Origin of the sequence: Corynebacterium sp. MSK310 (assembly GCF_030227355.1) — a bacterium.
GTDB classification, from domain to species: Bacteria; Actinomycetota; Actinomycetes; order Mycobacteriales; family Mycobacteriaceae; genus Corynebacterium; species Corynebacterium rhinophilum.
In genome coordinates this window covers 1-115,343 of record NZ_JASPFZ010000001.1, presented here as the reverse complement: position 1 = coordinate 115,343, position 115,343 = coordinate 1, and the positions used below count along the sequence as shown (strand labels likewise).

Genomic DNA, 115,343 nt, shown 5'->3' with positions numbered 1-115,343 from the left:
CACCACGGAAACCTCCACGACGAGCTGCTACGGATCGCCGTGCAATTAGGAAAGGAAAAAGGCCCCGAGGCTATTACCATCCGCGCCGTCACCCGCGCGGCAGGAGTATCCCCCACCTCGGCCTACCGGCACTTTAAGGATCAGGAAGAACTGCACGATAAGGTAGCCGAACTAGCCACCGACGAGCTCGTGCGCCGCCTTCACCACACCACCGATAAAGCTGGCAACCTCGCCTTCCCCGATCACCTCGTGCAGGTTGGGTATGCCTACCTCGAATTTGCCCTGGATGAAACGAACTTCTTCCGTTGCATGTTGGAGTGGAAGGCGCTTCGTTTTATGCTCGGCGTAGACCCCTCAACTCCCGATGATCCAAAAAGCGAGCACCTGAATCTGATTCAGCGCTACTTCGATCTCTTGGCCCGTCACACCCAAGCCCAAGGCCAAACGCCCAATAAAGAGTATTTCCTACACAATAGCTTGCTGTCTTGGTCCGCCGTCCACGGGTTTACCGTACTTGCCATTGACGGGCCCCTGTCTAAACTGCCGCGGGAGGAAATCTATCAGCTATTCAAACCCGTCGTCGCAGGCAGCTTGCGCGGGATGGATTTTAAAGATCCAGGCGATGTATACGCCAATTACCCCGAATTGCGGCCACGCTCTGAATAGCGCTAGCCACTAGCCTCAGTGGCGGCCGCGCGCTGGCCGAGCGCGCAAAATCCCCCACTCGTTATCGCGCATAAATGCAACGATGACAGGTGGGGGATGAAGCTTATGCACAGCGCCCTAATCAGTAAAGGGCGCTAGAGACCGAGCAGATTACTCTGCGGACTCCTCAGAAGCTTCTGCTTCAGCGTCTGCCTCGCCGGCAGCAGCAGCGGCAGCCTCAGCTGCAGCAGCCTCTTCAGCTTCCTTCTTCTTCTTTGCTTCTTCCTTGGCCTTCTTCTTTTCAGTGATGGCCTCGATGGTTGGGCCGTTATTAGCCTCAGCCAGCGCCTCGTTGAAGAGGTCCAGCTTGGACTTCTTCTCTTCGGCAACCTTCAAGGTGCCTTCTGCGCCCGGCAGGCCCTTGTGCTTCTGCCAGTCACCGGTGACCTTCAGTAGTGCCAAGACAGGCTCGGTAGGCTGTGCACCAACGGACAGCCAGTGCTGTGCGCGCTCGGAGTCGATCTTGATGAGGGAAGGCTCTTCCTTCGGGTGGTAGATGCCAATGTTCTCGATGACCTTGCCGCTGCGGCGGGTACGAGCATCAGCGATAACTACGCGGTATTCAGCGGCGCGGATCTTACCTACGCGCTGCAGTTTAATTTTGACAGCCATGATGGCTCCTTTTCTAGTCACTGGGCAGTTCAGACACGCGCTTTTTAGCACGCCGGTTCAACCCTTGGATTTTATCTGCGCGTGACGTACCGGCCGACCGTAGACGGGAACGGTGTTACGCAGAATGAAACGTCTCATTATCGTCAGCAGTTCACACCACTGCGATAACCCGAACCACTTTAGCGTGTGCAGGCAGTATTTTAAAATCTCCGCGTCTCCCGCATTCTACCTTGCCTCGTTATGCCTCCGAGACCATTAAAGAGTAACCTGATTAGCCGAACGTAAACCTTTGACCCAGAAGGCTTAGAAGTACGCCACGCTTGTTTCCCCATGAGCAAGCGCACGAAATGACGTTTTATGACAAATGATTCTCCACGCAACTTTCGATACCGCTATGACCTCGATGGTCTGCGCGGTATCGCAATTGGCCTCGTAGTTATCTACCACGTCTTTGTCGGTCGTGTCTCCGGCGGCGTGGATGTCTTTTTACTGCTTTCCGGTTACTTCTTTTTAGGCTCACAGCTGCGCTATGCCGGCAAGCCCAACGCGTCATTGAACCCATGGTGGCCAATCTGGCGCACGTTGCGCCGCTTGGTACCAAGCCTTGTTTTGGTCATCGGTGTGACGTATATCTTCGTGCGCCTTTTCACGCCGCAGCTCATGCGCACTGAATTTACCCAGCAAATTTCGGCAACCATGCTGTACTACCAGAACTGGGAGCTGGCGCGCCAACACGCTGACTACACTGCGGCCGCCGCCGATACTTCCCCGCTGCAGCATATGTGGTCGATGTCCGTGCAGGGCCAGTTCTACCTGATGGGCATTGCCTTTGCCCTCATCCTGGCTGCGATAATGAAATGGCGCCCGCAGCAATCTTCACTGCGCACAAGCCGCTTCCCCACGGTCAACCAAATCGCCGGCCCCATCCTCATCGTGGTGACCATCATTTCCTTTGCCTATGCCTCGCGCCATGGGCTACACGGAACTCCAGAAAACTACTACTCCACGTGGTCACGCGCCTGGGAGTTGACCCTTGGTGCGGTTCTAGCCATCTACGGTTCTGCATGGAAGATTCCTGCGCGTTTTTATGATCTGTTTACTGGCCTTGGCCTTTTCATGCTGGTCTTTACCGGCGCCATCATCGCAGAGACCACCGCCTACCCAGGACCGCTCTCGCTTTTGCCTTTGGGCGGTGCCGTGCTCATCATCTTGGGCGGTGGCGGCAAGATCTCCAAGGCCATGGCCTCTAAAAAGGCGCGCTGGCTAGGCGATGTCGCCTATCCACTGTATCTATGGCACTGGCCGCTGCTTATTTTGTCCACCTCGTACTTGGGCCAGCAGACCCCGTCGTGGTGGCTGGGCATCATTATTATTGCCATCTCCCTGCTGCTTGCAGATATCACGCATCGCTTCATCGAGCGTCCCCTGCGCCAGCACCGCAAGCGACCCTTGGCAGAGGATCTTCCAGCCCACAAGGCAGTCTCCAGTCTGTCCACCCGTGCCGGTGCCGGTCGGGCCATCGGCGGCGTCGTGGTCGCCAGCTGCGTCACGGCGCTGCTTCTCATTCAGCCGCTGTGGCTGCGCACCCTTAATATCGCCGACGCGGAAATGCTCAACCCCCAGCAATATCCCGGCGCTACCACGTTCATCAATGACATCACCCCGCCGGATGGCGTAGAGATCAAACCTGATCCCATCGTGGCTAGAGGAATCCAGCCGCCGGTTGCTGCAAACTGGTGCTTCGTGCCCGATAGCCAGCCCGCTGATTTCTTCTTTGAAACGCGCAGGGACGGCAAGACCCCCTGCATTTTCGGCGACACTACTGCCGAAAAGGAAGTCTATTTGGTGGGAGGATCCCACGCGGAGCAATACTCGTCTGCCCTCGACCGCCTCGGCCGAGAGATGGGTTTCAAGCTGGTTCCCCTCTTGCGCCAAGGTTGCCCCATCGAGCTTGGCGATGACGTCACGGTCAGCCCCGAATGCGCCGAGTGGGGTGAACTGGTCATGGACCGCATTGCCGAAGCCCAGCCAGAGTTGGTTATCTCCAATACCACCCGCCCGCAAAACGAATTCGGGCATGGCCCAGACGCTGTCCCCGCCGGCTACCAAGCCTTTTGGGAAGAACTATCCAAGCGCGATATCCCCTTCCTGGGTTTCCGCGATAACCCGTGGGGATTCGATGAGGACGGGGAGCCGCGCGAATTCGATGAGTGCTACGTTGCCACTGAGGACTCTGTGGGCTGCGGCATGCGGTTTGAGCAGGTTTACCAACCTTACGATCCAGGTGCCGTTGTTCTATCGCAGTACGAAAACATGCTGTCCCTCGATACCGCGCCGTGGTTCTGCGATGCTAATGGCGATTGCCCGGTCATCATCGGCAACACCATGGTCTACCGCGATATGCACCACATCACCAACGCCTTTGCTGATTCCGCGATGCCGATGATCCGAGAAGCCCTCACGCCCTTCTTGAACGGTGAAAAGGTCCAACAAGAGGCGCCAGAAATCTCCCCGGAAGAGGCAGAGGCAGCACTAGAGGAATCGCCAGCTGCCCCCACCACCGGTGGCACGCGGCGCGCCAACCCGGTGCCGTATCCCAATACCCTGGAAAACGACCCGGTGTAGACGCTCCCCCGCGACGGCACACACAAAGGTGGCCCATCACCTGAGAGGTCATGGGCCACCTTCTATTTATGTCTCTGCGCGGCTACTTTTTGCCCTTGCCAAAGTTGAGGTTATCGAGGTCGATATTCTCCATGCCCTTGGGCATCTTGGGCATGCCGGGGATCTTTCCACCGCCAAGGCCACCGGCACCGCCGGCACCGCCCATTTGCTGCTGCAGCTGCTGTAGCTCTTCCATCGACGGCATACCGCCGCCCATTCCTGGCATACCACCCGGCATCTTGGGGCCGCGGTTGCCACCGCCGCCCTTGCCCTTCTTGCGCTTGCCGTTTTTGCCCTTGCGGCCCTTTGGCTTTTTCTTGGTGGCAGAACGTCCGCCACCGCCCATGCCAAATTGGCCGGCCATCTTGGACATCATCTTCTTGGCTTGGTTGAATCGCTCAATGAGCTGGTTGACCTCAGAAACGCTTACACCGGAACCATTGGCGATGCGCTTGCGGCGCGACGCGTTCAAGATCTTCGGGTTCTCGCGCTCTTCTGGGGTCATACCGCGGATGATGGCCTGGATGCGATCCAGCTGCTTTTCATCCACCATGGCGGCCATCTCATTCATCTGCTTGCCGCCAGGCATCATCTTCAGCAGGTTGCCAATTGGACCCATCTTGCGGATCATCAGCATCTGGTCCAAGAAGTCATTCAGCGTGAGCTCGCCGGAGCCAAGCTTAGAGGCTGCTTCTTCGGCCTTCTGGTGATCCAGGGTGGCTTCCGCCTGCTCAATCAGGGAGAGCAGGTCACCCATTCCCAGGATGCGGCTAGACATGCGCTCTGGGTGGAAGACATCGAAATCATCGAGTTTCTCACCGGTGGAGGCATACAAAATCGGCTTACCGGTCACCTCACGAATGGACAGCGCTGCACCACCGCGGGCGTCACCATCCAGCTTCGTGAGAACCACGCCGGTAAAGTCCACGCCATCGCGGAAGGCCTCTGCCGTTTGCACGGCGTCCTGACCAATCATGGAGTCGATGACGAACAGGACTTCATCCGGATTTACGGCATTGCGGATATTGCGCGCCTGTGTCATCAGGGTTTCATCGATGCCCAGGCGGCCGGCGGTATCGATGATGACCACATCGTGCTGCTTCTGTTTTGCTTCAGCAATACCGCGCTTGGCGACGTCCACCGGGTCCCCGTGCGAGGTACCCATCTCGTGGTCATTGGAATCCAGGGAGGTACCTGGGTCTGGAGCGAAGGTCGGGACTTCCGCGCGCTCGCCGACGATCTGCAGCTGCTGCACGGCTCCTGGGCGCTGCAAGTCACAGGCCACGAGCATCGGGGTGTGCCCCTGCTTCGTGAGGTGCTTGGCCAATTTACCGGCCAAGGTGGTTTTACCAGCACCCTGCAGACCGGCCAGCATGATGACGGTCGGTGGATTCTTGGCCAAGTTCAACCGGCGGGTTTCTCCGCCTAGGATCTCAATGAGCTCTTCATTGACGATCTTGACCACCTGTTGGGCGGGGTTGAGCGCCTCAGATACTTCCGCGCCGCGGGCGCGTTCCTTGATGCGCTTGATAAACCCGCGCACCACCGTTAGAGAAACGTCAGCTTCCAGCAAGGCCAAACGAATCTCACGAGTCGTGGCGTTGATATCCGCCTCAGTTAATTTGCCCTTGCCGCGCAGGCCCGCCAGGGCTGACTGTAGGCGGTCTGATAGTGAGTCAAACACTACGGATGCGCTCCCTTAAATTAGATCGATCTAAAGTTCAATTATTCAATCTTAGTCCCTAGCCAGGGCCCTGGTCACATTCCCCACCACCTGGGCGCGCGAAACCGAAGCTCCAAAGAACACATGCACAATCATCGTGGCGCCCAGGATCTCATGGCGCAGCCACATAAACTCCGGCAAAGACTCCACCAAATAGCCCAATGCACCTATTCTCTCGACGGTACGAATCTCCAAAATACCGCCCACGTTAAAGGCCGCCGTCGTGGGCTCACCTGCGATATCGGGAAGCTCTTTGTACGTACGCGAATTATAGGACTGGATAAACCTATCCGGTTCCGCGGCCTCTGTGAGCGTCTTTTGCACAGTGCGGATGACAAACTCCGCCTGATAGCTACCAGCATCACCCTGTACGAAATTGGCCCGCACAATCGTCCACCCCAAGGCTGAAATCAGCGCAAAAATGCGCTTAAACTCTGCCTTATTGGCACCGGACCAGGTCACGGTGACCACTTCCTCCTGCCAATCAACCGCAAGCCCTACCCCATACTCGTCCTGCGGAACACGGACTAAGGGGCGGGTGACTATGCGCGGCTTATTCGCTTCCAAAGCGCGGGCGACGATAAGGGCCTGCGCCTGTGCGGTGCGAGCAGACCACACGCCAGGGCCTGTTGATAAGGCATCCGCCTTGGATAAGGTCGCGAGCAGCGAAATGGTCAATTGATCATAATGGCACGCATTCAATAGGGCATCGCGCGCGGCATCCGAACTCGGATCCATCGTCGCTGCCAATCGCGCCAGGCTCGTATGCTCTGCCACCACGGTTTGCACGCGGGAAATATCTGCAAGATTAAAGCGCATGCGCGCGGCCTGCCGCGCCACCATCTCTGCTCCTACTTGCTCGTGCGGGCGGTCATGTCCCTTGCCTAAATCGTGGTACAACGCGGCCAGGAGGAGCAGATCCGGGCGCGCCACCGAGGTCCGCACCTCGGCGCAGCGCGTGACGGTGGCGACGAGGTGGTAGTCAACAGAATGCATGTGGCTGCGTTCTCTGGGCAGTAATCCGCGCACATGACCCCATTCTGGGACCAAGCGCTCCCACAGCCCATAGCGATCCAGCTCCGCAATCACCCGCGGGGTATGAGACGGCGAAGACAAAATGGCGAAAAAGTCATCCACGGCCGCCCGCGGCCACCGCTCCGGTGGAGCCGGCAGCTCCTGCAGTACCCGCCATGTCGTTGCAGAGACGGAATAGCCTGTCCGCGCTGCGGCCGCCGCGACTCGGGTCAACAGCCATGGGTCTGCACGATTGGGTGTGCGGGCCAAGGAGATAACGGCACCATCAGCCACGACGTCCACGTCAAGGGGCCTGCGCACACGGTCGCGCCCCTGCGCCGGACCAGCACCCCGGCTACCCAAAACGCCGCGGGCTGTGGCCAAGCTACGCTCTACCGCTTCATCGACAGCAGAAGCTGCAGTAACCAGTGCCGCCGTGAGCTCATAGCGGCTGCTAAAACCTAATTCATCAGCGACATCTGCGGCAAAGTCCGGATCCAAAATATCGCGGTGCCGATGAGCCTTGACGTGCAGCAGGGTCCGTGCATCGAGTAACAACCGCCGCTCTTCTTCCAGCACAGGCAGATCGCACAGGTTTCCTAGGGCCAAAGCACGCAAGAGCTGAATATCGCGCAATCCCCCGCGCCCGTTTTTCAGATCTGGGTTAGTCATGGTGGCAACGGCGCCAGAACGGTTCCACCGTGCGATGGCGGTATCGACGAAGCGGTCAAACCCCCGCTGCAACTGTCGACGCCACGCGTGTAGGAGGCGTTGACGAGCGTCATCGACAAGCGGCTTCTCGCCAGCAATATACGTCAGATCCAATTGTGCGAAGCCAGCTGAGGCATCCTGCAAGGCGATCTCGGCGCACTCCTGCGGGGTACGCAGGGCAAAATCCAACCGATACTTGGCATCCCACACCGGATACCACAAGTCCTCTACCAAGCGGGGATCTGGCTCGTAATCCTCCGGAAAGATCAAGATGACATCAATATCGGAATAGGGAGTCATCTCCTGCCTGGCTAAAGAGCCAGTTGCAGCTAGCGCCGTGTGCGGCGGCAGATCTAAATCCTGGAGCAGGCGCACCGCCGCGTCATAAGCCTCGCTGCGAAGAGCGGATGCTGCCACCATTTTTGCTTAAAGGGCGGTCTCGCCGCGCTCCCCGGTGCGGATACGGATGACGTCTTCTACCGGGGTAATCCAAATCTTGCCATCGCCAATCTTGCCGGTATAAGCGGCTTCCACGATGGCATCAATGAGGTCTTCCACCTGGTCATCAGCGGTCAAAACCTCCAGCTTCACCTTGGGCACAAAGTCCGTGGCGTACTCCGCACCGCGGTAGACCTCGCTGTGCCCGCTCTGCTGCCCAAAGCCCTGGCTTTCGGTCACGGTAAGGCCGTGGACATCCTGCTGTTTTAATGCCTCCCGGATATCCGGCAGAGTAAACGGCTTCACAATGGCGGTAATAAGTTTCATTTAATCCTCCTGAAGAAAAGTAAAATTCAGCGGCCAAACCTGGCGCGGATATGCTGCATTCCAGTCTAGCCCCGCCCAACTTCCGAATGTGCCCGAATTACGGTGACGATCTGCAATTACAACTGCATCCACTGCGTTAAACACCCCGGCAGCACAGGAGAAACGCGGGCCGTACATCCTCCATGGAGAAAGTACGAACCCGCGCTGCACACTAGGGAAAGATAACCCTAGATTTCGTCTTCATCAGCGTAGACGGTCTGAATTTTCTCATTATTGTGTTTGGCGTGTTTAACGTCAGTAACCGCAACACCGTAGATGGAACGCCCCAGGTAGAACGAACCCACCGAGCCGATAATCCAGACACCAAAGCACGCGATGAGGCCCTTGATAAGGAGGCCTAGTGAAAAGCCATCCTGCCCAAAATCCACCACTAGCTTGGCGAGGATAATAAGCGGCACCGCCAAACCCACGGTCGGACCCATCAGGTTGGCACGGGTCAAGGCATCCGGTGCGCGCCACAAGGAGACCACGGTTGCCACCACGAGGATCGTGGCCACAATGAGCAGAACCGAAGCAATAATCTCGTATACAGCCATGGCTTATCGCCGCCCTTTCGAAATAATGCGGGCCATAGACAAGGTCGGCAAAATACCGGCAGCGATGGCGCCAATCAGGGCAATGTCATAGGCCAATGGGGCATTATTGATCATTGACCAACCGAGGTACATGCAGATCATGCCGTAAAAGACAATGTCTGACATCACCGCGCGGGTGAGCTCGTCACGGGTGCGCAGCGCTAATAGCACCCCGCACCAGGCTGCCCCGCCCATGATGAACACGCACACCAGTACAACCCAACCGAATGGGGACAATGTTGCAAAATCAATCATCGGTCGGTCTCCTTTCTGCGTTGAATTTTCCGGGCGAGGTGCTTGGGCTTTTCGACGTCCGCCTGGCTCTCCGAAAGCGGAGTGTCCTCCGCCCGCGCGAGATCCGGCGAGCGCATATAGCGGCCCAGGGTATCCAAGGGGAATTCATAGAAAGCCTCATCGAGCTCCGTCGTATCCCCTTGCCCAGGAACGCCATAGTCGATGCTCTTCACGCGCGGTGCCAAATGCTCTTCCATATCGGCCAAGTCAGCGACGATCGCTGCAGGATCGGAACCCTGTACCGCTTGTACTAGCACGATGCGGGGCAAGCCCTTGCGCGGTGGTTCGCGCAGTCCCAAAGACAGCGTGCCTGGGGTAGCGGTAATGGAAGAGGTGAACCAGAAAATCTCCCAGGCGCTGGTAACGCGCAGTGGGTACCGGATGATCACCGGGTGGTATTCGTTATCGGGCTTAAATGCTGACATCGCCAGGGTGAACCCAGCAACGAAAATCTCCTTGATGAGCCAGAGTGCATAAGCTACGGCATGCATTTATCGGCCCTCCTGAATGTCATTGATATTAGGTAGTGCGGCTGAGTCATCGCCCAAGATGGTGTCAGTATAAGCCGTCGTGTCCAGCAGTTGTTCGGCTGCGGTTTCCACCGCATCAATAACCACGCCGGAGAAAATGAACATGCCCAGCGAGACCAAGATGAGCGCTGCGGAAGGCGCCATCAGCTTCTTGCGGATGATGAGCTCATCGGGAACCTTGTCCGAGGGCAGATCGTGTCCCCAGAAGGCTTCGCGCCAGACGCGCAACATCGCCAAGAATGCCGCGAAGGAGGCGATGATGATGGCGGCAATCGCAATCCAGGCCCAAGCGCCGCCATTGCGGGCAACCTCGAAGACGATCATGAGCTTGCCCCACATGCCGGAGAATGGCGGGAAGCCCACCACAGAAAAGGCACCGGCGGCAAAAATCCAGGCGATAATGGTATCGCGGCGCGCGAGGCCGGATAGCTTGGTCAAATCACCCGTACCGTAGGTTTCCTCGATAGCACCGGACGCCAGGATCAACGAGCCAACGGTCACCATGTGGTGAATCGTGTACATGATACCGGCGGCCAGAGCGCGGCTTGGGTCTTCCGAGGTAAAGGCCAGCATCACCAAGATGAACGGCATACCGTTGAGCATCTGGTAACCCAGCACGCGGCGAATCGTCTTTTCGGTCAGACCACCAAAGGCGCCGATCATCATCGAGATCAGCATGAGGACGATGATGAGTACGTTCCACCGCTGCTCAAGATCGAAAAGCTGCACGTACAGCCGGTAAAGCATGTACACAGCAACCTTCGTGTGCAAGCCGGAAAAGAGCCCCATCACCGCGGCCGACGTTCCAGGATAGGTACGCGGCAGCCAGGACTGCACTGGGAATACGCCAGCCTTGGCGGTAATCGCAATGAGAATAATGCCCGCAGCGACGGTCACCGGGCCGTTGCCGGCGGCGGCTCCCTGCAGGGCGGCCAAGTTAACCGAGCCGGTGACGGAATAGATATAACCGACACCAACCACCAGCAGCGTGGAGGCGAAAAGGTTAACGAGGACGAACGCGCGACCAGCTGCCAGGCGCGACCACGTACCAGACATGGTGATAAGGCCGTACGACGGCAGCAGCATGACCTCAATGAACACGAAGAAGTTAAAGAGGTCAGCGGTCAGGAGCGCACCGCACACACCGGTGATAAGAATCAGCGTGAGCGAAGGGTAATAACGGGATTTAGTCTCCCCGCCCACGATGGCGAACCAGTTGGCGCCAAAGGCAACGATCATCGTGGTGATGATCATCAGCGCGGAGAAGGCATCCGCCACGAGAGGAATACCCACATTGCCTACGTAGAGGCCCACGGTATGTGCCACTACCCCATTGTTCATGGTGTAGATCAACAGCCCCAGGCCGGCGAAGACACCGACTCCAGGGATGATGAGCATGATCGCATCGCGGACGGCGCGCCACGGCGCCAGCAAGGCAAGAGCCGCGGCAATGAGGGGAATTGCCGGGAAAAGCGGAAGAAGTTGGGCTACAACATCAGCCATTATTTTTCATCCTCCTTCTTCCTCTGTACCCCGCGCTCAGCCACAGGGGTGTCGTGGTCTACTCGGCCAATGCGATCGAGCTCATTTGCGGATTCTTCCAAGATTGCTCGATTCTGGGCATCGCGGCCCAAGGTAGAAAATGCGTGGTCGATGGTGTTGTCATCGACGGGTTCCACCACATCGGTGTCATCGTTTTTGCCCATTGCAGCCATGGTCAACAGGATGGTCGAGGTTGCCATGGAGATAACAACTGCCGTTAGAACGAATGCCTGCGGTAGCGGATCGGCCATCTGGTCATGGGGGACTTCCGAGGGAAAGGCTTCACCTCGGTAGGAGTACACGCCAGTGGCCAACAAGGTCAGGTTGGCACCGTGGCCGAATGCCATCATGCCCAGTACAATGCGGACCAAGCCGCGTTGCTGAATGAGGTAGACGGCGCCACCGATGAGGATGGCGATTGTTAACGCGAGAATCATTACTTCTCCCCTCCTCGGTTGGCGTTAGAACGGCGACGTTGCTTTGTCTTTGTCTTTGCCTCTTTGGGGCTGAGCAAAGCCAGCGGATCCGTCGACGGGTTGATTGGGTCTGGGTACGGATCGTCCGCATCCTCAACGGCAATCCGCGGCGTCGCCGGCAGGGCCGAGTCATCATCATGGACCCATGGCAGGTAGTCCCGCTCGGTACCAGGCCTGAGGTAGCCACCCAAGGCATTGATGGCCATCGTGAGCATACCCAGCACCGCCAGATAAATACCGAGGTCGAAGATGAGGGACGTCGTCCAGTGCTGGCCAAGGGCCTCACCGTGCAAGGCGGTAAGGAAACCACCATTGCCAAAGCCGTCGTGCCAGTAGCCAATAAAGCCTGCCAACAGCGCGGTAATGATGCCAATACCGGTAAGGTGCACGGGGGTCATGCGGCCGAAGACAATTTCATCGGAGCCGCGGGACAGGTAGGTAAGTCCGATGGCCGCACCCATGATGAGCGCAGCTGGGAATCCACCGCCGGAAGAATTGTGTCCGCGGAAGAACACGATGACGGACATGATGATGAGCAAAGGAATGACAATATTGATTCCCTTGCGCAGCGGCACGGAGTTCAGCTGTGACTGGCCGAACGGCGCCGGGCGCGTGCCCGAGCTGAACGGGAAGCGCGGCAGCGTGGTGGTAATGGCTGCGATAACGACGGCGGCCATGCCCAGCACGGACAGCTCGCCCAAGGTATCGAGTGCACGGAATTCCACGATGATGGTGGCCACGACGTTATCGCCACCCGTGATATCCGGTGCCTTGTCGAGGTACCACAGCGCCAGGTCCGAGCGTTCGTGCCGGCCCATCAGGCCCCAGACTCCGAGGAAGGCCGCAACACCGGCCAATACGGCGATGACGATGGAGCCCACCCTGCGAGATTTATCCGTAACCGGCTGGAAGGTCTCTGGCAGGTAACGCAGCACCATCATCATGACGACCACAGACAGTGCTTCCACCATGAACTGGGTAAGTGCCACGTCCGGTGCACCCAAGAGGAACATCTGCAAGGTAACGCCTGTACCCGCAATGCCGATCATGACGGCGCCGGTAAGGCGGTTCTTGGTGCGCACCAGCCCGAATACGGACAACGCAATAATGCCCAAAGGCAGAAGGTCCCACGGGTTGTCTAGCCCATCGACGCGCGGTTGCAGCGGTACGCCGTCGACTCCCTCGCCGAACAACGTAGTACCAGCAAGAACAATAACCACGATGACAATCGGCAAAATGTGGCGAGACGGATTGTGGGAATCGGACATTTTGCCCAATACCTGGCCGAGCTTGGCGCAGCCATCTTGCAGGCTTTGCAGGAGCTCGTTGCCGCTGCGCGGCATGAAGTTGCGTCCCTCGAAAGCCGGCCACATCTTCTTGCGGACAAAGATGGCCGCAATTCCGGCTACCAGCACGAGGATCGAAATGATAAATGGCACGTTGATTCCATGCCATACCGCAAGGTGAGCATGCGTTTCCATGCCCACGGCGCCAACGGCATGCTCCAAAGGCTCATCGAAAATGCCCAGGACGAAGACGAGCGGCAGGGACATAAAGCCCGGTAGCGCTGCAGGAATCCACAGGGAAACTGGGGCTTCGTGGACATCGTCCATGGACCGTGGCCCATCGAAGAATGCGCCGAAGACGATCTTTGCAGAGTAGGTGAAGGTAAAGAAGGCACCGATTCCTGCCACGGCAAGCAAGATTGCTTGGCCTGCGCCGCCAATGGGGGCATCCTCAAAGGCAGTGAGCATGCCTTCCTTGGACACAAAGCCCAGCAGTGGAGGTACCGCAGCCATGGATGCGGCGCCGATGACTACAGAGCCAAACGTCCACGGCATCTTATTCCACAGCGGGCCAAGGCGTCGGATATCGCGCGAACCTGCTTCATGGTCAATGACGCCGATGAGCATGAACAGCGAGGACTTGAAGAGCGCGTGTGCCAAGGTGTGTACCAGTGCCGCACCGATGGCGAATGGGGTGCCGACACCGATAGTGGCGACAATCCAACCCAGGTGGGAAACGGTGGAATAAGCGGTCAGCTTCTTCAGGTCCGTCTTTTGTACCGCGAAGACTGCGGACATTACCGCCGTGCCCATACCGACGACGATGAGCACCCAGTTCCACACCGCGACGCCGTAAAAGATCGTAGAGAAGCGAATGAGCAAGTAGATGCCCGCCTTGACCACGGCCGCGGCATGCAGGAACGCCGAGACTGGCGTAGCGGCGGCCATGGCTTCTGGCAGCCAGAAGTGGAATGGGAATTGAGCGGACTTGGTAAAGGCAGAAGCCGCGATTAGCACGGCAACGCTTGCGGTCACACCTGGACGTTCATCCCATACCGAGGATGCGAGGATCTCAGAAATGGTGGTCGAACCAGTGGTCACTGCGGCAATGCCTAATGCCGTCAATAGCGTAAGGCCACCGATAAACGTCAGAATTAAGGTGCGCTGGGAACCTGCCTCTCCCCCAGAGCCAGAACGCGCGATGAGCATGAAAGATGCCAAGGAGACAAGCTCCCAGGCGAGGAATAGGACAACAACGTCATTGGCCAGAACCAGTAACAAGATGGACAGCGTGAATGCCGTCATCAGTGTATAAAAGCTCGTATTTCCCTCGTTTTTAGGGAGATAGGCTGCCGAGTACGTCAACACGACAGCGCCAATGACAAGAGCCAACATGGCGAAGAAGATGCTCAATGCATCTCCACGCAGAGCGAAACTTACGTCAACCCCCGGTGCAATAAAATCGCGTACCCAGGTGGCTTGGAAACTGAGTTCCTCCCCCGCTGCAATGGCAGAAAAATCCTTAGCAATGAGCACCGCTGCAATGAGAAAAAGGCCAGCTAATGGATAGCCTGCCTGTCGGTCCATGACCTTTACGGTCACCGGTGCCAAGATCACTGCCAATGCCGCAAGGAGGACAGCAAAAAGTAGCGTCACGAAATACTTGCCTCACGAACCTTGGTCTTGGATTGGTGCGAATTTCGCACCGAATCACTAAATACAGCCCTACCAGATTACCATTGCTCACCAACCCAATCCAGATCACAGTAATTCAGGGCATCCCATGCTCGCGGGGCATACATGCACGGCACATCGGCGAGAGAAAACTCCCCAGCGCCCGCGGCTTTCTCGCTTTTGTAAGCAGCCGGGGTCCTGGGGAGTTATCTAAGCCGGTTGAAGGAGTCCCTATTTCTCGCCTAACAAGGCATCGACAAATCCTTCGACTTCGAATGGTGCAAGATCATCGGCACCCTCACCCAAGCCCACAAGCTTGACTGGAACACCCAATTCTTCTTGCACCTGGAAGACGATGCCGCCCTTCGCCGTGCCATCCAGCTTGGTAAGCACCACGCCGGAAATATCCACAACCTCGCGGAAAATGCGTGCCTGTGCCAGACCGTTTTGGCCCACCGTGGCATCGAGGACCAAGAGAACCTCATCAACCTCGGTCTTCTTTTCTACAACGCGCTTGACCTTGCCCAGCTGATCCATCAGGTCGGTCGAGGTGTGCAGGCGGCCGGCCGTATCAACCAAAACGACATCGACCTGCTGCTCCACACCGGTGGCCACGGCATCAAAGGCCACGGAGGCAGGGTCTGCGCCTTCCTTGCCGCGTACGGTTTCGGCGCCCACGCGGCGCCCCCACGTTTCTAGCTGATCGGCTGCTGCGGCTCGGAAGGTATCTGCCGCACCCAGCAATACGCTGTGGTCCATCGATACGAGGACGCGGGCGAGCTTACCGGTGGTGGTGGTCTTACCGGTGCCGTTAACGCCCACGACCATCACGATGGCCGGCTTACCGTCATTAGGCATCGCGCGAATGGAGCGATCCATTTCTGGGTGGCAGGCCTCGATGAGGCATTCACGCAGCATCGCACGTGCTTCTTCTTCGCTCGACACGCCACGCTCAGCGATCTTGTCACGCAAAGAATCGGTGACCTTCATCGTGGACTTGGTGCCAAGGTCCGCCATGATGAGGGTATCTTCGATTTCCTCCCAGGCGTCTTCATCCAGATCACCGGCGGAAAGGATCCCCATCAGTCCTTGGCCGATGGCGTTCTGGGAACGAGAGAGGCGGCCGCGCAGTCGGCCGAGGCGGCCTCCCGCCGGAGCAATGTCCTCGGTGGGCTGGCCCGTCGCGGCAGGCTCGCCATCTGGTACAGGCGTTTGTTCCTTGGCCGCTTCCGCCGCATCCGTTTGTGCATCGGCTGCAGCTGCGGCTTCTTCGGCTTCCTCGTGGCTATCGACGCGTTCTTCGATGTGGTCTGCGTCTTTATCATCTACCACCGCGTCAAAGACTGGCGATTCATCTTCTACCTCGGCGGCCTCGACGGATACAACGTCTTCTGGGGCTTTTTCTTCATGGTCCGGCTCGCCGCGTTCGCCTGCGCTCGCTGCCGCAGGTTTCTCGGCAGCAGCTGGGGCGGATTGCTCGCTGCCCTTTGCTTCTTTTTCTTCTGCTTCCTTCTCACCAGAAGCAGGTGTGGAAGCCTGCGCGGAAGCCGGTTTATCAGATTGATCCTCTGCCTGATCTGCAGGTTCCTTATCTGCATCATCTGCGGCGGATTCCTGGCGGTCACCAGAGGCTGCAGCAGCAGCGGCGCCGACTCCCCCAGCTGCGGCCGTACCGGCAGCACCCTTACCTTCGGTCTTATCGGCGGCAGGCTTGGACTTGGCTTCCGGAGTGGAAGCAGACTCGGAATCGGCCTTAGCTTCATCGCCAGCGCCGTTGTCTTTTCCTGTGTCCTTATCCTGCTTGGCTGCCTTTTCGGGTGCAGTGCTTTTATCCTTAGCCGGTGCAGATCGCTTGGCTGTCGGCGGCTCTTCACCGTTGAGCTGGGCGTTTGCGATATCGGTGGCGGTGGGCTCCGACTGCTCCGAAGTTTCCGGCTGCTGCTCCTGCTTAGCCTGCTGTGGCTTCTCCTGCGCTACCTTCTCGGTTTCTTTCGCGCCCGCTGGGGCAAAGTTGAAGCCAGACTTCGCCTGGTAATTGCCGGACTTTTGCTCTTGGGTTAGCTGCTTTGGCTCTTCTTCCTTGGGTTTCTCGAAAGAAACCTTCTTCGATTCACCGCGCTTTTTGCCGATTGCAATAAAGACGACAATCAGCACAATGACAACGATTGCTATGCCGATCCATAACCATAAAGAATTCATGTCTCTATAGTGCCAGCCTTTCGGGCTTGCGGCACATAAGGGAGGGGAAATCTTTTATTCCGTTGATTGCGGCGCATCAACTCCAAGCCGCGTTGCATCCTGGCTTGCTTGCTCGGCTCCCGGCGCGAGTCCGGCTGGATTCATGCGCTGGGAGATGACCCGGGTGATGCCATCGCCGCGCATGGTCACGCCATAGAGGACATTGGCCACATCCATGGTGGGCTTCTGGTGCGTGATGACAATGAGCTGGGAATCCTTCCGCAACTCCTCGAATAAGGCGATAAGCCGGCGCAGGTTCACATCATCAAGCGCTGCCTCGACCTCATCCATGACGTAGAACGGGCTGGGGCGCGCGCGGAAGATAGCCACGAGCATGGCCAGTGCGGTAAGGGATTTCTCACCGCCGGAAAGCAGCGATAGGCGCTTGACCTTCTTACCGGGCGGGCGGGCTTCTACCTCGATGCCGGTGGTGAGCATGTCTTCTGGCTCGGTAAGGATCAACCGGCCCTCCCCACCCGGGAAGAGGGTATTGAATACCTTGGGAAACTCTGCCTCCACATCCCGCCAGGCATCGGTAAAGAGCTGCAGGATTTGCTTATCCACATCCGAAATTACCCCGGCGAGATCCTGACGGGCTTGGATGACGTCATCGAGCTGCGTGGACAGGTAGCTGTAGCGCTCTTCCAGAGCCTTATATTCCTCCAAGGCCAAGGGGTTGACCTTGCCCAAGGAGTTCAAATCCTTTTCCGCCTGCTGCAGCCGCGACTTTTCCGCGCTGCGGTCAAAGTCTTCGCCCGGGGTGAAATCGCGCAAGAGTTCAGCGATGGCGATAGCCAGCTGTTCGCCAATCTTTTTCTCCGCTTCATCTAGGCGCACCTGCGCCTGCGAGCGCGCCAGTTCTGCTTCATGCGCCCGCGCCGTTAGCCGGTCACTATTTTGGCGTGCGGCCGATACCGCCTGCTTGGCCTGCTGCAATTGGGAATTTAAAGAGTTGCGCTCGTGTACAAACTCATCGCGCTCAGAGGTGGCGCGACTTAAAAGCTGGTTTGCCCGCGCGGCCAAATCCTGTGCGTGCCGTGTCACTGCCGATGCCAGTTGCCCCTGCGCCTTGCGGCGGGCCATGGCCTGTTCATGGCGGGCCTTCGCTTGACGCTCGTGTTGGGCCTGGCGCCGCAAACTATCGGCCTTGCCGGCAACTTGGCCCACGCGCTCTTGCGCCGAGCGGGCGGCAACTTGGGCCTCCATTTCCATGGACTTTACTTCTTCCAGCGCGGCCGAGGCGGCATCCCTATCTGCGGACGAGGGCTCGTCTGGTTGATCCTCGGCGTCGACGCGGGCGAGCCTATCGCGGGCATCGGCAAGCTCTTTATTGGCTTTCTGCAGCCGCACCTCAATCTCGGTGGCGCGCTGGGCGGACTTTTCCAGCTCCGCTTTATTGGCCTCGTACTGCTTTTCCAAGCGGTGGTGATCGCGCTTCCAAGCATCAACCTCGGTATCGTGCTCCCGCAAAGCTGCCTTCGCGGACGCGGCCGTCACGCGGGCATCTTCGGCAGCAATCCTTGCTCCCTCCAGGGTGCCGGAGAGCTCGTCCAGGGCCTGATTGGCTTGCTCTAGCTCCTCTTCGGCCTCCGCGATGCGGGCGGTGACCTCCACGGTAGACGAGGATCCGGTACCGACCTCGACCCACCCTTCGCCGATGACGACGCCGGAAACCGTCACGGCACGCAGGCGCGGATCATCGGAGACGAGGCGCCGGCCGTGGGCAATATCGGGGACGAGGACGACATCGGCAAGCAGCCGGTGCAATGCCGTCGAAACCGCAGGTTGGACCGTTATGTGATCCAGCAGCCAGGAGGTCTGCGGCGGCAAATCGGCATCGACGCGCCACGAGCTTGCAGGCGCGGTCGCCGCCGCATCCAGCAGCGCCGAGCGCGGGCCCTTCTCCAAATGCGCAATCAACCCTTCGGTCAGCTGACCCGCCTGTGCTTCAGCGAAGGTGCCCAAGGCGGCCGCAACCGCTGACTCGTAGGTCGTAGAAATGTATGCGGCCAATGGCTGGAATTCCTCATCTACCTCGACCGGCTCAGGGATAGTCTGGGATAGCGTATCGATGCGGGACCGCAGCGTATAGACACTGCGCTCGCGCTCGCGCTGGGCATCGCGGAGCTGGTCCAAGCGCTTATCGGCAGCGCCCGACTCGCTGGCAGCCCGCGTATGCGCTTCCTCCAAAGGCTGGCGCTCCGCAGCATAATTATCCAGCTTCTGCGCTACCTCAGCGGCTTCTGCCTGCGCGTTCTGAGTGCGTTGCTGCAACGAGGCCACGGCCTCTTCCTGCCGCGCCAACTCCTCTTCCGCGCTGGCCACCTGCCCCGCGGCCTTTTCCTCGGCGGCAAAAAGGCGCACCACGCCCTCGCGGCGGTCCGCAATAGCGCGCACCTGCGCCATATGTTCGTGCTCTGCGGCCTCGAATGCTTGCCGACGCTCCGCTACTTCCTCCCTGATGCTTTCCAACCGCTCCGCAGCTTCTTCTGCCGCTTCCAAGAGCGCCTCGTGCTCCTCGTCCGCGCGCGTCGCCTTGGCCTCAAGATCATCCGGATCCTGGCCGGCATAGGCGACCTGGGACCCAGCATTATCCGCCCTCTCCTCTGCGATTCGCTGGGTCGCCGCAATGCGCTCGGACAGGGTGGAGAGATCAAACCACAGTTTTTGGGCGGCTTCTGCCTGCGGGTTGACCTCCTCTAGTTGGGTTTCCAGCTCCATTTGGTGCTCGGTCGCCTCTTCGAGCTGTGCCGTGGTCTCTTCTACCTGGGTGGATAGGGCCGTCGCGGTGCGTTCGGCATCGGAAAGCTTTTGCCGCAAGCCGACGATGCGGTCTCCGGCCAAGCGCAGGCGCGCATCGCGTACATCTGCCTGCACCGTCGCCGCGCGCTGGGCGGCTTCTGCCTGCCGCGCCAAGGGCTTGAGTTGTTTTCCCAGCTCATCCGTCAAATCTTGCAGGCGGTCCAAATTGGCCTGCATGCCCGTAAGTTTGCGCTGGGCTTTTTCTTTGCGGCGGCGGTGTTTGAGGACGCCGGCGGCTTCCTCGATATAGGAGCGGCGATCCTCGGGGCGCGATTCCAGGATTTCAGAAAGCTTGCCCTGCCCCACGATGATGTGCATTTCCCGGCCAATACCGGAATCAGAAAGCAGTTCCTGGATATCCATCAACCGGGCCTTCGCCCCGTTGATTTCGTATTCGCTCGCGCCGTCGCGGAACATGCGGCGGGTCACAGAGACCTCGGAGTACTCGATGGGCAGGGCACCATCGGCATTATCGATGGTGAGTGTGACCTCGGCCCGGCCCAATTGCTTGCGGTCGCCTGTCCCAGCGAAGATGACGTCTTGCATCTTGCCGCCGCGCAGGGTTTTCGCGCTGGCCTCTCCCATGACCCAGGCAAGGGCATCGACCACGTTGGATTTGCCGGAACCGTTCGGGCCGACGACGGCGCAGATGCCCGGCTCAAATTTGAGAGACGTCGCCGACGCGAATGACTTAAAGCCTTTGAGCGTCAGCGATTTCAGGTGCATTTGGGATAGTCTAGCAAGCCGTTAAGACACGAGTTATAGCAAGCATTGGGTTGGCTATTAGCGCTCGACAAAGCCGCTTTCACCCTTCGCAGCGGCCCACTGCTCGACCACGAGATCGACGCTGCCGGGGCGGCGGGTGGTGCTCGGTTGCTCCTGCAAAAGTTCCAAAAGCTTCTCGCAGTCTGCGCGCGGGCCCTCAGCAACAACCTGCACGCGGCCATCTGCCAGGTTGGTCGCATGCCCAGCAAGGCCTAGTTCCAGGGCGCGCGAGCGCGTCCACCAGCGAAAGCCTACTCCTTGCACGTTGCCGTGCACAAAGGCGGTCATTCTTTCCATGTCACTGCACCCTCCTCATTAATAGCGATATTAATAGCGATCGGCCTCGCCGCGATCGCGCAAGATTTTGCGATCAGCATCGCTGCGGCGGGTCACGGGATCGGAGCCGTCCCAGCACTCCACGCCGGGCACGTCCGGAAGCATATCGCGGTGGAAGACCGGATCGATTCCCTTACTGCGCTGCTCGTTGAAGTTCTTTAGCAATTGAATGGCCACGCCGGATAGCGGGACAATGGCAATGATATTCAGGATCACCATCGTCGCCGCACCGGTATCCGCCAAGGCGAAGACCAAGGGCAAAGAACCGACGGCGCCGAACCAAACGAAGAACAGCACCACGAGGCGGAAGATTTGCAGCACCGTTTTATTGGTGGTGAGGTATTCCAGGTTGGCTTCAGCCAAGTAGTAGTTGCCCAAGATGGAAGAAAAGGCCAAGAAGAACAAGATGAAGCTGACGAAGTGAATTCCCCAGTGGCCAACCTCGGCGGACAAGGCCGCCTGCGTCAGGGAAACACCCTCGGCCTCTTCGCCGTAGGCAACTTCCGGGCCAAGCAAGATCAGGAAGGCGGTAATGGTACAGACCACGATGGTGTCGAAGTACACGCCCAAGGTCTGCACCAGGCCCTGCTTTACCGGGTGGGAGACGGTGGCGGTAGCCGCCGCGTTAGGGGCAGAACCCTCGCCTGCCTCATTGGAAAACAGGCCCCGCTGGATACCCTTCATCATCGCGGTACCGATACCCGCACCGGCGATTTCCTTAAAGCCAAGCGCGTGGCCGATGATATCTCCCAGCATGCCCGGGACCTTGTCAAAGTTCGTAATGACCACAAAGCCACCGATGAGCAGGTACGCCAGGGCCATAAACGGAACGACTACCTGAGTAATGTTCGCAATGCGCTTCACGCCGCCGAAAATGATGAGGCCCGCAGCAATCGCGATGATGATGCCAACGATAGATCCAAAGGTGGCATCGTCTTCGCGGCCGAAGGAAAAGGCCACGGCCTCTGCGATGGCGTTGGTCTGGAAGGAGTTATAGACCAAGCCGAAGGTAAAGACGATGGCGATAGAGAAAAGAACGCCGAGCGGGCCCCAGCCCAGCCCGCGCTTCATGTAGTAGGCCGGCCCGCCGCGGTACGTATCACCATTGCGCACCTTCCACAGCTGCGCCAGGGTGGATTCCACAAAGGCGGTCGCGCCACCGAGCAGGGCGATGATCCACATCCAAAAGACGGCGCCAGGCCCACCTACGGAGATGGCCACCGCGACGCCGGCCACATTGCCGGTACCCACCCGCGATGCCGCAGAAATGGTAAATGCCTTAAACGCGGAGATTCCCCCACTGCCTGCGCCCTCATCCTCATCGTCGCCTTTGGGGCGCTCGACGACGGCGCGCAGCATATCGGGTACCTTGCGAATCTGCACCACCGCGGTGCGAGCGCCAAATAACAGGCCTGCGCCGATGAGCAGCCAGGGCAGGATGTATGTCCACACGCCATCGTTAAATGTCGTGACGACATTTTCGAGAAATTCCATGCGAATTAATTTACTGCCTAAAGGTGCACAACGTGAATCTCACGGGTGCAGGCTTATTGACAGTGGGGGCAATAATGGCTCGAGCGTCCCCCGATTACACACCGCTCAATAGGTGTGCCGCAGCGGGAACATGGCTGGCCAGCGCGGCCATAGGCGGCAAGCGAGCGCGCGAAATAGCCAGATTCACCATTGACGTTAACGTACAAAGAATCAAAGCTGGTTCCCCCCGCTTTGAGGGCGGCCGACATCACGGTCTGCGCCGCGCTTAATAGCGCCACCGCGTCTTTCTGACGCAGCACAGAAGCCTTCTTGCGCGGTGAAATACGTGCTGCCCACAGCGCTTCATCTGCGTAGATATTGCCAATGCCAGATACCAGCGTTTGATCCAATAGCGCCGTTTTTGCCGCGGTTTTCTTCTGCCGCAGGCGGCGCGCGGCGCTGGCGATATCAAAATCGGGTTCCAATGGATCCAAGCCGATATGCGAAATCTTGGACCACGGCGCATACAGCCAGTATCCAAAGGTGCGCTGATCCACGAAGTGCAGCTCGGTGCCATCGCTGAGCTCTACCGTGATGCGGCGATGCGGGGAGTCGGTGTGGCCGATGCGCAGCTGCCCCGACATGCCTAGGTGAATAAAAAGCACGTCGCGGTGGCTATCCATCGGGTTCTCCCCCACGAATTCCAGCCACATGAATTTGCCGCGGCGGGCGACCGCGGCGATTTCCTTGCCCACTATAAGGCCCGCGAGCGGCTCATCTTGGCCGCGGTTCGCCCGCGGGTGCGCAATGTCTACCGCCGTAATCTCTTGGCCCACGACGTAGGTTTCCACCCCGCGGCGCACCGATTCTACTTCGGGCAACTCTGGCATTATTTAGCCTTCTTTATGAGCGGTCCCTTGCACCAGCAACGGGGTTTCGCGCAGGGTTTGGCATGCCTCTTGCGCGGCCTGCTGTTCCGCTAATTTCTTATTGTGGCCCTGCCCGTGCCCCACTGTCAGCCCGGCGACGGTGGCAACCGCGCTGAAGGTTTGATCGTGTTCTGGGCCGGTAGCGGTTGCCGAATACACCGGCATGGGTGCCTTCAGCTCGGCACACAGCTCCTGCAAGGTGGTCTTCCAGTCCAAGTGGCGGCCACTGACGGAGGCATTATCGATCTTTTCCGCGAAGAGGCGCAGGATCACATCGCGGGCGGTTTCAAAGCCGTGCTCGCGATAAATGGCACCGAAAATCGCCTCGGTGGTATCCGCAAGGATGGAATCCTTATCGCGCCCACCAGTGGACTGTTCGCCCTTACCCAGTAGGATATGCGGGCCTAGGTTGATTTCACGCGCGACATCGGAAAGCCCATAGCGCGAGACGATGGACGCGCGCATCTTAGAGATATCGGATTCGGGGCGCGATGGATACGTCACGTATAGTTTCGCGGCCACCGATAGCCCTAAGACGGCATCGCCCAAAAACTCAAGGCGCTCGTTATTAGGCAGGTGCCCGTTTTCATTGGCAAAAGAACGGTGCGTGAGCGCCAAGCGCAGATTGTCCGGTTCCAGGGCAACGTCGAGCGATTCCAAGAGCGGGGTGTGATCGACCGCCGCAAAAGTAGCTTCCCACGCCTCTTGCCCCGTTAGCTTCTTCTTGCGGCTCATAGGAATTTCTCCAGACCTGCCCAGCGCGGGTCTATCTTCTCCTCTTCCTCTTCTTCCCCGGAGATTCCGGTGGTCACACCCTCTGGGGTCTGGATATCGCAGCCGTCTTCGCAGACGGGGGCGAAGGGAAGATTCAGGCCTGCTTCATCGATAACCGCCTGGAGTAGATCCAGCTCATCGTCTTGGATTTCGGGGATTTCATCGCCCGAACCGGCATCGTCAGAATCGGCTTCATCGCCGCTGACAAAGGACTCATCGGCGGCAAAGACCTGGGTGACGTGCAAATCCAGCTGCGGGTGTAGCTCTTTTAAGCAGCGCGCACACTCGCCGGTTAGAACACCGGAGATATCCGCATCAACCAACACCCCTGAGCCCAGCGGGGTCAGGGTTGCGGCAACGGTGAGATCTTCGCCTTTAGGGATGGCGATCATTTCCACGCCGATCCTTTCCGGTGCAGGGCCCGTCTGGGTGCGTTGTTCCGGCAGTGCGTCAGCGCCTTGGGCGTTTAATAATTCGCCCACATCGAACTTCAATGGAGATGTCATAACAGTTGGTAGTCTACCCTGCCTCGCAAACTCCGCGTAGTTGCTGGCACGGCCGCTTTTTCTGGCAAGAAACTGAAGGTTCGGGCATAAAGCGCTATGGCTTGCCGGTTTTCCCTTTCCTGCAGGCCGCGGCCGCCTTAGCCTGAAGGCATGACTTACCACTTGGCCGCGGCCTCAGGAGATTTGAGCGCTATCGCTCCTAGATTCGGAGTGTTGTGCTGCCTTCCCGCCACCTTCTTGGTCATCTCTGGGGCAGTCCTCCATCGCCTGCCCAAGGCCGACCACTCTGGCATCTACGGCGACAGGGGCCTGCGCCTTTCCTCCGCCCTCATCCTCAGCATGTGCGCGGGACTGATTGCCGGCGCGTTTTTGGTCATCCCTTCCGGACTCGACCTCACGGTGCTTACCGGTGCCCTAGTGTTTTCGGCCAGCGCCGCCGCCATCACGTGGCTTTCGCGCGAAGCCCTTGCCTGCGCACTGGTTAGCGTCGGCGCCATGTTCCTGACCGCGGGCGCGGTCATTAGCCTCAGCGCGATGTTTTTCCCCCAAGACTTTATGAGCGGCTCGATGACCTCGCTCACCTCCTACTTCACCACGGCCTTGGTCACCTTCCTCTTCCCCGGCCTGGTCAGCGCGGGAATCGTGGCCTTCGTGGCGATCCAGAGCCAACGCCCTCACCCTGCTACGAATGCTGCTGATGCCACGCTTGCCGATGCCCCCTCATCATCCCCCACGCCGCGCTACTCCACCTCGCGCAGCTCGGTTTAGCCTCCCACAGGCACAATGAGTCCTGCTACACGGTGACGCGATTTGAGCAAATCACCCGTGCAGCAGGACTTTCTTAAGCGTCGTGCCTTGTAATTTAAGCCTTTAGCGTTCGGTATAGCGGCGCTCGTAACCGTCGTCGCCGCCATAGCGTGCAGCACCGGTACCACCGGTAGCACCAGCGCGAGGGGACCCAGCGTTAGTGGACGGCAGGTAGTCGCCGCCGCGAGAGCGCACGCCTGCCCCTCCGCGCAGCGCGGAACGATCGGAGTTTACGGTGCGCAGGAGGCCGCTGAGGGAACTTTCAAATTCGCTGAGCTTGCTATCTACAAAGTCATCGCACTCCGTGCGCAGCCGGTTGGATTCGGTGTATGCGGTTTCCACGATCCGGTTGGCTTCTTCGTTGGCGCGGCGAACGACTTCAGATTCGGAGACCAAACGCTCTTGTTCTTGGCGGCCCTCCGCCACCGAGCGCTCGTATTCCTCGTTGGCCTGAGCAATGGTGCGGTCTGCATCTGCGCGGGCTTGCTCGACTGTGGCCTGGGCGCGCGCCTCGGCATCGGCCACCAGCCGCTGGGCATGTTCTTCTGCCTGCGCGACCGTGGTATCGGCCTCTTGGCGCGCCTGGTTCACCATGTCAGTGGCCTCCGCAGACGCCTCATTAATGGTGTTATCTGCGCGCTCTTCGGCGCCGCGGATAATCTCGTCTTGCTTGTCTAAAACATCCTGCGCGTCGTCGATTTCTACGGGCAGCGCGTTGCGCAGGTCATCGAGAAGCGCCAGCATCTCATGGCGGGGGACCAAGCAATTGGAGGTCATGGGAAAGCCAGAAGCCTGCTCCAAATGCTGAACTAATTCATCAAGGGATTCAAAGACACGGTACATGCTGGGAATTCTACAACGCAGCACCCTGCATTGTGTGGAGGGCGCGCCTTGGATCCTCAGGCCGGTGCAACGCAGGCCAATGCCCTCCGAGTTCAATTCGCTTCCCATGTGCGATTAACCCATTTTCCTCCACGTACCCGCGGCACCGGCGCATACGGCTGCCGAGTCCTCGCAGCAATGCAGAAGCTCCCCACCTCCCCGCGGGTGCGGAGAAATGGGGAGCGTGGGTTAAGGGAGTTTAGATAACGCCCTGTGCCAGCATGGCGTCAGCCACCTTCTTGAAGCCGGCGATATTGGAGCCAGCCACGTAGTCGCCTTCACGGTCGTATTCCTTGGCCGTGTTGTCGATGTTTTTGAAGATGTTGCTCATGATGCCGCGCAGGCGGTCATCGGTGTACTCGAAGGACCAGGAGTCGCGGGATGCATTCTGCTGCATCTCCAGTGCGGAGGTTGCCACACCACCGGCGTTGGCGGCCTTGCCGGGTGCGAAGTTGATCTTGGAGTCCTGGAATACGTGTACCGCATCCGGCGTAGACGGCATGTTAGCGCCCTCTGCAACGTAGCGGACGCCGCCCTCGACGAGCTTCTTAGCGGATTCGCCGTCGAGCTCGTTCTGGGTTGCACACGGAAGTGCAACATCTGCCTGGACGTCCCAGATATTGCCACCCTCGTGGAACTCCACGCCATTGCCAGCTTCCTTGGCGTAGGTGGAGATGCGCTCGCGGCGAACTTCCTTGACATCGCGAAGTAGTTCAACGTCCACGCCATTCGGGGTGGAGATGTAGCCGGAGGAGTCAGACATCGCGACGACGGTAGCGCCCAATTCCTGCGCCTTTGCGGCGGCGTAGATGGCAACGTTACCGGAGCCAGACACGATGACCTTGGCGCCGTCGAAGGACTCGCCGTGGGTCTTCATCATTTCTTCGGTGATGTAGACGGCACCGAAACCGGTGGCCTCGGTACGTACCAAGGAACCGCCCCAGGTCAGGCCCTTACCGGTCAGGACGCCGGACTCGTGCTGGGTGGTCAGGCGGCGGAACTGGCCGAAGAGGAAGCCGATTTCGCGGCCGCCGACGCCGATGTCTCCGGCAGGAACGTCGCGGTACTCACCGATGTGGCGGTGCAGCTCGGTCATAAAGGACTGGCAGAAGCGCATAACTTCCTGCTCAGACTTGCCCTTCGGGTCAAAGTCGGAGCCACCCTTGCCGCCACCGATGGGCAGGCCGGTCAGGGAGTTCTTAAAGATTTGCTCAAAGCCCAAGAACTTAATGATGCCCAGGTTTACCGAGGGGTGGAAACGCAGGCCGCCCTTGTACGGGCCGAGTGCGGAGTTGAACTGCACACGGAAACCGCGGTTGACCTGCACCTCGCCGTTGTCATCAACCCATGGGACGCGGAAGATGAGCTGGCGCTCTGGCTCACACAGGCGCTCAACCAGACCGTAGTCTGCGTAGTGTGGGTCCTTATCCAGGACGATCTTGAGCGAATCCAGCACCTCGGACACCGCCTGGTGGAATTCCGGTTCACCGGCGTTGCGCTTGAGTAGCTTGTCGTAGTACTCAGAAATCTGGCTATCAACAGACATAGTGTATAAATCCCATTCTCGTGGAGTTTGACTAGCAGGAACTAGTTTCCTATCAATCTACCGATAATGCAAGTACAATTATTTCTCACTCCCCCAATTATCCGCTTTTACCTGCGACAATAAAGTTAAATATTTTCTGTAGAACGTTCGGATTCCTAGCAAAAAGCCGCCGCGCGGGTCGCGGGCTTTATAATCACGGGCATGCATATTGTTGTCGCGCCTGACTCTTTTAAAGGTACCGCTTCTGCCGCGGAAGCCGCAGCCGGAATAGCCAATGGAATCCGCCAGCACTACCCCAACGCCACCGTCACCACCTTGCCGATGGCCGATGGCGGGGAAGGCACCGCCCAAGTGCTGGCCCAGGCCGCCTCGGCGGGCGGGCAGGAAACCCAGACCATTACCCTGCCCACAACGGATGCGGTGGGGCGCTTGACCGAGGCGCAGTATTTCCTCGCTGGGCACACGGCTTTCATCGATGTCGCCGCCGCCACTGGGCTGCCCGCGGTCCGCGACGCGCTCGATCCCCTCCACGCGGATTCTTATGGCACGGGCGTGCTGCTTGCCGATGCCCAATCTCGCGGCGCCACCTCCATCGTGCTCGGCCTCGGCGGCACGGCCAGCATTGACGGCGGTATGGGCATCCTTGCGGCCCTCGGCGCCGCCGCCCACGATGCACGCGGCTATGCCCTGCCCAAGGGCGGCGCCCCATTGGTGCAGCTCGATTCCATCGACACCGCGCAATTAAATATCAAAGCGGGCATGGTTGATTTCACGCTCTTGGCCGATACCCGGGCTAAGGCTATGCAGGCAGCCACCATGTACGGGCCGCAAAAAGGCGCAGAGGGCGAACAGATTGCCCTGCTTGCAGGTGCCCTCCTCCAATTGTGCAAGGTCACCGGCACGGATCCGGAGACTGAATTTACCGGTGCGGCAGGCGGCATTCCCATCGGCCTAACCTGGCTTTCGCGCACTCTGTGGGGCACCGATGAGCACGCCCGCGTCGTCTCTGGCGGGACACATGTGGCGAAGGCCCTCGGCCTCGCCGAGGCCATTTCTCAGGCTGACCTCGTCATCACCGGCGAAGGCGCCTTTGACGAACAATCCTTGACCGGCAAGGTCGTCGGCACCGTCGCGGACCTGGCGGCGGAGTCCTCTACCCCCGTCGGCATCATTGCCGGGGCCATCAACCAGGACACCGAGCACTTCACCGCGGAGCTAGACCAAGAAGGTGGGATGCCGGAGCAGCTGGCTAGGGCTGCCCGGGACATCGTCAAGCAGCTGGGCTAAGGGCGAATCTCGACCGTCCACGGAAAGATGGCCGGGCGCTCATGTGCCAATTCATCCTCCAGCAGCACGTGGTCCTTGGGCAATACAGCGTGCGGCGTGAGCAAGCGCGACAGCACCATAGCCAACTGGTTCACAGATCCGGTCGCCCCCTCCACCGCAATGTTATAGCGATGGGCGTGCGCGCCTTCTAAATCGCGCTCTTCATGTTCATCGCGATAATTTTGCTGCAGCTGTTCCTCCAAGCCCTCAGGGAATTGGGGATCTGCTGGGCGAGTAACCTCGGCGGAGGCAAGCGATCCGCCCGCTACCAGCTTATCGGTGGCAGTGGTAAAAATTTCCTCCACGCGGTCCGCTTGCTCATCTGGAACCAATACATCGAATTGAATAGTCGGCATATAGCTGACCCTACCCTAACCAAAGGGATGAAAACTATGTCTTATTCCACAAACATCGCTTCCGTGGTCCACTCTGCGGATACTGACCTGGCGTGGCAACGGGATTTTTACGAAGATCTGCACCGCCACCCCGAGCTCTCCCACGAGGAGGAACGCACCGCGGCGCGCATCCGCGCAAAGTTGGCGGCGTTTGATTGCGAAGTAGAAGAAAACATCGGCGGGCACGGCATGGTTGCCATTTTCCGCAACGGCGATGGACCCACCGCGCTCATGCGCGCCGATTTCGATGCCCTGCCGGTCAAGGAAGCCACCGGCGTGGAGTATTCCTCGACCAATGACTACATGCACGCCTGCGGGCACGACATGCACACCACCGCCCTGCTCGGTGCCTGCGCGCTTCTCGATGCCTCCCGCGACACTTGGTCCGGCACCTTCCTTGCCCTGTTCCAGCCGGCGGAGGAATCATCCATGGGCGCGAAATACATGATCGCCGATAACCTCACCGAGCGCGTGCCACGCCCCGATATTTGCTTAGGCCAGCACATCATGCCTGGCCGCGCCGGCACCGTCCGCCACACCGCCGGCCCCATCATGGCCGGTTGCGATTCCCTGCGCATCCGCATCTTTGGCAAATCCGCCCACGCCTCCATGCCGCATAATTCCATCGACCCGACCTATACCGCGGCGATGATCGTCACTCGGCTCCAGGCCATCGTCGGCCGCGAGGTAGCCCCGCACGAGTTCTTCGTCATTTCTGTAGGCGAGCTGCATTCCGGCGATAAAAATAACATCATCCCGGATTCCGCCGAGCTCGTGCTCAATACCCGCTTCTATGATCCAGCCCTGGCAGAAAAGGTCTATGCCTCCTTAGAGCGCATGGTAAAAGCCGAGTGCATGGCCTCCGGCTGCGAAAAAGACCCCACCTTCGAGTACTACGCGCACGGCGAGGTCACCGATAATGATGCCGCCGCATATTCGCCCATCGACGAGGTCTTTACGGCCACCTTCGGAGAATCATCCGTTACCGCCTCGCCCTCGACCGCTTCTGAAGACTTCTGTTACCTCCCGCAGGCATGGGGCGTGCCGTATGTCTTTTGGCACGTAGGGTGCACCCCAGAAGCCGAGTTGGCCGATCCCCCGGTCAACCACCAGGCCAACTTCCTGCCGGATTACGAGCCCACGGTCAAGGCCTCCACCCAGGCTGCCCATGCAGCGGTCCTGGCGTACCTGGGCGCTTAACTCAACATAAAAACCCGCCGCGTCCCCCTTTTCACTGGAGTGTGGGGGCGCGGCGGCTTTTTCAGTGCGCTAGTCCTTGATGGTTTCTCCCAAAATGTGGCACTGAATCATGTTGGTATTGCCGGAGATTCCCGGAGGGGTACCTGCAACGACGACGACCAAGTCATTCTCGTCGTACTCGTCCAAGTCCAGCAAGTACTTATCGATGGCCTCCATCATCTCATCCGTGGACTTGACGTCGGGGCTCAAGAAGGTCTCTGCACCCCAAGTCAGCGCCAGCTGGGAGCGCACATCTTCATTCGGGGTAAATACCAGCAGTGGCAGGTCAGAGTGTAGGCGAGCAACACGCTTTGCGGTATCGCCGGAAGAGGTAAAGGCAACGATGGCCTTGGCGTTCAGGCGCTCTGCAATATCGCGGGCGGAATAGGACATGACGCCGCGCTTGGTGCGCGGGACGTGCGCCAGCGGCGGGACCTGGCCATCGGTCTCGGAGCGCTTGACGATGCGCGACATGGTCCGCACGACGTTGTGCGGATCCGCGCCCACGGAGGTCTCGCCGGACAGCATCACCGCGTCGGCGCCGTCGAGCACAGCGTTGGCCACGTCGGAAGCCTCCGCGCGGGTCGGGCGGGAGTTCTCAATCATGGAATCCAGCATCTGGGTGGCCACGATGACCGGCTTCGCGTTCTCGCGGGAAATCTGGATAGCGCGCTTCTGGAATAGTGGCACCTCTTCCAGCGGAACCTCAACGCCCAAGTCACCACGGGCAATCATCACGGCGTCGAAAGCCAAGATGATGGATTCGAGGGCATCGACGGCCTCGGGCTTTTCCAGCTTGGCGATGACCGGCACGCGGCGGCCTTCCTCGTCCATGATCTCGTGGACCTTGTCGACATCGGCAGGCGAACGCACGAAGGACAGCGCAATGTAGTCCACACCGAGTTGCAGGGCAAAGCGCAGGTCCTCAATGTCCTTCTCAGACAGCGCCGGCACCGAAATGCTCATGCCGGGCAGGGACACGCCCTTGTTATTGGATACGGGGCCACCCTCGGTGACCTCGCACACCACGTCATTGCCGTCTACTTCCTTGCAGACGACGGCGACCTTGCCGTCATCGATAAGCAAGCGATCGCCAGGCTTTGCGTCTTCTGCCAAGCCCTTGTAGGTGGTGGATACGCGGTCGTGGGTGCCTTCTACATCGTCTACAGTAATGCGGACGATTTCACCGTTATCCCACTGCTCTTCGCCGTTCTTAAAGCGGCCGAGGCGAATCTTAGGGCCCTGGAGATCGGCCAAGATACCTACGTTCCGGCCGGTCTTTTCGGTGGCTTCGCGGACCCACTTGTAATTGGCTTCGTGGTCCGCATGCCCGCCGTGCGACATGTTAAGGCGCGCGACGTTCATGCCGTCTTCTACAAGGCGCAAAATTCCGTCCCCGCTAGCTACCGCGGGGCCGAGAGTACAGACAATTTTGGTTCTTCTATCCAGCATTATTGGCCTATTCCATCGGGGAAATTGAACAACCCCCAACCTACTCCCTCGCGCGCCGACAGGCCACAATTTTTTGGCGCCTTAACTAGGGCAATCGGACACGATCACACATAACCGGTCATTAGCGGCCGCTTGCTGTGCCCGAGGTGCCTTGAGCACGCGGGGTTCCCACGCGTTTCTCGTCTTCTTCGACGCCATCTTCCGCAGCGCTCTCGGCCTGCTCGCGGTGGTAACGCGGGTCGACTTCTGCTGGGGTTTCGGGGCCCTTGCGCTGCCTGTCCAGCAAGAAGAAGACGATGAGACCGGCGATAAAGACAACGGCGGAGACGATGAGGTTCACACGGACGCCAAAAATTTCGGTGGCTTCGTCAGATCGCATGCCTTCGATGAAAAAGCGGCCCAGCGTGTAGCCCACGACGTAGAGGGCGAATACCCGTCCGCGGCCCAGCTTCCATGCTTTGTGCGCCCACAACAGGAACAGGCACACCAGCACGTTCCAGATGAGCTCATACAAAAACGTTGGGTGCACTGAAGCGATCACCTCACCGGTAGAGTGCCCGTAAACCGGGGCGTATTCCCCCGCTTCATCGACGCGGTAGTAAATATCCAGCGCCCACGGAACGTCGGTCGGCCGGCCGTAGAGTTCCTGATTAAACCAGTTACCCAGCCGGCCAATGCCCTGGGCAAGGATGAGGCCAGGCGCCACCGCGTCCGCAAACGGTGCCAGGGGGATCTTCTTAATCCGAAACATTACCCACAGCGCTACGGCGCTTAAGGCGACCGCGCCCCAGATGCCGAGACCACCATTGGTGACCTTGAGGGCATCGACGGGATTGCAGGTATCGCAGAAGTACTTCTGGTTATCCGTGATGACGTGATAGAGCCGCCCGCCCACGATGCCCGCGGGGATAACGACGATGGTTGCATCCCACACGGTATCGGGATTGCCGCCCCGGGCTGTGTACCTCTTCAACGTCATCCACATACCCACGAGGATGCCGGCGATGATGCACAGCGCATACGCATGGATTGGAATGGAGCCAAGATGCCACGCCACGCCCTGCGGCGGAGAGGGAATATTTGCAAGATTCTGAGTATGCACGTAGATAGTGTGCCTTATCAGCGTGCCCGTGAGCTAGTTTGGGGTGATTTTTCCTAGGGACTCTTACGCGAGGGGCAGGCTGGGTGCTGGCCCGCAGCCACCAAAGAGCGTGCCAAGGCGGTGGGATCTTGGGCTGCCATGACGGATTCGCCGACCAGTACCGCATCCGCTCCGCGGGAGGCATAGTGGAAAAGGTTGCGGGCATTATTCACCCCGCCCACGGCGATGCGCAGGAGCGATTCCGGCAGCCCCGGGGCAATATCATTGAAGGCCTCCCGGTTGATCTCATCCGAGGCAAGGGACCACGCATTAATCGCGATGACACTGCTGCCGGCCTTGATGGCGCGGTTGACCTCCCCGCAGGTTCGCACCTCCACGATGGCGGTCATCCCCAGCGATTCCGCGCGGTCCAAGAGGGCTTCCAATCGAGCTTGTTCTAAAAGCTCGACCTGCAGCGGGATCGCATCGGCACCAAAGCAGCGGGCCTCGTGAATCTGGTACGGATCCACGATGAGATCGCGCGCCATCATCGGGATATCGATGGCAGCGCGCGCGGCCGCCATATCCTCAAGCGATCCATTAAAACGCCGCGTATCCGTCTGGCAGGCCATCAAATGCACGCCGCAGTTCTCAAAGGTGCGAGCCCATTCGGCCATCTGCTCGGCCGAGCCCACGTGGGCGATTTCCCCGGTATAAGGAACGGCACGTTTAAGTTCAGTAATGACTGAACAACCGGGTTTTAAAAGGGCTGCGCGGGCATCGCGGGGAGGCTCCATGTCCCGTGAGCGCGCCTTTATATCTTGGAAAGAAACGCGGGCTTCGCGCGCGGCGACATCCTCTAACACCCCAGCGACCAGGTGATCGACGGCAATGGGTGTGGGCATGAGCACCTCCCTCCAAGCGCGATTAAAATCACACTTAGATTAACGCTATTCGGGGCGTTTCCGGAAATTGTGCTGCGCGAACGGGGCTATTTACGGCTCACATCAGTCGGGTCGATATCGCTATCGAGCGCGTCCCACATCACACGGCCGGAATCGGATGAGGTCTCCAAATCTTCCGCCAGCTTTTCTTGGCGGGCGGCAGGGGTTTCGTATTTGCTCGACGCCTTGACCTTGTCCTTGCCTGGGTTCTGGGCCAAGAGTACGGCGCCGAAAAATGCCAGTGCGGCCCCGATAATGGCGACGATGGGGCCGAGCTTGGTGATTTCCGTGGAAATGACGGTCGCCCAATCAGAAATTGCGGCAGAATCCACCGCGTTTTCATTTGCGGACGCGCCTTGCAATATTTTTTGCGCGCGCTCGGCATCGGCGCCGCTGGTCAGCAGGCTAATAGGACTCCACGCGGCGCCTGCGGCGGCGAGGGCGCACACGGTGGCCACGATGCGGCGCCCCGTTCGGCGCAACGCTAGGCCCGCGAGTACACCGGCGAGGAGGACCAGCGTCAAGGCCATAAGCTCTAGGGACCAGGCGGACCCTACGATCTCATTGGTTGCTGAGCCTGATTTATCGTCCTCGCTTACCGCTTTTACCCAGGTGCTGCGGGAAGAAAACCACAGCACTGCCGTGCCCACCGCGATAAGGAGTGGGCCAAGTCGCCTCGTCATTAGGAATCATCCCCTAAAAGAACTGTCGCATCGAAGCAGGTCCGGTCACCGGTGTGGCACGCGGCACCGCGCTGGCGCACGGTCAGCAAGATGGTATCGCCATCGCAATCAAGGCGCACACCGAGTACGTCCTGCGTATGTCCTGAGGTCTCGCCCTTAATCCAATACTCGCCGCGCGAGCGCGAGAAGTACGTGCCCTTGCGTGTGGCCAGCGTGTGGGCCAGCGCGTGGTCATCCATCCAGGCAAGCATCAGCACTTCGCCGGAATCGGCCTGGGCAATGGCTGGCACGAGCCCTTGCTCATTGCGCTTGAGCAGCGCAGCTATCTGTGGGTCTAGCTCATAGTCTGCGGGATTGCTCATCGGCGCACCTCGTAGCCAGACTCTGCCAGGGCCTTTTTGACCTCGCCAATTTCTACCTCCCCAAAGTGGAAAATGCTGGCGGCCAGGACGGCATCGGCACCCGCTTCAACGGCGGGTGGAAAATCCGCTGCCGCGCCCGCTCCACCGGAGGCAATGACGGGAATATTCACTGTTTCCCGCACCACGCGCAAAAGTTCGAGGTCGAATCCGGCCTTCGTGCCATCAGCGTCCATGGAGTTTAAAAGGATCTCCCCTACGCCCAGCTCGGCGCCGGTCCGAGCCCATTCCACTGCATCGATGCCAGCCGATGTCGTCCCGCCGTGCGTCGTGACTTCAAACCCCGACGGTGCGTGCGCTGCGTCGGTGCGCCGTGCGTCCACGGATAAGACGATGCACTGCGAGCCAAAGACTTCCGCCAATTCGCGCAGCAGGTCGGGATTGCCTATCGCGGCGGTATTGACCGATACCTTATCCGCGCCAGTGCGCAAGAGCTCGCGGACATCGTCAACGCTGCGCACTCCCCCACCCACGGTGAGGGGGATAAAGACTTGATCGGCGGTGCGGCGTACCACATCGAGCATGGTGGACCGGCCGTGCTTGGAGGCGGAGACATCAAGAAAAGTCAGTTCGTCTGCGCCCAATTCTTCATAGCGTGCGGCTAATTCCACGGGGTCTCCTGCATCGCGCAGGTGAGCAAAATTCACGCCCTTGACTACGCGGCCTTGATCCACATCAAGGCACGGGATTATGCGAACGGCTACGGCCATGCGGGGCTTACTCCTTCACAGGTCGGTGGGGTGGGATTAATTTGTGTGGTGAGATAGGATTTCCAGGATTGTCTCGTGCACCTGCGGAGTACCAGAGACCATACCCCGCGACTTCACGGTCCACGGATTGCCCTCCGGATCCGTGACGATGCCTCCGGCTGCCTTGATAAGGAGCGCTCCCGCCGCGTTATCCCACGGGTGTGGCGAGAAATTGACGGCACCGTCAAAAACTCCCTGGGCAACGAAGGCATTATCCAGCCCCACTGAGCCCGTGATGCGTGGGCGCAAGCCGGTTTCGCGCAGCTCGTGGAATGCCGCGGTGGGCAGGTTGGAAAAACACCCCACGTGCCCACGGGCATCATCGAATTCTGGGGACTCCTCCCCTCCACCGAATCCGCCGGATGGTCCACCCGCAGAGCGCAGCGGCGATCCATCGCTGGCAACCAAGCGCCTGCCTAAAAGAGGAAAATCTGAGATGGCCGCAACCGGCTGGCCTTCGTGAACTAGGGCAACCAAGATGCCGGCCATGGGATTGCCCGCGGAATAATTTGCGGTCCCATCGATTGGATCGACCACCCACACGGTGTCATGGATGCTTCCGCCGGATTCCTCCCCATAGACCGGGATACCGGTCATCTGCTGCAAGATTTCGCGCAGCTGCTTTTCGATGGCCAAGTCCACCTCTGTGGCGAAATCGCCCCGGCTCTTAAAGTGGGCCGGTGGCGCCCCGATGCCGGATCGAAAGATGGGTTCGACTTGGTCAACGGCCGCCTCCGCGAAGGCCACCAACTCGCGCGGATCCATCATCGTTTACTCTTCCTCGGGGTCATAAGGATCGATGGGCACCTCTGCGGGAAGCGGCTCTACCTCTGCCACCGCCGCTAGCGCCTCATTCAGGCTGAAGTTTCCCTCATATAACGCCTTGCCAATGATGGCCGAATCGATGCCCTCATTTTCATACCGGGCCAGCTCGCTAAGATCTGCCAGGGAGGAAATGCCGCCGGAGGCGGTCACCTTGGCATCGGTTGCCATAGCTACCTCGCGCAGTAATTCCACATTGGGCCCAGTCAGCGTCCCGTCCTTGGACACGTCCGTAACCACAAAGCGTTGACACCCAGCGGCATCGAGGCGCTCGAGTACCTCCCAAAGATCCCCGCCATCGGAGACCCAGCCATTGCCCTTTGTGCGCCACTCGCCATCTTCTAAGCGCACCGCCAAGTCCACGGCAACTTTCTCGCCATACTTACCAAGGATCTTTTCTATCCACTCTGGGTTTTCTAAGGCGGCGGTGCCAATATTGATGCGGTTCGCGCCAGTGGCCAGCGCGCGCTCTACCCCGGCATCATCGCGGATGCCGCCGGTTAGCTCGACATTAATGCCGAGTTCTTGGGTAATCCCCGCCATCTGCTCGTGGTTGGAACCGCGATTAAAGGCAGCATCGAGGTCAACAAAGTGCAGCCACTGGGCGCCTTGGCGCTGCCACTCGAGTGCGGCGTCCCGCGGGGCGCCGTAGACCTTTTCGGTGCCGGCTTCTCCCTGATCCAAGCGCACGGCTTTTCCGCCGGCGACATCGACTGCGGGCAAAAGCGTAAAAGTCATGGTTTCATCCTACCTAGAGAGTCTGCATCCAGTTTTCCAATAGCTGCGCGCCCGCATCTCCGGATTTTTCGGGGTGGAATTGCGTAGCCCAGAGAGCGCCATTTTCCACCGCCGCCACGAAAGAATCCCCGGCGTGCGTGGACCAGCTCACCAGCGGCGGGCGGGTAATGACGGTTTCTAATTCCCAGCGGCGAACGCCGTAGGTATGCACGAAATAAAATCGCTCGTCGGCATTAAGTCCAGCAAACACAGCGCTGTCATCCGGCATCTCGACGGTATTCCAGCCCATATGCGGCAAAACGTCGGACTGCAGGCGCTCGACCGTCCCTGGCCATTCGCCGCAGCCTGTGGAGTGGATGCCGTGCTCGACGCCGGCATCGAAAAGCACCTGCATGCCCACACAAATGCCCATGACCGGCCGCTCCCCTGCTAGGCGCTGGCCGATGACCCTTGGCCCATTCACTGCCCTAAGCCCTTTCATGCAGGCATCGAACGCGCCCACGCCGGGAACCAGCAGACCATCCGCCTCAAGGGCCTGATAAGGATCCGCCGTGACGGTTACCTCCGCCCCGACGCGCTCGAGGGCACGCTGGGCGGAGCGAATATTGCCCGCGCCGTAGTCCAATAACACCACTGATTTTGTCATGGGCTATACCTTACGCATTCGACGCAACCGGGTGCGGATATCGTTGGTATCGCTGATGCGAGTCCGGCCCAGGATGAAGTCCGCCGTGGTCAAGAGCAACCCGGCGATGAGGATCGCAACCCCCGCTCCGAAAGCACCGTCGTATCCGTAGCCTGCCACCATGGCACCGAGCAGGGTCGAACCCAAGCCGGTGCCACTATCGTAGAAAATATTCCAAATGGCCGAAGCCTCTGAAACCCGCTCGCGGGGCAGCCGGTCAAACATGGATAGCAAGGCCTCGTTTTGCGCGATACCGAATGCGCCACCAAAAAGAACGGCGCCGAGCACCAGCCACCAGATGGAGCTTTCCATAAATAGGGTCAGGGAAATCGTCCCGACGCCGATGATCGCCATGATCTGGCTTGGAATGTACAAGCTACCTGGGGCCCCCGTGCGGTCTGCGACCACGCCGGCGAAATACCGAAAGATCATGGCCGCGCCGCCCACGATGGACAGCATGACGCCGGCCAGGCTGGCGCCCTTTGCGGCATCGAGTTCTTGCATTGCGGGGGACAAGAAAGAGGAAATGGCACCGTAGCTCATGGAGAAGGTAGTCAAGGCCAGGGCCGGGACCAACACGAGCTTCCAGGTGGGAACGCGGATGATATTGACTTCCTCGTCATTATCCTCGGCCAAGGTGACCTTGATCTTGGGAATGCGCAGGCACATAGCAAAGCCCAAGAAGCCGATGAGACCGGCGGTGATATAGGTAGAGGCGTATCCTAACGAATCCGCCATGAACAGGCCGAGCGGCAAGAAGATCATCTGCCCCAAGCCTGTAAATACACCAATCATGCCGGTGGCCTTGCCCAGCAGACGCACCGGGGAGAGCTCTGCAATCAGCGCGGATTCGGACACGGTGAGGGCACCGAAGCCCACCCCGCGCATGGCGGAAAATAGCAAGACGATCCAGGCGTCGGTGCCCAGCAGGTGGCCAAAGGCCGGGACGCCTAGGGTAAAAGCGGATAGCGCCATCACGCGCCGGTAACCCCAGCGGCGCAAAAGCCACGGGGACATGATCTGCGTGGCTACGGTAAAAGCCATGAAGATACCGGTGGATCCACCCGCCAAGGTCGCGGAACCGCCAGAATCAATGACGGCCAGCGGCACCACGGGAAGCAGGATGGACCAGGCGCCAAAGGCGGCTGCGATGGCTACCATCGTCGGCGTATAGCCGGGCACCTTCCAAATATTGGTCTCTTGGGACTCGCTCATTTACTAAAGCCTCCAACCATCCAGGCGATTGCCGCGGCCACGGTAATAACGGCTAAAAGCGCGGCGACGACCGTAAAAAACTTCGAGTCCTGCTGATACGCGGACCAAGCCCCTCCTACCAAGAGGCCTGCCACCAAAAACAGGATGAGGATCATAAACTGCACGGGCTACAGGGCTCCCTTCGTCGAAGGGATGCCAGTCTGGCGCGGATCTTGGTCCACGGCAGCGCGCAGCGCGCGGGCTACAGCCTTGTATTCCGCCTCGGTCACGTGGTGCGGATCGCGGCCGTAGCGCACGTTGACGTGCAGGGTAATGGCTGCGTGCGTGGCCAGGGATTCGAAGAAGTGGCGGTTAATCACCGTGGCATAGTGCCCGCCGATGATCTGCCACTGCAGGTGTTCCGGCTCGCCATTCATCACGAAGTATGCACGGCCCGAAAAGTCCACTACCGCCTCTACCAGCGCTTCATCCATGGGTAGTAATTGGGAGCCGAAGCGGCGAATCCCGGCCTTGTCCCCCACGGCTTCCCGCAGGGCCTGGCCTAGCACGATGGCGGTATCTTCCACGGTGTGGTGGGCGTCAACCTCCACATCACCGGTGGCCTTTACCTGCAGGTCAAATAGACCGTGTGTGGCAAATGCGGTAAGCATATGGTCAAAGAACGGCAGCCCAGTGGAAATATCGCTTTTCCCGGTGCCGTCTAGGTCGATGGAAACGGTGATATCCGATTCCGATGTTGCTCTTTGGGCACGCCCCACACGGTTTGTCATATCTCACTCCTTTGAAGTATCCGCTCCTACTGTAGTCGCTAGCTTTTCCGCCGCAGCCAGAAAGGCCGCATTTTCTTCTGGCAGGCCGATGGTCACACGCAAGTACCCGTCGATCCCTACATCGCGGATGAGCACCTCTTCGTCCAAGAACTGTTCCCACACGCGGTGTTGGTCTGCAAAATTGCCAAAGAAAAGGAAATTCGATTCGCTCGGCATGACGGTATAGCCCATCTCGTGCAGGCGCCCTGCCACCGTGTCGCGTTCGGCGGCGATGGTCGCCACGGTGGCGAGGGTATCTGCGCTGTGACGCAGGGCCACAGTGGCCGCTGCCTGGGATAAGACGGACAGGTGATACGGCAGGCGCACCAGCATGATGGCCTCCACAAAGGCCGGGTCCGCCACGAAGTACCCCAAGCGACCGCCGGCAAAGTCGAAGGCCTTCGACATCGTGCGCGAGACCACGAGCTTGGTGGGGTATTTTTCTAACAGGCTCGTCGCGGACGGCGAGGAAGAAAACTCGGCGTAGGCTTCGTCGACGATGACGATGCCGGGGGCGGCATCGATAAGCGCGGCAATATCCTCCAGGCTGGTTACCCCGCCGGTGGGGTTATTTGGGGTAGTAACAAAGATGACGTCGGGCTGGTGCTCGGCCACCGCCGCCAAGGCACGGTCCATGTCGATGGTGAAGTTCTCATCGCGCGGGCACTCGATAAAACGCGTGTGGGTACCAGCAGAAAGGATCGGGTGCATGGAATATGACGGCGTAAATCCCAGCACGCTGCGCCCGGGCCCGCCGAAGGCCTGCAAAAGCTGTTGCAGGATCTCATTGGAACCGTTGGCTGCCCAGACCTGCTCGTAGGTGACATCCACTCCGGTTTGCTGCGAAACATAGCGGGCTAACTCGGTGCGCAGTTCGACCGCATCGCGCTCTGGGTAGCGGTTGAGCGAGCTGGCGCAGCGGCGGACCTCGTCCACGAGGGCATCGACAAGCGCGGGCGAAGGCGGGAAAGGATTCTCGTTAGTATTGAGTTGGTAGGCCACCCGCAGCTGCGGGGCACCGTAAGCGGTCTCGCCGCGCAATTCCTCACGCAGCGGTAGGTCATGTAGCTGGGCCATTTATTTCTCCTCGAATCGGGCTCGAATGGCCTCCCCGTGGGCGGGAAGGCGCTCGGCATTAGCAAAGGCAATGACGTTGGGGGCGATTTCTTCCAGGGCGCCGCGGTCATAATCGATGAGATTGACCGGCCGGAGGAAGGTGTGGGTAGAAAGCCCAGCCGAAAACCGCGCCGTGCCCGAGGTAGGCAGCACGTGGTTGGAACCGGCCGAATAGTCCCCTAAAGGCACCGGGGAATACGCCCCGACGAAAATGGCGCCGGCGTGGTTGATGCGCTCTGCCACCGCGTGCGGCTCCGCGGTGTGGATTTCTAGGTGTTCGGCGGCATAAGCATTCGCCACGGCGATGCCCGCGTCCACGGAATCCACCAGCACGATGCCGGATTGCTCGCCGGTTAAAGCCTCGGCGGCGCGGGCGGAGTTCTCCGTTGCCGTATAGCGGCGCTCAACCTCCTGATTTACCTGCTGGGCCACGCTTTCCGATGCCGTAATTAACACGCTTGCCGCCATCGGATCATGCTCCGCCTGAGAGATGAGGTCATAGGCAACGTAGACGGGATTTGCGGTCTCATCCGCCAAAATGGCGATTTCGGTCGGGCCAGCCTCCGCATCGGTGCCGACCACCCCGCGCACCGCCCTTTTCGCCGCCGCGACAAAGATATTGCCCGGCCCGGTAATCATGTCCACGGGCTCTACGTCTTCTTCCGCATCGCCGTAGGCCAAAAGCGCTACCGCCTGGCCGCCACCAACGGCCCAAACTTCCTCCACGCCCAGCATGTGGCACGTGGCCAAGACCGTAGGGTGTGGCAATCCTCCGTGATCTTTTTGCGGCGGGGAGGCGACCACCAAGCTGGAGGCACCGGCCTCTTGCGCTGGCACGGTATTCATGATGACTGAAGACGGGTAGACCGCCTTGCCGCCGGGAACATAGAGGCCAACGCGCTCGATGGGGCGGAAAACCTCGGTCACGGTGGCGCCGGGTGCCAGCTGCGTCGTGTGCGGATCCGGCTTTTGGTCAGCATGCACGCGGCGCACTCGCGCAATGGAGGCCTCGATGGCCGAGCGCACCTGGGGATCAAGTTCTTCGGCGGCCCGCTCCAGTTCCGCCTGGGGCACGCGCAGGGACGACGGGCGCACCCCATCGAATTGCTCCCCATAATCCAACGCCGCTTGGACGCCTTCGTCGCGCACCTTATTCACCATCGGCACGACGGTGCCCATGACGGAATTGACATCGGTGCCGCCGCGCGGAAGAACGCGGCGCAGCGTGGCGGGGCGAAGCTGTTGACCGCGGAGATCGATGGTTCGAAGCATTCCTGGCTCACTTTCTGGTTGATCACCGTGGGCTATATCTGTAGACAAACCAATATACTATCGCCCAAAGCGCCGCGGGGACACCCTCTTGAGCGATAGACTCAAATCAACTTCCAGCGAAGGCGAGTGTGCGGTGCATGATGATCGAATTTGAATCCACCAGTCTTGAGCGGCACCTGCGCGCCATCGTCCGCGAGCTTGATTATTCCTATTGGGCGCTACCTACTGGGGAACTCGTCATTTCCCATGGGCAGGAGGGGTCCACTCTGGTATTTGTGTCGCAGGCCGACGATGTGGTTGTCCACCTGCACACCACTCTGCGCGGCGCGGTTGACTTGGGCGAGGCCGCCGCGCTGTCCCGATTTATCACCGCGTGGAATGCCGATTGCCTCTACCCCACCGCCGTGCTGGACTATGACGAGGCAGGTTTGCTAGTGCTGAGTGGGCAGAGCCACTTCAGTACTGGAACTGCACCAACGCACGATCAATTGGCCGCTTTTGTGCCCGCCGCACTCAACGGCGCAGAGGTACTCATCAGCGTGGCGACGCGCGAGTTTCCCACCCTGGCCCAAGAACCAGAACTTGTGCTCGCTCCAGACGATGCCGCTATACAGCCCGCGTTCACTTTGGATCTCCTCGCCGCCGCTCTGCCGCAAATAGGCATCGACCGCTTCCATAGCGATGGGGAAATCTGCCTATTTGCCCTAGTCAATTCCATCGCTTGCACCTTTACCCTCGACTCTGGGCCAAGCCTTATCATCACGGGCCGGTGGGATCTGAATGCGGATGAGGACGATTTCACCCGTTTGTTTTTGATCTGCAATGACTGGAACCGAGCGAACCACAGCGCCACGGCCTACTGCCGCTCCACCGACGACGGCCTCCATATCCATGTCGATGTGCCGACCCTGACCGGGGCGGGCCTTAACCAAGGCCAACTGCTGCGGGTTTTAAGCCACAGCCTCGATGCCATCCTGCACGCAATCGATGACATCGCGCGAGAATTCTGTGGCAGCTCCCCGGTTAAGTGGGCGTAACTACTTCACGTTGCGCACTGGCCTCTTGAGCGGACTCATTGCCGGCAGTTTCCCAGTCCGCGTCGGAGCTAATAAACGCGGTACACCAGTAGGAAAACATGGCCAAAAATGGGGCTACAGCCCAGGCCACGGCTGGCGAAAAATTCGGCGCAAATTCCACGACGTCCCCTGGGTTCTCCGGCGGGTGCGTTGCGGTGATGCCACCAAAGACGTAGAAGGAAGCCGCACCGGTAAGCGCGCATAGCCCTACCCACAGCATCATCGAGAGACCGCGCCCGCGGCGCTGGGAAAATGCAGCCAGTCCGAGGCACAGCCCCAAGAAACCCGTGACGAGTGCAAAGGTCATAAACGCGACGAATTGTGCGTTGCCCACCGCTTCAATGGCGTAGCCGCCACCGTCAACAGCATGCCCGGTCATCGTAGGTCGCAAAAACCCCCAAAGCGCGCCACAGATGCCGAAAACGAACAGGGAACACGCCAGGAGCCCCGCACCGAAACCGAGAGTGCGGGGCAAGCGAGCTTGGCGGAAAGACAATTTAGTTACAGAAGGTCCAGTTACCGTCCTCGCGGCGGAAACGAACGGTGGAGGTATCGGTACCTTCCGGGTTCGACACGCTCACGGTAGCGGAGGCATCATCGCCATTGACCACAACGTCATTGATCGATTCCAGCTTGGTGGAGGTAGGGATGGCCTCTAGCTGGTTGGCGAACTCGTTAATCTTGGCATTGCCCTGGCTTTGCTGGCGCATGGAGTTTGCGTATTCCGCAAAGGACTGGTTGGGCAGGCTATCGACGTAGTTGAGGTACTGCTGAAAATCCCCGGACTCGCCTTCGCGCACGGCCTTGCAGGCATGTGCTGGCATGTAGCCAAAGTAGTCCTTGACATTGTCAATCTCATGCTGTCCGCGCACCAACTGCTCAATGGCCTGCTTATCGCCATCGCTTGCTTCGTGCCCACCTTCAATGGGCTTGATGTCCTGGGCGTTGGCGAAGGGATCGTCCCCATTCTCAATGGGGTTTGCGTTGGCGCCCGCATTGCCGCCTTCTTCACCCTTCTCCTTAGGGTCCTCGGCGGCCTTTTTCTTGTCCTTTTCTTCCTTCTTGTCCTTATCGGCGTCTTTGTCCTCAGACTTTTTCGCCGATTCCTTCGCGGAGGTCTCAGAGGACGTGGTAGCAGGCGAAGACGACGTGGTCTTCGTCGAATCGTCCTCATCGTCCGAGCTACATGCAGCTAAGGCAAGCGGGGCAACCATAGCGACCGCGAAAAGGGACTTCTTTGCAGGGGTCAAAAAGGACAAGGGAGAGCTCCTGAATCAATCTTTCGAATGCGAAGCCGCCTCACGACGGGTTCTGTTGTCCCCGCAATCCTAACAATGCAAGTTTGCAAGAGACATTATTGCAGTCTTAAAAGTACCTGTGAGCTATTCCTTGCCGCGCTGAAACACGTACAATTTCCACTGTGCAACTACATCGCGAGAGCATCATCGAGGCCGCCACGACCCTATTGAATACTTATGGGCTTGCCGATGTCACCATGCGCCGCGTCGCTTCCTCTCTCGGCGTTGCTCCAGGCGCATTGTATTGGCACATCGCCAATAAGCAGGCGCTCATTGCCGCTCTTGCCGAAGATACTATCGCCCCTGTCGCCGGCTCCACGCTGGAAGAGATTAGCCTGCACCTGCGCGAATTGCTCCTAGCCCGCCGCGATGGAGCGGAGGTTGCCATAGCTGGGCTCTCCCAGCCTGATTCCCAGGCATGGGATCACCTCGTCGCGCAGTTTAGCTCCGCCACCTGCCCCGATTTCGATGATACTGCTCGCAAGGCCGCTGCCCTTTCTGCAGTTCACCTCGTCCTAGGCGCCACGCTTCTCGAGCAATCTCAGCGCCAACTGCTAGAAACCACCGGCGGGACCACCGCGGCCGACTATCGCGCCGATTTGGTGCATGGCGTGCAGATTATCAATGCCGGTTTGCAGCACAGCGGGGCGGATTAAAACTCTTCACCCCCGCGGCGGATTTCCCATCAGCACAAGCGAGTACGATCTCTGTGCAGCAGCCCTCTTTAGATTGTCACCTCAGAAGAAAGGCCATTTTCGTGTCGTATCCCGCGCATGGCGTATTCATCGATGTCACTGCGGAAAAAATCGTGCTTCACCGCAGCCTGCTCTCCCGCAGCTTGGGCGCGCCTGCCACCGCAGAAATCGCGCTCGATGCCATCGATGACCTGCGCGTCCACGAACCCACCGCCACCGGTTTTGGTTCGCTGTCCCTAGGCAGTGCCGGCAGCATTGCCTTCGCGCCGCACCAGGATCCCCACCGCGTGGCGCGCGCCATTGAGGCGGCACAAAAGGGCGACGCACCGGCGGAAGCAGCAGCCGCTCCCGAACCCGCAGCAGCTACAACCCCAACCGCTAGCGAAGAAAACCCAGGGCTTGATTTCGTTGCGGTAGATGTAGAAACCGCCAATGATAATTGGGGATCCATCTGCCAGATCGGCGCCGTGCGTTACCGCGATGGCCAAGAAACCGCGTCCCAGTCGTGGCTGTGCACCCCGCCCCCAGGTTTGGAGCACTTTGCCGAAATCAATATCTCCATCCACGGGATTACCGCCGCCGATGTCGAAGGAGCAATGCCCTTTGCTACTGCGGCCGCAGAGCTCTTTGACTTCATCGGCAGCGATATCATCGTCGCACATAATGTCCAATTCGACTCATCCGCGCTGCGCTCCGGGTTGCTGGCAGCCGGGGCCGATGTCCCCACCGTCCCGCTGGCCTGTTCGCTCGCTTTGTCCCGGGATGCTTCCAAGCAAGGTGTTATTTCGGTGGCCAACCACAAGCTTCCCACCGTGGTGAACCACCTTGGCGGTGCCTCTTTTACCCACCACGATGCCACCGAGGACGCCCGCGCAGCCGGCACCATCATCACCAGGCTGGCCCAACGCTTCGGGCATACCGGAAGCATCACCGATCTCTTTACCAGCCGCGAGTTTCGCCTCGGCCGCCTCGGATCCTCGGCCATCCTGCCGGTCCTGCGCGCGCATACTGCGCCCACCTCCGGCGACGATCTGGGCGCCGGCACCGATTTCCGCGATTCCACCCGGTCCGCGGGAACTAGCAAGAAACCCACTTCGTCCAACCGAGCGCCGTGGCAGGCCGTTGCCACCCCGGATACCATCCCAGAACCCAACCCCGACGCCGATCCCCAAGGCGCACTCTACGGCCAGCACGTCACCCTGACCGGCGATTTCGAGCCATACGATAAGGGGCTGCTGTGGCAGGGCATCGCCAAGCGCGGTGGGCAAGTGGGCAAAAACGTCACCAAGAAGACTACGCTGCTCGTCGTCGGCGAATGGGCGAAGAAGACCTCCAAGGAAAAGCGCGCCGAAGAGCTGCAAGAAAAGGGCCAGGACATCACCATGTGGACCGGCGCCCAGCTCTTTTCCGAGCTGGAGCTCAACGCCGAGCCGCCTTTTTAAACCCGCAGGGAACCACCCGGCCATTTCTCCAGTCCAATAAGGGCGGATACTCACGACCCTGGAGAAATCGCCATGACCCTTACGCTCGACGCACCCCGCCCCACCACCGCTAATTTGCTGCCGGCGCTATTCGCGCGGTCGTGGATTAAGCACCAGCGGCTTTCCGATGACGGCTTTTGCGACTCCCTCGCCACCATCCAGCTTTCCCCCAACCTGTCGATGGCGCTGGTCTTTCCCGGGCAACGCACTTTTCGCCGGCTCAGCCACCGCGGCCTCGCGGACTTGGATGTCTCGACCCGCCAGGCGTGGAATTGTGCCTCGCTGAACCTGCAACGCGCCGCGCTCGACTCGCAGGGCCTGCGCTTTTGGACTCGCCCTGCCCACTGCGCCCTGCCTGCCGCAGCGCCCTATGGAGGCCTGCAAGTCCGCTCCCACGGCGCCCCGATTTCTTCGTGGTTAGCGCACCCAGAAACCTTCACCGTGCTGGATAAACACATGCGTCGCCTCATGCGTTCGCATTCTTTGACCTACCTGGTGCCGGATTCCGCGACGGTTTTTGTCTTCGCCCACTTACCCGATGAGTATGCCCGCGACCTCGCCCACACCGCCGCCGAACAACTTCCCCGCCATCGCACCGTTTTACATTCGCGCCCGCTAGTATGGTCTAACGGATTTCCCCGCGAATTATGAGAGGAGCACCATGGCGGAAAGCAGGATGTCGCGGCTGAGCAATCAGTACCATGCCTGGACCCGCAGCCACCCCACGGCGGCGGAGGATTTTCGCACCGCCATCGAGGACCTGCTCAATGACGCCGGCATCATCTTTGACCGGGTATCCACCCGCGTCAAGGCGTGGTCCTCACTCAAGCGCAAGGCTAAGAAGCGGGGCGAGGACGGCGATTTTATCTACCCCACCCCGTGGGATGATATCCACGATGTCATGGGCGTGCGCGTCACCTTGTACCACTCCACCACCATTCCCAATGCGCTAGACGTGCTGGGCGAGTCCTTCAAGGTCGTGCGCTCTGTGGATAAGGCGGCCGAGACCCGCATTTCCGGCGGCTTTGGGTACGGCTCCCACCACCTGGTGCTCACCGTGACCGACGATAGTGCGGCGGCCATGGAGGAGCTCGCCGATTTCGTGGGCTGGACCTTTGAGGTACAAATTCGCACCGTGCTGCAGCACGCATGGGCGGAATTTGAGCACGATATCCGCTATAAGCAAGGCCCTACCCCGCCCTCGCCTGAGGTGGACCGCCTATTTACACTGGCAGCCGGCCTCATCGAATTGGCTGATCAGCAATTCGATGAGATCGCCGCGCTCAAAGCCCCGCGCACGGAGGCGGATACGGACGTGGAGCTTACCCCGGAAACCTTACCTGGCGTCCTGGCCATCATTTTGGGCAATCGCTTCCCGCTTTCGCGCTCGGAGCACTACCGCTTCCTCGCGGAAATCTTGGAGGAAAACGATATCCGATCCTTAGACCAGCTCGAGCAGCTGCTTGACGATGACGCCATTGCCCACGTCCACGACACCATGCGCTATCGCTTTCGGCCCGGCCAAGTGCGCCTTATCGATGATCTGCTGCTCAATAAGTTTGGCAAGCAGCACATCGAAGCCACCGCTGAATCTGGTGACCGCGCCGGCCGGCGGCGCCGCCTGAACGCGCGCCTTAAGGCGCTGCGCGCAAACTCTTAGCGGAATCCGCCGCGGAATTTTTCCATATCGCGGCGTTCCTTCTTCGTCGGCCTACCCGCGCCGCGGGGGCGAACCGGCACCGCGGGCTGGAATTCCTTGGGCGGTGGCGGCGGCGCGTGATCGGTATAGCAGGTGCGCGCCACCGGCGCGCCCACGCGCTTGGCAACGGTAGCCAGCACCTCCAAATCGTGCTCGTGGTGGTTGCGCCACACGCGCACCCTATCGCCCGGCACGACTTGTTGGGCGGGTTTTACCGCTTCACCGTTTATTTTCACGTGCCCGGCGCGCACCGCGGTGGCTGCGGCGGATCGGGTTTTGAACATGCGCACCGCCCATACCCAAGCATCAATGCGGACGGGGCGGCCGCTTGGCTGCGGGGTAGGCATTAATAATTATTGTGGTTCTCGTTGACGATTTTGCGGATCTTCAACCAGTTATATCCGCCGCCCACCACGGCGATGATAAGGCCCAAAATCATCCAAGCGGCAAAATTAGCAGAAAGCACACCTAAAACGACTCCTGCGCCGACACCACCGGCAACGGAAATAACGGCGTTGCGGGAGTGCTTGCGCACCTGCTGTTTACGCTGCGCAATGGGGTTATTCGGTCGCTGCTGCATAGTCATGACCCAGATCCTACCTCAACCCAGGCAGAACCTGCTTCGCGCGCGCTGATTTCACCTTGGGAAAGCGCGGCGAGCATCGCCTGGAGCTCATCGAGCCCACCCGGGCGCACGGCGACCGTAAAAGTCACGGCTGCGCCGTATTCGGTGTCGGTAATATCGATGCCGCGCCCGCGCAAATCCGCCTCGAGACGCCCAGCCGTGGCGTGCGGGCATTCCACCGTATAAAGCTCCCGGCGCGCCCGGGTGACCGCCTCGACCTTCTCCATGGCCTCGCTAACCGCCCCGCCATAGGCATGCACGAGGCCGCCCGCGCCCAGCTTGATACCGCCGAAGTAGCGCACGACCACCGCACAAATATCAAGCATTCCAGAGCCCTTTACCACATCCAGCATGGGCTTTCCGGCCGTCCCGGAAGGCTCGCCATCATCGGAGGAACGCTCCACGGGGTTCGCATCGTCGACGTGGTAGACATATGCGGAGCAATGGTGGCGGGCATCGGGAAAGCGCTGTCGGGCGGCATCGATAAACGCCCGTGCTTCTTCCTCATTCGTCACCCGGCCGATCAAGGTGATAAACCGCGAGCGTTTGATCTCAATTTCGTGCTCCACCTGGCCGGTGGGACGCCGATACGAATCGCGCATTAGGCCACCAAGAAATCGTACTCGGGGGTATTCGGCTGCAGGTGCTGCACCGAAATCTTGGACTCAGCCATCCGCTCCTTCAGCCCTGCCAGGTCTTCGGCGCGGCTTAGCTGAATGCCCACCAGCGCGGCACCGGTCTCGCGGTTATTGCGCTTGAGGTACTCGAAGAGCGTGATGTCATCGCTGGGCCCCAGGATTTCAGACAAGAAGTGGCGCAGCTGGCCCGGTTCCTGCGGGAAATTGACCAAGAAGTAGTGCTTCAGGCCGCGGTGCACCAGCGAGCGCTCCATGATTTCGGCGTAGCGCAACACGTCATTATTGCCTCCAGAAATCACGCAGACCACCGTCGAACCCGGCTCCAGCGGTACCCGCTGCAGCCCAGCCACGGACAGTGCACCCGCGGGCTCGGCGATAATCCCCTCATTTTGGTACAGGTTGAGCAGGTCCGTGCACACCGCCCCCTCAGAGACCGTGTCCCAGTGCAGGCGCTCTTGGTTGGCCTCCAAAATCTCATAAGGCAGCGAGCCCAGGCGCTTGACCGCCGCGCCATCGACAAACGGATCCACGCTGTCTAGTGCCACCGGCCCGCCGTTGCGGAAGGCTGCTCTTAGCGATGCCGCCCCTTCCGGCTCCACTCCTACCACCTTGGTGTGCGGTGCCATATCCGCCATATAGGAGGTGATGCCAGAAATCAGCCCGCCGCCGCCGACGGGCACGACGATGGTGTCGACCGAGGCGCCCTTTGCCGAAAGCTGCGCCAAGACTTCCGCCGCGACAGTGCCTTGGCCGATGATGGTATCGCGGGCATCGAAGGGCTCGATGAAGGTGGCGTGGCGCTCGGCGGCATCGGCATGCGCGGCGGCTGCGGCCTCGTCAAAGTTGGCACCCACGACTACGAGTTCCACCTGGTCTCCGCCGTGCACGTGGATGCGGTCGCGCTTTTGCATGGGTGTGGGCTCTGGGACGAAAATCTTGCCCGGAATCCCCATGGTGCGGCAGGCATAGGCCACGCCTTGTGCATGGTTGCCAGCCGATGCCGTCACGATGCCCCGCTCCCGCTCCTGCTGCGACAGACTGGAGATGCTATTGAGCGCACCGCGAATCTTATACGAGCGCACGTCCTGGAGATCTTCGCGCTTTAAATAGACCTCACAGCCCGTTTCCGCAGAAAGCCGGGGGCAATACTGCAACGGCGTCGGCGCGATTTCGGAGCTGATGCGTGCCTGCGCCTGCTGGATATCGGATGCGTGGATGGTCGATTCAGTCATGATTGCAGAGTCTACCCGCCCTACCTAGTGCTCGACCGATTCACCTATATTTCATTCCGGTTTAGCGCAACGGTTACGTGGGATCGAGATAATGGAGTGCTCCACAAGAAAGGACTCTCTCTATGTTTAAGCGCACCTCCATCGGCATGGCCGCCTGCCTTGTGCTCAGCTGCGCCCCTGCTGCCAACGCGCATATCGTCGATAATGTTGTAGAACACTCCGCCGACAATGCTGCGGTAAAGCTAAGCCCCATCGGCTCGTATGAAGCCGGGGTGATGGGCAAATCAGCAGCCGAAATCGTGGCCTACCACGCCGCCTCCCAGCGTATTCTCACGGTGAATGCGCAATCGGGCAAGGTGGATATACTGGACGCCTCCGACCCCACCAATCCTAATAAGGTTGCTGAGGTCTCCGCCGGCGGCGATAAGGAGATCAACTCCGTGGCGGTGCGCCCTGATGGCCTCGCCGTCGCCGCCGTGCAGCAGGCAGACAAGACCGAAAACGGCGAAGCCTTGATTTTCGATGCCACCTCCGACCAAGAGCTTGGCCGCGTGCCGCTCGGCGCGCTGCCAGATAACGTGCACATCACCAAAGACGGTGCCTATGCATTGACCGCTAATGAGGGCGAGCCATCCGATGAGCTCAACTCCGACGGCACCGAATACGCAAAAGCCCCAGAAGGAACCGTGTCCGTCATTTCCCTGCCAGACGGCGTCCAAGCCCCCTCCGCTGCGGATGTTCGCACCGCCGACTTCCGCGCCTTCGATGGCGCAGATGCAGAACTTGACCCGTCCATTCGCGTCTTCGGCCCAGAAAACCACCACAACAAGCCTTCGCTTGACTTTGAGCCTGAGTATATTTCCTCCGCCGATGGCAAGGCGTATGTTACCTTGCAAGAAAATAACGCTATCGCAGTGGTCGATATTGCCTCCGCCACCGTAGACAAGGTGTTGCCCGCCCACATCGCGGACCACTCAGATGTCCCCATTGATCCCTCCAATAAGGACGGCGCGGCAAAGCTGCGTACGATCCCTGTGCATGGCCTGTCCATGCCGGATTCGATTGGCGCCTTCCAGACCAACGGCGAGACCTACTTCGCCACCGCTAATGAGGGCGATGCCCGCGAATGGGGCGGCTATACCGATGAGGTCAAGCTGAAAGATCTTGTTGAAGAGGGCCAGATCTGTGATTCTGTCGACCTGCCAGAAGGCATCGAGGACAAGAAATACGCCGGCAACCTAAAGTTGAGTAATGCCTCTGGATGGAACGAGGAAAAGGGCTGCTTCGATGGCCTGTATTCCTACGGGTCCCGCTCCTTTAGCATTTACGATGCCGAGGGCAACGTCGTCTTCGATTCCGGCTCCGACTTCGAGGAAATCACCAAGGACATCGAGGGACTTAACTTCAATGCCGATAATGAGGATCCCGACTTTGACGATCGCTCCAATAATAAAGGCCCCGAACCGGAAGCTCTGACGATTGGAACAGTTAGTGACCGAACCTATGCCTTCATCGGCATGGAGCGCGTGGGCGGCATCTTTGTCTATGACGTCACCGACCCCGCTCATGCCGAGTTCGTCACCTATAGCAATAACCGCGATTTCGCCGTGGACTATAACGAGGACAATGCCGTCGCCACCAGGTTGGCCGGCGACTTGGGCCCCGAGGGGCTAGCATTCGTTAGCAAGGAAGACTCTCCTACCGACGATGCCCTCCTTATCGCCGGCAACGAGGTGTCCGGGACCACCACGGTCTTCTCTGTCGCCGATCTCGTAGGCGGCTCCGAGGACGAAGGCGAGAACGCCTCCGATGAAGACGGCGACGCTCCTGACGATGTCCCCGGGGCATGGCTGCCGGGAGACGGCTCCAGCAGCATCGCGAAGGGCGTTGGAATCATCGCTGGCGTCATTGCCCTCGGCGCCATGTTGAGCGGTGTTCTACACTTCATGCCGCAGGTAGCCGATCAATTCTATAAGATGCTTCCAGAACCGGTCCGTCAGCTACTTCCGTAGATTTCGGTATTAAAGCGGTGGCATTTGGGGCGCGCGATCAGCTCCCCAGCCACCGCCTGCCTGCTCCTCTTGTACTACATTGCCAGCGGTGACCGCGCGGGAACTTGTGCGCTTTCACAAATCCGACCCATGGACGGCACGCCAACTTCTGAGGCAGAAGCGAGCGTTTTCTGCTGTCACCGCAGGTGCAGCGATATTGCTTTCCCTGGACTGCGGTAACGGTGTATGTAAAAAGTACAGGAGGAGTTTCTATCCCAAAATACCTGCGCCCATCGTGGCCTTCAGGTCTCCCATGAGGTTGCCGGATCGTTCCACGCGGAGGTGCTCACCGAGGACCATGGTGGTGGATTGGTCGCCCTCGACAAGCTCAAGGTAGACATCGGACTCACCGTGATTTTTAACCAAGACCTGCTTGAGTCGGGCGATATTTTCCATCGTGCACTGGTCTGTACGCATGGTCAGGCGCAGTGGCAGGCTCGCGCCACCGCCTGGCCCCAGCTCGGGAACGCGAATATCGGAACAAAACAGCGACCGACGCTCATCGCGCACCTTGACATTCACGCGCACCAAGATGATGTTGTCTTCCACAATATGCGGCGCTGCCAGCGAGTAGACCTTGTTAAAGACCAAGATCTCTACCTGCGCGCCGTTGTGGTCTTCTACCGTGACAATCGCCCACGGGGAACCATCGCGCTTAGAAAAGCGGCGGTCCACACCGGAAATGATGCCGCCGATGATGAGTTCCTGCCCATTGTGCACCTCATCGTTGAGGATCTTGGTCAACGGCGTATTGGTCTGTGCAGCCAGGGCCTCTTCGAACCCGTCGAGTGGGTGGCCAGAGACGTAGAGCCCCAGCATCTCTCGTTCTAGCGCCAACTCGTGCTTGCGATCCCATGAATCGTCCGGCACATCAATGGCAAAGGCGCCCTCCGAGGAGGCATCGTCGCCACCGCCAAAGCCGGCAAAGAGGTCGAATTGCCCCTTATCCGCCGCCTTCTTGGTGGTCTGCACGGCATCGACGGCGTCCTCGTGAATCAGCATGAGGCCCTTGCGCGGCTGCTGGAAATCATCAAAGGCCCCGGCCTTAATCAGCGCCTCGGTCACGCGCTTGGAACACGCTGCCAAGTCAATCTTGTCAAGGTAATCACTAAAGGACGTAAACGCCCCCTTTGCCTTGCGCGAAGCAATGATGGATTCGACGACTTCCGAGCCCACATTGCGGATAGCGCCCATGCCGAAGCGAATATCCTCGCCCACAGCCTGGAAGTCCTCTTCGGATTCATTGACCGAGGGCGGCAAAACGTTAATGCCCAAGTGGCGGCAATCCGACAGGTAGATGGCGGACTTATCCTTCTTATCGCCCACAGAGGTCAACAGCGCTGCCATGTATTCCGGCGCGTAGTAGGCCTTGAGGTAGGCCGTCCAGAACGAGACCAACCCGTAGCCCGCGGCGTGGGACTTGTTAAACGCGTAAGACGCGAAGGGCTCGATGGTCCCCCACAGGGCATCCATAGCGGATTTGGAGTAGCCATTTTCTTGCATGCCGCCCCAAAATTTATCGTACTGCTGGGCTAGGACCTCGGGCTTTTTCTTACCCATCGCCTTACGGAAGCCGTCTGCCTCGCCGGCGGTGTAGTTCGCCACCTTCTGCGAGATACGCATGATCTGCTCCTGGTAGACGATGAGACCATACGTCTCATCCAGGATTTCCTTCAGCGGCTCTTCGAGCTCAGGGTGAATCGGGGTGATTTCCTTGCGTCCGTTCTTGCGGTCGGCGTAATCCCAGTGGGCATTCACACCCATCGGGCCAGGGCGGTACAGGGCCAAGGAGGCCACGATGTCTTTGAATCCGGTAGGCTTCATGCGCTTGAGCAGCTCCTGCATACCACCGGAGTCCAGCTGGAACACGCCCAAGGTATCCCCGCGCGAGAGCAGGTCATAGACCTTGGAGACCTTGGGGTCATCGGCATGCAGCTGCTCGAGTTGCACTTCCTCGCCGCGGTTGCGCTTGATGTTTTCGATAGCATCACCAATAACGGTGAGGTTGCGCAGGCCCAAAAAGTCCATCTTCAGCAGGCCAATGGCCTCGCAGGCGGGATAATCCCAGCCGGTGATATAGGCGCCATCGGCAGGCCGCTTCCACATCGGGATGTGGTCCATCAACCGCACGGAGGCCATAATCACCGCGCAGGCGTGCACGCCGGCCTGGCGGACGACGCCTTCCAAACCGCGCGCGGTGTCATAAATCTTTTTCACATCCGGGTCGGTTTCCACCATCTGGCGGACCTCAGCGGCCTCGGAATAGCGCTCGTGGTCGGGGTCAGTAATGCCCCGCAGCGGAATATCCTTCGCCATAATCGCCGGCGGCAGCGCACCATTGATGCGGTCGGCCATCTGGAAGCCGGGCTGGCCAAAGTGCACCTTAGCGGAGTCCTTAATGGCCTGCTTGGTTTTCACCGTGCCGAAAGTAATGACCTGGGCGACCTTATCCTCGCCCCAGCGCTCGGCGGCATAGGTAATCATCTCGCCGCGGCGGCGATCGTCGAAGTCGATATCGATATCGGGCGCGGACGGGCGCTCGGGGTTCAAAAAGCGCTCGAAGAGCAGGTCGTGTTCCAGCGGATCAATATTGGTAATGGTCAGCGCGTAGGCCACGAGCGCGCCCGCCGCAGAACCACGGCCGGGCCCCACACGGATGCCTACAGAACGCGCGTACTTAATAAGTTCCGCCACGATGAGGAAGTAGGAGGGGTAGCCCTTCATCTCAATCACGGAAATCTCGTACTTGGCGCGCTCAATATACTCCTCCGGCACATCGCGCCCAGGGAAACGCCGCTGCAGCCCTTCCATCACCTCGTGGGTCAGCCAGGAGGTGGGCGTGTGGCCCTCGGGGACATCGGCAATGGGCATGCGGTCGTGGGTGTGTTCTTCCCACACCTCGCTGTAGTCCTGCACGCGCTCGGCAATCCACAGGGTGTTATCGCAGCCATCCGGAATCAGGTCGTCCCAGGTATCGCGCATCTGCGCGGCGGACTTGATGTAGTAGCCGGTACCACCGAACTTGAAACGGTCTGGGTCCATGAACGTCTTACCGGTCTGCACGCACAGCATGGCCTCGTGCGCCGGCGCCTGGGATTCCAGCACGTAGTGGCAGTCATTGGTCACCAGCGGCGGCAGGTCCAGCTTGCGGCCGATTTCGAGCAACCCATCGCGCGTGCGCTTTTCGATGTCCAGCCCATGGTCCATCAACTCCAAGAAGAAGTTGTCCTTGCCATAGATGTCTTGCCACATGGCCGCGGCCTCGAGGGCCTCATTGAATTGACCGAGGCGCAGGCGGGTCTGTACATCGCCGGATGGGCAGCCGGTGGTGGCGATGATGCCATCAGCATGCTCAGCGATGAGCTCCGCATCCATGCGCGGCCACTTGCCCAGCTGGCCTTCGTAGGAGGCGAGCGAGGACAACGTGAACAGGTTGCGCAGCCCGGTGGCGTTTTCCGCGATCATCGTCTGGTGCAAATACGCACCCGAGGCGGAGACATCGTCGCGCTTTTGATCCGGAGTGCCCCACAACACGCGTTTTTTATTAAAGCGCGATTCCGGGGCCATGTAGGCCTCGATGCCGATGATGGGTTTCACCCCGGCGCTGGTCATGCGCTTGTAAAAGGCATCGGATCCATACATATTGCCATGGTCTGTCATGCCCACGGCGGGCATGTTTTGCTTGACCACCTCATCAGCCAACATATCGACCTTGGCCATGCCGTCCAGCATGGAGAACTCGGTATGGTTATGCAGGTGGACGAAGGAGGAATTTTTGGCCATGCGGTCATCTTAGCGGGGCGGTCAAGATGACGATATTATGCGGGGATGATCTACACGCTCGCCGCATACATCATGTGGGGGTTCTTCCCCGCGTTCTTCCCGCTCCTGCTACCGGCCACACCGCTGGAAATCCTCGCCCATCGCGTGTTGTGGACCGCGGTTATCGTCACGGCGTTTTTAATCTGCAGCGGCGGCTGGCGCGAATTGGTGCGCTTGGACAAGCGCACGTGGGGCTGGCTTGCCGCCGGGGGCGTATTCATCACGGTCAATTGGGGGACCTATGTGCTGGCGATTAATACCGATCACGTAGCCGATGCCGCTTTAGGATATTTCATCAATCCTCTGGTATCGGTGGCGCTCGGCATGATCTTCTTAAAGGAGCAGCTGCGCCCATGACAGGCGACCGCCGTCGCCGTGGCGGCAATCGCGGTGCTGTATCTGACCTTCTTTACTGGCAAGGCGCCGTATATCTCGCTGTTGTTGGCGGCATCGTTTGGCATTTACGGCCTCATCAAGAAACAGGTGCGGGTATCGGCGGCGGTCTCGGTCGCGGCAGAGTCTTTGGTGGTCTCCCCCATTGCCATTGCCTATATCGTGTGGATTGAACAGGCAGGCCGAGGCACCTTCGTTACGGAAGGCACGCCACACATGCTGCTTTTAATCAGCGCCGGCCTGATTACCGCGCTGCCACTATTGTGCTTCGCCCAAGGCGCGCGGACGCTGCGCTTGTCGACGATCGGCATGCTCCAATACCTCACCCCCATCATGCAGATGCTGTGGGCGCTCTTTGTCACCCAAGAACACTTCTCCACGCACCGGTGGATTGGCTTCGGCATCATCGGCGTAGCAGTCAGCATCTACATTGCAGATCTCATCCGCGTTCGCCACAACGCGCCGCGCAAGAGTGCGCGGCGCAGGTAAACCTGCGCGCAGAAATTCGCAGCGCGAAAGACGGTGCGTGAGCCGCGCGCAGTAGTGCACAGCGCGAGAAAACGGCACGCAAAAGTTAGCGGTGTGGAAGAGGGGTGTGCAAAAGCGCGCGGCAACGGGGCGCTGCGCACAGGAGTGCGCAGCGCGAAAAACGGCACGCAGAAATGCGCTGTGGATGAGCTCGGCGCTTAGGAATTCGCGGGCGGGAAAGTCGCCGCTGAGGGTTGGGCCCGGCTCAACGTTGTGAGCTAACTGGGCCCGGTATCGACGAGGTCCGGCGGTGGCGGCTGCCAGGGTTTAATCCACCGCACGCCGCCGTGCACGCGTTCGAAGCGGCCATTGCGGGGGCGGGCGGCGCGGTCGTCGTCATTGCGGCCGTTGTGATGCGGGCACGCGACGGTGAGGTTCTTGGCATTGGTCCACCCGCCGCCGGCCCAGCTATAGATGTGGTGGACTTGGCACTCATCGGCTGGGCGGTGGCACCCGCGCGCCGGGCAGACGGGGTTTTCGGCGGCGGCCATCATAAATTGCTTCCACGTTGCCCCGCGCCGCATGCGGTACAGGTTCACTGGCCCCTCCACGGGGTGGAGAAGAGTGATAAAGCCTTCCTCCGCCATTGCGCGCTGGGCCAGCTCGGCGCCGCTAATTTGCGCTCCGTTGGTCATGGTGACCGTGACGTCTTTATCGCCCTGCGCGATGGCGCTCAACTTATCCAGCGGGATTACCACGTTGGTGCGCACGGTGGAGGTGGAGGCGCCGGAGTGGAAGAGGGCGGCGACATCGGCAAGCGTGCCTGCTTGGTTATGCAGCTCCGCGACGAGGCTGGAGCTACCTGTAATCGTTAGCGTCCATGGTTTGCCCGCGGCGCGGCGGCGCAGCCTCACCCCTGGTTTGGGTTCGCGCGGCGGGCGCAGCGCGCGCACCTTCTTGCGGGCGAGCTTGTCCATCGCCTGGGTATCGGCGGATACCTGGGCAAGTTCAGCGCGCAGGGCCCAGGCGCGGGCTTGGGTGGGCACGCGGCGGGCGTGCTTTTCGATGACCTCCAACGTCGGCAGCGAATGCCCATTGCGCCGCGCTCCCTCGACCGCCCGGCGCTGGCGGCGCGTGAAACTGGTCGGCCCGAAATAGATCTGAGAGAGGTGGGCTATCGACGAGGCGGCGGCATCCGGCATGCCGGCGGCGGTCAGCTCGGAGGCGGGCATATCAGCGGCCTCGGCGAGGATATCCATCGCCGAGTTTAAAGCCGCAATATATGCCCGAATGTGTTCCATGCCCCCGATGCTAAGCCTGCACCCCGCACCCCGCGCGGCGAAGCGTTCAGGATGGCAAATTTAGCTGGGTGGGCGCACGGCGAAACTACCCCAGGCGGCATCGGCAGGCGCGGGCTCGACGGCGGCGATGGCGGGGAGGGAGGCGACATCGGCAAGCTGGGTGCCCGTGCCCCACACCACGACGGCGCTCACCGCGCTGGGGCGCTGGCCGTAGGAGGCACCGATGCGGTCGAAGGTGCGGTTAATCACCGCGGCGCGGTCCTCGCCGGCAACAGGCTCCGGCACCGCGATAGGCGCGGTCGAGCCCATCAGGATGGTGTCCATGCGCGGAATATCAGTCAGCGCGGCGGCGACGGCGACTGGCGGCAGCTCGGTATCGAAGGTGACCAGCGCATACGTGGCGGCATCCGGATCGATGTCCATGGACTTGACGCGCTCAATATACTCCGCGCGCGATTCCCCGTCCGGGCCCAGCTGATCGCCTTGCACGCGCGTGGATGCCTGCGTGCCCAGCGTGCCAAAAAGCACCAGAGCCACCACGCCCGCCACCAGCACCAGCACCAGTGCCGCTAGGCGGCGCCGCCAATAAAACTTCCTCATCCCTGCAGTCGCTCCAGGGCATGCTGCAGGTCATCGGGATAGGGCGCGCGGGCCTCGAACCACTTCCCGGTGCCGGGGTGGGTAAAGCCCAGCTGCACCGCATGCAGCCACTGGCGCTCCAAGCCCAGGCGGGCAGAAAGCTGCGGATTCGAGCCGTACATGGGATCGCCGACGCAGGGATGCCCGGTGGCGGACATGTGGACGCGGATCTGGTGGGTGCGGCCGGTTTCCAAGTGCACCTCGATGAGGCTGGCCTCGCGAAAGGCCTCGATGAGGCGGTAGTGGGTTACCGCGGCTTTGCCATCATCCAGCACGGCGAATTTCCAGCCCGATTTCGGGTGCCTGCCGATGGGAGCATCGATGGTGCCTTCGATCGGATCGGGCAGGCCCTGGACCACCGCGTGATAGGTCTTTTTCACGGTGCGGGACTTAAATGCCTGCTTGAGCGCCGAGTAGGCGCGCCCTGAGGAAGCCACCACCATGACCCCGGATGTGCCCACGTCCAGGCGGTGGACGATGCCCTGCCGCTCGGTGGGGCCAAGCGAGGCCACGTTGTACCCTGCCGCGCGCAGCCCGCCGATGACCGTCGGCCCATCCCAGCCCACGCTCGGGTGCGCGGCGACGCCCACGGGTTTGTGCACGCAGATGATATCGGCATCGCTATATAAAACGTCCATGCCCTCCACCAGCTCCTCGCGCGGCAGCAGGGGCTTTTCCGGCTCCGGAAGCAGCACCGTGACCACCTGGCCGGATGCCAGGCGCTCGGATTTACCCAGCTCCTGCGAATCCACGGTGACCCCGCCCTCGGCGCACAGCTGGGCAGTAGCCGAGCGGGAGAGGCCGAGGAGCTTGGCAAGCGCGGCATCGGCACGCATGCCCTCCAAGCCTTCTGGAATGGGGAAACTGCGCAATTGCCTATTCATTTTCCGCCCTCCGTTCCGCAATTAGCATGGCGCCGATGAAGATGACGACGCCGCAGGTAATGGCCGCATCTGCGATATTAAAGACCGCGAACGAGCCGACCGAGATATAGTCCACAACGTGACCGAACCAAAAGCCTGGGTCGCGGAAGATGCGGTCTGCAAAATTGCCCAATGCCCCGCCGGCAATGAGCGCCAACCCCAGCGCCTGGCCCGTATTGTGGATGCGCGGGGCGGCTATGGCAACGCCTAAGACGAACGCCAATTGAATGGTGGTAAACAGCCAGGTCGATCCCTCGCCACCGATGGAAAACGCCGCGCCGGGGTTAAAGAGCAGGTTAAACCTGAACCAGTCCCCGATGACATAATGCGGCTCGCCCTCCGTCAGGACGGTAAGCATGAGTTGTTTTACGGCTTGATCCACAACCGCCACGGCGATGACCACCGCGGCGATAAGACCTGTCTTACTCCTTCGTTTTTGGCTCACCCACATCATTCTAATCTGGAGTGTCCGGTATTTTGGTAAGCGTGTTTCGAGTCAAAGTTTTTACAGCCCTTTCCGCCGTCGCCGTAGCGCTAAGCGCCTGTTCTTATGAGACCCCCGGCCCTGCAGTGGAGCAGCCGGTCGGCCTGACTATCGATGCCCCTCGCCTGACCGTCGAAGATGCCGGAACTGGTGAGAAGAAACTGCTGGAATATCACGACATCGACTCCTCGCAGGAGGTAACTTACCGCGCCACGGAGGGATTTTCGCAGGACTTGCTGAATAAATCCGCCGCCGCCGATTTCCAGGCCGCGGACGTAGATAAGGCGACCACTACCCTGCCGCTTTCGGCTTCCGTGGATAAAGCCACCGAGGACGTCGAGGATCAATTGCCGGCCTCGCGCAACGCGTTTGTCACCGCGGGGGATCCGGAATATTCCGGCGATACCGATATCTCTTCTGCTTCCGGGTTCCAATTCGGCTGGCGCGGTCAAGATAATGGCCAGATGAATTCCCTGCGCTTGGCCGCCCCGCAGGACGCGAGCGATGAGGCGCGCGGCACCGTCGAACAGGCCATCATGAAGCTGACCGCGCTGCCCATCGTCTTCCCAGAGGAAGAGGTGGGCACCGGCGCGACGTGGACGGTGGATTCGCGCGTAACGGGGGAATCCACGCTCCTGCAAACGACACGCTATACGGTCAAGTCCATCGATGGTGACCGCGTCACGCTATCCGTCGAGGTGGAACAACGCCCCACCCTGGGCGCTTTATCCTTCGAAGGTCAGGCCGCGGGCACGGAGTTGGAGGATAAGGAACTCGACGTGCTGGATTCTTCTACCAATTCCTCGGGCAACGTCACGGTGGATCTGACCAAGCCGCTCCCCGTGGGCGGTGACGTGTCCTTCGATACGAAGGTAACCTACGGCACCGCCGATTCAGACCTGCGCGTGGTGCAATCAAGCCTGACGGAGCTGGCGTTTTCTGAGTAACAGGATTTACTCGGCGGGAGCCTCTACGGGGGCCTCGGCAGGCGCCTGCTCTGCGCCGGCTGCGGGGGCATCGCCCTGGGCAGGGGCAGCGTCGCCTTCATCGGCAGGCAGCGCGCCCGCACCGGTATCGGCACACATCTCCGGAACCTGCTCAGGCGGCACCGTGTTTTGAATCAGCGTGCAGGCCCAGGTCTTCGACAGCTTCCAGGTGCCATCCTGATAAATGAATTCCACCTGGTCCGCGGTCTGCTCCTGGCCATCTGCGGTGGTGAAATTCACCGTGGTCAGCACGGATTGCGGGTCATAGCCGGGCAGGACGGGATCCACGACCGCAAATTCCGCGCCGGATTCTTCCTTGGAGCGCGCCATGGTGTCAAAGATCTCTGGGGCGGATTCGCCGCCTTCCACCGTGGCGGTCTTTTCTTCCTGCGATGCCGCCGGGTCCGTGGCCTTTGCCAGGATGGCGTTCAAGTCAGCGGCGGACGGCAGCGCGGGGGCCGCGGAATCGCCGTCAGCGGACGCAGATTCGCTGGATTCGCTGTTCTTGGTGGTATCTTCTTGCTCGTCATCAGAAGAGCAGGCGGACAGGGCGGCCGCCGCGCTCAATGCGAGGCACGCGGCACCAAATTTGCGGAATTTCACTTCTCACTCCTCACGTCTGGGATATAAACTCCCATCAGTTTACATTTGCCCCAGCTGTTCTGGTTCGCGCCTGCCGCCTCGGCGCGTCTTCTTTTATTCTGGAATGCATGACTCATCTCGCCCTCATCGCCACCGGCGGCACGATTGCCTGCACCACGGTGCAGGATGGTTCCCTCGTTCCCACCGTCACCGGCGTGCAGCTCGCGGCCGATATCGACGCCGAGGTTGTGGAATTTCGCCAGCTCGATTCCTCTTCTATTACGCTTGCGGACCTCGACGAGCTCATTGCGGTGGTCAACGAGCAGACCGCCCGCGCGGACATTGACGGCGTCATCATCACTCATGGCACCGATTCGATGGAGGAGACGGCGATGGCGCTGGAGATTTTTTGCGCCAGCGATACGCCCATTGTGCTCACCGGCGCGCAGCGCTCCTACGATCACCCGCACCCGGACGGCCCGCGCAATCTCCGCGATGCGCGTGAGCTCGCCCTCAGTGGGCGGCCCGGCGTCTTTATCTGCTTTGGCGGCATGACCATCCCGGCGCGCGGGGCCCGCAAGCAGCACACCTCTGACCTGCGCGCTTTCGAGTCCCTGCGCGTGCCTGATACCACCCCGCGGCTACGGCCGCGCCCCTTGGCGCCGCACCCGGTAGAAATCATCCCTGCCTACCCGGGTGCGGGGCGCGTGCTTGTCGATGCCGCCCGCGCTTCCGCCGCCGGTCTCATCATTGAGGCCATGGGCGCGGGCAATATGAGTGGGGACATGGGCCGCGCGATTGCCGATGCCCTCCGCGACGGCCTCCCCGTCGTCATTTCCACCCGCACCCCGTATGGGGAAACCGCGTTGTCCTATGGCGGCGACGGCGGCGGGGCGAACCTGCATAGCCTGGGCGCGATCAACGCGTGGGCCTTCCGCCCCAGCCAGGCGCGCATCTTGTTGGCCGCGGCGCTGGCCACCGGCACGGACCCCGCCGAGGTATTCCGGCAAAACCCTGACCCCAAGCGCTATGTTGCTATCTAATCTTGGGTTTCCAGCCAGTCGTGCCAGTCTAAGGAATCGAGCGGATCGGCTGGCACCAAATCGGGGTCGCTGGCGGCAAAGGATTTCGTGCGGCCGGGTCCGTTGGCACGTGTTTCAAAACGCACGCTGACCACCCCGTGCCCGGTGCCTTGGATCCAACCGTGGCCAAATTCCGGGTGGTAGACGTCCTGGGTGGCGTGCCACTGATCCTCCACATCGTCTTCGACCACCACGGTGGTCGGCGCCGGTGGCGGGGAGTCATCGCTCACGCCCGTTTCATAGTCACTATCCGGCAGCACGGGCCGCACGATTTCGCGGTCGAGCTCCGGAAATAGCACGTCTTGGCGCGCGGCTTCCAGGCCGGAATAGCTCACCCCCACCAAGCGGATGGGGCCCAATTCATCCGGGTAGCGCGCCAGCTTGAAGGCGGCTGCGGTCAATACCTCCAGGTCATCGGTGGCATAGGCCAGGGTGGTCGAGCGCGATTCGATATGGAAGTCTGCCATCCGCAGCTTTACCGTCACCGTGCGCGCCCCGCGGCCATCCTTGAGCAGGCGGCGGTGTGCGCCCTCGGCCGCGCGGGTAATTGCCGCATCGACATCGGCAACCGTGAGCAGGTCCTTGGGATAGGTGTGCTCCGTGGAAATCTGTTTGGATATCGCACGCGGTGCCACTTCCCTATCGTCGATGCCTTGCGCGAGCTGCCACAGCTGCACGCCGGCGACGCTGCCGATGGAGATTTCCACCTCCTTTTGGGTCATGGCGGCCAGCGCGCCGATGGTCTCCACCCCGATGCCTTTGAGCTTGGCCTCCGTGACCGGCCCCACACCCCACAGCTTTCCCACCGCGAGCGGATGCAGCATCTCCAGCTGCTTTTCCGCTGGGATGACATAGGTGCCATCGGGCTTGGCTTCACCGGAGCCGATCTTGGCAAATTGCTTGCCGGAGCCCGCGCCGATGGAACACGGCAGGCCTGTTTCCTCCCGGATGAGCGCGCGCAGGCCATCCGCCCACTGTTGCACCTCGTCCGCCGTCGCACCCACCAATGCCTCTGGCTCCATAAAGGCTTCATCGATGGATAGCTGCTCGATCACCTCCACGTGCTGGGAGATGATCTCAAATACCCGGCGCGAGGCCGCCGAATACACCGCCCGGCGCGGGCTTACCACCACCGCGCGCAGGCCCACCAATTGTTGGGCGCGATACATCGGCATCGCCGAGTGCGCACCGTATTCGCGCGCCTCATAGGATGCCCCGGCGACGACCCCGCGGCCGCCGACCCCACCGACGAGCACCGGCCGGCCCTGCAAAGTCGGTCGGGTCATTTGCTCGACGGAGGCAAAAAACGCATCCATATCGATGTGTAAGACCCAACGCTGCATGCCTTCCAGTCTAAGACACTCCAGCCCCAGAATTGGGAATAGGTTGACGCTTAAACTATCTTGTATGCAAGATGTATGCATGAGCGATACAAGCATGCAGCCTGCCGCGGAGCGGGTTTATGAATTAGTCAAAGAAAGGATCATCGACGGCACCATCGATTCCTCGCAGATGCTGTCAGAGGCCGCACTCGCAGCCGAGGTAGGAGTCAGCCGCACCCCAGCCCACGAGGCTTTCCTGCGCCTGGAGCTCGAGGGCTTTTTGCAGCTTTATCCCAAGCGCGGCGCGTTGGTCGTGCCGATTAGCCCCCAAGAAATCCGGGAGGTCTACGAGGCCCGCCTGCTTGTCGATGCCCACAGTGCCGAGAAGATCTGCCAGCTGGGCGAGGAAGAACGCGGGGGCATCGCCAAGCGCCTGCACGAAAACATCGCGGCCCAAGACGCCGCACTGGATGCCGAGGACCTCCGCGAATACACGCGCCTAGATGCCCAATTCCACCAAATCATCATGGACAGCGCCGGCAATAGCCTGCTGGCCAACGTGGGCCACCAGCTGCGCGAGCGCCAGCAGCGCTTTACCGCCACCGCCATCGGGCGCAATGTGGCACGGGCCCGCGCGTTCGTCGACCAGCACCGCACGCTTGCCGATGCCCTCCTCACCGCCAACCTGCCGGACTACCTCTCCGCACTCCGCTCGCACCTGAAGAATTCGAAGGATCAACTATGAGTCAAGACACCGCCAATCGCGACTGGTTACCCGTCGCAGGCAGCATGGTGGCCGTTGCCTGGGGCGGCAATGAATTTACTCCCCTGCTCGTGATGTACCGCGAGCAATCCCACTTTTCACAGGTCACCGTCAATGGTCTTTTGGCGGCCTACGTCATCGGCATCGTGCCCGCGCTCCTCATCTCTGGGCCGCTCTCGGACTACATTGGCCGGCGCCCCACGATGCTGCCCGCGGCACCGCTCTCCCTGGCCGGGTCATTCCTGCTGTCCATCGCTCCCGAAGAGCCCCTCATCATTGCCGCCGGCCGCGTACTGTGCGGCCTCGCCCTGGGCATCGTCATGGCGGTCGGATCCACCTGGATTTCCGAGCTCATCACCCGCTCCGGCGGTGACCCCGCCGCAGGACCGCGCCGGGCATCAATGTGCCTTACCGTCGGATTCCTCATTGGCGCCGCCTTGGCCTCGGTACTAGCCCAATGGGGCCCGTGGCCCACCCACCTGGCCTATGTCCTGCACATCCTGCTCACCGTCATCACCGCGGTCTGGCTATTGAAAACCCCCGAAACCCGTCCACCCCGCGGCGAGACGGTCAAAGACACATTCTTGGATTTAAGCATCCGCGATATGCTGCACATGCTGCACATTCCATCCGCTGCGCACCGCCGCTTTTCCCGCATCGTCCTTCCCGTCGCGCCCTGGGTATTTGGCTGCGCGGGTGCGGCCTATGCCCTCTTGCCGCAGCTGCTTTCCGATTCCGCCGGCGATGCCCCCATCGCCTTTTCCGGCCTCATGACCGTCATTACGCTGGGCTGCGGTGTTGGCATCCAAATGTTTGGCAAGGTCATTGACACCCACCGCTCCGCCCGCGCCTCCGCGGTTGCCATGGCCGTCATTACCGTCGGTACCATTTTCGGCGCCATCGCCGCACGCACGCTTTCCCTCCCGCTCGGCATCACCAGCGCCGCCGTCATGGGCGCCGGCTACGGCCTAGCACTTGTCGCCGGCCTTTCCGAGGTCCAGCGCATCGCCGGAAAAGATGACCTCGCCGGCCTTACCGCCGTGTTCTATTCCGTGTCCTATACCGGCTTCTTTATCCCCATGGCCTTTAGCGCGCTCGCGCCCTACATAGGCTTCACTGCACTATTCCTCATCGGCTCCCTGCTGGCCATGTGCTGCCTCATCAATGTGATTCACGGCTGGCGTGCCCACCTACCCGGCCCGGTGCGCTAAGCCAAGACCCGCAACATTCGGCCAGAAAACGCAAAAACCGGAGCACCTCCTCATGGAGGGCTCCGGTTTAGTCACTGCCAGTAGCCGAGTCTGAGCATCAAGCTCGCACTAATCCGCTCATCCGCTAATTCAAACAAGATTAGAACTTGAACAGTGAAAAGAAGTTACGCAGTGGTTGCAACAGGCGAGCGAGGCCCGAGTTCTTGTTGAAGAACTTGGCAACACCTTCAACCAAAGCAGCCAAACCAGGAATTCCTTCAAAGACCTTGCCGAACTTTGAGCTACCCTCTCCAGCACCAGGGGTACCTTCAGCGCCCGGAACCGATGGCTGTGCCGGCTTTGTGGAACCGCTGCCTCCCTCCTTGCCCTTGCCATTACCGTTACCAGGGGCCTGCTCGGGTTGCGACTCGCTGCCCTTATCAGCAGCCTTCACGATGAGCTCTACGCTATTGCTTTCACCGGTTTTCGGATCCGTGACGTGAGGAACTGGGGAAACAGTTACCTTGTCACCTGCCATTAGCTTGACGTCCGCAGGTACATCGATTTCGAACGAGACAAACTCACCTTCAGGAACTTGGCCCTTCTGTGCAGACTTTTTCTCTAGCTTGACGACAGTTGTCTGAATCTTTCCGCTGGGGAAAGAAGCCTCAATTTCCACCTCTTGGCCTGGGTACAAACGAACCTTACCGGTAACCTTTTTGTCTCCTGCCTTGATGTCATTTACTTCCGCGGTAACAGCAAACGGGAATTCGCCTTCAGAGTCCCCAGAATCTGGACGCTCTTCCTCAGCCACATCCGCAGACTTAACAACTACTGGTATGGATTTGCTCTTACGATCGTCTGGAGCCAAGGAATCATAGAGCAAACTAAAGAGTAGTGTTTCACCTGCCTTTAAGTTAATCTCTTCAGGAACATCGAATTTAAAGGTCACAGCTTTACCGTTAGAGGCTCCACCCTCCTCAACAGAGTTTTCCTCAAGCTTTACGTCCGTAGTTAAAGACCTGAAGCTTGGGAAATTAATTTGAACTCTCTTCTGTTGACCTGGGAGCAAAAACACCGAGCCAGTGATTTCCCTGTCCCCTGCCTTCACATCATTCACCATTAGAGGAGCCTCAGACTGCTGTCCGCCTTCAGCAGGCCCTTTGCCATCATCGTCGGAAGCGCCATTGATCCGCGCTTCCCTGACAACCTCAGAATGTGACAAACGCTTCAACTCTTCTTCAGAATAAAGAGGAGTGTTGTCCTTCCCCAGGAGCTCCTTAGCTGTCTGTGTCATTTCGCCAACACTTAGCTCAGTGATCTGCCCCACACTCAACTTGCAGTTACGCTGCAGATGCTCCGCAACGTTGGCATTGATGCGAGCATCAAAATCGACGCCGGCTCGGAAGTTCTGTGCGCAGTTAAGATGCTCACCAGCAGCCCAAGCAACTGGGGTAACAGCGGTAGCCATGAGAGATGCAGAGATAGCTGCAGAAGCGAGAACACGCTTATTGAGTTTCATACGAACCTTCCAAGGGGTACTTCGAACTACGGGTCCTGTATGCCTCGATGCGCTTTCAAAGAAGATAAAGCATGGGGGCGAACACCGCAGAAAGTGGGATAACACGATCTTTATCGTGCTATTTACGTTTTTAAACGCAGGATTAGTAAACCATATTGGTTTTTCATCCAAAAGTGGCCAATTGGAAAAGTGTGCGAGATCACTTCACGGCCTCACCTTTAGTGCAACAAAACGATCGCAGGAGATGGACACTACTCAACAGAGACCGACACCTTTTACTTCGGCTCCTACGACACATGCAGGATCAAACTCAGCTTGGGTCGCATAATCGCTGCAAAACATAAGGCCGTTCAGGTAGCACGAGATTTAAATTAAACAATCAAAACCCGCTTTCCTGACCCTATTCGTCAAATAGAAACCGGAGCACCCTGCAAAGAGGTGCTCCGGTTTATTTAATGCCTGAAGCATTAGTCAGGGCATCGAGCATCCGTATATCCGCTAATCCAGACGGGATTAGAACTTGATATTAAACTGCGACAAAAGGTCACGGAGTGGCTGCAAGAGACGACCGAGACTTGAGTTCTGGTTGAAAATTTTAGCAACCCCTGCCACCACAGCAGCCAAACTAGCAAAGCCACCAATTCCGCCAAAGATATTGCCAAAATTAGAGCTGCCCCCTCCAGAGCCAGGGACACCATCGCCCGGAGACTTACCACTTTCTGCAGGCTTAACAATAACTTTAACGGGCACGTCCTTGTTAGTGGCCTCTTCTGCGGCAGCAAGGAACCGAGTAACCATTATTTCATCCCCGGCGTTTAGTTGAATTTCTTCAGGAACACCGAATTTAAAGGTGACAACTTTACCTTCAGCGGTTTTACCCCTTTCACCAGGCTTTTCGTCAAATTTTAGCACTTTAGTCGAAACGATCCGGCTTGGAAAATGTGCCTGAATTGTCTTCTGCTGACCTGGGAGCAAATACACCGAGCCAGTAACTTCCCTGTCCCCTGCTTTGACTTCGTTCACCGAAAGAGGAGGCCCGGACTGCTGCTCGCCATCAGCGGGCCCCTTGCCGGTATCACCGGAAGAAACGTCGATATCCTTCGCTAAAGCGACGACGTAAGAAGGCGACAGACGGTTCAACTCTTCTTCGGAATAAAGAGGAGCACCGTCCTTCTTAAACTCCCTAGCAACCTGTTTCATATCTTCAACATTCAGCCGAATGATCTGGTCCACACTCAAATGACAGTTACGTCGCAGATGTTCCGCTACGTTGGCATTAATACCAGCATCAACGCCGGCCCGAAAGTTCTGTACGCAGTTAAGATGTTCACCAGCAGCCCAGGCGACTGGAGTAACAGCGGTAGCCATGAAAGATGCAGAGATAGCTGCAGAAGCGAGAACACGCTTATTGAGTTTCATACGAGCCCTCCAAGGGGTACAACAAGCTACGGGTCCTATACACACCACGATTTACTTTCAAAGAATGCAAAGCATGGGAGGCGGACACCGCAGAAAGCGGGATAACACGACCTCTATCGTGTTATTTACGTTTTTAAACGCAGGATTAGTAAACCATATTGATTTTTCACTCAAAAGTGGCAAACCGAAAAAGTGTGCGAGATCACTTAATGAACACGGCTTTCATGCATGCTGTCAAGGTTGGCAATGGCGTCCTCGCTAAACTAAGACCACGATTACTTCAGCTTCTCCAGCCCCCTAAAAACAAAGTGCACAGCCCCATCTCTTGTTTTATTTTCATTCTTGCGCATATTGGACGCACTGATTGATAAGCGCAAAGCGGCCCGGCCGGACGCTGTAGATAGCATCAGGCAGGGCCGCTTAACGTTTAAGCTTTGTGCGCTCTTAGTTCTTGGCTACGGTGGCGGTGACTCCGGTGAGGATATCGTGGGCACCCGCAAGCGGCTCGGTGACCACGGAGAACTCCGTAGCCAGCACTTCGCCTGCGATGGTGTCAGCATGACGCTGCGCCCACTCCTTCTTATCTTCGGCAACGCAAAGGACCACGGAGATGCGGTCAGATACGTCGAAGGCGGAGTTCTTGCGGGCATCCTGCAGGCCGCGGATGACATCGGCGGCCCAGCCTTCTGCCTCGAGCTCTTCGGTGACCTCGGTATCCAGGACGACGAGGCCATCCAAGCCCTCGATGCGGGCCGTGGAGTCTGGGTTCGCAGCCTGCAAACGCTCGGTGTATTCCTCAGGGCTCAAGACGATGTCACCGTCTACCACGACCTCATCGCCGCGGCGCTCGTAGTTGCCCGCCTTGAGATTCTTGATGGCGCGCTGGACATCCTTACCCAAGCGTGGGCCGGCAACCTTGGCGTTGCAGACCACCTGGAAGGTGCCGACGGAATCGACATCATCAGTAAGCTCAACCTCTTTGACGTTGACCTCGTCGCGGATAATATCGGCGAAGTCCGACAGGCTCTGCGAGCCGGCGAAGGCCACGGTGAGCTTTGGCAGTGGCAGGCGGTTGCGCAGCTTATTGGCCTTACGCACCGAGGACGCAGCCGATGCCACCGCGCGAGTGGCGTCCATGGCAGACACCAGGTCCGCATCCGCGGGGTAGTCCTCGGCCTTCGGGAAGTCCGCCAAGTGCACAGAGCGCTCACCGGTCAGGCCGCGGTAGATGACCTCGGCGACGTGCGGCAACAGCGGGGCAACCACGCGCGTAGTGGTCTCCAAAACGGTGTAGAGGGTGTTGAAGGCCTCTGGGTTGGCGTCCTCGCCGCCCCAGAAGCGGTCGCGGGAGCGGCGGACGTACCAGTTGGTCAGCACATCGGCGAAAAGGCGAACCTCTTCGGTGGCGGTAGCGATATCGGTCCCCGCCAGCGCAGCATCGACATTGGCCACAAGATCGTGGGTCTTAGCCAGGATGTAGCGGTCAAGCATGTGCGTGGAGCTCGTATCGAACTTAGCTTCCTGCTCGGCGTAGAGCTGCAAGAAGGTGTACGCATTCCAGATGGGAAGCAGCGCCTGGCGCACGCCCTCGCGGATGCCCTGCTCGGTGACGATGAGATTGCCGCCGCGCAGGATGGGCGAGGACATCAGGAACCAGCGCATGGCATCGGAACCGTCTCGGTCAAAGACCTCGTTGACGTCCGGGTAGTTACCCTTGGACTTGGACATCTTAAGCCCGTCATTGCCCAAGACGATGCCGTGGGCCACGACCTTCTTGAACGCCGGGCGATCAAAGAGCGCGGTGGACAGCACGTGCAGCAGGTAGAACCAGCCGCGGGTTTGCCCGGAGTACTCCACGATGAAGTCCGCCGGCGAGTGGGTTTCAAACCACTCCTTGTTTTCAAACGGGTAGTGCTTTTGCGCAAACGGCATGGAGCCAGACTCGAACCAGCAGTCCAGCACGTCCGGCACGCGGCGCATGGTGGACTTACCGGTGGGATCGTCCGGGTTGGGGCGGGTCAGCTCATCGATGTGCGGGCGGTGCAGCGACTCCGGGCGCTTGCCGAAGTCCCTCTCCAGCTCATCCAAAGAGCCGTAGACGTCCATGCGCGGGTACTCGTCATTATCGGACATCCACACCGGGATGGGCGCACCCCAGTAGCGGGTACGCGAGATATTCCAGTCGCGGGCGCCTTCCAGCCACTTGCCAAATTGGCCATCGCGGATGTGCTCCGGCAACCATTCGATCTCGTTGTGGTTGAGCTCCACCATGCGGTCGCGGAATTCGGTGACCTTTACAAACCATGCGGGCAGCGCCATGTAGATAAGCGGCTCGCCCGAGCGCCAAGAGTGTGGGTAGGAGTGCTCAATGGTCACGTGGCGCACCACTCGACCAGCGGCTTTCAGGTCCTTGATGATGGACTTATTCGCATCGAAGACCAGCTGGCCCTCGTACGGCGGAACCTGGGAGGTGAACTTGCCGTCCTCATCCACTGGGACCACCAACTCGATATCGTACTCGTTGGTGGTATTCATATCGTCTTCACCAAAGGCGGGCGACTGGTGGACAACACCCGTACCGTCTTCGGTGGTGACGTAGTCTGCCAACAGCACCTGGTAGGCATTGCGCAGGTCTGGGAAGAAGCCGAAGATTGGCTCGTACTTAAAGCCCTCGAGCTGTGCGCCGGTAAAGGTACCCAGTACCTCGGCCTCACCCAGTTCCTTTTCCAGGGTGCCCAGCAGGTTTTCGGCCATGATGAACGTGCGGCCGGCGAATTCGCCGTCGGTGGCCTTAAATAGTGCGTAAGTGACCTCCGGGTGGACCGCCAGCGCCTCGTTGGACGGCAGGGTCCAGGGGGTGGTGGTCCAGGCGAGGAAGGAGGCATCGGCAAGCGCGGGGTTTTCCGCCAGCGTCTTTTCCGCCGCGGTGCCCTCGCGAGCACCTGCGACTGGGAAGGTCACCGTCAAAGTGGGATCCTGGCGCATCTTGTAGGAATCATCCAAGCGCGTTTCCTGGTTGGACAAAGAAGTATGCTCCGCCCAGGAGTAAGGCAGCACGCGGAAGCCCTTGTAGATCAGGCCCTTGTCATACAGCTCCTTGAAGGCCCACATGACCGATTCCATGAAGTTGATATCCATGGTCTTGTAGCCATTGTCAAAGTCCACCCAGCGAGCCTGGCGGTTGACGTAATCTTCCCACTCATCGGTGTATTCCAGCACCGACTTAGCGCAGTACTCGTTGAACTTATCCAGACCCATGTCCTCGATCTGGGCTTTATCAGTGATCCCGAGCTGCTTTTCCGCCTCCAGCTCCGCGGGCAGGCCGTGGGTATCCCAGCCAAAGACGCGGGGGACGTAATTTCCGGCCATCGTGCGGTAACGCGGCACGATGTCCTTCACGTAACCGGTCAGCAGGTGGCCGTAGTGCGGCAGGCCATTGGCAAAGGGAGGGCCGTCATAAAAGATGTATTCGGGGCAGTCCTTGGTCTTTTCCAAAGAAGCCTGGAACGTATCGTCCTGCTTCCAGTACTTCTGGACTTCTTCTTCCATATCCGGGAAGCGGCTCGAGCCGCCGGTCATATCGACCTTGGGGTAAATCTTTTTCACCATTATCTTCCTTCACGCTGTAACTTGATGCAGGGACGGGCCAGTGGCTCGCGGTACCACCCTGCTTGAGCTAAAAGCTCCGCTTCGTTTCGGTGAAGGAGATAACGGTCCCACCCGTTCAGTTCTACTGAGCCTTCTGGCTGTTCTTCTGAATTGCTCCCCCGGTGATGGCCGGATCATCGCATGTGCCCGCCAGTATAGCGTCACAGGAACGCTGTACACAAAAGTTATCCACAGGTAGAAATTTTCCTGTTGTACGTGGTTGCACGCGGCCATAGATTATGAAGCATGACCGCGCTCGAGAATTACTTAGCAGCTATGGCCCCGGGAATGGATATCGTCACCGGGTGCGCTGGTCTGTCTGAGGACGATCTGCGGGCGCACGGTGCCCCGGAACACACGGCGCGGGAGCTTATCCTGCTCAAAGAGGCTTATTGCGGGAATACTAAATTCACCGGTCGGCGCCGGCGCGCCATGGAAGGTGCCCGCCGCAACAGTCATTCCATTGTGGCGTTGTCCATCATAGAAAAGTACGCCCGCAAGATGCCCACGCTTTTCGATGCCTGGCTTCTCCGCGAGCAGCTCTGCACCACCAATGCCAGCACGGCGGACCTAGAAAAGCTGGCAAAATCCAAGCTACCTGCGAAAAAGAAGACGGTTAAGCCTGGGGTGCGCATCATTCGCCGCAAGAACGCGCCGTGGACCCTGGCCATCGATGCGCGCTCCTCGCTCATTGCAGACCTTCATGCCGCGCTAAAAGAGAGCGGAAAAGAGCCGCTGGAGGCGGTGGAACAGACCTTTTTCGGCGGCGAATCCGCCGTAAAGACCACGGTGATGACCAATGTCTTGGTCAACCTGGATGACTACGTGCGCATCATCAATGGCGATGGCGAAGAAATCCAGCTGCAGATGACCAACGGGGCAACTCTTACTGGCGCCGAGTACCTAGAGCGCGCCCTCAAGGAACGCGGGCTCATTACCCTCATTAGCCCCTTTGAGGGAGCGGTCAATCTGTACCGCACGGAGCGCTTTGCCAATGCGAAACAACGCCTTATGGCCGCCGCAGAGAATCCCATCTGCCCGTGGCCGCGGTGCAATAGGCCCGCGGACGAATGCCAGATTCATCATTTGGAACCGTGGTTGCACGGTGGATTGACCAACATAGGTAACTTATCCACAGCCTGCGCCTACCACAACGGGGTCAACGACGATGATCCCAATGCCCCGCCACTGCGCGGACACCTGGTCCGCAGGAATGGGACCATCCGGTGGGAACCTCCGGATTAGGCAGGAGCATCTGAAAGCTCGTGGCGCATTCCCGGCTGGGGATCCGCCTGGGAGTCCGCCTGAGGATCCGTTTGAGGATTCGTTTGGGAATTCGACGCCGGATCGGAGGAAACCGTCATCCAATAAACCGCAGAAGTTGTGGGTGACACGATTGCTACTGAGGCTCGGGTCCCAGCCAGTTGAGGCGCCGGCGTGCGCCTACTTTGGCATGCCGTAATTGCGTGGAGATTCTTTCTGGCCGCTCACTTTGATCGAATTAACCAAGCCGCACCGAAAGTGAGCGGACCAAGACAGATGTGAGCGGTGAAGAGCCTTAGTTCTGCTTCCATCCATGGGACAAGTCTTCTTCAAGGGCATTATTATCCGTTCGGTACTTGCACGCCCAGTCGATGATAAACAAAATGATGCCGGAACCCGCTGCGATGAAGACGAGGTACAACGCCCAATCGGCGGTATTTAAGACATACGTCACCAAAGCCACGAAGGCCACGAGGGCGAGGACGAGGGCGGCAACGAGCATGGCAGTTCCTCTCAGGGGTTAAAAAGAAGCGATGGGAACAATCATAGCGGGGATAAAACCACAATAGCGCCCACTCCCCTAGAGGTGTGGGCGCTACGGGTAACTAATTTAGTTTAGTTACTACCAACCAGCTTCTTAGTTCTTGCCGGCATCGCCGTTTGGTGCGGCGGTTCCGCGGGTCTCGAGCTCTTCCAGCTGGGACTCGAGGAGGGTCTTCAAGCGGGTGCGGTACTCGCGCTCAAAGGTGCGCAGCTCGGAAATGCGTGCCTCCAAAGCGGTCTGCTGCTGCTTGACCGTGTTCATCACTTCGGTGTGCTTCTTCTCGGCATCGGCCTGCAGCGATGCGGCCTTCTCCTCTGCCTGGCGAATCTGGGCCTCGGCACGGGAGGAAGCGTCGGACTCGGTCTGCTGAGCCTTGGACTCTGCCTCAGAAACCAGCTTCTTGGAGCGGGTTTCTGCATCCTGTACCTGAGCGTCGTATTTCTTCTGCGCCTCGGCAAGTTGTGCCTTGGAACGAGAGTCGGCATCGGAAAGCTGCTTTTCTGCGGCCGTGCGAGCCTCAGACAGCATGGATTCAGACTCGGCGCGAGCCTCAGAGGTCAGGCGATCCGCCATCTCCTGGGCCAAGCCCAGCACGCGGGCTGCCTGCATGTGCGTATCCGGGGTAGCCAGGCCGTCGGCGCCCTGTGCTGCACCAGCACCGGCAGCGGCCGCTGCGGCGCTGGAGGCAGCCGAGTTCGAGGAGCCAGCGGCAGACGCGGACTTCTTCAGGCTCTCGTTCTCGCGCTGGGAAGATTCCAGCTCCTTCTTAGCCTGCTTAGCCTCTGCGCGAGCCTCCTCGGCTTCCTTCTTAGCCTTCGCAGCTTCGTCGCGAGCCGCCTTGAGCTCGGCGGTATTAGCGGCAGCGGTGGCACCAGCTGCTGGGGCATCGGCACCGCTTTCCTTTGCCTTTGCGGCCTCAGCCTGGGCGGCCTTGACCTGCTCCTGGGCCTTCTTGGTTTCTTCCTTAGCGCGAGAAACCTCGGACTTGGAATCTGCCAACTTGGTTTCATACTCAGCACGCAGCTTAGCCTCAATCTCCTTGCGCAGAGCTGCTTCATCTGCACCAGAGTTTGCGGCAGCTGCGGCACCAGCCCCTGCTCCGCCGGCCTTGGCCCCGGAGCTAAGATCGCTCACCTGCGCCTGCAGGTCTTCATTTTCATCCTGCAATTGGGCAAGGGCATCCTCAACGAGGTCGAGGAACTGATCTACCTCATCCTCGTTGTAGCCACGCTTGCCAATCGGCGGCTTGCTGAACGCGACGTTGTGTACATCAGCTGGTGACAGTGGCATGACTTGTCTTCCCCTTCGAGTTGATACAACCCCGGAGGTTCCAGGGCCTTAGGAGCTGCGGTTCCAGTTTATTTAAACCTTCCCCACAAAGTTATATGTAGTTCATGATACGGGTTATCGCATTTTATTGTAACCGAAAGTCCACAATAATGGACGTAACGCTGACTCTCAATGTCTACCACAGGTTATGGGGTGATGCGGGGTTGTCCTACAAGAAAATAACCTGCAGGAAAAGCGTCAGGAACGACAGGATGAAAAACAGCACTAGGACGGAAACATCCAGCGCGATTCCGCCCATCTGCAGCGGAGGAATAACCCGACGCAGCGCTTTGACCGGTGGATCCGTGATGGCGAAGAGGGGTTCAGCGATGATCATGAACCAGCGCGGGGGGTTGAATTGCCGCGAGAAGGATTGGATCATCTCGATAATAATTCGGGCAATCAGTACCCATGTATAAACCCTCACCAAAAAGATGAGAATAATTCCAATTTCAGTCACGATTACTCAGCCTATCGAATAGTCCCCCGCACGTGCGCATTGCGCTCCGTACGGGGGTTATTGGGTGTGCGTCGTTGTGCTTGGGCCGCGCTCCTAGCGCAGGCCGGCGGCGCGCTCCAATTCAGGTTTGGCGATATCGGCGGACTTCGGCACGACGGCGAATACCTTGCGCTGGGTATCCATACCCTTCGACAGGTTGAGCATGCGGCCTTCTAGGCCGAAGCAAAGACCCGCTGCGAAGTCGATGAAGCGCTTAGCGGTACCGCGCTCGGCATCGGTAAGTTCAAAAACCACTGCATCGCCATCGCGGAAGGGCTCACCCACCTTGGCGGCATCGTTGAACGAGGTCAGGGAGATTGCCACGATAGTCGGGACGAACTTTTCCTCGACAGGCGCCGGCGCTGGGGTTGGCTCATAAGCCTGCGGGGCGCGGCGCGGGGCGTATGCCGCAGAAGTAGCTGCTCCGTTGCCCGCGTAACGCGGCTCGTCGTTGTAGTAGGCGTCGTCTTCTTCGAAATCCATCGGACCAAGCCCGAAGAAATTCTTCGTCCTATCAATGAATGACATTTTTGGGTCTCCCTCTGACCTAAATTTGTTCAAGTTCAAGCGCGCAAATGTGAATGATGTGACTCATGTGATTTACGCTGTGAAATGCGCTTTTGCGATATTTTTAACCTACTGGGCGCTTTCCCATGATGCTGGTTCCGACACGCACAATATCGGTGCCCGCAGCAATCGCCGCATCCATATCCGCGCTCATCCCGGCCGATAGTTTGAGCTGCCGGCCAAGGCGTTCGGAGAGGCGATCCACATCTGCGCGCACTGTAGTAAACACCTCCCGCGCATCGGCATCAAGGGGAGGAACCACCATGAGCCCTGCGAATTCTAGGTGCTCCGCCGCCTCAACGGCCTCAATCACCTCATCCAATTCCTCGCGGATTACTCCCCCGCGGGAGGTATCGCCATCGGCGGAGACCTGAATAAATACCGGAAGGTTAGTATCTCGCTCGCCGCGCTCGTGCGCGAGGCCCACACCACGGTCCAGCACATTGGCCAGTTTCACCGAATCTACCGAATGCACGCTAGTGGCCCACCGCGCGACGTGGTTGGCCTTCTTGGTTTGAATCTGGCCAATCATGTGAAAGCGCAGCTGGTCTAGTTTCTGCGCCTTTGCCCGGGCTTCTTGCTCGCGGTTTTCCGCTACATCCTCTACCCCAAGCTCCGCTAGAAGGGCGATATCCTCTGCGGGGTGAAACTTGGTCACGACCAATAACTGCGGTGCTGGGCGGTCATGCTCGGCGGCAATGGCTCTAATGTGTTCTTTTGTTGCGGCGAGATTATCTGCCAATTCTTGTTTCCGGTTACTCATGATTAGCCTCCAACCAAATCACACCGGCCTGGCGGCCAGTGGTTCCTTCGCGGCGATAAGAAAAGAAATCCGTGTCCTCAATGGTGCAGCGCGGATCAGAATCGATATTGGTAATGCCCAAGCCCATCAATTGACGGATCAGCCCCGCGCGCACGTCGATGCCGCACGTCCCTTTCGCGGTCTTACATTTCGAGCCGGGAAGGCGCCGTTCGACATCGTTGGCCATGTCTTCCGGCACCTCGTAGTTTTTCCCGGATGCGGCGGGTCCCATGACCACCTGGATTCGCTCCGGCTGAGCGCCAAGTTTCTGCATCTCGCGCACGGTATTGACCACGATGCCGTTGCGGGCACCGAGCCGGCCGGCGTGGACGGCGGCGATGACGCCGGCGGGGACATCGACAAGCAGCACGGGCGTGCAATCCGCGACGAGGACGCCAAGGCCAAGCCGGCGTTGCGTGGTCACAATCGCATCCGTTGCTGGCACTGGGGACTCTTGCGGGCCATCGATGACGGTGACCGTATTTGTATGGAGCTGTTCCATCCACACAATGTTTTCGAGCCCGGTAACGCGCAAAAGGCGCTCGCGGTTAGCCACCACGTTGGTGGGATCGTCGCCGACGTGGCCGCCAAGATTAAAAGACTCATATGGATATGCAGACGCCCCGCCTGCACGGGTAGTAAAAACCATGCGGACGGGGCGGCTGGTGCGATGTTCCTCGTTTACTGGCATGCACACCAGCGTAGCGGTTTGCGCTTAGCGCATGAACGACGGCACATCGAGATCGTCGTCGCCATCATCATCGCGGCGCTGACTTGGCCGGGACAGGCGGTAGTCTTCGCGACGCTCCTCGCGGAAACGATCGGAGTTGGTAAACAGGCCGGTGGATTCGCTGCGGCGCTCCTCGGGTCGGCGTTCTTCCACGCGGCGTTCTTCCACGCGGCGGTCGTCGTAGCGACGATCGTCTACGCGGCGCTCATCAGCGCGGCGATCCTCCACGCTACCCTGGCCGGCGCGTGGCTCATAGGAGTGGCGCGGTGCGTAGTCATCGGCCGCGGGCTGAGCAGGCGCCGGGGTGGCCGAGTTGCCGGACTCGCGGTCGCGGTTATCAAAGAGCGAACCGGGCTTGCGCTGCTCGGGAGCGCGCTGTGAAGATGCTGCCTGAGCGGCATTAGCCTCGGCATCGAAACCGGTGGCGATGATGGTGATACGGATTTCATCGCCCAAGGTGTCATCAATGATGGTGCCGAAGATGAGGTTAACGTCTTCATCCGCGCGCTCTTCGACCATGGAGGCCGCGGAGTTGACCTCGTGCAGGCCCAGGTCGGAGCCGCCGGCGATGGACAGCAGCACGCCCTTGGCGCCTTCCATCGTGGATTCCAATAGCGGCGAGTTGATGGCCTGCTCGGCGGCGGTCATGGCGCGGTTATCGCCCCGTGCGGAGCCGATGCCCATCAGCGCGGAGCCGGCATCAGACATGACGGAGCGAACGTCAGCAAAGTCGACGTTGATCATGCCCGGGATGGTGATCAGGTTGGTAATACCCTGGACACCATTGTGGAGGACCTCATCGGCCGCGCGGAAGGCTTCCACGATGGAAAGCTCTTCCCCACCGAGCTGCATCAGGCGGTCATTAGGGATGACAATGAGGGTATCGCAGACCTCGCGCAGCTCCTCGATGCCGGCCATAGCCTGGCGGGTACGGCGCGCGCCCTCGAACTTGAAGGGGCGGGTGACAACGCCCACGGTCAGCGCGCCCATCTTCTTCGCAATGGAAGCCACAACGGGAGCGGCGCCCGTACCGGTGCCGCCACCCTCGCCGGCGGTAACGAATACCATATCGGAGCCCTGCAGGGCGTCCTCGATTTCGGACTTGTGGTCTTCCGCAGAGGTCTTGCCCACCTCAGGGTTGGCGCCTGCGCCCAATCCGCGGGTGGCTTCGCGGCCGATGTCGAGCTTGGTATCGGCATCGGAGAAAATCAGCGCCTGGGAGTCAGTGTTGATGGCGACGAATTGGACGCCCTTCAGGCCTTCTTCGATCATGCGGTTCACGGCGTTGACGCCGCCGCCGCCGACGCCGACGACCTTGATATCCGCGAGATTGTTGTTGGAAGAGATCATGTGAGCAGGTCTCACCTTTCGCTACTTTAAGTCTGCACGTGCATTAAACGAGGATTGTATGCGCTTCACCAGAGTGAATCGCGTTCCCCTCCATCTTTAACGACACACCTGTAATTTTCATGCTCATTTTACGCGTGTCGAGACTCTCAAGTACCACTTTAGGGTTGTTGGCCTGCGGTTTTGTCCGCCACTTCCGCACCATTGACACCACCCGAGAGAGAAAATAAAAGACCCTGCAGCGCATACGCTGGGGCGCGGCGCGGCAGGGAATTTTTCGGGTCTATCTCAACCTCCACCGAGGTATCTACCCTATCCGCGGGTAGTGACCAGTTCAGGGTTAGAGATATTCCATTCTTGGCCCTCCATCTTCAGCACGGTGGCGAAGGCGCGAGCCTTATCATCGTTATTTTTATCGCTGGCACCCCAGAAAATGCGGCGATCATCCTTGGTAGTGAACTGCAAGGAATAGGAATCGGTGACTTCGAGGGTGGCGACTTGGTGGCGCACGTCATCAGACAGCGCGGCAATGGCAGCCACCGCGTCTTGGGCCTCGGAGGAGCCACTGTCGATGTCCCCGGCAAGTTCCACCGCACCTTCGGGAGGCTCTGCGGAGGTAAACTCCTCCCCCTTGTCATCGATGAGGAAAGTAGTGTCGTCTCGCTTCACGAAGGCGACGGGCTTGTGTTCCTGCACGGAGATAGTCAAGGTCGATGGCAGGTCACGCGAGACCGTCACCGAATCCGCCCAGTCCAAGCCGGCGACTCCACTGGCGGCCGCGTGCGCGTCCACCCGCAAGAGATTTTCGCCCTCGGGCACGCCTGCGGCCTCCTGCACCTGGGCGGCATCGAGTTGGTGCACGCCTTCTACCTCAAAATTTTTCACCTTAAAGATGGGCAGCGCCCACACCACGATGCCCACCAGCAGCACGAGGGCAAGCAGGCCACCGACGATGCCGAAAATGAGCTTCTTCGACACCCGCACTAGTGGGCCCGCAATTCATCGAGGATTTCCGCGGCCACGAGGGTGATAGAACCGGCGCCAATGGTCAAGATGATATCGCCCGGCTGTGCGATGGAGACCACGTCCTTGGCCGCGGCGGAAAAGTCTGGCTCGAAGATAACCTCCATCTCTTCTGGCATCTTGTTGGTGATGATGCGCGAGGTAATGCCTTCCACGGGTTGCTCGCGGGCGCCGTAGATATCGAGTACAACGGCGGCATCGGCAAGCGCAAGCGCCTGCGCAAACTCGGCGTCGAATTCCATGGTGCGCGAGTACAGGTGCGGTTGGAAACAGGCGATGACGCGGCCCCCATTGCCTTCGGCCGCGACCTTAGCGCGCGCGGCCCGCAGCACCGCGGCAACCTCGGTGGGATGGTGGGCATAATCGTCGAAGACGCGGACGCTACCGCCCTGCCAGTCCACGCTGCCCCGGTACTCAAAGCGGCGGCGCACGCCGCTGAAATCCGCGAGTCCCTCCGCGATGGTGCTGGGCTCGCCGCCCGAAAGCACGCCGGCGATAAGCGCCGCCATGGAGTTGAGCACCATGTGGTGGCCTGGAATCTGCAGCTGGTAGCTCACGGATTCCTCCACGCCGGGCAGGGAAAGTTGCACCGTGCACGCCATGCCGGCTGCGGTGGTCTGCTCCGCAGTCAACGTTGCGGCAAGCGGCACAGAGGTAGTGCGCGCCTTCTCCGCGCCGCCATAGCCGATGACGTTAATGCCGCGGTTAAGCGCCTGCTCACCGATCTCGGCGGCATGCTCGTCCTCTGCGCACACGACGAGGTAACCGGTTTCCGGGGTGACCAAGTCCGCAAAGTCCGCAAAGACCTTGAAATAGGCGTCCGCGGAGTGGAAATAGTCAAGGTGGTCCGGCTCTGCGTTGGTAATGACGGCGATATCGGGGCTATAGCGCAAGAGCGAGGCATCGGACTCATCAGCTTCGGCAACAAAGGCCTTGCCGGTGCCACCGTGTGCATTGGTGCCGGCGCGATTGAGCTGACCGCCGATGGCAAAGGAGGGATCCAACCCCGCGTGCTGCATGGCGCTGACGGCCATCGAGGTTGTTGAGGTCTTGCCGTGCGTGCCCGCCAGCAGCACCTGGGTGTGGCCCTCCATCAGCGCGGCAAGCAGGTCCGAGCGACGAATGAGCGGAATATTATTCTCCCGCGCGGCGACGAGCTCTGGGTTATCCTGCGGAATCGCCGCGAAGGAGGTGACGACGGTGGTGGGCAGCTCGCCGGAAAGCTTGAGGTTTTCCGCAGCGTGGCCGATGGCTACCTTGGCGCCCATGGAACGCAATACCTCCACTGGGGTGGAGTCCTTCACATCGGAACCGGTCACGACGGCGCCGCGTGCGGCGAGGATGCGGGCCAGACCCGACATCCCAGAGCCGCCGATGCCAATGAGGTGGACGCGGCTGAGATCGTACTGTGCGGGATCGGTCATTTACTTATCCTTCTTTCCTGCCTGCAGTTCTGCGTCCTGCACGCGGGTAGCGATGCGATCAGCGATGATATGCGCCGCATCCCCCGCTGTGGACTGGTCTGCGGCCCGCGTCATGGATTCCAGGCGCTCTGGGTTATCAAGGATGGCGCGGACCTCTTCGATAAGGCGCTCGGGATCCAACTCGGCATCGGGAATCTGCACCGCAGCGCCGGCTTCTACCATTTCGCGCGAGTTCAACGCTTGCTCGCCGTTGCCGTGCGGCAGCGGGACGTAGATGGCGGGAAGGCCCGCGGCGGTAACCTCAGCCACCGTCATCGCGCCCGAGCGGCACACCACAAGGTCCGCTGTAGCCAGCGCGCCGGCCATATCATCGATATACGGCAGAGCGGCGTAGTTCGGGTGCGGCTTGGGCGGTTCGTTTTTCTTGCCATAGGCGTGCAGGAGCTGGAAGTCCTTAGTGAGGTCCTCCGCTGCGCCCGCCACAGCTCCGTTGATGCTGGCTGCGCCCTGGGAGCCCCCGGTAATGAGGATGGTGGGCAGCTGCGCCAAATCCCACTTCGTGCGGGCATCCGCGGCGGTATTCCCGTCCTTATCCGCGGCGGCCGCGGCCAGGCTCGGGCGCACCGGGATGCCGATGACTTCGCCCTCCATGCCGGAATTGGCGTGGGCGTTGAGCCCAATGCCGCCGAGCTTGACGCCCAGCTTATTGGCCATGCCCGCCAGGGCATTGGTCTCGAGGACGTAAAAGGGAATGCCTAAGGTCTTCGCCGCGATATAGGCGGGCCCAGAGACGTAACCGCCAGTACCGAATACGACATCGGCCTCCACATCCTTTAAGACCTTCCGCGCCTGGCGGACAGAGCGTGCGAGCTTGACGGGCAGCTTGGCCAGGTTGGTGCTCACCTTGCGGGGAATCGGCACGGGGGTAATCAGGCGCAGGTCCACGCCGCGGGCGGGAATAATATCGCTTTCCAGCCCCTTTTCGGTCCCTAATGCGGTAATCCGAGCGCCGTAGCGCTCGCGTAAAGCTTCACCGACGGCAAGTGCGGGCTCAATATGTCCTGCAGTGCCGCCACCTGCAAGGACGACGGAAAATGGCGTGGAATTCATAGCCTAAAGGCTACCAGCGCCTACCGCCTCGGGCGGTGCTCGGCGCGCGGATACCTCCGCCCACTTCCGGTCACCGGCCGGCCGTAGCGCTCGTCGCGCACCCGCGGACGGGTCTCCTGCGGCTGGGCGTGCCGGCCCCGCTTTTTCTGCTTCCTCGCCGTCGGCGGCTGCGGCTCACCGATGAAAAAGAGGCGATCAAACAGCGGGCGCCCAAAGTTTTGCATGGCAGAAATCTGCATCGGCTCGTGGCGCGCGACGTTGCACAAAATGCCCATCGAGCCAATCGTAATAATCGCGGCCGTACCACCCGCGGAAATCATCGGCAGCTGAATACCGGTCACCGGCAGCAAGCCAACGACGTAGGCAATATTGATAAACGCCTGGGTCACCACGCCGATGGTCAGCGTCGCGGCCAGCAGGGATTGGTACTGGTTCTGCGCGCGGGTGGCGGTGCGCAGCCCCACATAGCCCAAGGCGGCGAAGAGGAAGATCACCAGCGCGCCGCCCCACAGGCCGAGCTCTTCGCCCACGATGGCGAAGATGAAGTCGTTCTTGGCTTCAGGCAGGTAGAACCACTTGGCGCGGGATTGGCCGAGGCCGACGCCCCAGAAGCCGCCATCGGCAAGCGAAAGAAAGCCCTGGTAAGACTGAAAGCCCGTGCCCTGGGTATCGGAAATATTGCCAAAAAGTGCATCGAAATAGGTGTGGAAACGGTGGGAGCGGAAGCCGCCGATGAGGAAGACGGCGACCAAGCCCAGCGCACAGAGAATGCCGATGATGATGGGCACGCGCCGGTTAACACCAGCGAAAAAGAGCGTGAAAACCACCACGAGGGCAAAGGACAAGGCCATGCCCAAGTCACCCTGTCCCACAATGAGCAGGAACATCAAGCCCGCGATGAGCGAGTACATCATGAACGGGTCCGAGAGCTTGAGGGAATGGTGTTCCTTATCCGCCAAGACCGAGGCGCCGAACATTCCTACCGTGATGCGCGCCAGCTCGGAAGGCTGCAGGGAAATCGGGCCGATATAAATCCACGACTGGGAGCCGACCTCCTCGCGGCCCGTACCGACGCCCGGGATGAGCACCGCGATCAACAGCAAAATAGAAAGGGCCAAAAGCCACGGGATGAATTTGCGCAGCGTTTGCGGGGAAACCTTCAGGCCGAGCCAGAATGCGCCCAAACCAATGATGACCATGGCGGTTTGCCGCAGCGCCTGGTTCCACACGCCACCATCTTCTGTCAGCGACGTAGCCATGGACGAGGAAAAGACCATAACCACGCCAATGCCAATGAGCGAGAAGATAATTAGGCGCAGCAGCTGATAATCCAGCCCGGCTTGTTGGCGGGCTTGTTCGCGCACATCACTAATGCGCTCGCGCAGGCTCTTTGCCCGGGGGCGCTGCGGGGAGGTGGCCGTCATGAAGTCTCCTAATTTTTAAAAAGGTCTAATGCGCGCGGGCGATATCCCGCGCCGCTGCGGCGAAAAGGTCGCCGCGTTGGGCCATTCCGGTATACATATCCAACGATGCCGCAGCCGGTGCCAAGAGGACGGTATCGCCCGCCTCGGCGTGTTGCGCGGCGGCGCGCACTGCAGCGTTCATCGCCGCCTCCGGGTCGGTAGCCTCGATGAGCTCAACCGGGGTTTGCGGGGCGCGGCGGGCCAGTGCTTTAGCGATAATGCTCTTGTCGATGCCCACCAGCACCGCCGCCTTCAACCGCGCGGCGTGAGTAGCGATGAGCTCATCCACATCCGCGCCCTTAAGCTGCCCGCCGGCGACCCAGACAACAGAATCGAATCCCTCTAGGGCAGCATCGGCCGCATGCGGGTTGGTGGCCTTGGAATTATCGATAAAGGAAATCCCGCCGTACTCGTGTACCACGGCGCCGCGGTGACCAGCCACCGCGTAGGCGGCCAGGCCCTCCTGAATGGCGGCGGGGCTGGCACCCGCCAACCGCGCCACGCTCGCGGCAGCCGCCGCGTCGAAGACACCTGCAAGGCCCGCCGGCTCGATTCCCTCGGCGGAGGCGAGATCTATGGCGTCCTCGCCGTCCAGCCTGGAGACCAGGCGCCCGGCGCTCACCCCTACCTCACCGGCAACCGGTTCGCCGGCTGTAAAGCCGTACACGCCGTCGATTCCTTCGGCGTAGCTGCCCGCCGCGGCATCGTCCTTGCCCACCACGGCGCGAGTGCCGCGCAAGGCCTTGGCCTTGGCGCGGGCATAGGCATCGAAGGACCCGTGCCAATCCAAGTGGTCTTCGGCCACGTTGAGCAGCACGCCGACATCGGGGCGCAGCTCGCTGGACCAGTGCAATTGGAAGGACGAAAGCTCGGCGCACAGCACGTCTACCCGCGGGGTGGCGGTCAGGGCATCAAAAAGCGAGACCCCAATATTGCCCACGGCTTGGGCACGCAACCCGCTGCGGGCGGTATCGGCCTGCATAATCTGGGTCAGCATTCCCGTGGTAGTGGTCTTGCCATTCGTGCCGGTAACAACGAGCCAGGTTCGCTTCGGGCCGAAGATCTCAGCGCGATCGAGACGGTAGGCCAGCTCGACATCGCCGATGACCTCCACGCCTGCGGCCTGGAAGGAGTCTAAGAGGGCGGAATCGGGCCGCCATCCCGGCGAGGTCACCACCAGGTCATACTCGCCCGGTGCCGGGGCGTCGGTTGATACCGTCGCCACGCCGAACTCTTCCGCCAAGGCTGCTAGGGCCGCTGCGTTGGAATCGGCAACGGTGGTATCTACGCCTAGGCGCGCGAGCATCGCCACGCACCCACGGCCAGAGACGCCGGCTCCTGCGACGAGGACGCGCCCGCGCAGAAAAGGTGGTAGCTCAGCCATGATGAGTGCCTCAATCCTTAAGTATCTAGTGTCAAAACTTTATTGCAGGTTTCCAAAGCTGACTGCAGAGAGCCAATCGCCGTAGAAGATGCAGATGCCCGCCATTGCGGCCATTGCGCTTAAAAGCCAGAAGCGCGTGACAACCGCGGTTTCGGCCCAGCCGCCGTTTTCAAAGTGGTGGTGGATGGGCGCCATGCGGAAAAAGCGCTTGCCCGTCGTGCGGAAGACCACGATCTGGATGACTACGGAGACCGTCTCGATGACGAAGATGGCGCCGATGACGATCATCAGCAGCTCGGTGCGGGTAGTCACAGACAGGCCGGCGACGAGGCCACCGAGCGCGAGCGAACCGGTATCTCCCATGAAGATTTTCGCAGGTGCGGCATTCCACCACAGGAAGCCGAGGCAGCCGCCCAGGCCCGCGGCCGCGAGAACCGCAAGATCCAAGGGATCGCGGACCTCGTAGCAGCCGGCGGCCGGGGAAATCGAGCACGAGTTGCGGAACTGCCAGAAGCTAATGAGCGTATAGGCACCCATCACCATCGCCGTGGTACCGGCGGCGAGGCCGTCGAGGCCATCGGTCAGGTTGACCGCATTCGACCACGCGGCGATGAGCAGGTACAAAAAGACCAAGAAGATGATCGTGCCAATAACGGCGCCGCCGACGGCAATATCGAAGGTGTCGAAGTCGCGGACGAAGGACAGGTTGGTCGAGGCCGGGGTCAGCCCATTGGCATCCGGGAATTGTAGGGCGAGGATGCCGAAGATGAGCGCGATGGCCAGCTGTCCTACCAGCTTCGCTGTTTTATTAAGGCCGAGGTTGCGCTTTTTAAACAGCTTGATGAAGTCATCAGCAAAACCCAGTCCGCCGAGTCCCATGGTCAAGAAGTAGACCAATAACCCCGAGGGGCTAAATCCACCGTTGCCTGTCGCGCGGGCATAAATTCCCACGATGAGGTAGGCCACGGTGATGGCCAGCAGGATCGCCAGTCCGCCCATCGTCGGGGTGCCCCGCTTGCGCAGGTGGAGCTGCGGGCCGTCTTCGCGGATTTCTTGGCCTTTTCCGACGCCAGAAAAATACCGAACCAAAACTGGGGTGGTAAAAATCGCGACGAGGAAACTAACGACGCCCGCGATAATGATCTGAGTCATTGCTAGAGATCTTTCTCCTTGAGATAGGGACTATCGGCGATTGAGCTGTTCTGCCACGCGCCACAGGCGCTGGGCATTCGAGGATTTCACGAGGACGACGTCCTTGGCCGTGCGCGCGAACCAATCCTCCACCCCAGCAGGGGCTACCCGCAAGATATTGTCCACGGCCGCCGTCGCGGCCTCAATATCGGGGCAAAGTTCAGTCTGGATGCCGTGCGCGTGCGCGGCCTCCGCCATGGCTACGGTATGGGCTCCTTCTCCTACCGCGACGAGGTGATCCACATGGTACTTCGAGAGCACCGATCCTAAGATGCGGTGGGCTTCGACGGCCTCGCCGCCGAGCTCGCCCATCTCACCGAGCACCGCGATGGAACGGGCATCGGGACGGGCCGCGGAGGTATAGGCCAAGGCGGCAATCGCCGCGTGCATCGAATCCGGGTTGGCATTATAGGAGTCATCGATGACGGTGACGCCATCGCGGCGGGTGCGCACGTCCATACGGTGCGCCGAACTCGTCTGGTGTCCGCTGAGCGCACGCGCGACAACCGTGGGTTCCACGCCCGATTCGATGGCCGCTGCGGCCGCAGCCAGGGCGTTGGAGACCTGGTGCTTTCCAAAGACCTGCAGCTTAATCTCCATCGGCGCGACGCCAGGGGCGTGGAAGGTAAAGGACGGGCGGGCGACATCGTCAAGCTCAATGTCTGTGGCATAGTACTGCGCATCCGCGGCTTGCGGTCGATTGGCGGAATAAAATACCACCTTGGCCTGCGTGCGCGGTGCCATAGAAGCCACGAAGGGATCGTCCGCATTCAGCACCGCTACCCCGCCGTCTGCCGCGGCGGGCAGGGCCTCAATGAGCTCGCCCTTGGCCTGGGCGATATTTTCGCGCGAGCCAAACTCCCCCAGGTGGGCGGTGCCCACGTTGAGCACCACGCCCACCGTAGGGGCCGTGATCTCGGTCAAGTGGCGAATATGGCCAATCCCGCGCGCGGACATCTCCGCCACGAGGAAACGCGTATGCTCATCGCAGCGCAGGGCGGTATAAGGAAGGCCCACCTCGTTATTGAAAGAGCCGGGCGGGGCGACGGTTTCGCCCTCGGCGCGGAAGATGGTGGCCAGCAAATCCTTAGTAGAGGTCTTGCCCGCGGAGCCGGTAACACCGACGATATCCAGGCCCTGCTCTGCGGCGAGGCGGGAGGTCACCTCGCGTGCGAGATCGGATAATGCCCCAATCACAGCGGCGGCGGAGCCATCCTCATCATTGGCATAAATATCCGCATTCGCGGAATCACCGGTCACGCGGCCTTGGGGCTTGACGATGACCGCCGGTACCCCCACCGGCCGAGCGGCCAGCACGGCCACGGCGCCTTGTTCTATGGCTTTCTCAGCAAAATCATGGCCATCGACGCGGGCACCCGGCAGGGCTACGAACAAGCTGCCGCTGGTGACTTTGCGCGAGTCAAACTCCACGAAACCGGTCACGCGTTCATCGGGATCATCAACGCTATCCAGGCTACCGCCGGTTATCGCGGCGATATCTCCAATAGAAAGTGGAATCATTACTACTCCTTCGTATCCCTAAGAGTATCGCGATGCGCCGTTCCCGCCAGCTTTTCCTCAATGGCGCGCGCCATTTCCTCTCGGTCATCAAAGTGCAGGGTGCGCTCGCCCACAAGCTGGCCTACCTCGTGGCCCTTGCCGACGACGATGATGGCATCGCCCGGCTGCGCCCAATCCACGACTTCATCAATGGCGCGTGCGCGCGAGCCCTGCTCTCGGATATCGGCGTCCGGCGCAGCTTCCCGGGCGCCCTGGATAACCGCCGCGCGGATTGCGGCGGGGTCTTCGGTGCGCGGGTTATCATCGGTGACCACCGTGAGATCCGCCCGGGTGGCCGCAGCCTCTCCCATAATCGGGCGCTTGGTGCTATCGCGGTCACCGCCGGCGCCGACGACGACACCCACTCGCCCGGAGGTGCCCTCCAATTGCAGGCGCAGGGTATCGAGCACTGCAGCAATGGCTGCGGGCTTGTGGGCATAATCCACTACGGCCACGAAGTCCTGACCGCGGTCGATCCTTTCCATGCGGCCCGGAACGGCGACGTTTTCCACGCCGGTCAAAAAGACCTGCGGGTCTTCGCCCACCGCAGTAGCCATCCCTAGGGCGAGCGCGGCGTTGGCGATATTGAATTCGCCGGGCAGCGGTAGCCGGAAGGAATAGTCGGTGCCATCTAGGTTGAGGTCAACCTCCTGTGCACCGGTAGCCTCGGTGGCCGTCTGCTGGGCGGAGATCGTGGCATCGCCTGCGCGCGTAGCCACCGTCGTAACCGGGGTATCCGCGTCTTCTACCATTCCGTGCAGACGCTCACCCCACTCATCATCAACGCAGATGACCGCGCGCTCGGCGGCCTGCTCACCTAGGAATAGCCGGGACTTGGCCGAAAAGTACTCCTCCATCGTGGGATGGAAATCCAGGTGGTCCTGGCTGAGGTTGCTGAACCCAGCCACGGCAAAGTTGGTGCCGCGCACGCGGCCGAGCTCCAAAGCGTGGGAGGACACCTCCATGACTACGTGGGTAACACCCTCGTCCTTCATGCGGGCGAAAAGCTCTTGCAGCCGTGGGGCTTCCGGCGTGGTCAAGGAGGTGGGCACCGGCGTGCGATTGATGCGGGTGCCGGTCGTGCCGATAAGGCCTACGGAGTGGCCAGCCTGCAAGAGACCAGCCTCCAACAAGTAACTAGTCGTCGTCTTGCCGGACGTGCCGGTAATCCCCAAGACCGTAAGATCGCGAGTGGGGTGCCCATAGATTTCTGCGGCGATGGGGCCTAAGACGGAGCGGATATCGCCTACCACGATGATCGGCCGAGTCTCGTTGGCCTGGCGGAGGTGGTCGAGCCCGGGGGCATCGGTAAGCACCGCGCCCGCCTTGGTATCCCCGACGAACTGCGCGCCGTGCACGCGCGTGCCCGGAAGGGCGGCAAATAATGCGCCTTCGGGAAGGCTGGTGGAATCCAATCCGCACGCGCTGACCTCAACGGTGCCATCACCGATGACGCGTCCGTGCGAAAGCTGCGCAAGTTTTTCTAAGGAAACAGACATTTCAAGCTCCTATTGTTCCCGCAGGGTCATCCGCGGCGCTGGTGTCGAGGTCGGAATATTGTCGCGATTGAGCAGCCAGGAAGAAATATCCCGGAAGATGGGGGCCGCGGACTGGCCGCCACCACCATTGTCTTCCACGCCGGACTTAGGCTCATCGAGCATGACTGCGACGACGAAACGTGGGTCATCGGCAGGCGCAATGCCCGCGAAGGTAATCCAGTACGCGGAATTAGAATACGCCCCGGAATTCGGGTCCACCTTCTGCGCGGTACCGGTCTTGCCGGAGAGCTGGTAGCCATCCAATTGGGCATTAGCGGCCGTACCGTTTTGCACCCCGGCATCGTCATCTTGGAAGACGGCGCGGAACATATCCACCGTAGTTTTGGCGGTTTCCTTGTCTACTACCTGGGTCTTCTTTGGCTCGGGCAGCTTTTCCGTTTCGCCATCGGGGTCTTTGATCTCGTCGATGATGCGCGGTTCGATGCGCTCGCCGCCATTGGCCAACGCTTGGTACACGCTAGCCATCTGCAGCGTCGTCCACGCCTGACCTTGGCCGATGGGCAAGTTGGCAAAGGTGCCGCCTGACCACTGCTCTTGGTCTGGCACCGTGCCGGCGGATTCATTCGGCAGCTCAATGCCCGTGTTAGCGCCCAAACCAAACTTCTTCAGGTACTCCGCATATTTCTCAGGCCCGAGCTTATCCGCGATCATCAAGGTGCCCACGTTGGAGGACTTACCAAAGATGCCGGTGGTGGTATACGGCTCGGTGCCGTGAGTCCAGGCATCGTTGACGGTCACGCCAGCCATGTCGATGGAGCCCGGAACCTGGTGCACCTCGTCCGGAGTAGTGATACCCTCCTGCAATGCGGCTGCCGCCGTCACTATCTTGGCAACGGATCCCGGCTCATAGGGGTGGGAGATGCTGCGGTTCTCAAAGTCCTTGCCCTCTTTGAGCTGGTCTTCGATATTCTTATTCGGGTCCACCGTATCGGTATTAGCCATGGCGAGCACCTGGCCCGTCGCGGCATCAAGCACTACAGCCTCGGCACCCTCCGCCTGCGAATTGGCCTTAGCCTTTTCCAGCTTTTGCTGGACGTAAGTCTGCAGATCCAAATCGAGGGTGAGGGTGACGTCGCGGCCGTCAACGGCATCCACGACATCGCGCAGGGTGCCGGGGATAACCTGCCCATCGGTGGAGACATCCTCCGTTGACTGCCCATCAATGCCGGTCAGCTCGGTATCACGGGCTGCCTCAAAGCCAAATTGGCCGTGGCCATCCATCGAGACCTTGCCCACGACGTTTTCTGCAATCGCCCCATTCGGGTACTGGCGGATATCCTGCCGGTCAGCTGCCACACCGTGGTACTTATTGGAAATCTCTACGGCAACATCCGGGTCCACATTGCGGACCAAGACCTCGTACTGCGTATCGGCTTTGAGCTTGTTTTTAATATCGTCCGCATCCACCTTGGAGGCAGAGGCACCAGAATCCTCAATCATCTTCGGAATGCCCTCAGACATCTCCTTGAGTTTGTCCTCCATTTGTTTGGTGAGGTACTCCTCTTTTTTGTTGTCATCCATGCCCTCGAGTTTCCCCTCGGACGTGGCTTCCATTTTCGCCTGCTCTTTCAGTTCATCGCGCAGGCGCGTGGGAGAGACAGTCAAGGAACGAGACTTCATCGTATAGGCCAAACGCTGACCATCTCGGTCCAAGATCTCTCCCCTGCGGGCGGGGTCGATGTAGACGCGTTCGCGCTGGGTAACAGCCTTCGCCGCAAGGTCTGGACCCCAGACCAATTGCACCCAAGCAAGGCGGCCGCCCAAAGCGACGGTGGCGACGACGACACAGGTCAAAATGATGCGCAGGCGCTGGCGCATGATCGCTTTTTGGGGCACAACAGAGCTAGCAGCGCGGCGCGGCCGCGGACGGTATCCACGGTTGCCACCATTATTCGGTGCAGTCACGGTGTTCAGTCACCTTCCCTTCGCCGCCACAGGTTCTTGCGTGTATCGATTGTGCCCTACAAGATGGGCAATGCCCGCGCTACCACGCGCGAGCACAGAGAATTTCACCACTTATTCTGTCCGTTTAATCGGCCTGGCTGGTGTACGGCGCGCGGGCGGGAAGGTTGGGGCGACTATCGCTGGCGTTATCGCGGTTATCGTCGTCATCGCTGCCGCGGTGCTCATCCCGGTTCTCGTCCGCATCGTTGCCGCGGGCATGTTGCTGCTGTCCGCGCGGCACGGCGTTGAGAGAATCAGACATCCCCTCCGTATCCTTTGGATCGCTCGAGGCTTGGCCCGGGCGGATGGGTTCACCGTTGACATCGATAAGCTTTTCCGTATCCGGCGTGCCTTCGCGCTTGGCGATGATCTCTCCATCCCCGCCTACCTCAGTCACGCCGGGTTGCTTGGACACTGCCATGCCCAATTCATCCGCGCGGCGGGCAATATCAGCCGAGGAGCTCAAGTTTTCGGCGTCCCGATTCAGCGATTCAATCTGATTATCCAACTGCGATTCCTGCACCGTCAGCTGCTGGATTTTAAACGTCTGTGAGGTGGACAAACCAGAGAGCCACATGGCCAGCACTACCCCGCCAATGAGCAAGGTAACGGCCAAGACGGCAACTCGGACAAAAGCGTTATTCTGCTTCGTCTGCTGTTGCAGCCGCCGGCCGCGGAAGCTGACGACCTGCTTCGAACCAAGCCGGTTCGGCCCGCGGTGCGGCACCCGGGTACGGCTAGGGGCCGTGCGGCGCGCCGTTTTGCCAGTGGTCCTGGTGGAGGTGCGCTCGCGCACTGCGGTAGGCGCTCCCGTATCGATTCCGGTGGTGAAGTCTCGGCTGGCGCCCATGCTGCGAGTGGCCTCCCTGTCGCGGCTATCCGTTAAGTGCTGGTTTCGGCGTGGGATGGTGCTCATTTCTTGCCTCCCGGGGTTAAAAATTCTGGCGTGCCTTCAAGCCGTTCTAGGGCGCGCACGCGCACCGACGCGGCGCGGGAATTTTCTTCTACTTCCGCCTGAGATGCCTTTTCGGCCCCACGGGTAACCGTGGCGAATTCCGGTGCGGTACCCGGCAGGTCCATCGGCAAGCCGGCAGGCGTAGTGGACGTAGAAAGGTCCTTGAATGCCGCTTTTACGAGGCGGTCTTCTAAGGACTGGTAGCTCATAAAGACCGCGCGCGCCCCAATGGAAAGCGCATTTGTAATAACGGGAAGCACATTTTCAATGGCCTCCAACTCGCGGTTGACCTCTACCCGCAGCGCTTGGAATGTGCGCTTTGCGGGATGCCCACCCGTGCGGCGCGTTGCCGCCGGAATGGTCGAGTAAAGAAGCTCAACCAGCCGGCCCGAGGTGCTAAAAGGTTCCTTCTCGCGCTCCTTGAGCACGGCGGAGGCAATCTTGCCCGCGAAGCGCTCGTCACCATAGGTCTTAAGAATCCGCGCCAAGTCCCCGTGCGAATACGTATTGAGTACGTCAGCGGCGGTAAGTCCATGGCTCGGGTCCATCCGCATATCCAGCGGCGCATCCGTCTTATAGGCAAAGCCGCGCTCTGCTTGATCCAGCTGCATGGAAGAAACACCCAAATCAAAGAGGGCTCCCGCAATACCGTGGGCGCGGGCAGCTTCAAAGATATCGCCCTCGCCCTGGGCAATGGCGGTGCCGAGCTCATCGAAGCGAGCATTAACCGCGCAAAAACGCGGGCCGAAGGGCTCTAGCCTGGCCGAAGCATTGCGCAATGCCTGCTCATCGCGATCCACACCGATAACGCGCGCCTGCGGAAAGGTCTGGAGGAAGTACTCGCTGTGGCCGCCGGCGCCCAAGGTGGCATCGACAAGCACAGCCTGCGAGCCCGCATCCTCTACCCCGGGGCGCAGGAGCTCTGCCATGCGCTCGCGCATGACCGGCACATGGCCGTGGTTATCCGCCACATCGTAATTAAGGTCAGTTGTAGCCATGTCTCCCCGCGTCCCCCTTTCTTATTTCCGCTGTGCAGGACTTCCTATCGTGGAAAGCACGACGAGTGCATATAGGGCCCTGTCCGAGGCAGGTTTCTGATATCGGGGAAGTACACCAGAATCATCCGCCTCGGACAGAGTCCTTACACGCACTCGAGATGCGGGCTTCTACAGCAAGCCCGCAAGTACGTCATCGGCATCTGCTGCCGAATAAGCATCTTCAGTTTGCGATTGATACTCAGCCCACGCGGCTGCATCCCAAATTTCAAGGAAATCTACCGAGCCAACCACCACGCACTCTTTGGACAAGCCCGCGTACTCACGGTGGCCTGCGGACAAGGTGATGCGACCATGCCCGTCGGGCCGCTGTTCGTCCGCACTTGCCGCCAAGTTACGAATGAAAGCGCGTGCTTCCGGATTGGTTCGAGAAACCGCCGCAGCCTTCCGTGCGCGTTCGGCGAACTCTTCGCGCGGGTACACGGCCAAAGAATGGTCTTGCCCCTTAGTGACCATCAGGCCACCTGCGAGTTCATCACGAAATTTTGCAGGAAGCGTTAAGCGCCCTTTGTCATCAAGTTTCGGAGTGTAGGTTCCGAGAAACATCCCGGCGTCCACCTTCCTCACTCGACAACTCCGGATTCCCTCACGTCAGAAGAGAGTTTTTCAACCCCATTCCTCCGCTGCGCCCCACTCTACCCCACTTTCCCCCACATGCCCCACTTAAATCGCTGTATTCTTAATAACTCAAAACGTATGTGCAGTTAAAAGGGTGTTTTTACGGTGGGCAGATTTCCCGCGCCCCACCTTGACAACCCCGGAGATCCACCCCTTTAATCCCACCTACAACATCAAAGTTACTTCACCCCATACGCCACTTACAGCGCATTGCCTGCATAGAGCCCAGGTATTTCCCCCTCCAGCACCCACAATCCCCCACCGCACCGCAGTTTTGGTAAGAAGGTGGGGCAAAGTGGGAAATTTTGGTGAGCCATAAAAAATCCCCAGCCACCCTTTATGGTGACTGGGGAAATGAAAAGTTCGCGGTTAGCTCTCCTCAAAGCGCCGACGGAAGTTTTCTTCCAGCTTGCTGCCTACTCCGTTACTACGGGATGACGCTGCCTTCTTTGCCCGCCCATTAGTGGACTTTTTCTTTCCTGTGCTAGCGGGCTGGTCGCCACGAAGCATCCACACACCAGAAGCAAACATGACAAGGAATCCGGCGATGGACAGCGCAATAAACCACAAGTTTTGCTGCGCCAAGGCCACGCCGCCGACGAGCATGCACAGACCAACCACAATGAGCGCAACCCCACGCAGGGTAAAAGCGCCGCCGGAACCGCCGATCGAGGTAGATTCAGACACAGAAGCGCCAAATTTAGGATCGTCCGCTAATAACGATTCCTCTATTTCACGGAGCGTGCGTTGCTCCTGTTCAGAAAGAGACACTTTTCCTCCAACTAGGGACTGGGCTTCGGCCGATATATCTTCTACCAATACTAACGTCCAGAGTAACCAGTATGTTCCCCAAAAGGTAGTTATTCCTCTCAGCAGTGATTATGCCGCGGTTATGCCGCAAAAGAGCCCAGAATCGTCTCGGCTTCACTCTCATCTAAAAACTGCGCTGCCTGCTGCATTAATCCGTAGACATACTCCTCATCCGGAGTTGCATCCAGGCCAGATGCAACCCGGGCGCGAGTGCGAGAATAGGACTTGAAAGCCTCCGCCCACTGCTTTTCTTCGGCCCCGATTAGAGCCAAGCGATCCCACGCGCTCGTTGGCAGGCGCCGGCGACGAGAGGCCACCGATACCGCTACCCGCGCGCCAGCCGTACGCAATGCAGACTGATAGGCCACCTCTAACGCCTGATCAAAGCGACCCTCCGCCGCGTAGCTTCTCGCCTGATCTAAAAGCTCGCGGGCTTGAAATAAAAAGTGTGCCCGCTTCGCACCCCGCTTACCAGTGAAGCGACCGGTAGTGCGGGACTGCGTTGCCGAAATAATCTGTGCCATTGTTTTTCTCCTGTAGTGCGCCAATAACTAACCGTGTTCGACTGCCGTTGACTTTAAGCAGCCGACTGGACATCTAGTTTCTATTCTAGGTCACATGTTCGAATTATTCAAGAGTTTTACCAGCCATATCTCCCTGCATATCGAACATTGTTCGATATTTTTTAATGTTCGATGGAATAACCCCACCCCACCCTCGTCCGCCGGTAGCCGCACGTATCTGGTGAGATAGATACCGTGAGTTTCGAAATCCGCCGCTTAACCCCGCAAGAGTTCTCAATGTTGTCTCCTCAGCTCGTGGAGATATACATCGAGGCCATGGGATATGACCCGGTCACGTTTTCGCGCAGTGTTGACCATTGGCGGGCGGATTCCATGCGCCCAGGGTTTACAGCGCTTATCGCCACGCATGACAACGGCGTCGTGGGCGTGGCATATGGATTTTTGGGATCACCGGATAGCTGGTGGGATTCCGAGCTGCGCCGAGCCCTGCGCCGAAATGGCGGCCCAACGGAGTCCGAATGGCGCATGCTGCGCAATTACTTTGAAGTAGCCGAAGTACACGTGCTACCGGCCTTTCAAGGACACGGTTTAGGCAGGCAGCTACTTAAAGGGCTGCTGTGGAATATCCCTGCCCAATACGCTTTATTATCAACACCGGAGGCGCCACAGGAAGCCAACGGGGCGTTTCGCCTCTACCGGTCTGTGGGCTTCTTTGATGTCGTGCGTCACCATCGCTACCCCGCGGATCCCCGGCCCTTCGCCATTTTGGGAGTGAGCCTGCCGCTATAAACCTGCGTTATTTCTTCTTGGCCCTAGGCGGTATCGTGTGGAGGTGTGACTATGACGAATATTCCTGAGCTTGCGGATATCCCCGGCGCGGTGCGCGAAAAACTGGCCATCTTCTTGGATCAGCGCCGGGATCACGTGGCAGAGATCGGCGCCCCGGTCAGTACCGCCATGAGCTTCTTGGAATCATTCGTCCTCGATGGCGGAAAAAGAATGCGCCCCATGTATGCGTGGGCGGGTTACCTCGCCGCAGGCCGCGGCTCGGAATCCCCTGAGGCCATGCTGCGCGCGGCGTCCTCGCTGGAGTTTATCCAGGCCTGCGCACTTATCCACGATGACATTATTGACGCGTCGAATACCCGGCGCGGGAAACCAACGGTGCATCGGGAAGCAGAGCGCCTCCACCGGGAATCTGATTTCTTAGGGGATCCGGAATTCTTTGGTACGTCGGTCGCCATCTTGGTGGGTGATTTTGCGCTGGTCTATGCCGAGGATATGTTTCAGGATTCTGGGCTCAGCCCGCAAGCTTTGCAACGTGCACGCGAGCCTTGGCGTGGAATGCGCACCGAGGTTTTGGGCGGCCAGTTGCTCGATATTTCCCTCGAGGCAGCCGGTTCCGAATCCGTGGCGCTGAGCAATTCCGTCAATCGCTATAAAACCGCCGCCTATACCATCGAGCGCCCCCTGCATTTGGGCGCTGCCATCGCGGGCGCGAGCGAAGAGTTAATCTCGGCTTTCCGCGGCTATGGGCACGATATCGGCATTGCTTATCAGCTGCGCGATGACCAACTGGGAGTTTTTGGGGATCCTGCGATCACCGGCAAGCCCGCTGGGGACGATCTACGGGAAGGCAAGCGCACGGAGCTTCTCGCCCTAGCGCTACAGCGCGCCGATGAACGCGATCCCAGCGCCGCCGCTACCCTGCGGAAATTCATCGGCCGCACCTCCGATTCGCAGGACTTGCTGCGCCTGTCCCAAATCATTGCGGATTCCGGCGCCCCCGATGAGATTGAGCGCCGCATTACCGCGTTGACGGAATCCGGGTTGGCTCATCTGCGTGCGGCACATGTGGATCCGCAGATTACGGAAACGCTAGAGCATCTAGCCATTCAGGCGACGACGCGACAAAAGTAGGTATCACTGTGGCCAAAACCTACTCCTTGCCAGTCCCCCGCGCGCTCCCGCTGGGCCTCGTGGCCTCGTGCATACTTCTTTTTTCGTCTTTTTCTGGCGGCTCGACCCGCAATCGCGGCGGCGTGCTCGAAGCGCTCAATATCGGATTTTTATCGTACGGTCACGGGCGCAACCTCGGGTTGGTGCTGTATTGGGTGGGCATTTTCCTCCTCGCCGCCGCCTGGGTGCTTGCCGGGCGCATGATTATTCGCCGGCAGCTTAAGCACCCGCGCCCGGAGGGAGGGGTGCGCGAGTTACAACGCATTCTTATCGCATGGGTCACCCCGCTGCTTTTCGCCGGCCCCATGGCTTCCCGGGACGTGTATTCCTACCTCATGCAGGGCGCCATGGTCCGCGATGGGTTCGACCCATATACCGAGGGCGCCGCCATCAACCCTGGGCCCTTCTTGCTGGAGGTCTCGCAAGATTGGCGCAATACCACCACCCCGTACGGGCCACTGCACCTGTGGATTGGCAAGATCGTCACCACCGTCGTGGGCGATAACGTCACTGCCGGGATCATCATCTATAAGCTGCTTTCACTATCAGGCTTTGTCCTCATTGCGTGGACGGTGCCGCGCATTGCCCGAAAGCTCGGCGCGGATCCGGCGGTCGCGCTGTGGATTGGCGTTGCCAACCCGGTCATCATCTTGCACCTTATCGGTGGCATGCACAATGAATCCCTCATGGTTGGCCTCGTGTCCTTGGGGCTATTGGCCGCGCTGCACCAGCGCTTCCACGCCGCGTTGCTGTTAGTCGGTACGGCGGTGGCGATGAAGGCTACCGCGATCTTCGCCGCCCCCTTCATCGTCTGGCTCATGGTGCACCGCTACGCGCCTCAGGGTTCTACCGTGGTGCGCACGGCAGTAGCCTTCTTCTGCTCAAGCGTCATCGCGGCCGTGGAAATCATCGCCACGGTAGCGCTTATTACTTGGGGCTCCGGCACCTCATGGGGGTGGCTTTCCCAGGTCAGCGGCAACTCCAAGGTGATTAACCCCTTGGCGGGGCCGACATTGGCCGCAGACATCATCGTTCCCGCGGTCCACATTTTTGATCCGGACGCCTCCTATAACGCCATCTTGGGCGTCCTGCGCACGATCGCGATGGTATGCATGCTCATCGGCTTAGTCATCGTGTGGTGGCTAAGCCGACATACTGTCCGCGATGCCATTATGGGCACCGCGGCGGCCTACCAGGTTGCCTTCGTCTTCAACTCGGTGACCCTGCCGTGGTACTACGCCTCCATCTTTACGCTCATGGGCACCTTCCGCCCGCCGCTGTGGCTGCTGAAGTTTACCTCTGGCGTAGCGTTATTTATCAGCTTGAGCTTTTCCGGCGACGGCAACCACCAGCTCTATAACTGGTTCTGGGTCATCGGCCTCATCGTTGTGTCCTGGTCCGCAACGCAGTGGATGTTCGATGGCATTGGGCACAAAGGCCCGCAACTGCCCACACGCAGGGCTAAAAAGCAGACGCCTGAGCCCGCCGAATAACCTCGCGCGCCAGGTGCCCGTGCAAGGCGTCAATGGGCCGGCCAGGCAGGGAGTCATCTGCGGTAAATAGGTGGCGCAGGATTTCCTCGTCGTCATAGCCGCCATCGGTAAGCACGGTAATAACGCCGGTGACATGCTTGGCGATGCTCCCCTTGTCATTGAAGAATGCCAGCGGCACACGCTTGCCTTCGGGCGAGTCCCAGACAATGAATTTGCGGTCCTGGAGCAGGTCATAGGCGCGCGTGATGGGAAGACCTAGCTTGTCTGCCACCTGCTGCATGCTGAGCAGCTCTTCGCCGGCCAATAAGGAATTCAGGGAATTTTCTGCATTAGTCACGCCACCTACTTTAACGCGCCCTAGTGGATCGGCCATACTGGGAGTATGACTAGGTTGGAAATTGGTGACGTGTTGGAAGACCGTTACCGCATCGATCGCCCCATCGCCCGCGGCGGTATGTCTACCGTCTATCGCTGCGTGGATATGCGCTTGGGCCGCCAAGTGGCCGCAAAGGTCATGGATGAGCGCTATGACGATGACCCGGTTTTTATCAAGCGCTTTTCCCGCGAGGCCCGCGCGATGGCGCGGTTGCAACACCCCAACCTCGTGGCCATTCATGATTTTTCCGCCGATGGCGAGCCCATTTACCTCATCATGGAGCTTATCGATGGCGGCACCCTGCGCGAGCTGCTTGCCGAAGGCGGTCCGCTGACCGTCCCTGCCGCATTATCGACCCTGCGCAGCGTGCTCCAAGGCTTGACCGAGGTGCACTCTACAGGGCTTATCCACCGCGATATTAAACCCGATAACGTGCTCATTACCTCGCATCACCGGGTGAAATTGGGCGATTTCGGCCTGGTGCGTGCGAGGAATGCGCAAGCGACCTCGAATATGATCGTCGGCACCGTTTCATATTTGGCGCCGGAACAGGTCACCGGTGAGGATATAACCCCCGCCACCGACGTGTATTCCGCCGGTATTGTGCTATTTGAACTCTTGACTGGAACCGTGCCCTTCTCCGGGGATACCCCGATCGCGCACGCCACCGCTCGCCTATATGCGGATGTTCCCGCCCCATCCACGCGTGGTGAGGACGTGCCCAAGCTTGTCGATGCCCTCGTGGCCACCGCCACTGCCCGCGATCCCCGCGAGCGCTTTGCCGATGCCGAGGAATTTTTGGATGCCCTCGAGGACATTTGCCGGGAATTGGATCTGCCCACGGTAACCATCCCGGTCCCCCGCAACGCCGCTGCCGCGCGCACCGCACAAACGCCCACTGACTATTCCGGCATCGGCGCCACGGATGTATTTGAGCCCACGCGGACCATCCCGCAGGGCGCCACCGAGCACTTGGACGGCGGGCCCACCGAGGTTATTCCTCCCGAGCCGGATCCGCAGCAGCCGGACTTTGAAACGCGCCTCGATGTGCCCAAGGCACCGGTCCCCCCGGAGCCGCCACTGCCACCCGCCCCAGCACCGACACCGGCCTCGGCGCCTGTCCCCGCACCAGCGCCCGCTGCGGGCGTGGGGGCAGCGCATTCTCCTGCACAAGCCCCCGCGCAGGTGGCAGAAGAAGAACCGGCTGAGCGGCCGCTAACCAATCGCCATCCTGCATCACTGCTGGTCTTTCTCCTCGCAGTGGTGGTGGCAACCGGTGCGGTCGCTATCAGCGGGTGGTGGTTTGGTTCCTCCTATTACGAAGGAACCCCTTCCCTCTGGGTCTAGTGGGAGCTAGTTCCGCAGCATCTCTGCGATGAGGAAGGAAAGCTCGAGGGACTGTTGCGTGTTCAGGCGCGGATCGACGGCGGATTCATAGCGGCCCGGCAGATCTAGGTCGGTGATGTCCTCGGCGCCGCCGAGACATTCCGTGACATCTTCGCCGGTGAACTCGAGGTGCACGCCGCCCGGGTGGGTGCCCAAATCGCGGTGTACCTCGAAGAAGCCCTGCACCTCGTCGACGATCTTGTCGAAGTGGCGGGTCTTGTACCCGTTGGACGAGGTAAAGGTATTGCCGTGCATGGGGTCGGACTGCCACACCACGGTGTGCCCGGAGTCTTCGACGGCCTTGATGATGGGTGGCAACACGCTGCGGACCTTGTCGTGCCCCATGCGGGAGATGATGGTCAAGCGGCCGGGCTCGCGGTTGGGATCCAACTTTTCGGCATATTCCACGGCCTGCTCAGGCGTGGCGCCAGGACCAAGCTTGATGCCCACCGGGTTGCCGATCATGGCGGCGAAGTTGACGTGGAAGTCATCCAGACCACGCGTGCGCTCACCAATCCACACTTGGTGCGCGGACAGGTCATAAAGCTTGGTATCACCATTATCGTCTTGGCCCAAGCGCAGCATGGAACGCTCGTAATCCTTCAACAGCGCCTCGTGTGAACAGTAAATATCCGCCGAGTGCAAGGTGGAATCCTGCACGCCGCAGGCATTCATGAATTTCAGGCCGTTTTCAATCTCGCGGGCCAGATCCTGGTAGCGGGCACCGGCGCGCGATTTACGGACGAACTCCCGGTTCCATTCGTGCAGGCGGTACAGGTCAGCGGTGCCGGAGGAGGTCAAAGAGCGTACCAAGTTCATGGCCGCGGAAGAGTTAGCGTAGGCGCGGATCATGCGTGCCGGGTCATGACGGCGATCCTCATCGGTGGGTTCCACGCCATTGACAATGTCCCCACGGTAATTCAACAAGCCATTCGCGTCCGTATCCGAAGAACGCGGCTTCGCATACTGCCCAGCAATGCGACCCAGCTTCACCACTGGAACGGAAGCACCATAGGTCAAGACGACGGCCATCTGCAGTAAGGTTTTGACGTTGCCGCGAATATGCGGTTCGGTATTCGATTCAAAGGTCTCGGCGCAATCGCCGCCTTGCAGGAGGAAAGCGTTTCCTAGTGCGACATCGGCAAGCTGCCGCTTGAGCTTCTCAATCTCCAGGGCAACCACGATGGGCGGCACCGACTCGAGAATCTTGCGCACGTTATCGGCTTGGGTGGGATCCCAACTAGGCTGTTGCTTTGCGTCACGCTTGATGACGTCCTGGAAGACCTCCTCAATGCCCTCTGGCAATGGTGGAAGATCAGGCAGAACACTTTGCGGAATATCTACTGTCCAACTCACTCTTCCATTTAACCATTTACTGCCTGTCGATTGGTAGTTAACTGCTAGAAATTGATTCTATTCCCCTTGGACAAGGGCAAGACCTCGGTGCAGGCGCGGAATTTAGCGAGGTTATGGCGGGCATCGACAAGCGCATCGTGATTGCCCTTAGGCACGGCCGGCAAGCTGGGGCGGCCGGCGAACTCCCACAGCTGCTTCAACTCGCGGGTATAGCGCGGCAGGCGCTTGGGCAAGCTCGCCATATCGCCCCACAGCTGCGCCAAGACCACGTGGTCATACGCGCCGACCCAAGCCCACAATTCAATTGGCGTAGAGCTGCGCGTGAGAAACTCCAGGATTTCCGTGCGGATGATACGCGCCGGCTTCCATGCAGAATCCTGGGGGCTGGGCAGCTTAGCCAACACGTTTTCCTTGACCCAAGAATTGGCCTTAGACGGGTCAAAATCCGTGGATACGGAATAATATTCACTTCCGTTTTCACCGACGATGCCGATGGAGACCAATTCAATGGTCTTGCCATCCTCGATAAATTCGGTGTCATAGAAGTAACGCACGTTTCCCAAGCCTAGCGCTGCGGCGATGGGCGCGGGAAATTGGCCCCACGATCGCGCCACTGTAAAATTTTGCGGGTGAGCAGAACCGATAATAAAGCCCTGTGGACCACCGCCCTCCCCCTAATCCTGTCTGCGCTCGCGGCGCTGTGGTGGATTATCGATATTCCTGCGTTATTCTCGGGCGAGCTTCGTGCCTTTTACCACATTGACCTCGATGTTTACCGCGAAGGCGGGGCCGGCTTCGGCAGCGATCTTTATGATCGTGACTATTTCGTAGGCACTGACCGCAACTTTTCCCTGCCTTTTACCTACCCACCGTTTGCGGCCCTGCTCTTCGCCCCGCTGCAGTGGGTCCCCCTCACCGCTGCCGCCGTGGTAGTCACGGTCCTCTCCGTACTCGCATTGTGGGTATGCATTGCGCTGGTATTGCGCTCCCTCAACTGCCAGGAATGGGCGGCTTGGGGGCTTTTTGCCGCCATGCTGGCCGAGCCGATTACGCAGACCTTTAGTTTTGGTCAGATCAATATCCTGCTGACCGCACTAGTGGTCATTGATTTGCTGTGGGTGAAAAAGGCCCGTGGCATCCTGACCGGCATCGCCATTGCTATCAAGCTCACTCCCGCCGTCTTTTTGGCCGTCTTCTTCGTCCGCCGCGAATGGAAGGCCTTCTTTACCACCCTGGGATCCTTCGTAGCCGCTGGCCTCATAGCCTTCGCCGCCAATCCGCATAGCTCGATTGAGTATTGGACCTCCACCTTGCGGGATTCCGAACGCATCGGCGGCCTAGCCTATAGCGCCAACCAGTCCTTGCGCGGCTTGTTTACCCGCCTTAGCCCCGATAACGCTGAAACTCTGTGGCTCATTGGCGTTATCGTCGTCATTGCAATTGTGTGGTTTGCCATGGAGCGCCTTTCCCACGGCAATCAGGTCGTGCTCATGCTGCTGGCGGCGTCTGTGTCGCTGCTGTGCTCCCCCGTATCGTGGTCACACCACTTCACCTGGCTGGTATTAGCGGGCGTCTACTTGGTTGCCAGCCGCCGCTGGATCCTAGCGGCACTCACTTGGCTGGCGCTATTTGCCCGCGGCCACTGGAAAGTTCCGCATACCGAAGACCAAGAACTGGACTGGACGTGGTGGCAGCACATCGTTGGCAATGACTACGTCATCATTACCGTGTTGTTGGTTGCTTGTTCGCTACCATTGGCTCTACGGCGGGGCGGCGCCTACCGATCCGCGGCGGAACCAGTGTCCAGCCAAGGATAGGGACCTTCCCCAGCGCCCACAGTGCAAGCGAAGAAATAGCCGTAAAGATAAAGCACATAGCGATCCAAAACCACGTGTTTTCCAGCGGCCACGTCCCCGCCAAAGACACGACATAATCGTGATGCGCCATGTAGTACCCGTAGCCCACCGTCAAGCCAATAGGGTGCGACAAATAAATCGGTAGCGTGTGCCGTCCGACGAACTTCACGCCTTCTGCAATCCACGGAATGTGGCTAATGAGCACGGCGCCGATAATGCCCGCCGGCACCTCCAGTGCCTGTTCCACGAGGCGCACTAATAAGTTGACATCTCCCCAACCTAAAAAGTCCGCGCCCAGCAGGGGCCAGTTAAAAGCAACATCAGCATCGTTGCCATCCCACACGTGGCGCAGGGCCAGGCCTGCACAATAAGCGCCGATGGCTGAGGCATACGCTCCAGCACTGCGCATGCTCCACGAGCCGCGGAATATCTCTTCTGCCGCAGCAGCAAAACGCGTGATTGGCTCGCGAAGAAAGGCGGCGCCTACGAAGATGGGAAGGAACATAATGGCCTTGCCAATAAACTGAAACTGTTCCTGCCACGCAATAAAAAGCACGGGAGTAAAGCTCAGGCCGATTCCTGCCCACGCCGGTAAAGCACGCACACACCACAAAAATAAATTGAACAAAATGAGCGCGTGGATAAACCACGCCATCGTATGGCCAAGGAAAAGATTTTGCAGCATCTCGGCCATACCCATGGAGGAGTCACCGAAAACCCACTGGTATTCCAGCTGTTTGGTCATATGCTCTACGGACATCCACACCAAATATGGGATGAGGAAAAACCAGAGCCGGCGGGTAAATAACTCCGCGAAACTGTAACGAAAGACTTTATAAGAGAAGTAGCCGGAGACCAGAAAGAACAGGGGAAGGCGCAGGGGGTCGAGAAAGGTATTGAGAGTTGCTAGCCACGTTTGTTCGGCTCCTGGCACCTTCAGCGTGATGTGTAGGAGCACCACGCCGATGATAGAAATTCCTTTTGCGGTATCCGGCCACGCTAAGCGGGCCTGAGGAATTGTAATTACCTCCCTTTAATCTCCGCACCGGCGGGGTATCCGTGGCCGGCCTTTAATGATTCCTTTACATCAGCCGCATAGACATCCACATAGGGATTGCCGGAGAGCTCGGCTAGTGTCCCCATGACCATGTCCGTGAACGCTCGAATGGTCTCGTGCTGCTGCGGATCCATGCCGTGCTCGCGCGCCCAATCGTGCGGGTAAATGGGATCTCCCACGCGCATCCCCACCTTGGCGGGACGGACAATCCACGAGCCGATTGGGTTAGCCTTGCGAGAATTGATCATAACGACGGGGTAGACCGGCTGATTGGTCTCCATGGCAATGCGCCCCATCCCGGTACGCCCCTTGTATACACGCCCATCTGGAGACCGCGTTCCCTCTGGGTAGATACCAAAGAGATCACCGCGCCCCAAAATCTTCCGTGCGGTCTCGAGCATGGCCTCCCCCGCTGATTCATGATCCCGCTCAATGGGAACTTGCCCGACGGAGCTAAAGAACCACTTCTGCATGCCGCCCACGAGGCCGGGGGTGGTGAAATACTCCGCCTTGGCCAAAAAAGTAATTTGGCGCGGGCACAGCAGGGGGAAGAAGAAGGAATCCATCACCGCTTGGTGGTTGGACACCAAAATCGCGGGCCCCTCAGCAGGGATTTTTTCCATCCCTTCTGACCAAGGGCGGTTCCATACACGCAGGGCGGGCCCGAAAAAGATGTGCTTAAACGCCCAGTACCATTTGTTTTTCATCTCCAGCTCGTCCTTCGCTCATTCTAGTGGCCGCGGCGGGCCAGGTCAGCTACGCCAATCATACCTGCTGCCGAGCCCAATTCCGCGGTTGCAACGCGAGCAAGGGGGCGATGCCCAGCGCCGACTATATCCCGGCCCATGGCAGCGGTGGCTTCCTCTAAGTACATATCCGCATCTTGGGACACGCCGCCGCCAATGACAATGAGCTCCGGATCAAGCACATCAGCCACGATGGATAGGCCTTGGCCCAACCACTGCCCAAAGTTCTCCATTACCGCAACACCAAGTGGGTCTCCCCCACGTGCCGCGCGTGCAACCTGCTCACCGGTGGGATACGGCGGCAAGGAGGTCTCATCATAGTTTGGGCGCAGTTCGCGCGCGGTATCCGGCAGGGCCGTGCCAGAGGCATAGCGCTCCAAGCAGCCCCGTTTGCCACACGAGCACTGCCTGCCATTGGGAACCACAACGATATGACCAAATTCCGGAGCAGTTCCAAACGCGCCGCGGTAGATGGTGTCGTGGGTCATCAAGGTAGCGCCAATGCCGGTGCCGACCGCAAAAAATACCCAATCCTTCGCGCCGCGCCCCGCGCCAAAGCGCCATTCTCCCCAAGCGGCGGAGTTGGCATCATGCTCCAACCGGACATGCAGCCCCAAGCGCTCCGCAAGGTTTTTCCGGACGGGCGCATTCCGCCACGGAAGATGCGGGGCGAAGCGGACGGTCTCACACTCTGGATCCAAAAATCCCGCAACAGCAAGGCCCACCGCACCCACGGGATAGTCTGCGCGCAGCTCCTCGACGATTGCTACCAGGTCATCATCAAGTTGGCGCGGGTCGCCCGAGGTTGGCATGGTGCGACTCGCGAGGATGTCCCCGTCTCGAGTAATTACTCCACCGCGCACATTGGTGCCACCGACATCGAAGCCGATAGTAAGATCGGCGGAGTTGTTTTCAAGCATGGATATCAGAATATACCGACAACCGGGCCAGGGTCACATCAAGCCATAAGCTTTCTCAGCCGCTGCCCCATAATCTCCCAGCTCCAGTGCTTTTCGACGTGCCTGCGTCCCGCCTGCCCCATACGAGTACGCATTTCCGGCGAGCGCAAGAGCGCCTTCAAGGCAGCCACAAGCTCATCAACAGATGTGCCCTTGACGACGATCCCCGTCTCCTCCGAAATAGTCTCCGGCGCTCCCCCAGAATCACCAGCGACGACCGGGACCCCGCAGGCCTGTGCCTCTAGGTAAACAATGCCCAAGCCTTCTACGTCCAAGCCTCCGCCGCGAGTGCGCGCCGGCATGGCAAAAATATCCGCGGCATGAAGTGCAGTTTCGATGCTGGGAGCCGGCTGAATCACCGCATCGGGGCAATAAAGCTCCGCCAATTCTCGCAACGCATCGTGATAACGCCCGCGCCCAATCAGCATCAACTGAGCATCCGGGAATTCTTCTCTGACCTGCGGCATCGCCCGCAATAATTGGTCTTGCCCCTTGCGCGGGACTAAACGGGAAATACAGACGATGGTAGGTCCGGTCACTCCGAACTCCGCCTTCGCGGCCGCGCGCTGGGCAGGGGTTGCGGGAGAAAGCAAATCTAGGCTGACTCCAGAGGGCAGGTGAGCCCACTCTGGGTGCGGGCCAAAAGGCCCGCGCAGGCGCCGCAGAGTGTAATCCGAGATATATGTAATGACGTCGGCGTTATTGCCAATCAACCGCAGGCATTGCCGGGCCAGTGGAACCATAGACCAGCCCACCTCGTGGCCATGCGTCGTTGCCACCACGCGGCGTGCCCCTGCCTGCCGCGCAGCCTTGCCCATCAGCGCCAACGGTGCTGCCGCACCAAACCACACGACGTCAATGCCTTCCTGCCGGATGATCTCCTGCATGCGGCGCGTGGTTGCGAGGGTGGGCAGCATCACGCGATGTGGCCACCGAATGACTTTGTAGGCAACCGAGGCGTCATAGTCCTCAGGTGGCTCTTGGGTTGAAGCGAATACTACGACATCGTCTGGGTCAAGCGCTTCAAGGTAGTCCCGCAGGTAGGACTGGATTCCTCCGACTTTGGGAGGAAAGTCATTCGTTACCAGCAGTATGCGGGCCACTTAGAATCGTGCAGTCCCCGAAATAGGCATCGAGTTGAGCGGCACGACCTGAACCGGCACGCCATAGGTTGAGGCGTGTACTACCTGGCCGTTGCCAATGTACATTCCGACGTGGGTAACTCCTGGGTAGTAGCCCACGATATCGCCAGGCTGCAGCTGATCAACCGGCACGGAGGTGCCACCTGCAATTTGTGCTTGCGAGGTACGCGGAATGGTCTTCCCAATTTGCTGGTATGCCCAGTACATCAGACCAGAGCAGTCGAACTGGTTCGGGCCGGCAGAACCCCAGCCATAGGGCGAACCCAGCTTGGACAGAGCCGCAGAGCTAGCGCCATCAGCGATCTCTCCCAGGTCGAAATCCAGCTTATCCGTGCCGCCGAATTGCCCTTCCCAAGCTTCGCGCTGCTCATCGCTCAGCGCATCCACCTGAGCTTCGATGTCCGCCTGCTGCTCTTCCAACGCATCCTTTTGCTTCACCAGCTCATCGCGCTGCTTTTCGAGGTCCTTCTTTTCCTTTCGGACTTTTTTAGCAGCCTCAGCAGCTTCCTGCTGAACCGCTTCGGCCGTTGAGGCGGCATCTGCCTTTGCATCGAGGGTGCGTTGCGCCTTGCGGGAAAGCGCACCCAAGTATCCCATGCGTTCTACGGCGTCTGTTGGGTCTTCTGCAGCCAGAGCGCCCGAAACGGCGGAACGGGAGTCTCCCCGGTAGCGGGACTGTGCCAAATCGTCCACGCGGCCTTGCTGCGTAGAGACATCGCCCTGCGCGTCATGTACACGTTTTTGGGCCTCTGCGGAGACTTGCTCCGCTTGAGCGACCTCTTCTTCCTTGGCCGCGAGCCTATCTTCTAGCTCTTTGACTTCCTCATTCTTCGCCGAGACCTTACGAGCGACCTCTCCGACGCGATCCACCAGATCATCGACGTTTTCAGAAGTAGATTCTTGGTTCGGTTCCGCCTCCTGCGCGATAACTTGCGGGAGGCCAGTAAGAGAAGTGACAGCGAGGACTGCGGTTAATGCAGCAGCTGGGAGCACACGTTTAGACACGAGAAGACCTTCAACTCAAAATTTTCAAAAATCGATTTTACTATAGCGGGTTTTAGCCGCCGTTGCACAACAAAACCCTTCCCTTTTTCGCAAAGGGAAGGGCATGTCATTTCACTGCGAATTAGAAGCGCACAGCGTTGTTAATCGGCATGTAGTTCAAGTCGCGCTCCTGCACAGGGGTGCCGGAGTTAAGCGCGTCAATGATGGTGCCGTTGCCGGTGTAGATACCGACGTGGGAAGCGCCACCGTAGTAGGAAATGATGTCACCAGGCTGGAGCTGGTCCAGGGAAACAGGGGTACCGCCAGCGGCCTGAGCCTGGGAGGTACGCGGAATCTGAACGCCAGCCTGGGAGTAGGCCCAGCTGGTCAAGCCGGAGCAGTCGAAAGCGTTTGGGCCAGCAGCGCCGTAAACGTACGGCGAGCCGAGGACGGAGCGTGCAGCTTCCAGAGCCTTCTGACCAACGGTGGACGGTGCCGGAGCAGCCTGCTGCTCTGCAGCAGCGACGAAGCTGTCGCCACCCTGGTTGGAAACCTGGCCCAAGGACGGGACATACTTGTCAATGTTTGGGACCTGGTCAATGTTCGGGACGTTTTCCAGACCGGCAACCTCGAAACGGTAGTCGGTATTAGGAACAACGACCTCGGCAGCCTGAGCAACGCCTGGGGCGGCGACAGCTGCGGTTACAGCGATGGCTGCAGTAGATGCGATACGACGGGTATTTACAGTGCCCTGACGACGGTGCTTTGCCACGAGAAAAACTCCAAATCTTCCTACGCGTCTACTTTTCCTTGTAGAAAAGCTCTGACCCTAGGGCCTAGTGTTCATTGGAGGACCGTTCCTTTAGGCCTTCCTCCACTCGGCCCCTCAGTAGGAGGAGCCAGATGCGACGCTTTAAATTTTCATTTCCTATTGAGCACCTTTTCGGGCGGTAACTCAATGTCTCAAATAGGTTACGAAATCATCACAATCAATGTCCATTCACTACCCCGGATCTAGCTTTGTTACACGTTCGTTATCTTATTTTGACCAAGCCGAGACAAACCCGGCATATCAAAGATTCAATAAAGCTATTACTGATTTTTAGGGGCCCTACACTGGGATAACAGCCCATGCCTACTCCACCTCAGGACGGGAATCCTTCCGTTAACCCAGGGTTCAACAAGTGCAAAAACTATTATTTGTGACTTTAGACACACACGGTTCGTAACAATCACTTTTACACCACCAGCCACCTTTTATAACGCGCTGCGATCGCTTAAAACCGGACTTCTGCCCCGACGATATTTATGCCTTGTCGTTGCTTAACCCCATGAGCCACGAAGTCATGAAGGACTAGATGGTCGCCCACATAGCGGCGCATGAGAGACTCCGATACCTGATACGCAACCGGCACTGCGAAACAAAGTCAACGAATCACGGTTCTTAGCTCCTAAGCTCAAAGAACCCAGCTGCGGGTCACCTCTGCTCGCGCATTGCCCTGCGACGGAGCTTGCCCACTACTCTCCTTTTCCCGGTGGGCTTCCTTAATAAACAGCATTAAGTCGGGTCCACAGGGCTTTTGGCCGTCACCACCAAGCGCCCTGGTTCAGTCCCCATATATCTGGCTTAATTCACACTCCGCCTATAGCCATCCAATTCGTTATATCGAAAGCTCAATCGGTTGCGTCCGCTAGCGTGATGTATCTGTTACCCGGGTGGTGCACTCGGAGATCCTCGACGACGAGCATGAAGACACCGCGGCGGGTTTCTGGCGGCGCGCAAGCGGCTTTTTCGCGTCGCTCGGTGTGCGTGTCGGCGCGGTGATGACCGACAACAGCGCCTGTTACCGTTCCCGCGCGTTCGTCGAGGCGTTGGGGCCGGGTGTCAAGCACCGGTGAACCAGGGGCGAATCGGCCACAGACGAGCGGGAATGAGGAACTGTTCGACCGCACGTTGATGACTGAGCGGGCCTACGCCCGGCCGTATTTGAGTCTCAGAGCGCCCGGCAGAAGGCGTATGTGGAGTCCAGCCACGACTACAATTTCCACTGGTCTCATACCGCTATCGGCGGGTTAACCCTATGCAACGCGTTCACAACGTCGCGGGGAAGTACGCGCTCGAATCATCGATAGACTCGAGACGAATGCTAGTAGAGCACGGCAGTCATCGGGGAGTTGTTAATTATGGCTGTCTTGGCTTCTAACTCAGCATGTGAAGGGGACACCTCGATAGGGGAGCTCTTGCATCTAATTTCCGTATCATGGAAAATACGATAACTAAATCCAACCGTAACCGTCCCACCATCCCTCACTAACGCTTTGTCTCTTCCCCAGTGACAATTGCTTACGATCCCATCGCACTCAACGCGCGGCAACGTAAAAATCTTGTGGAACCACCAGCTCACCCAAGTTGGTTTGAAAACCGTGCGGATTTCACGGCAGTCCATAAAGTTCTCTACGTTTTTATCGTCTTCCAACTCTAGGTACCCTTTCTCAACAGGAATGGTCGAAGCAGCAAGAACTGAAGTGCCCCGAGTTTTGTTCCTAGGCATTTGCCTTGATTTCTATTATTCGCTGTTGCGGGTGCTGCTTCCACAATTCGGTTTCCACCTCGGCTGGGGTTCGGTATCCCAGGCTTTGGTGGAGCCTTACCTCGTTCCACCATGACACCCACTCAAACGTGGCGATTTCTACCTCGACAACATCATCCCACCTGCGAGTATGGATCAGCTCGTTCTTATAAGAGCCGTTAACGTTTTCAGCCAAAGCATTGTCATATCAGTCACCGACAGTCCCAGTGGAAGCAGTGATCCCGTGTTGGGAAAGTCGCTGGTTGTAGACAACGCTGACGTACTGCGAGCCGTGATCCGAATGGTGAATAAGACCTGTTGTTTCCCTCGCACTCACAATCGCTTGATTGAGTGCTTGCAGCGGCAATGCCTCGGTGCGCATCGAGTCCGATAACGCCCATCCGACGATCCGCCGGGAGTAAACGTCAGTGACAAACGCGGCATACACAAAGCCTTTCTTCGTACACACATAGGTAATATCGGCCACCCACAGCCTGTTTAAGGCCTTGGGCTTTGAACTCACGCTCGACCAAGTCTGGGCGTAGATCCGGCACGTTGAGGTGTACGGGTTGTAATAGGTGATCCGCCTTTGCCTTTGCCAGAAACACCGGCTAGGCGCATCAGCCGGGCGGTTCGTTCGCGACCGATATCGATTCCGTCACGGTGAAGTGCATGCCACATTGTCCGCACGCTTAAGACACCGTCATTATCCCGATGAATAGCACTAATGCGTTCAACTAGAACAGCCGTCACGAAGGCGACGAGCACTTAAGCCCACGGGCTTTGGACTGGCGATAACCACGCGAGGTGATGACCCCACCAGCCTGGTTATTCTTTTAACGCCAGTGCAGATGAACTCGACAGAGAAACGATTGCGGTATTTATCGATGAACCGGATCATAACCGAGGCTTGGGGCCTGGTCGTGAGGCGAAAAAAGCTGACGCGGGCTTCAGTAACTCGTTGGTATCTCGAAGCTGGTGATTTTCGCGGCGTAGCCTGGCGTTTTCTGCGGCCAAGTCTTCAGGCACAGGTTCTGGGGTGTTTCCTGCACGGCGAGCAGGCTTAAGTCCATAGACGAACCGTGTGCCATGAAACCCCCAACTTTGGAGCTACTGCCTGGCACGCGGCCTGCATTGACATATTTTCCGCCACGATGCGGTCCTCTACAAGACGGACGGTCAAGTCCGTTTGAGTGGTGTTTCTACCTTTCGATAGAGCATGCAGTGTGATGGTGTCAGGGGCCAGCACGTGCTCGGTGCTTTAACTGGTTCATGCGACCTCCTTGGTGGTGTCAGCGTCTATGACGTTGGCGGTAATCAATGCTTTGGTCTGTTCCAGGCTGGTTAGTGACATGTAGCGGTTTTGCTGGATCCAGTCATCGTGTTGTTCTGCTAGGACAGCACCAACAAGGCGCACGACAGCGTCACGATTGGGGAAGATGCCTACAACATCCGTACGCCTGCGGATTTCACGATTGAGCCGTTCAGTAGGGTTATTCGACCAGACTTTCTTCCAGACGGATTTCGGGGCGTTGGTAAAAGCTAAGAGCTCGTCGAGGGCTTCTTCCAGGTAGCTGGCAACGTGGGGGAATTTATCTTCACAAAACGCTACGACCTCACGTGCTTGGGACCACACCGATTCCGAGTCTGGTTGCTGGAATATCGTATGAAACATCGCCGATAGGGTTGGCCACTGGGTCTTGGCAACCATCGAAGACAGGTTTTTAGAAAAGTGCGTTCGACACCGCTGCCAGGACGCATTCGGCAACACGTCACTAATCGCAT

At 59.5% G+C, this 115,343-nt stretch carries 107 protein-coding genes and 1 pseudogene (1 of these 108 running past the window's edge); 23 read left to right on the top strand and 85 right to left on the bottom strand.

The genetic code is table 11. The annotated features are described in order from the left end of the window. A protein-coding gene (locus tag QP891_RS00535; RefSeq protein ID WP_284769580.1) for a TetR/AcrR family transcriptional regulator crosses the window boundary here: on the top strand, positions 1-666 show its 3' portion. It extends 33 nt beyond the left edge of the window; 666 of the gene's 699 nt are visible here — the last part of the coding sequence; its start codon lies beyond the left edge, outside the window; the stop codon is at positions 664-666. 150 nt (positions 667-816) lie between these two features. Here QP891_RS00535 and rpsP read toward each other — a convergent pair whose 3' ends face one another. Continuing rightward, on the bottom strand, positions 817-1,317 hold the full coding sequence (gene rpsP / locus QP891_RS00530; RefSeq protein WP_005283672.1) for a 30S ribosomal protein S16: 501 nt from the start codon (positions 1,315-1,317) through the stop codon (positions 817-819). Between the two features lie 357 nt (positions 1,318-1,674). On the opposite strand from rpsP, the gene QP891_RS00525 reads away from it, so the two are divergent. Next, positions 1,675-3,942, top strand: a complete 2,268-nt coding sequence (locus QP891_RS00525; RefSeq protein WP_284805802.1) for an acyltransferase family protein — start codon at positions 1,675-1,677, stop codon at positions 3,940-3,942. 82 nt (positions 3,943-4,024) lie between these two features. On the opposite strand, the gene ffh is transcribed toward QP891_RS00525, so the two are convergent. From ffh to QP891_RS00445, 16 genes are all read right to left on the bottom strand, one after another. Further along, positions 4,025-5,665: a signal recognition particle protein gene (gene ffh, locus QP891_RS00520; protein ID WP_284769578.1), complete on the bottom strand. Its 1,641-nt coding sequence runs from the start codon at positions 5,663-5,665 to the stop codon at positions 4,025-4,027. Positions 5,666-5,716: 51 nt separating this feature from the next. Next, the gene (locus tag QP891_RS00515; RefSeq protein ID WP_284769577.1) at positions 5,717-7,849 is read right to left on the bottom strand and encodes a [protein-PII] uridylyltransferase; all 2,133 of its coding nucleotides are present in this window, start codon (positions 7,847-7,849) and stop codon (positions 5,717-5,719) included. Between the two features lie 6 nt (positions 7,850-7,855). Further along, positions 7,856-8,194 (bottom strand): P-II family nitrogen regulator, encoded by a 339-nt coding sequence (locus tag QP891_RS00510; protein WP_237791763.1) that lies wholly within the window; start codon positions 8,192-8,194, stop codon positions 7,856-7,858. Between the two features lie 227 nt (positions 8,195-8,421). Beyond that, on the bottom strand, positions 8,422-8,790 hold the full coding sequence (locus QP891_RS00505) for a Na+/H+ antiporter subunit G (protein ID WP_005283678.1): 369 nt from the start codon (positions 8,788-8,790) through the stop codon (positions 8,422-8,424). Positions 8,791-8,793: 3 nt separating this feature from the next. After that, positions 8,794-9,084, bottom strand: a complete 291-nt coding sequence (locus QP891_RS00500) for a cation:proton antiporter (protein ID WP_005278611.1) — start codon at positions 9,082-9,084, stop codon at positions 8,794-8,796. After that, the gene (locus QP891_RS00495; protein ID WP_005278609.1) at positions 9,081-9,614 is read right to left on the bottom strand and encodes a monovalent cation/H+ antiporter subunit E; all 534 of its coding nucleotides are present in this window, start codon (positions 9,612-9,614) and stop codon (positions 9,081-9,083) included. The genes QP891_RS00500 and QP891_RS00495 overlap by 4 nt, the downstream gene beginning before the upstream one ends. Then, a complete protein-coding gene (locus QP891_RS00490) occupies positions 9,615-11,156 on the bottom strand; it encodes a monovalent cation/H+ antiporter subunit D family protein (RefSeq protein WP_284769576.1) in 1,542 nt (513 codons plus the stop codon). Beyond that, positions 11,156-11,632, bottom strand: a complete 477-nt coding sequence (locus QP891_RS00485; RefSeq protein WP_284769575.1) for a sodium:proton antiporter — start codon at positions 11,630-11,632, stop codon at positions 11,156-11,158. The genes QP891_RS00490 and QP891_RS00485 overlap by 1 nt, the downstream gene beginning before the upstream one ends. Beyond that, positions 11,632-14,613, bottom strand: a complete 2,982-nt coding sequence (locus QP891_RS00480; protein ID WP_284769574.1) for a DUF4040 family protein — start codon at positions 14,611-14,613, stop codon at positions 11,632-11,634. Before QP891_RS00480 ends, QP891_RS00485 begins: the two co-directional genes overlap by 1 nt. A gap of 249 nt (positions 14,614-14,862) precedes the next feature. Continuing rightward, a complete protein-coding gene (gene ftsY, locus QP891_RS00475) occupies positions 14,863-16,830 on the bottom strand; it encodes a signal recognition particle-docking protein FtsY (protein WP_284769573.1) in 1,968 nt (655 codons plus the stop codon). Between the two features lie 54 nt (positions 16,831-16,884). Then, entirely contained in the window at positions 16,885-20,397 is a 3,513-nt protein-coding gene (smc, locus tag QP891_RS00470; protein ID WP_284769572.1) for a chromosome segregation protein SMC, read from the bottom strand. Between the two features lie 57 nt (positions 20,398-20,454). After that, the gene (locus QP891_RS00465; protein WP_284769571.1) at positions 20,455-20,733 is read right to left on the bottom strand and encodes an acylphosphatase; all 279 of its coding nucleotides are present in this window, start codon (positions 20,731-20,733) and stop codon (positions 20,455-20,457) included. A gap of 30 nt (positions 20,734-20,763) precedes the next feature. Next, positions 20,764-22,266 (bottom strand): alanine/glycine:cation symporter family protein, encoded by a 1,503-nt coding sequence (locus tag QP891_RS00460; RefSeq protein WP_284769570.1) that lies wholly within the window; start codon positions 22,264-22,266, stop codon positions 20,764-20,766. A gap of 53 nt (positions 22,267-22,319) precedes the next feature. After that, positions 22,320-23,135, bottom strand: coding sequence for a bifunctional DNA-formamidopyrimidine glycosylase/DNA-(apurinic or apyrimidinic site) lyase (mutM, locus tag QP891_RS00455; RefSeq protein ID WP_284769569.1), 816 nt, complete (start codon positions 23,133-23,135; stop codon positions 22,320-22,322). Positions 23,136-23,138: 3 nt separating this feature from the next. Next, positions 23,139-23,909 carry a ribonuclease III gene (gene rnc, locus QP891_RS00450; RefSeq protein WP_284769568.1) on the bottom strand — a complete coding sequence of 257 codons (771 nt, stop codon included), beginning with the start codon at positions 23,907-23,909 and terminating at the stop codon, positions 23,139-23,141. Further along, on the bottom strand, positions 23,906-24,454 hold the full coding sequence (locus QP891_RS00445) for a YceD family protein (protein WP_284769567.1): 549 nt from the start codon (positions 24,452-24,454) through the stop codon (positions 23,906-23,908). The genes rnc and QP891_RS00445 overlap by 4 nt, the downstream gene beginning before the upstream one ends. 150 nt (positions 24,455-24,604) lie before the next feature. Between QP891_RS00445 and QP891_RS00440 the strand changes: the two genes are divergently transcribed. After that, on the top strand, positions 24,605-25,222 hold the full coding sequence (locus QP891_RS00440) for a hypothetical protein (RefSeq protein WP_284769566.1): 618 nt from the start codon (positions 24,605-24,607) through the stop codon (positions 25,220-25,222). 102 nt (positions 25,223-25,324) lie between these two features. Here QP891_RS00440 and QP891_RS00435 read toward each other — a convergent pair whose 3' ends face one another. After that, the gene (locus QP891_RS00435) at positions 25,325-26,104 is read right to left on the bottom strand and encodes an SPFH domain-containing protein (protein ID WP_284769565.1); all 780 of its coding nucleotides are present in this window, start codon (positions 26,102-26,104) and stop codon (positions 25,325-25,327) included. A 238-nt stretch (positions 26,105-26,342) separates the two neighbouring features. Next, entirely contained in the window at positions 26,343-27,689 is a 1,347-nt protein-coding gene (gene gdhA, locus QP891_RS00430) for an NADP-specific glutamate dehydrogenase (RefSeq protein WP_284769564.1), read from the bottom strand. A gap of 201 nt (positions 27,690-27,890) precedes the next feature. Between gdhA and QP891_RS00425 the strand changes: the two genes are divergently transcribed. Further along, positions 27,891-28,976 (top strand): glycerate kinase family protein, encoded by a 1,086-nt coding sequence (locus QP891_RS00425; protein ID WP_284769563.1) that lies wholly within the window; start codon positions 27,891-27,893, stop codon positions 28,974-28,976. Here QP891_RS00425 and QP891_RS00420 read toward each other — a convergent pair. After that, positions 28,973-29,371, bottom strand: coding sequence for a hypothetical protein (locus QP891_RS00420; RefSeq protein WP_284769562.1), 399 nt, complete (start codon positions 29,369-29,371; stop codon positions 28,973-28,975). The genes QP891_RS00425 and QP891_RS00420 overlap by 4 nt on opposite strands. Positions 29,372-29,407: 36 nt before the next feature. On the opposite strand from QP891_RS00420, the gene QP891_RS00415 reads away from it, so the two are divergent. Next, a complete protein-coding gene (locus tag QP891_RS00415) occupies positions 29,408-30,610 on the top strand; it encodes an amidohydrolase (protein WP_284816801.1) in 1,203 nt (400 codons plus the stop codon). Between the two features lie 69 nt (positions 30,611-30,679). Here QP891_RS00415 and pyk read toward each other — a convergent pair whose 3' ends face one another. The 14 genes from pyk to hisD form a co-directional block, all read right to left on the bottom strand. Continuing rightward, positions 30,680-32,098, bottom strand: coding sequence for a pyruvate kinase (gene pyk / locus QP891_RS00410; protein WP_284816861.1), 1,419 nt, complete (start codon positions 32,096-32,098; stop codon positions 30,680-30,682). Positions 32,099-32,222: 124 nt separating this feature from the next. Continuing rightward, on the bottom strand, positions 32,223-33,203 hold the full coding sequence (lgt, locus tag QP891_RS00405) for a prolipoprotein diacylglyceryl transferase (RefSeq protein WP_284816799.1): 981 nt from the start codon (positions 33,201-33,203) through the stop codon (positions 32,223-32,225). A 53-nt stretch (positions 33,204-33,256) separates the two neighbouring features. After that, positions 33,257-34,087: an indole-3-glycerol phosphate synthase TrpC gene (locus QP891_RS00400; RefSeq protein WP_284769559.1), complete on the bottom strand. Its 831-nt coding sequence runs from the start codon at positions 34,085-34,087 to the stop codon at positions 33,257-33,259. An 86-nt stretch (positions 34,088-34,173) separates the two neighbouring features. Then, entirely contained in the window at positions 34,174-34,809 is a 636-nt protein-coding gene (locus QP891_RS00395) for a TIGR02234 family membrane protein (protein WP_284769558.1), read from the bottom strand. Beyond that, positions 34,809-35,171 carry a phosphoribosyl-AMP cyclohydrolase gene (hisI, locus tag QP891_RS00390; RefSeq protein WP_284769557.1) on the bottom strand — a complete coding sequence of 121 codons (363 nt, stop codon included), beginning with the start codon at positions 35,169-35,171 and terminating at the stop codon, positions 34,809-34,811. The genes QP891_RS00395 and hisI overlap by 1 nt, the downstream gene beginning before the upstream one ends. After that, positions 35,168-35,938 carry an imidazole glycerol phosphate synthase subunit HisF gene (gene hisF, locus QP891_RS00385; protein WP_284769556.1) on the bottom strand — a complete coding sequence of 257 codons (771 nt, stop codon included), beginning with the start codon at positions 35,936-35,938 and terminating at the stop codon, positions 35,168-35,170. The genes hisI and hisF overlap by 4 nt, the downstream gene beginning before the upstream one ends. A gap of 36 nt (positions 35,939-35,974) precedes the next feature. Beyond that, positions 35,975-36,745, bottom strand: a complete 771-nt coding sequence (locus tag QP891_RS00380; RefSeq protein ID WP_284769555.1) for an inositol monophosphatase family protein — start codon at positions 36,743-36,745, stop codon at positions 35,975-35,977. 3 nt (positions 36,746-36,748) lie between these two features. Beyond that, positions 36,749-37,537 (bottom strand): bifunctional 1-(5-phosphoribosyl)-5-((5-phosphoribosylamino)methylideneamino)imidazole-4-carboxamide isomerase/phosphoribosylanthranilate isomerase PriA, encoded by a 789-nt coding sequence (priA, locus tag QP891_RS00375; RefSeq protein WP_284769554.1) that lies wholly within the window; start codon positions 37,535-37,537, stop codon positions 36,749-36,751. A 13-nt stretch (positions 37,538-37,550) separates the two neighbouring features. After that, positions 37,551-38,183: an imidazole glycerol phosphate synthase subunit HisH gene (gene hisH / locus QP891_RS00370; protein ID WP_284769553.1), complete on the bottom strand. Its 633-nt coding sequence runs from the start codon at positions 38,181-38,183 to the stop codon at positions 37,551-37,553. A 3-nt stretch (positions 38,184-38,186) separates the two neighbouring features. After that, a complete protein-coding gene (locus tag QP891_RS00365) occupies positions 38,187-39,437 on the bottom strand; it encodes an MFS transporter (protein ID WP_284782202.1) in 1,251 nt (416 codons plus the stop codon). Beyond that, positions 39,434-39,592, bottom strand: coding sequence for a CG2302 family histidine operon protein (locus tag QP891_RS00360; RefSeq protein ID WP_034659193.1), 159 nt, complete (start codon positions 39,590-39,592; stop codon positions 39,434-39,436). Before QP891_RS00360 ends, QP891_RS00365 begins: the two co-directional genes overlap by 4 nt. 12 nt (positions 39,593-39,604) lie before the next feature. After that, entirely contained in the window at positions 39,605-40,207 is a 603-nt protein-coding gene (gene hisB / locus QP891_RS00355) for an imidazoleglycerol-phosphate dehydratase HisB (RefSeq protein WP_284769551.1), read from the bottom strand. A gap of 3 nt (positions 40,208-40,210) precedes the next feature. Continuing rightward, a complete protein-coding gene (locus QP891_RS00350) occupies positions 40,211-41,323 on the bottom strand; it encodes a histidinol-phosphate transaminase (RefSeq protein ID WP_284795999.1) in 1,113 nt (370 codons plus the stop codon). Then, on the bottom strand, positions 41,324-42,634 hold the full coding sequence (gene hisD / locus QP891_RS00345; RefSeq protein WP_284795998.1) for a histidinol dehydrogenase: 1,311 nt from the start codon (positions 42,632-42,634) through the stop codon (positions 41,324-41,326). Between the two features lie 137 nt (positions 42,635-42,771). Here hisD and QP891_RS00340 point away from each other — a divergent pair, with 137 nt between their 5' ends. After that, positions 42,772-43,671, top strand: coding sequence for a YbjN domain-containing protein (locus QP891_RS00340; protein ID WP_284816797.1), 900 nt, complete (start codon positions 42,772-42,774; stop codon positions 43,669-43,671). On the opposite strand, the gene QP891_RS00335 is transcribed toward QP891_RS00340, so the two are convergent. After that, entirely contained in the window at positions 43,658-44,089 is a 432-nt protein-coding gene (locus tag QP891_RS00335; RefSeq protein WP_284769548.1) for a hypothetical protein, read from the bottom strand. The two genes, QP891_RS00340 and QP891_RS00335, sit on opposite strands and share 14 nt — an antisense overlap. A gap of 118 nt (positions 44,090-44,207) precedes the next feature. Then, positions 44,208-44,969, bottom strand: coding sequence for a hypothetical protein (locus QP891_RS00330; protein ID WP_284769547.1), 762 nt, complete (start codon positions 44,967-44,969; stop codon positions 44,208-44,210). A gap of 161 nt (positions 44,970-45,130) precedes the next feature. Here QP891_RS00330 and QP891_RS00325 point away from each other — a divergent pair, with 161 nt between their 5' ends. The 4 genes from QP891_RS00325 to QP891_RS00310 all read left to right on the top strand — a co-directional run bounded on the left by QP891_RS00325 (position 45,131) and on the right by QP891_RS00310 (position 48,844). After that, on the top strand, positions 45,131-45,664 hold the full coding sequence (locus QP891_RS00325) for a TetR family transcriptional regulator (RefSeq protein WP_284769546.1): 534 nt from the start codon (positions 45,131-45,133) through the stop codon (positions 45,662-45,664). 101 nt (positions 45,665-45,765) lie between these two features. After that, the gene (locus QP891_RS00320; RefSeq protein ID WP_284816795.1) at positions 45,766-47,145 is read left to right on the top strand and encodes a 3'-5' exonuclease; all 1,380 of its coding nucleotides are present in this window, start codon (positions 45,766-45,768) and stop codon (positions 47,143-47,145) included. Between the two features lie 72 nt (positions 47,146-47,217). Beyond that, positions 47,218-47,835 (top strand): hypothetical protein, encoded by a 618-nt coding sequence (locus tag QP891_RS00315; protein ID WP_284769544.1) that lies wholly within the window; start codon positions 47,218-47,220, stop codon positions 47,833-47,835. Positions 47,836-47,845: 10 nt separating this feature from the next. Beyond that, on the top strand, positions 47,846-48,844 hold the full coding sequence (locus QP891_RS00310; protein WP_284769543.1) for a GTP pyrophosphokinase: 999 nt from the start codon (positions 47,846-47,848) through the stop codon (positions 48,842-48,844). On the opposite strand, the gene QP891_RS00305 is transcribed toward QP891_RS00310, so the two are convergent. The 4 genes from QP891_RS00305 to ilvA are packed head-to-tail and all read right to left on the bottom strand — an operon-like array spanning position 48,841 to position 51,378. Beyond that, on the bottom strand, positions 48,841-49,230 hold the full coding sequence (locus QP891_RS00305) for an RNA-binding S4 domain-containing protein (protein WP_284769542.1): 390 nt from the start codon (positions 49,228-49,230) through the stop codon (positions 48,841-48,843). The two genes, QP891_RS00310 and QP891_RS00305, sit on opposite strands and share 4 nt — an antisense overlap. Beyond that, complete coding sequence (locus tag QP891_RS00300) at positions 49,230-49,469, bottom strand: hypothetical protein (RefSeq protein ID WP_284769541.1); 240 nt, start codon at positions 49,467-49,469, stop codon at positions 49,230-49,232. The genes QP891_RS00305 and QP891_RS00300 overlap by 1 nt, the downstream gene beginning before the upstream one ends. Beyond that, a complete protein-coding gene (locus QP891_RS00295; protein ID WP_284769540.1) occupies positions 49,466-50,110 on the bottom strand; it encodes a YigZ family protein in 645 nt (214 codons plus the stop codon). The genes QP891_RS00300 and QP891_RS00295 overlap by 4 nt, the downstream gene beginning before the upstream one ends. Next, positions 50,110-51,378, bottom strand: a complete 1,269-nt coding sequence (gene ilvA, locus QP891_RS00290) for a threonine ammonia-lyase IlvA (protein ID WP_284784504.1) — start codon at positions 51,376-51,378, stop codon at positions 50,110-50,112. The genes QP891_RS00295 and ilvA overlap by 1 nt, the downstream gene beginning before the upstream one ends. Positions 51,379-51,500: 122 nt before the next feature. Between ilvA and QP891_RS00285 the strand changes: the two genes are divergently transcribed. Then, the gene (locus QP891_RS00285; RefSeq protein ID WP_284816793.1) at positions 51,501-53,390 is read left to right on the top strand and encodes a choice-of-anchor I family protein; all 1,890 of its coding nucleotides are present in this window, start codon (positions 51,501-51,503) and stop codon (positions 53,388-53,390) included. Positions 53,391-53,639: 249 nt separating this feature from the next. Here the strand turns inward: QP891_RS00285 and dnaE are convergent, their stop codons facing one another. Beyond that, complete coding sequence (gene dnaE / locus QP891_RS00280) at positions 53,640-57,212, bottom strand: DNA polymerase III subunit alpha (protein ID WP_284816791.1); 3,573 nt, start codon at positions 57,210-57,212, stop codon at positions 53,640-53,642. A 45-nt stretch (positions 57,213-57,257) separates the two neighbouring features. Between dnaE and rarD the strand changes: the two are divergent. Continuing rightward, positions 57,258-58,133, top strand: a pseudogene (gene rarD / locus QP891_RS00275) (EamA family transporter RarD). Positions 58,134-58,390: 257 nt separating this feature from the next. Here rarD and QP891_RS00270 read toward each other — a convergent pair. The 4 genes from QP891_RS00270 to lspA are packed head-to-tail and all read right to left on the bottom strand — an operon-like array spanning position 58,391 to position 61,429. Then, positions 58,391-59,413 (bottom strand): HNH endonuclease signature motif containing protein, encoded by a 1,023-nt coding sequence (locus tag QP891_RS00270; protein ID WP_284784509.1) that lies wholly within the window; start codon positions 59,411-59,413, stop codon positions 58,391-58,393. Positions 59,414-59,473: 60 nt separating this feature from the next. Next, a complete protein-coding gene (locus QP891_RS00265; protein WP_284784512.1) occupies positions 59,474-60,013 on the bottom strand; it encodes a hypothetical protein in 540 nt (179 codons plus the stop codon). After that, positions 60,010-60,936 carry an RluA family pseudouridine synthase gene (locus tag QP891_RS00260; RefSeq protein WP_284782234.1) on the bottom strand — a complete coding sequence of 309 codons (927 nt, stop codon included), beginning with the start codon at positions 60,934-60,936 and terminating at the stop codon, positions 60,010-60,012. Before QP891_RS00260 ends, QP891_RS00265 begins: the two co-directional genes overlap by 4 nt. Continuing rightward, positions 60,929-61,429, bottom strand: coding sequence for a signal peptidase II (gene lspA, locus QP891_RS00255; RefSeq protein ID WP_284782235.1), 501 nt, complete (start codon positions 61,427-61,429; stop codon positions 60,929-60,931). Before lspA ends, QP891_RS00260 begins: the two co-directional genes overlap by 8 nt. 32 nt (positions 61,430-61,461) lie before the next feature. On the opposite strand from lspA, the gene QP891_RS00250 reads away from it, so the two are divergent. Beyond that, positions 61,462-62,406 (top strand): hypothetical protein, encoded by a 945-nt coding sequence (locus QP891_RS00250; protein ID WP_284769531.1) that lies wholly within the window; start codon positions 61,462-61,464, stop codon positions 62,404-62,406. Between the two features lie 6 nt (positions 62,407-62,412). Here QP891_RS00250 and QP891_RS00245 read toward each other — a convergent pair whose 3' ends face one another. Beyond that, positions 62,413-63,048, bottom strand: a complete 636-nt coding sequence (locus tag QP891_RS00245) for a WKL family lipoprotein (protein ID WP_284769530.1) — start codon at positions 63,046-63,048, stop codon at positions 62,413-62,415. A 107-nt stretch (positions 63,049-63,155) separates the two neighbouring features. On the opposite strand from QP891_RS00245, the gene QP891_RS00240 reads away from it, so the two are divergent. Then, entirely contained in the window at positions 63,156-64,070 is a 915-nt protein-coding gene (locus QP891_RS00240; protein ID WP_284782236.1) for an asparaginase, read from the top strand. Here QP891_RS00240 and QP891_RS00235 read toward each other — a convergent pair. Then, a complete protein-coding gene (locus QP891_RS00235; protein WP_284782238.1) occupies positions 64,067-65,452 on the bottom strand; it encodes a DNA polymerase IV in 1,386 nt (461 codons plus the stop codon). The two genes, QP891_RS00240 and QP891_RS00235, sit on opposite strands and share 4 nt — an antisense overlap. 79 nt (positions 65,453-65,531) lie before the next feature. Here QP891_RS00235 and QP891_RS00230 point away from each other — a divergent pair, with 79 nt between their 5' ends. Together QP891_RS00230 and QP891_RS00225 are read left to right on the top strand one after the other, a co-directional pair. Continuing rightward, positions 65,532-66,176, top strand: a complete 645-nt coding sequence (locus tag QP891_RS00230) for a GntR family transcriptional regulator (protein ID WP_284769527.1) — start codon at positions 65,532-65,534, stop codon at positions 66,174-66,176. Then, a complete protein-coding gene (locus tag QP891_RS00225; protein ID WP_284782240.1) occupies positions 66,173-67,405 on the top strand; it encodes an MFS transporter in 1,233 nt (410 codons plus the stop codon). Before QP891_RS00230 ends, QP891_RS00225 begins: the two co-directional genes overlap by 4 nt. A gap of 139 nt (positions 67,406-67,544) precedes the next feature. Here the strand turns inward: QP891_RS00225 and QP891_RS00220 are convergent, their stop codons facing one another. The 3 genes from QP891_RS00220 to ileS all read right to left on the bottom strand — a co-directional run bounded on the left by QP891_RS00220 (position 67,545) and on the right by ileS (position 73,934). Further along, positions 67,545-68,906: a hypothetical protein gene (locus tag QP891_RS00220; protein ID WP_284816789.1), complete on the bottom strand. Its 1,362-nt coding sequence runs from the start codon at positions 68,904-68,906 to the stop codon at positions 67,545-67,547. A 513-nt stretch (positions 68,907-69,419) separates the two neighbouring features. Next, positions 69,420-70,325, bottom strand: coding sequence for a hypothetical protein (locus QP891_RS00215; RefSeq protein ID WP_284783525.1), 906 nt, complete (start codon positions 70,323-70,325; stop codon positions 69,420-69,422). Positions 70,326-70,769: 444 nt separating this feature from the next. Further along, the gene (gene ileS, locus QP891_RS00210; protein WP_284816786.1) at positions 70,770-73,934 is read right to left on the bottom strand and encodes an isoleucine--tRNA ligase; all 3,165 of its coding nucleotides are present in this window, start codon (positions 73,932-73,934) and stop codon (positions 70,770-70,772) included. Between the two features lie 285 nt (positions 73,935-74,219). Here ileS and QP891_RS00205 point away from each other — a divergent pair, with 285 nt between their 5' ends. After that, on the top strand, positions 74,220-75,218 hold the full coding sequence (locus tag QP891_RS00205) for an HNH endonuclease signature motif containing protein (protein WP_284784519.1): 999 nt from the start codon (positions 74,220-74,222) through the stop codon (positions 75,216-75,218). Here QP891_RS00205 and QP891_RS00200 read toward each other — a convergent pair. The 22 genes from QP891_RS00200 to QP891_RS00095 form a co-directional block, all read right to left on the bottom strand. After that, the gene (locus QP891_RS00200; protein ID WP_284784521.1) at positions 75,215-75,367 is read right to left on the bottom strand and encodes a hypothetical protein; all 153 of its coding nucleotides are present in this window, start codon (positions 75,365-75,367) and stop codon (positions 75,215-75,217) included. The genes QP891_RS00205 and QP891_RS00200 overlap by 4 nt on opposite strands. Before the next feature lie 164 nt (positions 75,368-75,531). Then, positions 75,532-75,738 (bottom strand): zinc-binding dehydrogenase, encoded by a 207-nt coding sequence (locus QP891_RS00195; protein WP_284784523.1) that lies wholly within the window; start codon positions 75,736-75,738, stop codon positions 75,532-75,534. A 135-nt stretch (positions 75,739-75,873) separates the two neighbouring features. Next, entirely contained in the window at positions 75,874-77,070 is a 1,197-nt protein-coding gene (locus tag QP891_RS00190) for a DivIVA domain-containing protein (RefSeq protein WP_284784525.1), read from the bottom strand. Between the two features lie 208 nt (positions 77,071-77,278). After that, complete coding sequence (locus QP891_RS00185) at positions 77,279-77,569, bottom strand: YggT family protein (RefSeq protein WP_005278444.1); 291 nt, start codon at positions 77,567-77,569, stop codon at positions 77,279-77,281. A 93-nt stretch (positions 77,570-77,662) separates the two neighbouring features. Then, on the bottom strand, positions 77,663-78,136 hold the full coding sequence (locus QP891_RS00180) for a cell division protein SepF (protein WP_239269925.1): 474 nt from the start codon (positions 78,134-78,136) through the stop codon (positions 77,663-77,665). A gap of 103 nt (positions 78,137-78,239) precedes the next feature. Next, positions 78,240-78,938 (bottom strand): YggS family pyridoxal phosphate-dependent enzyme, encoded by a 699-nt coding sequence (locus tag QP891_RS00175; protein WP_284784527.1) that lies wholly within the window; start codon positions 78,936-78,938, stop codon positions 78,240-78,242. Then, the gene (gene pgeF / locus QP891_RS00170) at positions 78,931-79,668 is read right to left on the bottom strand and encodes a peptidoglycan editing factor PgeF (protein WP_284784528.1); all 738 of its coding nucleotides are present in this window, start codon (positions 79,666-79,668) and stop codon (positions 78,931-78,933) included. Before pgeF ends, QP891_RS00175 begins: the two co-directional genes overlap by 8 nt. 24 nt (positions 79,669-79,692) lie before the next feature. Beyond that, complete coding sequence (gene ftsZ / locus QP891_RS00165; protein ID WP_284784530.1) at positions 79,693-81,057, bottom strand: cell division protein FtsZ; 1,365 nt, start codon at positions 81,055-81,057, stop codon at positions 79,693-79,695. A gap of 309 nt (positions 81,058-81,366) precedes the next feature. Continuing rightward, entirely contained in the window at positions 81,367-82,038 is a 672-nt protein-coding gene (locus tag QP891_RS00160; protein WP_350338423.1) for a cell division protein FtsQ/DivIB, read from the bottom strand. Continuing rightward, complete coding sequence (gene murC / locus QP891_RS00155; protein ID WP_284816784.1) at positions 82,038-83,501, bottom strand: UDP-N-acetylmuramate--L-alanine ligase; 1,464 nt, start codon at positions 83,499-83,501, stop codon at positions 82,038-82,040. The genes QP891_RS00160 and murC overlap by 1 nt, the downstream gene beginning before the upstream one ends. After that, the gene (murG, locus tag QP891_RS00150) at positions 83,502-84,611 is read right to left on the bottom strand and encodes an undecaprenyldiphospho-muramoylpentapeptide beta-N-acetylglucosaminyltransferase (RefSeq protein ID WP_284816782.1); all 1,110 of its coding nucleotides are present in this window, start codon (positions 84,609-84,611) and stop codon (positions 83,502-83,504) included. A 20-nt stretch (positions 84,612-84,631) separates the two neighbouring features. Continuing rightward, positions 84,632-86,035 (bottom strand): FtsW/RodA/SpoVE family cell cycle protein, encoded by a 1,404-nt coding sequence (locus QP891_RS00145; RefSeq protein ID WP_284783544.1) that lies wholly within the window; start codon positions 86,033-86,035, stop codon positions 84,632-84,634. A 25-nt stretch (positions 86,036-86,060) separates the two neighbouring features. After that, positions 86,061-87,458, bottom strand: coding sequence for a UDP-N-acetylmuramoyl-L-alanine--D-glutamate ligase (gene murD, locus QP891_RS00140; RefSeq protein ID WP_284783546.1), 1,398 nt, complete (start codon positions 87,456-87,458; stop codon positions 86,061-86,063). A 39-nt stretch (positions 87,459-87,497) separates the two neighbouring features. Then, a complete protein-coding gene (gene mraY, locus QP891_RS00135) occupies positions 87,498-88,610 on the bottom strand; it encodes a phospho-N-acetylmuramoyl-pentapeptide-transferase (RefSeq protein ID WP_023023075.1) in 1,113 nt (370 codons plus the stop codon). Between the two features lie 30 nt (positions 88,611-88,640). Next, positions 88,641-90,170 (bottom strand): UDP-N-acetylmuramoyl-tripeptide--D-alanyl-D-alanine ligase, encoded by a 1,530-nt coding sequence (locus QP891_RS00130; protein ID WP_284769512.1) that lies wholly within the window; start codon positions 90,168-90,170, stop codon positions 88,641-88,643. 2 nt (positions 90,171-90,172) lie between these two features. Further along, positions 90,173-91,708 (bottom strand): UDP-N-acetylmuramoyl-L-alanyl-D-glutamate--2,6-diaminopimelate ligase, encoded by a 1,536-nt coding sequence (locus tag QP891_RS00125; RefSeq protein ID WP_284769511.1) that lies wholly within the window; start codon positions 91,706-91,708, stop codon positions 90,173-90,175. A 9-nt stretch (positions 91,709-91,717) separates the two neighbouring features. Continuing rightward, positions 91,718-93,586, bottom strand: a complete 1,869-nt coding sequence (locus tag QP891_RS00120) for a peptidoglycan D,D-transpeptidase FtsI family protein (RefSeq protein ID WP_284769795.1) — start codon at positions 93,584-93,586, stop codon at positions 91,718-91,720. A 211-nt stretch (positions 93,587-93,797) separates the two neighbouring features. Further along, complete coding sequence (ftsL, locus tag QP891_RS00115; protein WP_284769510.1) at positions 93,798-94,628, bottom strand: cell division protein FtsL; 831 nt, start codon at positions 94,626-94,628, stop codon at positions 93,798-93,800. Then, entirely contained in the window at positions 94,625-95,665 is a 1,041-nt protein-coding gene (rsmH, locus tag QP891_RS00110) for a 16S rRNA (cytosine(1402)-N(4))-methyltransferase RsmH (RefSeq protein ID WP_284769509.1), read from the bottom strand. Before rsmH ends, ftsL begins: the two co-directional genes overlap by 4 nt. Before the next feature lie 168 nt (positions 95,666-95,833). Beyond that, a complete protein-coding gene (gene mraZ / locus QP891_RS00105; protein ID WP_034654127.1) occupies positions 95,834-96,268 on the bottom strand; it encodes a division/cell wall cluster transcriptional repressor MraZ in 435 nt (144 codons plus the stop codon). Positions 96,269-96,709: 441 nt separating this feature from the next. Beyond that, a complete protein-coding gene (locus tag QP891_RS00100) occupies positions 96,710-97,111 on the bottom strand; it encodes a DUF3040 domain-containing protein (RefSeq protein WP_284769508.1) in 402 nt (133 codons plus the stop codon). A gap of 119 nt (positions 97,112-97,230) precedes the next feature. Continuing rightward, entirely contained in the window at positions 97,231-97,674 is a 444-nt protein-coding gene (locus QP891_RS00095) for an SAV_6107 family HEPN domain-containing protein (RefSeq protein ID WP_284769507.1), read from the bottom strand. A 234-nt stretch (positions 97,675-97,908) separates the two neighbouring features. Between QP891_RS00095 and QP891_RS00090 the strand changes: the two genes are divergently transcribed. Genes QP891_RS00090 through QP891_RS00080 form a run of 3 tightly spaced genes read left to right on the top strand, consistent with a single transcriptional unit; the run spans position 97,909 to position 101,126 of the window. Beyond that, a complete protein-coding gene (locus tag QP891_RS00090) occupies positions 97,909-98,463 on the top strand; it encodes a GNAT family N-acetyltransferase (RefSeq protein WP_284769506.1) in 555 nt (184 codons plus the stop codon). Positions 98,464-98,514: 51 nt separating this feature from the next. Continuing rightward, positions 98,515-99,594 carry a polyprenyl synthetase family protein gene (locus QP891_RS00085; protein WP_284816780.1) on the top strand — a complete coding sequence of 360 codons (1,080 nt, stop codon included), beginning with the start codon at positions 98,515-98,517 and terminating at the stop codon, positions 99,592-99,594. 8 nt (positions 99,595-99,602) lie between these two features. Continuing rightward, positions 99,603-101,126, top strand: a complete 1,524-nt coding sequence (locus QP891_RS00080) for an alpha-(1->6)-mannopyranosyltransferase A (protein ID WP_284783557.1) — start codon at positions 99,603-99,605, stop codon at positions 101,124-101,126. Here the strand turns inward: QP891_RS00080 and QP891_RS00075 are convergent. After that, on the bottom strand, positions 101,095-101,499 hold the full coding sequence (locus QP891_RS00075; protein WP_005278391.1) for an Rv2175c family DNA-binding protein: 405 nt from the start codon (positions 101,497-101,499) through the stop codon (positions 101,095-101,097). The genes QP891_RS00080 and QP891_RS00075 overlap by 32 nt on opposite strands. Positions 101,500-101,508: 9 nt before the next feature. Between QP891_RS00075 and QP891_RS00070 the strand changes: the two genes are divergently transcribed. After that, positions 101,509-102,849 carry a serine/threonine-protein kinase gene (locus tag QP891_RS00070; RefSeq protein ID WP_284816778.1) on the top strand — a complete coding sequence of 447 codons (1,341 nt, stop codon included), beginning with the start codon at positions 101,509-101,511 and terminating at the stop codon, positions 102,847-102,849. Between the two features lie 6 nt (positions 102,850-102,855). On the opposite strand, the gene QP891_RS00065 is transcribed toward QP891_RS00070, so the two are convergent. Both QP891_RS00065 and QP891_RS00060 read right to left on the bottom strand, forming a co-directional pair. Next, positions 102,856-104,244 carry a class II 3-deoxy-7-phosphoheptulonate synthase gene (locus QP891_RS00065; RefSeq protein WP_284816776.1) on the bottom strand — a complete coding sequence of 463 codons (1,389 nt, stop codon included), beginning with the start codon at positions 104,242-104,244 and terminating at the stop codon, positions 102,856-102,858. A 44-nt stretch (positions 104,245-104,288) separates the two neighbouring features. After that, positions 104,289-104,798 (bottom strand): polyadenylate-specific 3'-exoribonuclease AS, encoded by a 510-nt coding sequence (locus QP891_RS00060; protein ID WP_284769794.1) that lies wholly within the window; start codon positions 104,796-104,798, stop codon positions 104,289-104,291. Between the two features lie 75 nt (positions 104,799-104,873). Between QP891_RS00060 and QP891_RS00055 the strand changes: the two genes are divergently transcribed. Continuing rightward, a complete protein-coding gene (locus QP891_RS00055; RefSeq protein WP_284769501.1) occupies positions 104,874-106,061 on the top strand; it encodes a glycosyltransferase 87 family protein in 1,188 nt (395 codons plus the stop codon). Here the strand turns inward: QP891_RS00055 and QP891_RS00050 are convergent. From QP891_RS00050 to QP891_RS00025, 6 genes are all read right to left on the bottom strand, one after another. Further along, on the bottom strand, positions 105,967-107,061 hold the full coding sequence (locus QP891_RS00050) for an acyltransferase family protein (RefSeq protein ID WP_284769500.1): 1,095 nt from the start codon (positions 107,059-107,061) through the stop codon (positions 105,967-105,969). The genes QP891_RS00055 and QP891_RS00050 overlap by 95 nt on opposite strands. Positions 107,062-107,123: 62 nt before the next feature. Beyond that, a complete protein-coding gene (locus tag QP891_RS00045; protein ID WP_284769499.1) occupies positions 107,124-107,864 on the bottom strand; it encodes a lysophospholipid acyltransferase family protein in 741 nt (246 codons plus the stop codon). A gap of 23 nt (positions 107,865-107,887) precedes the next feature. Beyond that, a complete protein-coding gene (locus tag QP891_RS00040) occupies positions 107,888-108,823 on the bottom strand; it encodes an ROK family protein (RefSeq protein ID WP_284769498.1) in 936 nt (311 codons plus the stop codon). Between the two features lie 38 nt (positions 108,824-108,861). Beyond that, a complete protein-coding gene (locus QP891_RS00035; protein ID WP_284769497.1) occupies positions 108,862-109,965 on the bottom strand; it encodes a glycosyltransferase family 4 protein in 1,104 nt (367 codons plus the stop codon). Beyond that, a complete protein-coding gene (locus QP891_RS00030) occupies positions 109,966-111,009 on the bottom strand; it encodes a C40 family peptidase (RefSeq protein ID WP_284769496.1) in 1,044 nt (347 codons plus the stop codon). It abuts the gene before it with no gap. A gap of 121 nt (positions 111,010-111,130) precedes the next feature. Beyond that, positions 111,131-111,760, bottom strand: a complete 630-nt coding sequence (locus QP891_RS00025) for a C40 family peptidase (protein ID WP_284769495.1) — start codon at positions 111,758-111,760, stop codon at positions 111,131-111,133. A gap of 944 nt (positions 111,761-112,704) precedes the next feature. On the opposite strand from QP891_RS00025, the gene QP891_RS11945 reads away from it, so the two are divergent. After that, positions 112,705-112,887, top strand: coding sequence for a hypothetical protein (locus QP891_RS11945; RefSeq protein ID WP_410763475.1), 183 nt, complete (start codon positions 112,705-112,707; stop codon positions 112,885-112,887). A gap of 645 nt (positions 112,888-113,532) precedes the next feature. Here the strand turns inward: QP891_RS11945 and QP891_RS00015 are convergent. The 4 genes from QP891_RS00015 to QP891_RS00005 all read right to left on the bottom strand — a co-directional run. After that, entirely contained in the window at positions 113,533-113,754 is a 222-nt protein-coding gene (locus QP891_RS00015; RefSeq protein ID WP_284769494.1) for an integrase core domain-containing protein, read from the bottom strand. Between the two features lie 12 nt (positions 113,755-113,766). Beyond that, positions 113,767-114,045, bottom strand: coding sequence for a DDE-type integrase/transposase/recombinase (locus tag QP891_RS00010; protein WP_284769493.1), 279 nt, complete (start codon positions 114,043-114,045; stop codon positions 113,767-113,769). A 32-nt stretch (positions 114,046-114,077) separates the two neighbouring features. After that, positions 114,078-114,239, bottom strand: coding sequence for a hypothetical protein (locus tag QP891_RS11810; protein WP_284769793.1), 162 nt, complete (start codon positions 114,237-114,239; stop codon positions 114,078-114,080). 589 nt (positions 114,240-114,828) lie between these two features. Next, the coding region (locus tag QP891_RS00005) for a transposase (protein WP_284816774.1) at positions 114,829-115,343 on the bottom strand (515 nt) is incomplete at its 5' end.

What these genes read in the sequence shown, in the direction of transcription:
- rpsP (WP_005283672.1), bottom strand. Translation starts at nt 1,317, where the DNA reads ATGGCTGTCAAAATTAAACTGCAGCGCGTAGGTAAGATCCGCGCCGCT.
- QP891_RS00525 (WP_284805802.1), top strand. Translation starts at nt 1,675, where the DNA reads ATGACAAATGATTCTCCACGCAACTTTCGATACCGCTATGACCTCGAT.
- QP891_RS00515 (WP_284769577.1), bottom strand. Translation starts at nt 7,849, where the DNA reads ATGGTGGCAGCATCCGCTCTTCGCAGCGAGGCTTATGACGCGGCGGTG.
- QP891_RS00510 (WP_237791763.1), bottom strand. Translation starts at nt 8,194, where the DNA reads ATGAAACTTATTACCGCCATTGTGAAGCCGTTTACTCTGCCGGATATC.
- QP891_RS00505 (WP_005283678.1), bottom strand. Translation starts at nt 8,790, where the DNA reads ATGGCTGTATACGAGATTATTGCTTCGGTTCTGCTCATTGTGGCCACG.
- QP891_RS00500 (WP_005278611.1), bottom strand. Translation starts at nt 9,084, where the DNA reads ATGATTGATTTTGCAACATTGTCCCCATTCGGTTGGGTTGTACTGGTG.
- QP891_RS00495 (WP_005278609.1), bottom strand. Translation starts at nt 9,614, where the DNA reads ATGCATGCCGTAGCTTATGCACTCTGGCTCATCAAGGAGATTTTCGTT.
- QP891_RS00490 (WP_284769576.1), bottom strand. Translation starts at nt 11,156, where the DNA reads ATGGCTGATGTTGTAGCCCAACTTCTTCCGCTTTTCCCGGCAATTCCC.
- QP891_RS00485 (WP_284769575.1), bottom strand. Translation starts at nt 11,632, where the DNA reads ATGATTCTCGCGTTAACAATCGCCATCCTCATCGGTGGCGCCGTCTAC.
- ftsY (WP_284769573.1), bottom strand. Translation starts at nt 16,830, where the DNA reads ATGAATTCTTTATGGTTATGGATCGGCATAGCAATCGTTGTCATTGTG.
- smc (WP_284769572.1), bottom strand. Translation starts at nt 20,397, where the DNA reads ATGCACCTGAAATCGCTGACGCTCAAAGGCTTTAAGTCATTCGCGTCG.
- QP891_RS00465 (WP_284769571.1), bottom strand. Translation starts at nt 20,733, where the DNA reads ATGGAAAGAATGACCGCCTTTGTGCACGGCAACGTGCAAGGAGTAGGC.
- QP891_RS00460 (WP_284769570.1), bottom strand. Translation starts at nt 22,266, where the DNA reads ATGGAATTTCTCGAAAATGTCGTCACGACATTTAACGATGGCGTGTGG.
- mutM (WP_284769569.1), bottom strand. Translation starts at nt 23,135, where the DNA reads ATGCCAGAGTTGCCCGAAGTAGAATCGGTGCGCCGCGGGGTGGAAACC.
- rnc (WP_284769568.1), bottom strand. Translation starts at nt 23,909, where the DNA reads ATGAGCCGCAAGAAGAAGCTAACGGGGCAAGAGGCGTGGGAAGCTACT.
- QP891_RS00445 (WP_284769567.1), bottom strand. Translation starts at nt 24,454, where the DNA reads ATGACATCTCCATTGAAGTTCGATGTGGGCGAATTATTAAACGCCCAA.
- QP891_RS00440 (WP_284769566.1), top strand. Translation starts at nt 24,605, where the DNA reads ATGACTTACCACTTGGCCGCGGCCTCAGGAGATTTGAGCGCTATCGCT.
- QP891_RS00435 (WP_284769565.1), bottom strand. Translation starts at nt 26,104, where the DNA reads ATGTACCGTGTCTTTGAATCCCTTGATGAATTAGTTCAGCATTTGGAG.
- gdhA (WP_284769564.1), bottom strand. Translation starts at nt 27,689, where the DNA reads ATGTCTGTTGATAGCCAGATTTCTGAGTACTACGACAAGCTACTCAAG.
- QP891_RS00425 (WP_284769563.1), top strand. Translation starts at nt 27,891, where the DNA reads ATGCATATTGTTGTCGCGCCTGACTCTTTTAAAGGTACCGCTTCTGCC.
- QP891_RS00420 (WP_284769562.1), bottom strand. Translation starts at nt 29,371, where the DNA reads ATGCCGACTATTCAATTCGATGTATTGGTTCCAGATGAGCAAGCGGAC.
- QP891_RS00415 (WP_284816801.1), top strand. Translation starts at nt 29,408, where the DNA reads ATGTCTTATTCCACAAACATCGCTTCCGTGGTCCACTCTGCGGATACT.
- QP891_RS00400 (WP_284769559.1), bottom strand. Translation starts at nt 34,087, where the DNA reads ATGCCCACACCCATTGCCGTCGATCACCTGGTCGCTGGGGTGTTAGAG.
- QP891_RS00395 (WP_284769558.1), bottom strand. Translation starts at nt 34,809, where the DNA reads ATGACGAGGCGACTTGGCCCACTCCTTATCGCGGTGGGCACGGCAGTG.
- hisI (WP_284769557.1), bottom strand. Translation starts at nt 35,171, where the DNA reads ATGAGCAATCCCGCAGACTATGAGCTAGACCCACAGATAGCTGCGCTG.
- hisF (WP_284769556.1), bottom strand. Translation starts at nt 35,938, where the DNA reads ATGGCCGTAGCCGTTCGCATAATCCCGTGCCTTGATGTGGATCAAGGC.
- QP891_RS00380 (WP_284769555.1), bottom strand. Translation starts at nt 36,745, where the DNA reads ATGATGGATCCGCGCGAGTTGGTGGCCTTCGCGGAGGCGGCCGTTGAC.
- priA (WP_284769554.1), bottom strand. Translation starts at nt 37,537, where the DNA reads ATGACTTTTACGCTTTTGCCCGCAGTCGATGTCGCCGGCGGAAAAGCC.
- hisH (WP_284769553.1), bottom strand. Translation starts at nt 38,183, where the DNA reads ATGACAAAATCAGTGGTGTTATTGGACTACGGCGCGGGCAATATTCGC.
- QP891_RS00365 (WP_284782202.1), bottom strand. Translation starts at nt 39,437, where the DNA reads ATGAGCGAGTCCCAAGAGACCAATATTTGGAAGGTGCCCGGCTATACG.
- QP891_RS00360 (WP_034659193.1), bottom strand. Translation starts at nt 39,592, where the DNA reads ATGATCCTCATCCTGTTTTTGGTGGCAGGCCTCTTGGTAGGAGGGGCT.
- hisB (WP_284769551.1), bottom strand. Translation starts at nt 40,207, where the DNA reads ATGACAAACCGTGTGGGGCGTGCCCAAAGAGCAACATCGGAATCGGAT.
- QP891_RS00350 (WP_284795999.1), bottom strand. Translation starts at nt 41,323, where the DNA reads ATGGCCCAGCTACATGACCTACCGCTGCGTGAGGAATTGCGCGGCGAG.
- hisD (WP_284795998.1), bottom strand. Translation starts at nt 42,634, where the DNA reads ATGCTTCGAACCATCGATCTCCGCGGTCAACAGCTTCGCCCCGCCACG.
- QP891_RS00340 (WP_284816797.1), top strand. Translation starts at nt 42,772, where the DNA reads ATGATGATCGAATTTGAATCCACCAGTCTTGAGCGGCACCTGCGCGCC.
- QP891_RS00335 (WP_284769548.1), bottom strand. Translation starts at nt 44,089, where the DNA reads ATGACCGGGCATGCTGTTGACGGTGGCGGCTACGCCATTGAAGCGGTG.
- QP891_RS00315 (WP_284769544.1), top strand. Translation starts at nt 47,218, where the DNA reads ATGACCCTTACGCTCGACGCACCCCGCCCCACCACCGCTAATTTGCTG.
- QP891_RS00310 (WP_284769543.1), top strand. Translation starts at nt 47,846, where the DNA reads ATGGCGGAAAGCAGGATGTCGCGGCTGAGCAATCAGTACCATGCCTGG.
- QP891_RS00305 (WP_284769542.1), bottom strand. Translation starts at nt 49,230, where the DNA reads ATGCCTACCCCGCAGCCAAGCGGCCGCCCCGTCCGCATTGATGCTTGG.
- QP891_RS00300 (WP_284769541.1), bottom strand. Translation starts at nt 49,469, where the DNA reads ATGACTATGCAGCAGCGACCGAATAACCCCATTGCGCAGCGTAAACAG.
- QP891_RS00295 (WP_284769540.1), bottom strand. Translation starts at nt 50,110, where the DNA reads ATGCGCGATTCGTATCGGCGTCCCACCGGCCAGGTGGAGCACGAAATT.
- ilvA (WP_284784504.1), bottom strand. Translation starts at nt 51,378, where the DNA reads ATGACTGAATCGACCATCCACGCATCCGATATCCAGCAGGCGCAGGCA.
- QP891_RS00285 (WP_284816793.1), top strand. Translation starts at nt 51,501, where the DNA reads ATGTTTAAGCGCACCTCCATCGGCATGGCCGCCTGCCTTGTGCTCAGC.
- dnaE (WP_284816791.1), bottom strand. Translation starts at nt 57,212, where the DNA reads ATGGCCAAAAATTCCTCCTTCGTCCACCTGCATAACCATACCGAGTTC.
- QP891_RS00270 (WP_284784509.1), bottom strand. Translation starts at nt 59,413, where the DNA reads ATGGAACACATTCGGGCATATATTGCGGCTTTAAACTCGGCGATGGAT.
- QP891_RS00265 (WP_284784512.1), bottom strand. Translation starts at nt 60,013, where the DNA reads ATGAGGAAGTTTTATTGGCGGCGCCGCCTAGCGGCACTGGTGCTGGTG.
- QP891_RS00260 (WP_284782234.1), bottom strand. Translation starts at nt 60,936, where the DNA reads ATGAATAGGCAATTGCGCAGTTTCCCCATTCCAGAAGGCTTGGAGGGC.
- lspA (WP_284782235.1), bottom strand. Translation starts at nt 61,429, where the DNA reads ATGATGTGGGTGAGCCAAAAACGAAGGAGTAAGACAGGTCTTATCGCC.
- QP891_RS00240 (WP_284782236.1), top strand. Translation starts at nt 63,156, where the DNA reads ATGACTCATCTCGCCCTCATCGCCACCGGCGGCACGATTGCCTGCACC.
- QP891_RS00235 (WP_284782238.1), bottom strand. Translation starts at nt 65,452, where the DNA reads ATGCAGCGTTGGGTCTTACACATCGATATGGATGCGTTTTTTGCCTCC.
- QP891_RS00230 (WP_284769527.1), top strand. Translation starts at nt 65,532, where the DNA reads ATGAGCGATACAAGCATGCAGCCTGCCGCGGAGCGGGTTTATGAATTA.
- QP891_RS00225 (WP_284782240.1), top strand. Translation starts at nt 66,173, where the DNA reads ATGAGTCAAGACACCGCCAATCGCGACTGGTTACCCGTCGCAGGCAGC.
- QP891_RS00220 (WP_284816789.1), bottom strand. Translation starts at nt 68,906, where the DNA reads ATGAAACTCAATAAGCGTGTTCTCGCTTCTGCAGCTATCTCTGCATCT.
- QP891_RS00215 (WP_284783525.1), bottom strand. Translation starts at nt 70,325, where the DNA reads ATGAAACTCAATAAGCGTGTTCTCGCTTCTGCAGCTATCTCTGCATCT.
- ileS (WP_284816786.1), bottom strand. Translation starts at nt 73,934, where the DNA reads ATGGTGAAAAAGATTTACCCCAAGGTCGATATGACCGGCGGCTCGAGC.
- QP891_RS00205 (WP_284784519.1), top strand. Translation starts at nt 74,220, where the DNA reads ATGACCGCGCTCGAGAATTACTTAGCAGCTATGGCCCCGGGAATGGAT.
- QP891_RS00195 (WP_284784523.1), bottom strand. Translation starts at nt 75,738, where the DNA reads ATGCTCGTTGCCGCCCTCGTCCTCGCCCTCGTGGCCTTCGTGGCTTTG.
- QP891_RS00190 (WP_284784525.1), bottom strand. Translation starts at nt 77,070, where the DNA reads ATGCCACTGTCACCAGCTGATGTACACAACGTCGCGTTCAGCAAGCCG.
- QP891_RS00180 (WP_239269925.1), bottom strand. Translation starts at nt 78,136, where the DNA reads ATGTCATTCATTGATAGGACGAAGAATTTCTTCGGGCTTGGTCCGATG.
- QP891_RS00175 (WP_284784527.1), bottom strand. Translation starts at nt 78,938, where the DNA reads ATGAGTAACCGGAAACAAGAATTGGCAGATAATCTCGCCGCAACAAAA.
- pgeF (WP_284784528.1), bottom strand. Translation starts at nt 79,668, where the DNA reads ATGCCAGTAAACGAGGAACATCGCACCAGCCGCCCCGTCCGCATGGTT.
- ftsZ (WP_284784530.1), bottom strand. Translation starts at nt 81,057, where the DNA reads ATGATCTCTTCCAACAACAATCTCGCGGATATCAAGGTCGTCGGCGTC.
- murC (WP_284816784.1), bottom strand. Translation starts at nt 83,501, where the DNA reads ATGACCGATCCCGCACAGTACGATCTCAGCCGCGTCCACCTCATTGGC.
- murG (WP_284816782.1), bottom strand. Translation starts at nt 84,611, where the DNA reads ATGAATTCCACGCCATTTTCCGTCGTCCTTGCAGGTGGCGGCACTGCA.
- QP891_RS00145 (WP_284783544.1), bottom strand. Translation starts at nt 86,035, where the DNA reads ATGACGGCCACCTCCCCGCAGCGCCCCCGGGCAAAGAGCCTGCGCGAG.
- murD (WP_284783546.1), bottom strand. Translation starts at nt 87,458, where the DNA reads ATGGCTGAGCTACCACCTTTTCTGCGCGGGCGCGTCCTCGTCGCAGGA.
- mraY (WP_023023075.1), bottom strand. Translation starts at nt 88,610, where the DNA reads ATGACTCAGATCATTATCGCGGGCGTCGTTAGTTTCCTCGTCGCGATT.
- QP891_RS00130 (WP_284769512.1), bottom strand. Translation starts at nt 90,170, where the DNA reads ATGATTCCACTTTCTATTGGAGATATCGCCGCGATAACCGGCGGTAGC.
- QP891_RS00125 (WP_284769511.1), bottom strand. Translation starts at nt 91,708, where the DNA reads ATGTCTGTTTCCTTAGAAAAACTTGCGCAGCTTTCGCACGGACGCGTC.
- QP891_RS00120 (WP_284769795.1), bottom strand. Translation starts at nt 93,586, where the DNA reads ATGCGCCAGCGCCTGCGCATCATTTTGACCTGTGTCGTCGTCGCCACC.
- ftsL (WP_284769510.1), bottom strand. Translation starts at nt 94,628, where the DNA reads ATGAGCACCATCCCACGCCGAAACCAGCACTTAACGGATAGCCGCGAC.
- rsmH (WP_284769509.1), bottom strand. Translation starts at nt 95,665, where the DNA reads ATGGCTACAACTGACCTTAATTACGATGTGGCGGATAACCACGGCCAT.
- mraZ (WP_034654127.1), bottom strand. Translation starts at nt 96,268, where the DNA reads ATGTTTCTCGGAACCTACACTCCGAAACTTGATGACAAAGGGCGCTTA.
- QP891_RS00095 (WP_284769507.1), bottom strand. Translation starts at nt 97,674, where the DNA reads ATGGCACAGATTATTTCGGCAACGCAGTCCCGCACTACCGGTCGCTTC.
- QP891_RS00085 (WP_284816780.1), top strand. Translation starts at nt 98,515, where the DNA reads ATGACGAATATTCCTGAGCTTGCGGATATCCCCGGCGCGGTGCGCGAA.
- QP891_RS00075 (WP_005278391.1), bottom strand. Translation starts at nt 101,499, where the DNA reads ATGGCCGATCCACTAGGGCGCGTTAAAGTAGGTGGCGTGACTAATGCA.
- QP891_RS00070 (WP_284816778.1), top strand. Translation starts at nt 101,509, where the DNA reads ATGACTAGGTTGGAAATTGGTGACGTGTTGGAAGACCGTTACCGCATC.
- QP891_RS00045 (WP_284769499.1), bottom strand. Translation starts at nt 107,864, where the DNA reads ATGAAAAACAAATGGTACTGGGCGTTTAAGCACATCTTTTTCGGGCCC.
- QP891_RS00040 (WP_284769498.1), bottom strand. Translation starts at nt 108,823, where the DNA reads ATGCTTGAAAACAACTCCGCCGATCTTACTATCGGCTTCGATGTCGGT.
- QP891_RS11810 (WP_284769793.1), bottom strand. Translation starts at nt 114,239, where the DNA reads ATGTGGCATGCACTTCACCGTGACGGAATCGATATCGGTCGCGAACGA.